101 protein-coding genes and 4 pseudogenes (2 of these 105 running past the window's edge) are annotated in these 114,198 nt (G+C 68.7%); 51 read left to right on the top strand and 54 right to left on the bottom strand.

From position 1 onward, the window contains the following. Nucleotides 1-22, bottom strand: the 5' portion of a protein-coding gene (locus DIE06_RS03935) for a PIN domain-containing protein (RefSeq protein ID WP_124660222.1). It extends 392 nt beyond the left edge of the window; 22 of the gene's 414 nt are visible here — the first part of the coding sequence; the start codon lies at nt 20-22; its stop codon lies beyond the left edge, outside the window. Beyond that, nucleotides 9-242, bottom strand: a complete 234-nt coding sequence (locus DIE06_RS03930; protein WP_124660221.1) for an AbrB/MazE/SpoVT family DNA-binding domain-containing protein — start codon at nt 240-242, stop codon at nt 9-11. Before DIE06_RS03930 ends, DIE06_RS03935 begins: the two co-directional genes overlap by 14 nt. Before the next feature lie 159 nt (nt 243-401). Between DIE06_RS03930 and DIE06_RS03925 the strand changes: the two genes are divergently transcribed. Next, nucleotides 402-1,172, top strand: a complete 771-nt coding sequence (locus tag DIE06_RS03925) for an IclR family transcriptional regulator C-terminal domain-containing protein (RefSeq protein ID WP_124660220.1) — start codon at nt 402-404, stop codon at nt 1,170-1,172. A 24-nt stretch (nt 1,173-1,196) separates the two neighbouring features. Here DIE06_RS03925 and DIE06_RS03920 read toward each other — a convergent pair whose 3' ends face one another. The 4 genes from DIE06_RS03920 to DIE06_RS03905 all read right to left on the bottom strand — a co-directional run bounded on the left by DIE06_RS03920 (nt 1,197) and on the right by DIE06_RS03905 (nt 6,686). After that, nucleotides 1,197-3,497: an ATP-dependent DNA helicase gene (locus tag DIE06_RS03920; protein ID WP_124660219.1), complete on the bottom strand. Its 2,301-nt coding sequence runs from the start codon at nt 3,495-3,497 to the stop codon at nt 1,197-1,199. Beyond that, nucleotides 3,494-5,182, bottom strand: coding sequence for a VRR-NUC domain-containing protein (locus DIE06_RS03915; RefSeq protein ID WP_124660218.1), 1,689 nt, complete (start codon nt 5,180-5,182; stop codon nt 3,494-3,496). Before DIE06_RS03915 ends, DIE06_RS03920 begins: the two co-directional genes overlap by 4 nt. Before the next feature lie 106 nt (nt 5,183-5,288). Then, a complete protein-coding gene (locus DIE06_RS03910; RefSeq protein ID WP_124660217.1) occupies nt 5,289-6,167 on the bottom strand; it encodes a MipA/OmpV family protein in 879 nt (292 codons plus the stop codon). Nucleotides 6,168-6,374: 207 nt separating this feature from the next. After that, the gene (locus DIE06_RS03905; RefSeq protein WP_044843100.1) at nt 6,375-6,686 is read right to left on the bottom strand and encodes a hypothetical protein; all 312 of its coding nucleotides are present in this window, start codon (nt 6,684-6,686) and stop codon (nt 6,375-6,377) included. Nucleotides 6,687-7,215: 529 nt separating this feature from the next. On the opposite strand from DIE06_RS03905, the gene DIE06_RS03900 reads away from it, so the two are divergent. The 3 genes from DIE06_RS03900 to DIE06_RS03890 all read left to right on the top strand — a co-directional run bounded on the left by DIE06_RS03900 (nt 7,216) and on the right by DIE06_RS03890 (nt 8,805). After that, complete coding sequence (locus DIE06_RS03900) at nt 7,216-7,464, top strand: hypothetical protein (protein ID WP_124660216.1); 249 nt, start codon at nt 7,216-7,218, stop codon at nt 7,462-7,464. A gap of 341 nt (nt 7,465-7,805) precedes the next feature. After that, complete coding sequence (locus DIE06_RS03895; RefSeq protein WP_124660215.1) at nt 7,806-8,237, top strand: CBS domain-containing protein; 432 nt, start codon at nt 7,806-7,808, stop codon at nt 8,235-8,237. A 67-nt stretch (nt 8,238-8,304) separates the two neighbouring features. Further along, nucleotides 8,305-8,805 (top strand): PRC-barrel domain-containing protein, encoded by a 501-nt coding sequence (locus tag DIE06_RS03890; RefSeq protein ID WP_124660214.1) that lies wholly within the window; start codon nt 8,305-8,307, stop codon nt 8,803-8,805. A gap of 25 nt (nt 8,806-8,830) precedes the next feature. On the opposite strand, the gene DIE06_RS03885 is transcribed toward DIE06_RS03890, so the two are convergent. After that, nucleotides 8,831-9,460: a DUF4142 domain-containing protein gene (locus DIE06_RS03885; protein ID WP_124660213.1), complete on the bottom strand. Its 630-nt coding sequence runs from the start codon at nt 9,458-9,460 to the stop codon at nt 8,831-8,833. A 295-nt stretch (nt 9,461-9,755) separates the two neighbouring features. Further along, a complete protein-coding gene (locus DIE06_RS03880; protein ID WP_124660212.1) occupies nt 9,756-11,723 on the bottom strand; it encodes an ATP-binding protein in 1,968 nt (655 codons plus the stop codon). 349 nt (nt 11,724-12,072) lie between these two features. On the opposite strand from DIE06_RS03880, the pseudogene DIE06_RS03875 reads away from it, so the two are divergent. Then, a pseudogene (locus DIE06_RS03875) lies at nt 12,073-13,115 on the top strand (sigma-54 interaction domain-containing protein). A gap of 53 nt (nt 13,116-13,168) precedes the next feature. On the opposite strand, the gene DIE06_RS03870 reads toward DIE06_RS03875, so the two are convergent. Further along, nucleotides 13,169-14,968, bottom strand: coding sequence for a methyl-accepting chemotaxis protein (locus DIE06_RS03870; RefSeq protein ID WP_124660211.1), 1,800 nt, complete (start codon nt 14,966-14,968; stop codon nt 13,169-13,171). Nucleotides 14,969-15,207: 239 nt separating this feature from the next. Then, complete coding sequence (locus DIE06_RS03865; RefSeq protein WP_124660210.1) at nt 15,208-15,462, bottom strand: DUF3562 domain-containing protein; 255 nt, start codon at nt 15,460-15,462, stop codon at nt 15,208-15,210. A 583-nt stretch (nt 15,463-16,045) separates the two neighbouring features. On the opposite strand from DIE06_RS03865, the gene DIE06_RS03860 reads away from it, so the two are divergent. Further along, a complete protein-coding gene (locus tag DIE06_RS03860) occupies nt 16,046-16,456 on the top strand; it encodes a hypothetical protein (protein WP_124660209.1) in 411 nt (136 codons plus the stop codon). Between the two features lie 516 nt (nt 16,457-16,972). On the opposite strand, the gene DIE06_RS03855 is transcribed toward DIE06_RS03860, so the two are convergent. The 4 genes from DIE06_RS03855 to DIE06_RS03835 form a co-directional block, all read right to left on the bottom strand. Then, nucleotides 16,973-17,908 carry a universal stress protein gene (locus tag DIE06_RS03855; protein ID WP_124660208.1) on the bottom strand — a complete coding sequence of 312 codons (936 nt, stop codon included), beginning with the start codon at nt 17,906-17,908 and terminating at the stop codon, nt 16,973-16,975. 299 nt (nt 17,909-18,207) lie between these two features. Next, nucleotides 18,208-19,236: a DedA family protein/thiosulfate sulfurtransferase GlpE gene (locus DIE06_RS03850; protein WP_124613596.1), complete on the bottom strand. Its 1,029-nt coding sequence runs from the start codon at nt 19,234-19,236 to the stop codon at nt 18,208-18,210. A gap of 188 nt (nt 19,237-19,424) precedes the next feature. Further along, complete coding sequence (locus DIE06_RS03845; RefSeq protein WP_124660207.1) at nt 19,425-19,931, bottom strand: cupin domain-containing protein; 507 nt, start codon at nt 19,929-19,931, stop codon at nt 19,425-19,427. A gap of 367 nt (nt 19,932-20,298) precedes the next feature. Next, nucleotides 20,299-20,769: a universal stress protein gene (locus tag DIE06_RS03835; protein ID WP_124660205.1), complete on the bottom strand. Its 471-nt coding sequence runs from the start codon at nt 20,767-20,769 to the stop codon at nt 20,299-20,301. A gap of 320 nt (nt 20,770-21,089) precedes the next feature. Between DIE06_RS03835 and DIE06_RS03830 the strand changes: the two genes are divergently transcribed. After that, a complete protein-coding gene (locus DIE06_RS03830) occupies nt 21,090-23,201 on the top strand; it encodes a PAS domain S-box protein (RefSeq protein ID WP_124660204.1) in 2,112 nt (703 codons plus the stop codon). Further along, the gene (locus DIE06_RS03825; RefSeq protein ID WP_006755659.1) at nt 23,198-23,845 is read left to right on the top strand and encodes a response regulator transcription factor; all 648 of its coding nucleotides are present in this window, start codon (nt 23,198-23,200) and stop codon (nt 23,843-23,845) included. Before DIE06_RS03830 ends, DIE06_RS03825 begins: the two co-directional genes overlap by 4 nt. A gap of 78 nt (nt 23,846-23,923) precedes the next feature. Here the strand turns inward: DIE06_RS03825 and DIE06_RS03820 are convergent, their stop codons facing one another. From DIE06_RS03820 to DIE06_RS03790, 7 genes are all read right to left on the bottom strand, one after another. After that, on the bottom strand, nt 23,924-24,328 hold the full coding sequence (locus DIE06_RS03820; protein ID WP_124660203.1) for a lysozyme inhibitor LprI family protein: 405 nt from the start codon (nt 24,326-24,328) through the stop codon (nt 23,924-23,926). A gap of 261 nt (nt 24,329-24,589) precedes the next feature. Continuing rightward, nucleotides 24,590-24,919, bottom strand: coding sequence for a DUF4148 domain-containing protein (locus tag DIE06_RS03815; protein WP_124660202.1), 330 nt, complete (start codon nt 24,917-24,919; stop codon nt 24,590-24,592). Nucleotides 24,920-25,201: 282 nt separating this feature from the next. Then, nucleotides 25,202-26,077, bottom strand: coding sequence for a PilZ domain-containing protein (locus DIE06_RS03810; RefSeq protein WP_124660201.1), 876 nt, complete (start codon nt 26,075-26,077; stop codon nt 25,202-25,204). Between the two features lie 78 nt (nt 26,078-26,155). Then, nucleotides 26,156-28,702 carry a transglycosylase domain-containing protein gene (locus DIE06_RS03805; RefSeq protein ID WP_185733338.1) on the bottom strand — a complete coding sequence of 849 codons (2,547 nt, stop codon included), beginning with the start codon at nt 28,700-28,702 and terminating at the stop codon, nt 26,156-26,158. A gap of 197 nt (nt 28,703-28,899) precedes the next feature. Beyond that, nucleotides 28,900-29,907, bottom strand: coding sequence for a trans-3-hydroxy-L-proline dehydratase (gene lhpH / locus DIE06_RS03800; RefSeq protein ID WP_124660199.1), 1,008 nt, complete (start codon nt 29,905-29,907; stop codon nt 28,900-28,902). Nucleotides 29,908-29,961: 54 nt separating this feature from the next. Beyond that, on the bottom strand, nt 29,962-31,083 hold the full coding sequence (locus DIE06_RS03795; RefSeq protein WP_124660198.1) for a branched-chain amino acid ABC transporter substrate-binding protein: 1,122 nt from the start codon (nt 31,081-31,083) through the stop codon (nt 29,962-29,964). 121 nt (nt 31,084-31,204) lie between these two features. Then, nucleotides 31,205-31,942: a FadR/GntR family transcriptional regulator gene (locus DIE06_RS03790; protein WP_124660197.1), complete on the bottom strand. Its 738-nt coding sequence runs from the start codon at nt 31,940-31,942 to the stop codon at nt 31,205-31,207. 261 nt (nt 31,943-32,203) lie between these two features. On the opposite strand from DIE06_RS03790, the gene lhpI reads away from it, so the two are divergent. From lhpI to DIE06_RS03775, 3 genes are all read left to right on the top strand, one after another. Then, complete coding sequence (gene lhpI / locus DIE06_RS03785; protein WP_124660196.1) at nt 32,204-33,139, top strand: bifunctional Delta(1)-pyrroline-2-carboxylate/Delta(1)-piperideine-2-carboxylate reductase; 936 nt, start codon at nt 32,204-32,206, stop codon at nt 33,137-33,139. Nucleotides 33,140-33,332: 193 nt separating this feature from the next. Further along, on the top strand, nt 33,333-33,740 hold the full coding sequence (locus tag DIE06_RS03780) for a response regulator transcription factor (protein ID WP_124660195.1): 408 nt from the start codon (nt 33,333-33,335) through the stop codon (nt 33,738-33,740). Nucleotides 33,741-33,757: 17 nt separating this feature from the next. Beyond that, complete coding sequence (locus DIE06_RS03775) at nt 33,758-34,537, top strand: helix-turn-helix domain-containing protein (protein WP_124660194.1); 780 nt, start codon at nt 33,758-33,760, stop codon at nt 34,535-34,537. A gap of 19 nt (nt 34,538-34,556) precedes the next feature. Here the strand turns inward: DIE06_RS03775 and DIE06_RS03770 are convergent, their stop codons facing one another. From DIE06_RS03770 to DIE06_RS03745, 6 genes are all read right to left on the bottom strand, one after another. Then, nucleotides 34,557-34,910, bottom strand: coding sequence for a metal ABC transporter ATPase (locus tag DIE06_RS03770; RefSeq protein ID WP_124660193.1), 354 nt, complete (start codon nt 34,908-34,910; stop codon nt 34,557-34,559). Nucleotides 34,911-35,091: 181 nt separating this feature from the next. Next, nucleotides 35,092-35,331 carry a UDP-glucose 4-epimerase gene (locus DIE06_RS03765; protein WP_124660192.1) on the bottom strand — a complete coding sequence of 80 codons (240 nt, stop codon included), beginning with the start codon at nt 35,329-35,331 and terminating at the stop codon, nt 35,092-35,094. A 16-nt stretch (nt 35,332-35,347) separates the two neighbouring features. Next, on the bottom strand, nt 35,348-35,638 hold the full coding sequence (locus DIE06_RS03760) for a DUF1488 domain-containing protein (protein WP_124660191.1): 291 nt from the start codon (nt 35,636-35,638) through the stop codon (nt 35,348-35,350). A 103-nt stretch (nt 35,639-35,741) separates the two neighbouring features. Beyond that, on the bottom strand, nt 35,742-36,140 hold the full coding sequence (locus tag DIE06_RS03755; RefSeq protein ID WP_124660190.1) for a DUF488 domain-containing protein: 399 nt from the start codon (nt 36,138-36,140) through the stop codon (nt 35,742-35,744). A gap of 131 nt (nt 36,141-36,271) precedes the next feature. Then, nucleotides 36,272-37,474: an amino acid aminotransferase gene (locus tag DIE06_RS03750; protein ID WP_124660189.1), complete on the bottom strand. Its 1,203-nt coding sequence runs from the start codon at nt 37,472-37,474 to the stop codon at nt 36,272-36,274. Nucleotides 37,475-37,517: 43 nt separating this feature from the next. Next, complete coding sequence (locus DIE06_RS03745) at nt 37,518-38,903, bottom strand: amino acid permease (protein WP_124660188.1); 1,386 nt, start codon at nt 38,901-38,903, stop codon at nt 37,518-37,520. Nucleotides 38,904-39,222: 319 nt separating this feature from the next. Here DIE06_RS03745 and DIE06_RS03740 point away from each other — a divergent pair, with 319 nt between their 5' ends. Continuing rightward, a complete protein-coding gene (locus tag DIE06_RS03740; RefSeq protein WP_060339892.1) occupies nt 39,223-39,696 on the top strand; it encodes an Lrp/AsnC family transcriptional regulator in 474 nt (157 codons plus the stop codon). A 45-nt stretch (nt 39,697-39,741) separates the two neighbouring features. Here the strand turns inward: DIE06_RS03740 and DIE06_RS03735 are convergent, their stop codons facing one another. After that, entirely contained in the window at nt 39,742-40,653 is a 912-nt protein-coding gene (locus DIE06_RS03735) for an EamA family transporter (RefSeq protein ID WP_124660187.1), read from the bottom strand. A 346-nt stretch (nt 40,654-40,999) separates the two neighbouring features. Here DIE06_RS03735 and DIE06_RS03725 point away from each other — a divergent pair, with 346 nt between their 5' ends. Beyond that, entirely contained in the window at nt 41,000-42,673 is a 1,674-nt protein-coding gene (locus DIE06_RS03725; RefSeq protein WP_124660186.1) for a phospholipase C, read from the top strand. Nucleotides 42,674-42,795: 122 nt separating this feature from the next. After that, nucleotides 42,796-44,214, top strand: coding sequence for a cytochrome-c peroxidase (locus DIE06_RS03720; protein ID WP_124660185.1), 1,419 nt, complete (start codon nt 42,796-42,798; stop codon nt 44,212-44,214). Nucleotides 44,215-44,253: 39 nt separating this feature from the next. On the opposite strand, the gene DIE06_RS03715 is transcribed toward DIE06_RS03720, so the two are convergent. From DIE06_RS03715 to DIE06_RS03700, 4 genes are all read right to left on the bottom strand, one after another. Further along, nucleotides 44,254-44,985 (bottom strand): class I SAM-dependent methyltransferase, encoded by a 732-nt coding sequence (locus DIE06_RS03715; protein ID WP_124660184.1) that lies wholly within the window; start codon nt 44,983-44,985, stop codon nt 44,254-44,256. A 58-nt stretch (nt 44,986-45,043) separates the two neighbouring features. Further along, nucleotides 45,044-46,378: a chloride channel protein gene (locus DIE06_RS03710; RefSeq protein WP_124660183.1), complete on the bottom strand. Its 1,335-nt coding sequence runs from the start codon at nt 46,376-46,378 to the stop codon at nt 45,044-45,046. Between the two features lie 179 nt (nt 46,379-46,557). Further along, the gene (gene codA / locus DIE06_RS03705; protein ID WP_124660182.1) at nt 46,558-47,799 is read right to left on the bottom strand and encodes a cytosine deaminase; all 1,242 of its coding nucleotides are present in this window, start codon (nt 47,797-47,799) and stop codon (nt 46,558-46,560) included. Between the two features lie 73 nt (nt 47,800-47,872). Then, nucleotides 47,873-48,337 (bottom strand): VOC family protein, encoded by a 465-nt coding sequence (locus DIE06_RS03700; protein ID WP_124660181.1) that lies wholly within the window; start codon nt 48,335-48,337, stop codon nt 47,873-47,875. Nucleotides 48,338-48,646: 309 nt separating this feature from the next. On the opposite strand from DIE06_RS03700, the gene DIE06_RS03695 reads away from it, so the two are divergent. Then, a complete protein-coding gene (locus tag DIE06_RS03695) occupies nt 48,647-49,798 on the top strand; it encodes a porin (protein WP_124660180.1) in 1,152 nt (383 codons plus the stop codon). A 224-nt stretch (nt 49,799-50,022) separates the two neighbouring features. Beyond that, nucleotides 50,023-50,325 carry a DUF4148 domain-containing protein gene (locus tag DIE06_RS03690; protein ID WP_124660179.1) on the top strand — a complete coding sequence of 101 codons (303 nt, stop codon included), beginning with the start codon at nt 50,023-50,025 and terminating at the stop codon, nt 50,323-50,325. Nucleotides 50,326-50,468: 143 nt separating this feature from the next. On the opposite strand, the gene DIE06_RS03685 is transcribed toward DIE06_RS03690, so the two are convergent. Then, nucleotides 50,469-51,416, bottom strand: a complete 948-nt coding sequence (locus DIE06_RS03685; protein WP_124501270.1) for a LysR family transcriptional regulator — start codon at nt 51,414-51,416, stop codon at nt 50,469-50,471. A gap of 202 nt (nt 51,417-51,618) precedes the next feature. On the opposite strand from DIE06_RS03685, the gene DIE06_RS03680 reads away from it, so the two are divergent. Together DIE06_RS03680 and DIE06_RS03675 are read left to right on the top strand one after the other, a co-directional pair. Beyond that, nucleotides 51,619-53,802, top strand: coding sequence for an FUSC family protein (locus tag DIE06_RS03680; RefSeq protein ID WP_124660178.1), 2,184 nt, complete (start codon nt 51,619-51,621; stop codon nt 53,800-53,802). A 157-nt stretch (nt 53,803-53,959) separates the two neighbouring features. Further along, nucleotides 53,960-54,172, top strand: a complete 213-nt coding sequence (locus tag DIE06_RS03675; RefSeq protein ID WP_124660177.1) for a hypothetical protein — start codon at nt 53,960-53,962, stop codon at nt 54,170-54,172. Between the two features lie 138 nt (nt 54,173-54,310). On the opposite strand, the gene DIE06_RS03670 is transcribed toward DIE06_RS03675, so the two are convergent. Next, nucleotides 54,311-55,420 (bottom strand): P1 family peptidase, encoded by a 1,110-nt coding sequence (locus DIE06_RS03670; RefSeq protein WP_124660176.1) that lies wholly within the window; start codon nt 55,418-55,420, stop codon nt 54,311-54,313. Nucleotides 55,421-55,465: 45 nt separating this feature from the next. Continuing rightward, the gene (locus DIE06_RS03665; protein WP_124660175.1) at nt 55,466-56,872 is read right to left on the bottom strand and encodes an APC family permease; all 1,407 of its coding nucleotides are present in this window, start codon (nt 56,870-56,872) and stop codon (nt 55,466-55,468) included. A 132-nt stretch (nt 56,873-57,004) separates the two neighbouring features. Between DIE06_RS03665 and DIE06_RS03660 the strand changes: the two genes are divergently transcribed. Continuing rightward, a complete protein-coding gene (locus tag DIE06_RS03660) occupies nt 57,005-57,805 on the top strand; it encodes a helix-turn-helix transcriptional regulator (protein WP_124613562.1) in 801 nt (266 codons plus the stop codon). 16 nt (nt 57,806-57,821) lie between these two features. Here the strand turns inward: DIE06_RS03660 and DIE06_RS03655 are convergent, their stop codons facing one another. Next, nucleotides 57,822-59,261 carry a cytochrome P450 gene (locus tag DIE06_RS03655; protein WP_124660174.1) on the bottom strand — a complete coding sequence of 480 codons (1,440 nt, stop codon included), beginning with the start codon at nt 59,259-59,261 and terminating at the stop codon, nt 57,822-57,824. 87 nt (nt 59,262-59,348) lie between these two features. Here DIE06_RS03655 and DIE06_RS03650 point away from each other — a divergent pair, with 87 nt between their 5' ends. Continuing rightward, complete coding sequence (locus DIE06_RS03650; RefSeq protein WP_124660173.1) at nt 59,349-60,287, top strand: helix-turn-helix domain-containing protein; 939 nt, start codon at nt 59,349-59,351, stop codon at nt 60,285-60,287. A gap of 21 nt (nt 60,288-60,308) precedes the next feature. Here DIE06_RS03650 and DIE06_RS03645 read toward each other — a convergent pair whose 3' ends face one another. Continuing rightward, nucleotides 60,309-60,686, bottom strand: coding sequence for a nuclear transport factor 2 family protein (locus tag DIE06_RS03645; protein WP_124660172.1), 378 nt, complete (start codon nt 60,684-60,686; stop codon nt 60,309-60,311). A gap of 386 nt (nt 60,687-61,072) precedes the next feature. On the opposite strand from DIE06_RS03645, the gene DIE06_RS03640 reads away from it, so the two are divergent. The 3 genes from DIE06_RS03640 (at nt 61,073) to DIE06_RS03630 (ending at nt 63,743) form a co-directional block, all read left to right on the top strand. Then, the gene (locus DIE06_RS03640; protein WP_124660171.1) at nt 61,073-61,957 is read left to right on the top strand and encodes a LysR family transcriptional regulator; all 885 of its coding nucleotides are present in this window, start codon (nt 61,073-61,075) and stop codon (nt 61,955-61,957) included. 164 nt (nt 61,958-62,121) lie between these two features. After that, complete coding sequence (locus DIE06_RS03635) at nt 62,122-63,054, top strand: AEC family transporter (RefSeq protein WP_124660170.1); 933 nt, start codon at nt 62,122-62,124, stop codon at nt 63,052-63,054. 314 nt (nt 63,055-63,368) lie between these two features. Next, nucleotides 63,369-63,743 (top strand): hypothetical protein, encoded by a 375-nt coding sequence (locus DIE06_RS03630; protein ID WP_124660169.1) that lies wholly within the window; start codon nt 63,369-63,371, stop codon nt 63,741-63,743. A 154-nt stretch (nt 63,744-63,897) separates the two neighbouring features. On the opposite strand, the gene DIE06_RS03625 is transcribed toward DIE06_RS03630, so the two are convergent. Together DIE06_RS03625 and DIE06_RS03620 are read right to left on the bottom strand one after the other, a co-directional pair. Continuing rightward, the gene (locus tag DIE06_RS03625; RefSeq protein ID WP_124660168.1) at nt 63,898-65,415 is read right to left on the bottom strand and encodes a CoA-acylating methylmalonate-semialdehyde dehydrogenase; all 1,518 of its coding nucleotides are present in this window, start codon (nt 65,413-65,415) and stop codon (nt 63,898-63,900) included. A 49-nt stretch (nt 65,416-65,464) separates the two neighbouring features. Next, nucleotides 65,465-66,823, bottom strand: a complete 1,359-nt coding sequence (locus DIE06_RS03620) for an aspartate aminotransferase family protein (RefSeq protein ID WP_124660167.1) — start codon at nt 66,821-66,823, stop codon at nt 65,465-65,467. Nucleotides 66,824-66,928: 105 nt separating this feature from the next. Here DIE06_RS03620 and DIE06_RS03615 point away from each other — a divergent pair, with 105 nt between their 5' ends. After that, a complete protein-coding gene (locus DIE06_RS03615; protein WP_124660166.1) occupies nt 66,929-67,894 on the top strand; it encodes a LysR family transcriptional regulator in 966 nt (321 codons plus the stop codon). Nucleotides 67,895-67,989: 95 nt separating this feature from the next. Further along, complete coding sequence (locus tag DIE06_RS03610; protein WP_124660165.1) at nt 67,990-68,481, top strand: 2,4'-dihydroxyacetophenone dioxygenase family protein; 492 nt, start codon at nt 67,990-67,992, stop codon at nt 68,479-68,481. Nucleotides 68,482-68,570: 89 nt separating this feature from the next. On the opposite strand, the pseudogene DIE06_RS03605 reads toward DIE06_RS03610, so the two are convergent. Both DIE06_RS03605 and DIE06_RS03600 read right to left on the bottom strand, forming a co-directional pair. Then, nucleotides 68,571-68,708 (bottom strand): annotated as a pseudogene (locus DIE06_RS03605) (epoxide hydrolase); the annotation flags it as partial. A gap of 157 nt (nt 68,709-68,865) precedes the next feature. After that, on the bottom strand, nt 68,866-69,825 hold the full coding sequence (locus DIE06_RS03600) for a GlxA family transcriptional regulator (RefSeq protein ID WP_124660164.1): 960 nt from the start codon (nt 69,823-69,825) through the stop codon (nt 68,866-68,868). Between the two features lie 143 nt (nt 69,826-69,968). On the opposite strand from DIE06_RS03600, the gene DIE06_RS03595 reads away from it, so the two are divergent. From DIE06_RS03595 to DIE06_RS03585, 3 genes and pseudogenes are all read left to right on the top strand, one after another. Next, nucleotides 69,969-70,769 (top strand): SDR family oxidoreductase, encoded by an 801-nt coding sequence (locus DIE06_RS03595; RefSeq protein WP_124660163.1) that lies wholly within the window; start codon nt 69,969-69,971, stop codon nt 70,767-70,769. Nucleotides 70,770-70,777: 8 nt separating this feature from the next. After that, a pseudogene (locus DIE06_RS38875) lies at nt 70,778-70,891 on the top strand (short-chain dehydrogenase); the annotation flags it as partial. A 140-nt stretch (nt 70,892-71,031) separates the two neighbouring features. Beyond that, on the top strand, nt 71,032-72,822 hold the full coding sequence (locus DIE06_RS03585; RefSeq protein ID WP_124660162.1) for a sensor domain-containing diguanylate cyclase: 1,791 nt from the start codon (nt 71,032-71,034) through the stop codon (nt 72,820-72,822). 53 nt (nt 72,823-72,875) lie between these two features. On the opposite strand, the gene DIE06_RS03580 is transcribed toward DIE06_RS03585, so the two are convergent. From DIE06_RS03580 to DIE06_RS03570, 3 genes are all read right to left on the bottom strand, one after another. Further along, the gene (locus DIE06_RS03580) at nt 72,876-74,231 is read right to left on the bottom strand and encodes an MFS transporter (protein WP_124660161.1); all 1,356 of its coding nucleotides are present in this window, start codon (nt 74,229-74,231) and stop codon (nt 72,876-72,878) included. Nucleotides 74,232-74,292: 61 nt separating this feature from the next. Next, nucleotides 74,293-75,660, bottom strand: a complete 1,368-nt coding sequence (locus tag DIE06_RS03575) for an MFS transporter (protein WP_124660160.1) — start codon at nt 75,658-75,660, stop codon at nt 74,293-74,295. Nucleotides 75,661-75,842: 182 nt separating this feature from the next. Beyond that, complete coding sequence (locus tag DIE06_RS03570; RefSeq protein ID WP_124660159.1) at nt 75,843-76,802, bottom strand: MBL fold metallo-hydrolase; 960 nt, start codon at nt 76,800-76,802, stop codon at nt 75,843-75,845. A 177-nt stretch (nt 76,803-76,979) separates the two neighbouring features. On the opposite strand from DIE06_RS03570, the gene DIE06_RS03565 reads away from it, so the two are divergent. Further along, entirely contained in the window at nt 76,980-78,632 is a 1,653-nt protein-coding gene (locus DIE06_RS03565) for an IclR family transcriptional regulator (RefSeq protein WP_124660158.1), read from the top strand. 668 nt (nt 78,633-79,300) lie between these two features. On the opposite strand, the gene DIE06_RS03555 is transcribed toward DIE06_RS03565, so the two are convergent. Next, on the bottom strand, nt 79,301-79,783 hold the full coding sequence (locus DIE06_RS03555) for an Lrp/AsnC family transcriptional regulator (RefSeq protein WP_010098798.1): 483 nt from the start codon (nt 79,781-79,783) through the stop codon (nt 79,301-79,303). A 284-nt stretch (nt 79,784-80,067) separates the two neighbouring features. Here DIE06_RS03555 and DIE06_RS03550 point away from each other — a divergent pair, with 284 nt between their 5' ends. The 4 genes and pseudogenes from DIE06_RS03550 (at nt 80,068) to DIE06_RS03535 (ending at nt 81,942) form a co-directional block, all read left to right on the top strand. Beyond that, entirely contained in the window at nt 80,068-80,715 is a 648-nt protein-coding gene (locus DIE06_RS03550) for a LysE family translocator (protein WP_124660156.1), read from the top strand. A 99-nt stretch (nt 80,716-80,814) separates the two neighbouring features. Then, a complete protein-coding gene (locus DIE06_RS03545; RefSeq protein ID WP_124660155.1) occupies nt 80,815-81,246 on the top strand; it encodes a YqaA family protein in 432 nt (143 codons plus the stop codon). A 91-nt stretch (nt 81,247-81,337) separates the two neighbouring features. Beyond that, nucleotides 81,338-81,615: pseudogene (locus tag DIE06_RS03540) on the top strand (type II toxin-antitoxin system RelE/ParE family toxin). Between the two features lie 12 nt (nt 81,616-81,627). Then, nucleotides 81,628-81,942 carry a HigA family addiction module antitoxin gene (locus tag DIE06_RS03535; protein WP_124660154.1) on the top strand — a complete coding sequence of 105 codons (315 nt, stop codon included), beginning with the start codon at nt 81,628-81,630 and terminating at the stop codon, nt 81,940-81,942. A 102-nt stretch (nt 81,943-82,044) separates the two neighbouring features. Here DIE06_RS03535 and DIE06_RS03530 read toward each other — a convergent pair whose 3' ends face one another. Continuing rightward, nucleotides 82,045-83,697, bottom strand: coding sequence for an acyl-CoA synthetase (locus DIE06_RS03530; RefSeq protein WP_124660153.1), 1,653 nt, complete (start codon nt 83,695-83,697; stop codon nt 82,045-82,047). 216 nt (nt 83,698-83,913) lie between these two features. On the opposite strand from DIE06_RS03530, the gene DIE06_RS03525 reads away from it, so the two are divergent. The 7 genes from DIE06_RS03525 to DIE06_RS03495 all read left to right on the top strand — a co-directional run bounded on the left by DIE06_RS03525 (nt 83,914) and on the right by DIE06_RS03495 (nt 93,730). Beyond that, nucleotides 83,914-84,693, top strand: a complete 780-nt coding sequence (locus DIE06_RS03525) for a Crp/Fnr family transcriptional regulator (RefSeq protein WP_124660152.1) — start codon at nt 83,914-83,916, stop codon at nt 84,691-84,693. A gap of 228 nt (nt 84,694-84,921) precedes the next feature. After that, entirely contained in the window at nt 84,922-88,089 is a 3,168-nt protein-coding gene (locus DIE06_RS03520) for an efflux RND transporter permease subunit (protein ID WP_124660151.1), read from the top strand. A gap of 33 nt (nt 88,090-88,122) precedes the next feature. Then, nucleotides 88,123-89,355 (top strand): efflux RND transporter periplasmic adaptor subunit, encoded by a 1,233-nt coding sequence (locus DIE06_RS03515; protein WP_124660150.1) that lies wholly within the window; start codon nt 88,123-88,125, stop codon nt 89,353-89,355. A 5-nt stretch (nt 89,356-89,360) separates the two neighbouring features. Further along, nucleotides 89,361-90,866 (top strand): efflux transporter outer membrane subunit, encoded by a 1,506-nt coding sequence (locus DIE06_RS03510; RefSeq protein ID WP_124660406.1) that lies wholly within the window; start codon nt 89,361-89,363, stop codon nt 90,864-90,866. 22 nt (nt 90,867-90,888) lie between these two features. Continuing rightward, a complete protein-coding gene (locus DIE06_RS03505) occupies nt 90,889-91,584 on the top strand; it encodes a heavy metal response regulator transcription factor (protein ID WP_124660149.1) in 696 nt (231 codons plus the stop codon). Beyond that, entirely contained in the window at nt 91,581-93,029 is a 1,449-nt protein-coding gene (locus DIE06_RS03500) for a heavy metal sensor histidine kinase (RefSeq protein WP_124660148.1), read from the top strand. The genes DIE06_RS03505 and DIE06_RS03500 overlap by 4 nt, the downstream gene beginning before the upstream one ends. A 95-nt stretch (nt 93,030-93,124) precedes the next feature. After that, nucleotides 93,125-93,730, top strand: coding sequence for a LysE family translocator (locus tag DIE06_RS03495; RefSeq protein ID WP_124660147.1), 606 nt, complete (start codon nt 93,125-93,127; stop codon nt 93,728-93,730). A gap of 112 nt (nt 93,731-93,842) precedes the next feature. On the opposite strand, the gene DIE06_RS03490 is transcribed toward DIE06_RS03495, so the two are convergent. Continuing rightward, on the bottom strand, nt 93,843-94,691 hold the full coding sequence (locus DIE06_RS03490) for an AraC family transcriptional regulator (protein ID WP_124660146.1): 849 nt from the start codon (nt 94,689-94,691) through the stop codon (nt 93,843-93,845). Nucleotides 94,692-94,851: 160 nt separating this feature from the next. On the opposite strand from DIE06_RS03490, the gene DIE06_RS03485 reads away from it, so the two are divergent. Next, nucleotides 94,852-95,646, top strand: a complete 795-nt coding sequence (locus DIE06_RS03485) for an SDR family NAD(P)-dependent oxidoreductase (RefSeq protein WP_124660145.1) — start codon at nt 94,852-94,854, stop codon at nt 95,644-95,646. A gap of 35 nt (nt 95,647-95,681) precedes the next feature. Here DIE06_RS03485 and DIE06_RS03480 read toward each other — a convergent pair whose 3' ends face one another. From DIE06_RS03480 to DIE06_RS03460, 5 genes are all read right to left on the bottom strand, one after another. Then, nucleotides 95,682-96,056: a hypothetical protein gene (locus tag DIE06_RS03480; protein ID WP_124660144.1), complete on the bottom strand. Its 375-nt coding sequence runs from the start codon at nt 96,054-96,056 to the stop codon at nt 95,682-95,684. 222 nt (nt 96,057-96,278) lie between these two features. Next, nucleotides 96,279-97,349: an AI-2E family transporter gene (locus DIE06_RS03475; RefSeq protein ID WP_124660143.1), complete on the bottom strand. Its 1,071-nt coding sequence runs from the start codon at nt 97,347-97,349 to the stop codon at nt 96,279-96,281. Between the two features lie 161 nt (nt 97,350-97,510). Continuing rightward, entirely contained in the window at nt 97,511-98,620 is a 1,110-nt protein-coding gene (locus DIE06_RS03470) for an NADH:flavin oxidoreductase/NADH oxidase (protein ID WP_124660142.1), read from the bottom strand. Between the two features lie 144 nt (nt 98,621-98,764). Further along, complete coding sequence (locus DIE06_RS03465) at nt 98,765-99,451, bottom strand: type 1 glutamine amidotransferase domain-containing protein (RefSeq protein WP_124660141.1); 687 nt, start codon at nt 99,449-99,451, stop codon at nt 98,765-98,767. Between the two features lie 411 nt (nt 99,452-99,862). Next, nucleotides 99,863-100,897 carry a substrate-binding domain-containing protein gene (locus DIE06_RS03460; RefSeq protein WP_124660140.1) on the bottom strand — a complete coding sequence of 345 codons (1,035 nt, stop codon included), beginning with the start codon at nt 100,895-100,897 and terminating at the stop codon, nt 99,863-99,865. A gap of 167 nt (nt 100,898-101,064) precedes the next feature. On the opposite strand from DIE06_RS03460, the gene DIE06_RS03455 reads away from it, so the two are divergent. Further along, nucleotides 101,065-102,642: a glycoside hydrolase family 68 protein gene (locus DIE06_RS03455; RefSeq protein WP_124660139.1), complete on the top strand. Its 1,578-nt coding sequence runs from the start codon at nt 101,065-101,067 to the stop codon at nt 102,640-102,642. A gap of 152 nt (nt 102,643-102,794) precedes the next feature. Next, the gene (locus DIE06_RS03450) at nt 102,795-104,441 is read left to right on the top strand and encodes a glycoside hydrolase family 32 protein (RefSeq protein WP_124660138.1); all 1,647 of its coding nucleotides are present in this window, start codon (nt 102,795-102,797) and stop codon (nt 104,439-104,441) included. Nucleotides 104,442-104,512: 71 nt separating this feature from the next. Here DIE06_RS03450 and DIE06_RS03445 read toward each other — a convergent pair whose 3' ends face one another. Both DIE06_RS03445 and DIE06_RS03440 read right to left on the bottom strand, forming a co-directional pair. Further along, the gene (locus DIE06_RS03445) at nt 104,513-105,262 is read right to left on the bottom strand and encodes an SDR family oxidoreductase (protein ID WP_124660137.1); all 750 of its coding nucleotides are present in this window, start codon (nt 105,260-105,262) and stop codon (nt 104,513-104,515) included. Between the two features lie 146 nt (nt 105,263-105,408). Continuing rightward, the gene (locus DIE06_RS03440; RefSeq protein WP_124660136.1) at nt 105,409-106,326 is read right to left on the bottom strand and encodes a LysR family transcriptional regulator; all 918 of its coding nucleotides are present in this window, start codon (nt 106,324-106,326) and stop codon (nt 105,409-105,411) included. A 153-nt stretch (nt 106,327-106,479) separates the two neighbouring features. On the opposite strand from DIE06_RS03440, the gene DIE06_RS03435 reads away from it, so the two are divergent. The 8 genes from DIE06_RS03435 to DIE06_RS03400 all read left to right on the top strand — a co-directional run. Further along, nucleotides 106,480-107,961: a PLP-dependent aminotransferase family protein gene (locus DIE06_RS03435; protein WP_124660135.1), complete on the top strand. Its 1,482-nt coding sequence runs from the start codon at nt 106,480-106,482 to the stop codon at nt 107,959-107,961. Nucleotides 107,962-108,056: 95 nt separating this feature from the next. Beyond that, nucleotides 108,057-108,494, top strand: coding sequence for a carboxymuconolactone decarboxylase family protein (locus tag DIE06_RS03430; RefSeq protein ID WP_124660134.1), 438 nt, complete (start codon nt 108,057-108,059; stop codon nt 108,492-108,494). 10 nt (nt 108,495-108,504) lie between these two features. Beyond that, nucleotides 108,505-108,936, top strand: coding sequence for a cupin domain-containing protein (locus DIE06_RS03425; protein ID WP_124660133.1), 432 nt, complete (start codon nt 108,505-108,507; stop codon nt 108,934-108,936). Between the two features lie 308 nt (nt 108,937-109,244). Continuing rightward, entirely contained in the window at nt 109,245-109,943 is a 699-nt protein-coding gene (locus DIE06_RS03420) for a TetR/AcrR family transcriptional regulator (protein WP_124660405.1), read from the top strand. Next, on the top strand, nt 109,940-110,902 hold the full coding sequence (locus DIE06_RS03415) for an HlyD family secretion protein (protein ID WP_124660132.1): 963 nt from the start codon (nt 109,940-109,942) through the stop codon (nt 110,900-110,902). Before DIE06_RS03420 ends, DIE06_RS03415 begins: the two co-directional genes overlap by 4 nt. Then, nucleotides 110,899-111,870, top strand: a complete 972-nt coding sequence (locus DIE06_RS03410) for an ABC transporter ATP-binding protein (protein ID WP_124660131.1) — start codon at nt 110,899-110,901, stop codon at nt 111,868-111,870. Before DIE06_RS03415 ends, DIE06_RS03410 begins: the two co-directional genes overlap by 4 nt. Continuing rightward, nucleotides 111,867-113,021: an ABC transporter permease gene (locus DIE06_RS03405; RefSeq protein ID WP_124660130.1), complete on the top strand. Its 1,155-nt coding sequence runs from the start codon at nt 111,867-111,869 to the stop codon at nt 113,019-113,021. The genes DIE06_RS03410 and DIE06_RS03405 overlap by 4 nt, the downstream gene beginning before the upstream one ends. A 10-nt stretch (nt 113,022-113,031) precedes the next feature. Further along, on the top strand, nt 113,032-114,198 hold the 5' portion of the coding sequence (locus tag DIE06_RS03400; RefSeq protein ID WP_124660129.1) for an efflux transporter outer membrane subunit. 324 nt of this gene lie beyond the right edge of the window; the window shows 1,167 of its 1,491 coding nt (coding positions 1-1,167); its start codon is at nt 113,032-113,034; the stop codon falls past the right edge of the window.

The following is a 114,198-nucleotide window of genomic DNA, read 5'->3' as shown; positions in this document are numbered from 1 at the left end:
TCTCGGACTCAATCCGGCTCATTCGCATCGTCCCGGCTGAACTTGAAATCGGCGGGCAGCTTGCCCCTGAAACGCCTCAACCGCTGCAGAAGCTCGTCGGGCCGCGGCTTGCGACTCACCGCGAAAACGCGCGGGCTGTCGACCACGATTTCGATGTCGTCTCCCTCGCGGAGCTCCAGTGCGTCGACCACACTGGCCGGGAGGCGGACCGCCAGGCTATTGCCCCACTTTGCAACCTGCATATGAACCTCCATGGATATACATCGATGAGTGCATATCTCCGATGCGGGTTCGCACAGCTGGCCGAATGGGTGGCAAGGCATGTCGCATTGCAGCGCGACTCGCGCGATAATCGCCCATTCCCGCGCGAACACCGCGCATCCACCCATGCGCCACCGACGATGAAAACCCCCGACCTCGACCGACGCGACTGGATTGCCGGCCTCGAAAAAGGCCTGATGATCCTCGAGGCGTTCGACAGCCAGCACGCGCGGATGACGCCCACCCAGGCCGCCGCCCGCACCGGTCTCACGCGCACGGCCGCACGGCGCTACCTGCTGACGCTCGAATCGCTCGGCTACGTGTACACCGACGGCAAGCTGTACGGCCTCACGCCCCGCGTGCTGCGGGTCGGCTGGTCGTACTTCGATTCGGCGCGCCTGCCGCGCACGGTCCAGCCCTATCTGCAGCAACTGAGCGCGTCGCTGAACGAATCGGCGTACGTGAGCGTGCTCGACGGCTGGGAACTCGTGTTCATCGCCCGCAACGGCGTGTCGCGCGTGATGACGACCGGCTTCGTGCTCGGCGCGCGCGTGCCCGCCCCGCTGACGTCGCCGGGCGTCGTGCTGCTCGCGCATCATCCGGATCGCGAGGCCGTCCGCGCATGGCTCGACGAGACCGAACTCGCGCCGTTCACGCCGCACACGATCACCAACAAGCCGCGCCTGCTCGAACAGGTCGACCACGCGCGCGACGCGGGCTTCGCGGTGATCGAGCAGCAACTGCAGGTCGGCGTGCGCGGCATCGCGGTGCCGCTGAAGAACCGTCACGGCGAAGTGGTCGCCGCGCTGAGCACGAACATGCCGATCGGCTCGGAGACGACCGACGCGGCCGTGCGGCGCGTGCTGCCGCATCTGCAGGAAGCCGCGCTCGCGATGCTCAACGTGCTGTAGGAACGTGCCCGACGCACATCACCCTCACCCGATCCGCCACCACCGCGGCAACAGATCGCGCACCTCGCGCCGCCGGTAACGATCGTCGATCAGATGCACGACACCCTCGTCGTGTTCGGTGCGGATCACGCGCCCGGCCGCCTGCACGACTTTCTGCAAGCCGGGGTACAGATACATGTAGTCGTACCCGTTGCCGAAACGCGCATCCATCGCGCGCCGCATCTGTTCGTTGACGTCGTTGACCTGCGGCAGCCCGAGCGTCGCGATGAACGCACCGATCAGCCGCTCGCCGACCAGGTCCACGCCTTCCGAAAACGCACCGCCCAGCACCGCGAAGCCGACCCCGCGCCCGCCCGCGTCGAAGCGCGCGAGAAACGCGTCGCGCTCGCTTTCGGCCATGCCGGGCGCCTGGGCCCACACGGGCACGTCCGGGTGGCGAGCCCGCATCAGCGCGACGACGCGCCCGAGATAGTCGAAGCTGCTGAGGAAACCGAGGTAGTTGCCGGGCCGCGTCGCATACTGCGCGGCGATCAGGTCCACGATCGGTTCGAGCGAACGGTCACGGTCGCGCCAGCGCGTCGACACGTGGCTCGCGACGCGCACGGTCAATTGCTCGGCGCGGAACGGCCCGTCGACGTCGAGCCAGCCGGTATCGGCCGGCAACCCGAGCGTGTCGCGATAGAAATGAAACGGACTCAGCGTGCCGGAAAACAGCACGGTCGCGCGCGCGGCTTCGTAGCGCGGCGCGAGAAAACCGGCCGGAATCACGTTGCGCACGCACAGCGTCGACTGGATGCGGCGCCTGCGCGCTGCCGGCGCGACGCCGTCGAGCCCGGACTGGTGCGGCAGCGGCTCGCCGTGCAGCGTCGCGTCGAAGATCGACGCGCTGTCGAACGCGTCGGCGAGCACGCCGAACTGGATCGCCTCGAAATGAAAGCGCAACAGCGCGTCCCCATTCGCGCGCGGCGCATCGGTCAGGTGTTCGCCGATCGTCGCGACGAGGTTCTGCACCGCCGACACGATCGGCCCCGGAATCTCGGGGTACGCCGCATAGCGCTCGGCCTGGGCGCGATTGAGCGTGCCCCACGCGCGCGCGAGCCGGTCGAACGCCTTGCGCAGTGCCGCAGGCGCGGCCTCGCGCGCGGCCGCGAACGCGAACGGGTCGAGCGACGCGCTGTACATCTTGCGTGCACGATCGAGCAGGTTGTGCGCCTCGTCGACGAGCACGCCGACGCGCCACTGGTTCTGCTGCGCGAGCGTATGCAGCATCGCGCTGCCGTCGTAGTAGTAGTTGTAGTCGCCGATCACCATGTCCGACCAGCGCGCCAGCTCCTGCGCGAGGTAGTACGGACAGACACCGTGCGCGCGGGCCGCCTCGCGCACGGTGTCGCGATCGAGCAACCCCGCGCCGATCGCCGCGTCGCGCGCCGCCGGCAACCGGTCGTAGAAGCCTTGCGCAAGCGGGCACGATTCGCCGTGACACGCGCGGTCCGGATGCTCGCACGCCTTGTCGCGCGCGACGAGTTCCAGCACGCGCAGCGGCAGCGCCGCCGTGCCGGCACCGAGCGTGGTCGCGGCTTCCAGCGCGAGCGCGCGGCCGGGCGTCTTCGCGGTCAGGAAGAGCACGTGATCGAGCTCGCCCTCGCCGCACGCCTTCAGCAGCGGGAACACCGTGCCGAGCGTCTTGCCGATGCCGGTCGGCGCCTGCGCCATCAGGCAGCGCTCGTCGCGCGCCGCCCGATAGACGGACACGGCCAGCTCGCGTTGACCGCTGCGGAATTGCCCGTGCGGAAACGTCAGCGCACGCAGCGCCGCATCGCGGGCCGCGCGATGCGCGGTTTCGCGCTCGGCCCAGCCGACGAAGCACGCGCATTGCTCGGCGAAGAACGCGGCGAGCACGCTTGCGTTCAGCGTTTCCGTCAGCACGGTCTCGCGCTCGGACACGATGTCGAAATACACGAGCGCGACGTCGATTTCCGCGAGGCCGCGTGCATCGCACATCAGGTGCGCATAGACCTTCGCCTGCGCCCAGTGCAGCGCGCGATGATTGGCCGGCATCGCGTCGAGGCTGCCGCGGTAGGTCTTGATCTCCTCGAGCCGGTTCGCGACCGGATCGTAGCCATCCGCGCGCCCGCGCACGGTGAGCGTGCCCCACGTGCCGGTCAGCGCGATCTCGGTTTCGTAGCGCGCGCCGCGCTTCGACGTGACTGCGCCGTGACCGGCGATGCCTTCGAGCGCGGTCGGCGCGGGCGTGAAGCGCAGGTCGAGATCGCCGCGCCGCGCGGTGAACTCGCACATCGCCCGCACCGCCACGACGTAGCTCATGCGGACAGCCCCGCCGCTTCGGCCCGCTCGGCACCGGCCCATTCGACGTCGACGACACGCACCGGAATGCCGTGCGCGACGCAGTACGCGAGCCAGCGCGTCTGGTTGTCCTGCAGCCGGTCGCCGGGGCCCTTCACCTCGATCAGTTCATAGCGCCGCTCGCCGGGCCAGAAACGGACGAGATCGGGCAGCCCCGAGCGGTTGCCGCGGATATCCGCCAGCAGGCGCGTGAACCACAGCCGCAGGTGCGCGGGCGGCAGGCATGCCAGCGCCTCGTCGAGCAGTTCGTCGGTCAGCACGCCCCAGAACACGAACGGCGACTGCAGCCCCAGCTTCGTCGCGTAGTGCCGGCGGATCGTGTCGCGGTATGCGCCCGAGTCGAGCTGCGCGAAGCAGGCAGCGAACGCGTCCGCGCGGCGCAGCGCGAAATCGGGCGCATGCAGGTCGGCCGGGCCGCGCTGGAACGGGTGAAAGAACGCGCCGGGCACGGCCGCGAACACGGGCTCCCAGCACAGCAGCCCGAACAGCGAATTGATCAGCGTGTTCTCGACGTAGTGAACCGGCGCGGCGGGTTGGGCAAGATGGTCGCGCACCGCGTATTCGACGCTGACGAACGCTTCGGGGCGCACCAGCACGAGCGTTTCGCGCGGCACGTCGGGCGCGCTGCCCGCGCGTTCGACCCGTTGCCCGAGACGGCGCTGCAGGCGCGGCAGCATCCGCTCGACGCGCTGGCGCTCCTCGTCGCTTTCGAAGGCGCCGCGCGCATCGAGCGCCAGCGCGAGCGCGGCGTCGTCGCGTCCGCAGCGTTCGAGCACGCGAATGCGCCGGTGCCGGCTGCCCGGCCACGCGCTGCGCGCATACGCGTCGAGCGCGGCGGTCCAGTCGGCGCGGCGCTCGCAGGTCTGCCCGAGCGTGAACAGCAGCTTCGCGCGGCGCGTCGCGAGCCACGGCCGCGCGCAGCCGATCGCGTCGATCGCCTGCAGCAGGTCGTCGAACGGCTGGTCGTCGGGCCATGCATCGAGTGCTTCGCGGCAGGTCTGCAGCGCGAGATACGTATCGACGTCGTCGCGCCGCTGGAACGCGCGCGACGACGGCGCGAACGGCACGCTTTCGTACTGGAACACGCCGAGATCGGCGAGCACGAATTCGCTCCAGTCCTGATGAAGATTGCCGAAGAACATCAGCCGCAGCCGGTCGCACAGCGCGCCGACCGTCACGCGCAGCACGCGATCGTCGGCCTGCGCGCACCACGCGTCGAGCGGTTGCGCCACGTCGTGCGCGGGCCGCAGCCGTTCGAGCCAGTCGGGCTTGCGCTCGCCCGCGTGCGCGGCGAGCGACGGGAACACCTTCAGCAGGTCCGCCTTGGTCGACAACGCGAACAGCGCGTCGAGCGTGAGCGCGGGCGCCGGATCGACCCACCCGAGCGCGACGAGCGGTGCGGCCGCGTCGAGCGGGCAGCCGATTTCGTCGTATACGAGCTTGCTCGCGCGGAAGTCGGAGCCGCTGCGCATCAGCATTCGCACGAGCAACGCACGCGACGCTTTCGGCAGTTGCGCGAAATGTGCGAGAAATGCGTGTTCGCCCGCGTCGAGCAGGTCGTCGTAACGCTCGCCGAGCCAGGCCAGCGCGCGTTCGAAATTGGTCAGGTAGTAAAACGCCGGGGGCGTCGGCGATGCAGGCGTCACGGGGATCGATCACTGTACGTTTGTACAGGTCGGAATCATATCAAATGTGACGAAACATGCCGCATGCCGCGCCCACCCCGTGGACGTCCCGCCGGTGCCGATCCGGTCAGAACTGGTAATTCACCGACATGTCGAACACGCCGTTCGTCGACTGCTGCGTGATCGGGCTGCGCCTTGCGCGGCCGACGAGCTGTTCGATCGCGCCGTCCATCGTCACGAACCAGTGCTTGTTGACGAACCAGACCATCGTCACGCCGGCGCCGAACGACTTCATCCCCGCGCCCGACGAATAGGCGGGCAGCCCCGAACGCGCGGACGCTCCCGGGTTCACGCCGAACCAGCTGTTCATGTAGCGCGAATCGGCGAACGACACGGTCGGCCCGGCGAACCAGAAGAAGTGTTCGTTGCTGCCCGGCATCGGCATGTACGCGGAGAAATCGCCGACCCAGCCGTTCGAGCCGCCGATGCTGCGCCGCACATCCGCGCGCAGCACGAGCGGGAAATCCTTCGAGATCACGTAGTCGGCCGCGAGCTTCATCACCGGCGCCGCATTGATGTTGTCGAGCCCGTTCAGGTGGTCGAGGTCGTCGGCCGAGCGGCGTCCGAGGTCATAGCCGACCGACAGGCTCATGCGCCAGTTGGGCCCGCGCAGCACGTTCGCGCCGAGCCCCTCGCCCGTCGACAGGAAGAACAGGTCGCGATAGCGCACGTCGAAGTTCGGGCCGCCCATCACGCGATAGCGGTCGGAGCCCGCGTAGCGCGGCTGCAGCGTCATCGCGGCGCCGACGCTGACCTGCCACGTGGGGACGGTCGGACTGAACAGCTTCTGCAGCGGGACGCCCGCCGAGTATTGCCATTCGCCGAGCGGCGAAGGCGTCTGCGCCGACGCGTCGCGGGCACCGGCCGCCGCCAGCGCGGCGAAGGCCGACAGGCCGGACACGAACCGGCGAGTGCCGGGTGACAACAACGGGCGGGCAACGGTCATCAAGGCGGTCTCCGTCGGTTGCACGAAACGAACCTGAGGGAAAGCGCGTCGCAGCCTGATCGGCTGCAACGGCGGGCAGCCGACGGCGCGAACGTAGCGTGCGCTGAATTGTGAACATCCTACGCCGGCGCACGCGAAGCCGCAAAGCGCCCGTTGAGCACGGGCACTTTGCCACATTCCGGCATGAACCGGCGCAGGGTTGCGGAATCAGAAACGCTCGACGTGATAGTCGCCCGCGAGCGCGGCCGGGCTGCGCTTCGCCATCATGCGCGAGAAGCCGTCCGCGAGACGTCCGAGCGCGAGTTGCTTCTGGCTCGCGTCCCAGTGCGTGTAGGTGTCGTAGGCGGTGTCGTCGAACGACACGGTGACGGCGACCGGGCGGCCGCTCGCGCGAAAGCCGATATGCAGCACGCCGCCCGGCAACTCCTCGATGTGATACCGCAACGAACGCGACTCGAAATAGCGGCCCAGCACCTGAGCGATCGCGCGCTTGTCCGGCGATTGCACGTGAATGTCCATGATGGTCCTCCTTTCAGTGATCGCGCGGCCCGCCGCGGTTCGCTGCGCCCGCCCGGCATCCGCATCGGCGGCGGCCGCGACGGCGGATCGCCCTGCGGCAGGCCTGGGGGCACGGGCGGATCGACCGGATCGTCGTGGTCAGGCAGCGCCGGATCGGGATCGAAATCGGGCGTCGGTTCGGGACGGTGCAGCATGGATCGCATATTCATCGCACTCCTGCGCGGCGGCTCGCGCGTGTCGATTGGCGCGGCGAGCGCGCGCAAGCGACGTGCCTGCCCGGTGGGGCGACCGCGCATCCGGTCATGCGTCGAAACGTTCGCGCACCTGACTGAAATCGTCGCCGCACACGTTCGCGTCGTCACGTATCCTTTTCTTGGGTTCATTCATCACGCTGTCCTCTCGTCCACGCCGGCGGCTGGCGGGCCACGTGTCCGCCAGCCCGGCCGGCTCGACGGCTGCAGGCGTCATGCCGCCCGCGCTGCACGGGCATGGCGCTTGCGCCCGTCGTTACCTGTAAGGAGGTTCGATCATGACCGTATACGCCCCCGGTTGCCGTGATGCCGTGTCACCGGCTGCCGGCCTGCTCGTCCTCGCCGCGTCGCGCAAGCCGTCTGATGACAAGACGGAGGAGCGCATCGACGAAGGACTCGAGGAGACGTTCCCGGCCAGCGATCCGCCCGCCGTCGGCGGCGCGACCCGCATCGACCCCGCCAGGCCGTCCGGCGAACGCGAACGTCGCGCGCCCGACGCCCCGCCACCGCCCCGCGATCACGGCTGACGGCGGCACCCCGGCCCACGATGCGCGGCAGCGTAGCGTCGGGCCGGCACAACCGGAGTGAAGTGATGAAACGCATCGAACGTGCATGGCACGAAGTCAGCGGCGCCGCAGGCGTCGCGGCGCTGGCCGCAATCGAGAGCGCGCTGGTCCTGGCAATCGTCGTGATGACGGGCGTCGGCCACTGAGCGTTGCGCGCGACCGCGGCCGCGGTTGCCGCCGTGGAAGATGTACAAGCCGGCTGGCAAATTTCTCCGTGGCCCGGCCGCGCAAGCCCTCCGTGTGCCGATTGAACGCGGCACGCGTCCTGCTTCCACATCGTCTCCCTCACGAAGGAGGCGTTCATGTATCGCGTCAATGAAATCATGTCGCGCGACGTAGTGTGCGTCGCGCCGACCGACACGATTCGCCATGCGGCCGAATTGATGCAGCGCTTCGACATCGGCGTGCTGCCGGTGTGCGACGGCGCCGAGCTGGTCGCGATCGTGACCGACCGCGATCTCGCGGTGCGCGCGCTGTCGCACGGGCATGCGCCCGATACCCCCGTGAAGGTCGTCGCATCCGCGCCGGTGCAGTGGTGCGTGGAGGACGACGGCGTCGGCGACGTGCAGCAACGGATGGCCGACGTGCAGCTGCACCGGATGCCGGTGCTCGACGCCAACCGGCAGATCGTCGGCATGGTGTCGCTGGGCGACATCGCGACACGCGCGGGCGGCCCGGCACGCGACGAGCTGGCGAATACGCTCGAGGACGTGTCCCTGCCGCGCCGCCGCTGATCGGCCACGCTCACTCGTGCGGCCCGCGCGCCGTGTACGCCGCGCCGCCTCGACCAGGAGAACAGCGATGACAACGGACAGACCGTCGCGCACGCACGCGCGCATCGTCGGCGACCGCGGCCGTTCGGCTGGCGGGCCCGGGCCGGACGTGATGGCCGCCGGCACGCTGAAAGACGATCGCGTGCTGACGATCGACGGCGACGACATCGGCAAGATCACGAACATCATGCTCGACGTCCACTCGGGCCGGATCGCGTATGCGGTCGTGTCGTCGGGCGGGTTGCCCGGGATCGGCGACAAGCTGCTCGCGGTGCCGTGGAACGTGCTGACGCTCGATGCCGAGCGCCGCTGCTTCGTGCTGCCCGTTCCGACCGAGCGCGTGCGCGACGCGCCGGGCTTCGAGCAGGACCGCTGGCCGACGATGGCCGATCCCGCCTGGGCCGAGGGGCTGCACGCGTACTACAGTGCATCGCCGTACTGGTTGATCGAGGAAGGCGAAACGGCGCTCGACGCGCCGCCCTACGAGGCGTCGCCGGGCGGCCCGGAAAGCGGCACGCGGCCGCGCTGACGGACCTGCGGGTTCGCCGTGCGGATCAGCGCGCGGCCGCGATCGAACGCTCGAGCTTGCGCGCGGCGCCCAGGTGCGCCTTCAGCGTCGGCAGCGTGTCCGCCGCGAACGCGCGAAGCTGCGGATCGTGGCCGTCGCGCGCTTCGGCTTCGTAGAGCCGGATCGCCGCCTCGTGCGCGTTCGGTCCCGCCAGCTCGATGTACCCCTTGTCGAAGGCACGGCCATTCATGCTTCGCAGCGTCGTCACCGCCGGGTCGACGAGCATGCGCGCCTGCACGGGCAAGCCCTTTTGCGCGCCGAGCCGGCGCAACTCCGCGGTCATGCGAACGTGATCGTCGACCATCCGGCGTGCGAAGGCCTTCACGTCCGGATTCGACGACCGATCGAGCGCGAGCTGGCTCGCCTGCAGCTCCGTCTTGCAGACGATGCCGGCCTTGTCGACGAATTCCGCGTCGATGCCGCTCGGCCGTCGCGCCATGTCCGCCTCGTCGGCAGTCTGGCCGGGACGGACGACGCCCGGCGCGACATGAACGGACGATGCCGGCGGCGCCTGCGCATGCGCCGGCGCGAATGCCGGCACGCCGAACACCGCGAGCATGCCCGATACCAGCATGGACGCGGCGGATCTGCGCGGGTGCCTGTCGTTCGTTTTCATCCTGACCTCCGTATCGGTCGACCGATCGGCCCGACGCTTGCCCGCGCATCACGTGACTTCCAGCGGATCCGCGGCCTGTCGCGCACGCCGTACGCACCGTCGACGTCCTGCACGACCGAAATCGCGCTCGCGCGTTGCCGCTCGTCGGGAACGCTGTCCGTCAACCCGGCCACCCGGCCACCCGGCCATGCGGCCATGCGGCCGTGAGCCTGCACGTCGATGTCGCTGAAGTCGCGATGGGTGTTGTCCGATCCTTCATCGTGCCGCCTGGTGGCGTTGCGGAGGCCGCCGGGCGTCAGCGGTGCCCTCCGGCGGGCGACACGTCGACGATCACGCCGGCCAGCGTCGGCATGTCGACCGGCTTGCACAGATACGCGTCGAAGCCGGCGGCCATCACGCGGTTCCGGTCCGCCGTACCCGCATGCGCGGTCACCGCGACGACGGGCAGATGCCCGGCGCCGTCCGGCAAATGGCGGATGTGGTCGAGCAGCCAGAAGCCGTCGCCGTCCGGCATCGCGAGATCGGACAGCACGACGCTCGGGTGCTGCCGCGCGACCACGTCGAGTGCGTCGTGCCCGGATTGCGCGGTCGACACCTGGGCGCCCAGCGTTTCGAGCGCCGCCGCGAGGCTCGCGCGCGACGTTGCATCGTCATCGACCACCAGCACGCGCTGACCATCGAGCGCGACCGCCGTCGACGCACCGCTCGGCCGTAACGGGTGACCGTTCAGATCGTCGGCGCCCCAGTCCACCGGCAGCATCACGGTCACGGTCGTGCCGCGCCCTGCACCCGCGCTCGCCGCCGTGACCTCGCCGCCGTGCAGCCGTGCGATGTTGCGCACGATCGACAGGCCGAGCCCCAGGCCGCGCTTCGGCGACGCGGATGCGCCTTCCGGCCCGTTGAACGTATCGAACAGATGCGGCAGGTGGTCCGCGGAAATGCCTTGGCCCGTATCGGCGACCGACAGCCGCACGCGCGCGCCGGCCCGGGTCAGCGACACCTTGATGCGGCCGCCCGGCGGCGTGAACTTGATCGCGTTCGACAGCAGGTTCGACAGCACCTGGCGCACGCGCTCGCCGTCCGCGGAGATCACGCAGTTGGACATCGCGCACTCGGTCGACAGTTCGAGACCGTTCGCCTCCGCGGTCGTACCGAGGCCGCGCACCGCTTCGTGCACGACGCGCACGAGATCGACGGGCGCGCGCTCGAGCCGCATCCGGCCCGTCGCGAGCGACGAGGCGTCGAGCAAGTCGCCGACCATCCGCGACAGCGACCGCGCGCTGCGATCGATCGCATCGAGCGCCTGGTGAGCGAAGCCCTGGCCGTCGGCGCTGCGCAGCACCTCGACCCAGCCGTAGATCACGTTCAGCGGCGTGCGCAGTTCATGCGATACGGTGGCCAGCAATTCGTCCTTCAGCCTGTTCGACTCGTCGGCCTGCACGCGAGCGTCGCGGGCGCCGCGCAATGAACGCAGGTCGCGCCGCTCGTCGCGGCGGCGCTCGTGCGCCTCGCGCAGCGTCAGCGACAGGCCGGTGCAGGTGCCCTGCGCGTCGACGATCGGTGCCGCCGCGAAGGTCGCGCGAAAGCGGCCGCCGTCGTGGCGCAGGCACAGGATGTCGAGCGGGCCGGCTGGCGCGCGCGCGTTCGCGAACGACGCGGGAACCGGATGCAAGCGCAGCCAGCGCGGCGCGATCAGCGTCGTGACGTCGTGCCCGATCACCGCCGCCGCGTCGACGCCGAACAGGCGCCGCGCAGCCGGGTTCCAGCTCGTGATCCGCCGGACGGCATCGACGCCGATGATCGCGTCGGGCGATGCATCGACCACGCGGCGCAGCAGGATGTCGTCGAGCGAGCGCGCCGCGGGCGCCGGTTCGCGGTGCGGCGGGCGTGCGTCTTCTTCTTCGGCATCTTCTGCCCCGCGCAGCCGATCGCTTGCGAGCAGCGGCTTGACGGCCATCACGAGCACGCACTCGACGAAACTGATCGCGACGAAGGCGCCGGCCTGGGCGAGCAGCGCGGGCAGCGGCACATCGCGCCACCACAACGCACCGATCACGGCCACGCTCGCGGCGGTCGCGGCCAGGCCGCCGCCGAACGACGTCAGCCAGGCTGCAGCCGCGACGGCGGCGTAGAAAGGCAGCGGCGCAAACGGAGCATGCATGCCGACGAGGTGAATCGCCCACGCCTGCAGCGCGGACGCCACCCCGACGGCCAGCACGACCCATGCGCCCTGCCGGAACAGCTCATGGGTAAAGGTCCTCATCGTTTCCCTGCATCGCCCCGGCGACCGTCGCTTGACGGCATGCCGTCAAACGGACCGGGCGAGCCTATGAGGCTCCGCAACGCGCGTACCCGCGGCGTGGCGTCCGGCGACGTCGCGGCGCAGCCCGCGGCACGCGGCGCCGCGTGGCGTTGCTCGGCCTCCCTGTCACGTTTGCGCGGAGCGCGCTTGGCGCCGAGTTTCGATTTTTCATACACCGGCTGTAAAAAGGCATCGGCAGCCGGTATCGGCTGCCGCATATCGGTATCGTGCCCCACCAATCGCCTGTTTCTTCGAGCAGCGCACCGGGCATTGGAAATTTCTATATTCCGGCACCTTCCGTGCGGTTTCGCTGTCGATATAAATATTGCAATGAAGGGAATGCGCGATGCCGATTTTCAAAACGGCTCGCTGACACCTATGACTGAATCCGCAAACCGTCCGAAGCAACGCGCCGACGCGCGCCGGCTGTCCGGCCGCTCCACGGCGATGCGCTCGCTGCTCGGCCGTATCGAGAAAATCGCTCCGACCCGCGCCAGCGTGATGATTGCCGGCGAAAGCGGGGTCGGCAAGGATATCGTCGCGCGCCGGCTGCACGACCTCAGCGCGCGATGCGACGGGCCGTTCGTGCCGGTCAATTGCGGCGCGATTCCGGCGGACATCGCCGAAGCGCAATTGTTCGGTCACGAGAAAGGGAGCTTCACCGGCGCGGTCGCGCAACGCGAGGGATTCTTCGAAGCCGCGTGCGGCGGCACGCTGCTGCTCGACGAGATCGCGGAGATGCCCGCGTCGTTGCAGGTGAAGCTGCTACGCGCGCTCGAATCGAACGCGATCGTGCGGGTCGGCGGCACCGAGTCGATTCCGCTCGACGTGCGTATTCTGTCGGCGACCCGCCACAATCCGGCCGAAGCCGTGCGCGACGGCCGGCTGCGCGAGGATCTGTTCTACCGTCTCGCCGCGTTCGCGCTGTATGTGCCGCCGCTGCGCCAGCGCAACGGCGACGTCGAGGCGATCGCGCATGAGTTCGTCGATACGCTCAACGCGCGGCACCGCTCGCACAAGCGGCTGACCGACGCGGCGATCGCCGCGCTGCGCGCGTATTCGTGGCCCGGCAACGTGCGCGAACTGCACAACACGATCGAGCGCGCGTACATCCTCGCGGACGACGGCATCGACGTCGCGCTGCCGAAGCCGGCGATGCCGCCCGACCACACGTCGGACGACGCGATGGCGCTGCCGCTCGGTGCGACACTGCACCACGCGCAGCAGCGCTTCATCGCGGCGACGCTGCAGCACTTCGACGGCAACAAGCCGCAGGCCGCGAAGGCGCTCGGCATCAGCCTGAAGACGCTCTACAACCGGCTTGCGCTGATGCGCGACGGCGACCGCGCCTGAGCGTCGCCGCGCGCGTCGCGCGTCGCGGCCCGGTCTGCGTCAACCGACGCGGGTCATGCGACCTTGAACTGCCCGACCGTCGTCGCGAGCGCGTTCGCCTGCGTCTGCAGCGCGGTCGCGGCCGCGGTCGACTGTTCGACGAGCGCCGCGTTCTGCTGCACCATTTCGTCGAGCTGGGTGACCGCGCGGTTCACTTCCTGGATGCCGCGCGTCTGCTCGTTCGCCGCGTGCGTGATCTCGGAGATGATCGTCGTCACGTTGGCGACGTTCGACACGATCTCGCGCATCGTATCGCCCGCCTGGCGCACCTGCCCCGACCCCGCCGACACGCTTGCCACCGTCGATTCGACCAGCACCTTCACTTCACGTGCAGCCTGCGCGCTGCGTTGCGCGAGACTGCGCACTTCCTGCGCGACGACTGCGAAACCGCGACCCTGCTCACCGGCACGCGCCGCTTCGACGGCTGCGTTCAGCGCGAGGATGTTGGTCTGGAACGCGATCCCGTCGATCACGCCGATGATGTCGCCGATCCGGCCCGACGCTTCCTCGATCTTCCCCATCGTCGACACGACGTCCGATACGACCACGCCGCCGTGCGATGCGATCCGCGATGCCGCGGCCGCGCGTTCGTCGGCCTGGCCGGCAGCGGCTGCCGACTGGCCGACCGTCGCGGTGATCTCTTCCATCGATGCCGCCGTTTGCTCGAGGCTCGCCGCCGCCGATTCGGTGCGCGACGACAGGTCCTGGTTGCCTGCGGCGATTTCGTTCGCGGCCGTGCGCACCGATTCGCTCGCGTCGCGGATCTGCCGCATCACGTCGTTCAGCTTGTCGACGAAGCTGTTGAACGAGCGGGCGATATCGGCCACCTCGTCACGGCCGTCGGCCGGCAAGCGCTGCGTCAGGTCGCCCGTGCCCGAGCCGATCGACGCCATCGCCTGGCGCACTTGCGACAGGCGGCGGAACGCGGTCGTGGTGATCGCGCCGACGATCAGCGACGCGACGCCGACGATCATCACCAGCGTGATCAGCGACGCGGTCAGCAGCGAGCGCATCCCGGCCGTCGCTTCCGATTTGTCGAGCAGGACCAGCGCGTACCAGTCGGTGCCCGGCACGGCCTGCGCGCGCGCGAGCTTCGCGTCGCCGCCGACGTGCACTTCGACCGGCACGACGGCCGCGGCCAGCGACGCGGCGCTCATGCCGCCGAGGTCGGGCGACACGTCGGCGACCGGCTTCAGCGTGAGCTTCGCGTCAGGATGCGCGACGACGTGGCCGCTGCTGTCGATCAACATCCCGAAGCTCGCGGGCGTCGGGTGGATCGACTTCACGTTCGCGATCACGCTGTCCATCGCGACGTCGGCTGCGACGACGCCCTTCAGCGCACCGTCGCGCAGGATCGGCACCGCGAACGTGACGACCAGGTTGCCGGTGCCCGCATCGACATACGGCGGCGTGACCACCGGCTTGCCGGCCTGTGCGGCCTGCTTGTACCACGGACGGCCGGTCGGGTCGTAGTCGGGCGGGATGCCGGTCGGGTCGGAGAAACGGAACACCTTGTCCGCATATCCCGCATAGACGTTCGTGAAACCGCCGGCCGCGGCCATCTGCTTGAACACCGGCAGCGGATCGGGCGACAGCGCGGCGTCCTGCAGCGACGCGATCATCCGGCTCCGGGTCGCGACCCAGTCGCCGATGCCGACCACGTGGCCGCTGGCGACGGATGTCAGGTTGCGGTCGATCGCGTCGTCGTTGTACGCATGCGCGATGAAGTAGTTGATCAGCGTGGTGGCGACGAGCGCGAATACGACGATGGCGACGCACGCGGCAAGAATGCGGGTGCGGATGGACGAAAGCATGGCAACGACTCGGTAAGGGAGCGCGAACGCCCGGTGGACGAATTCACCGGGTAAACGGCATCCGCGCCGCTTTCTTGAGGTCGTGGCGTTATTTCAATGAAACACATGATGAAAGACGCTATCGGCACGCGACCGCGTTTCGGCACGTGCGGCGGTTGCCCGCGCCGAATGCACGCGCATCGGTCGAAGGCCGGCCGCGGTCCGGGCGCACCAGTGGCGCTGGCCGCGGCGGACGGCCGTCAGAGACGGCGACCGGTGCCGGCATCAGGCTCCTTGTGCGGCGTACTGGCCGGCGTGTCGCGCTCGAGTTCGTCCTGTCTGCGCATCCGTTCGCGCAGGTGGCGGATCGCAAACACGTGGATGTAGTCGTGCACGCGGGCGTCGGACGACAACGCACGCACTTCGTCGTCGAGCATCGTGCGCAACTGGTCGGCGCCGATCGAGCGTTGTTCGGCGGCGGCCTTCAAGGAATCCAGCAAATTGTCCGGTGACATCGACGGCTCCTGACGGTCGAGGAACGAAAGGAAAAAATGACGCTACCTGAAGATTAGAGACTGGACGACCGCCCGGCGTGCGATGCGCCGAAGCGTGTTTGCGCAAGATCATCGGCACGTTGCGTGCCGCCGCGCCGATCCGTTGCGGAATCGGCCCACGCGCAGGATTCGCGGCGCCGATGGCCCGCGAACGACTGGAATGATTGCAACGCCCCCCGAGGCGTGGCACCGGCGTCGCGCGGACCATGAACCGTCGCACGACGCCGGTGCAATGGGGAAGTTAGACCGACCGGAATCCTGCGTCAAGTGATGCGCGCCGGCTGCAATTCGTCTGTTCGAATGCACTGGAGCGGGGCGCCCGGCATAGGGGCGCCCGGCATCGCGCGCGGCAGCCGATCGTCGTCCCGCATGTCAGCGGATTCCGATACCTCATACGCAATGTCTGACATCGACTTCAGCACGCGCCGATTGGCAGCGCGGTCTGCGCGGCGGATACTGACTTCACGAACGATGCGTTCATACCCGGTCATCGCTCAGCCGGCCATCGAGCCGGCGCGCGGGGTCGGGCGCAGGGAGACCAACCATGGCACATCGCAACTTCCCGGCGTGGGACGGACAGCGGCGCACGCGCACGCTGTCCGTGCCCGCCGTGCCGGCCGCGATCCGCCCGCCCGAGGATCTCGACGCGTTGCTCGCGCTCGCACGCGAATCGGGCTTGCTCGTCACGCTCGACGGGCAGATCGGCCGCGAGAAATACCAGAGCGTCGCGGGGTCGGTGCTCGCGCTGCAGCGGTTCGCCGCTGCCCTCTGCGCGCGGGCCGGTGCCGACGCGCAAGTCGCCGTGAGGCTGCGCCGCAAGACGCGCCCCGGCTGGCCGCGTCTGCGCAATCGCACGCCGGGCGGACGAGCCCGCCTGCATCGCGTGCGTCGCCGCGCACGCGCATGCCGCGGCGCCCACCGCCGGCACGACCTGCGAGCGCCTCGCGCCGCGTAAAGGCCTGAATGCAGCCGCCGCCGCACGCGGCCGCGTGATGGCTGCGACGGCTGCGTCACTCATCCGGCACCGGGCGCAGCGCCTGCCGCGATCCACGCCGATTCCGCGATCGCATGATCGCGTGGCGTCACGCGCCGCTCCACACGGCGACATCGACAAAGAAAATACCTGCGAGGAAAAGCGTCGACACGGGGCCAGGAAAGCGGACGGGGTGCGATGCACCCCGTCCGTTGTCCAAGGCAGCCGCCGGCTGCCTACCCTCGTGCCAGAGAGTTCTTGATCGGCCGATGCGCCGCGCGCTGCGCGGCATGGCTCCGGATATCGGTTGAACCGCAGCGGTATCGGACACGCGCCGGTTCGCGCGACTCCAGACCGGACGTGTCGAAGCGCGGCATCGCGTACGGACGACAGGCCATCCGCCGCACACGTAAGCCGCGTGACTGTCTCATGCAACGCGCACGGCGTTTCTGATGCAGGTCAACGAAACGCCGCTTCGCCCCCGTTACGGCGCGATCTTCACGCCGCGCCGCGCACGAGCAGCACCGGCACCTGGGCGAGATGCGCAACCCGACGCGCGACGCTGCCGATCAGCCAGGCCGCGATGCCGCGCCGGCCATGCGTGCCGACCACCAGCAGTTCCGCATGCCAGTGCACCGCGTCGCGCATCAGCGCATGGGCGACGTCATCGCTGGTCGGACGGGTTTCGACGATGCCGCGCTTGGTCGGGTTTCCCGTTGCATGGAACAGCGGGCCGATCCGCGCCAGCGCATCCTCGCCCTCCGCGCGGTACGCATCCTCGAGCGCGCGCACCGGCACGAGATCCGTCAGGCGAACCGCGCGATCGACGACATAGGCCGCATACAGCAGCGTCGTCGGCACCGCGAAGCCGAGCCCGACGCGCACCGCGTGCAGCGACGGCTCGCTGCCGTCGACCGCGAACATCAGGCGCTGCAGCGGCCCGTCCGCCGGCCGCTCGTAGTCGCCCGGCACGATCAGCAGCGCGCAGCGGGCGCGCGCGGCGAGCGTGTCGGACACCGCGCCCTCGACGAGCCGCAGCAGCCCATGGTGCGGATTGGCGCCGACCACGAGCACGTCGGCGCGCCATGCCGACGTGTCGTTCGCGAGTGCGTCGGCTACCGTCCCGCCCGTGAGCGACGTATCGATGATCACCTGCTCGATCGCCGCGCCGCAGCCGGCGAACAGTGCGGCGATGCGCTCGAGCGTCGCCTGTGCTTCGCGCGTCATTTCTTCGCGCGCCGAGGTCAGCAGCGCGTCGACACGCGGGATGTCGGGCAGCACGAGACGCGGATTGTCGATCGCGCAGACGATGCGCACCTGCATGCCGGGCCGCAGCAGCATGCGCGTGTAGCGCGCGGCGGACAGCGACTCCGGCGTCAGGTCGACGGCCAGCGAGATCCGCGCGAGCGGCGGGATGGTCGGGGTGGACTGCATGGCGAAGGCCTCCGTGCGGACGCGTCGTCGCGGACGACGACCGGAGCTTCGCGCGGGCAGCGGCGGACGGCGGACGGCGGACGGACGGCCGACGCGGTCGCGGGAATCGGCGGACGGCCACGCGAAGCGCGGACAAGCGATTCAGAAAGCATATGTCGTCCGGCCCGCACGTGCATGATCGCGATCAATACCCGTGCGGGCCGCGATGCGCCGCGCACGCATGTGCCGAGCGCGATCATGAGGCCGCCGCCGATGATCACCGGCACGAATCGTGACGCGCGCGGAATCCCGCGCACGATTTATTTCGACAGCGTCGCGCGCACCGTATATTCGCCTTCGAGCGCGGTGCCGTGATCCGGCCGCACGAAATACCGCGACGCATCGAGATCGGCCGGCAACGGCTCGACCGGATAGCCGTGCTTCTCCCACGCATCGAGGCCGCCCTTCAGCGCCTTGATGTTGTGGAGCATTTTCTTGCGCTGCATCTTCGCGATCAGGCGCTTCGCGGTCGCCTCGTTCGGGCACACGCAATACACGACGATCGGCCGCTTCAGCAACTCCGGATCCAGCAGGTCCGGCGAATCGAGATCAACCGGCACCGCACCGGCAATCCGGAACGGCTCGCGTTCGCGAATCGCGCGCGGACGCGCATCGAAGATCAGCGGCGGCTCGTTCGACGTCATCATTTCGACCAGCTGCGGCGGGGAGATGCGCACCTGCGCGAGGTAGCGGCGGAACTGCACGCGGCGCACCCAGCGGTACAGCAGGAACGTGATGAAGATCGCGAGGAACGCGTCGAGGATCGTGCCGCCGCTTGCGCGCACCCACAGCACGAACTGGACGATCTGGTCGTGCACGGCCGCGCCGCCGACGAGCCAGAACGCGGCCCACAGCGACGCGCCCGCCAGATCCCAGAACAGGAACACGCCGATGCCGATCGCGGTCGTGCCGAGCAGCGGCGCCGACACGAGACCGAGGCCCGGCAGGAATTTGGAGAGGACGAGCAGCGGTGCGCCGTATCGTTCGAACACATTACGCGCGAAGCGCAGCGTCGTGTCGAGCGATAGCGAGAATCGCACGAGCCCGTTCAGCAAGCGCCGGCCGCGCGTGCGGCCCATGAAGAACCACATCGAATCGGCGAGCATCGTCGCGCCGATCGCGGCCGCGAACATGCTCGCCCAGGACGCCTGCCCCATCGCCGCCATCGTACCGCCGAGGATCAGCATCGGCACGGCCGGCACCGGCACGCCGAGCTGCGTGATCAGTACGCTCGCAAACACGGCCCACGGGCCGAGCGACGAAGGAATCGCAATGGGAAAGTGCCACACGGCGGCGCTCCTGGAAGACATGCGGACCGTGCGACGGGGGCGGCCGCCGATACGGCTGGCAGCGATCGCCGCGGCACGTCCGCGGCCGACCCTGCACCACCGTGCATTCTAAACGGGTTTGGCCGGGACCGCGCGGAACGGCCGCCGCCGGAAGCGGCGCGGGCCGGCGGGCATGGCCGCCGGCGCACTCACGCGTCGGAGCGCTGCGCGAGCCCCGCGACGTATTCCGCGTACGCCGGGAACGCGGCGGCCAGCGCCGTCGCGTCCGCGAGTTCGAATTCCGCAAACTCGAACCCCGGCGCGACCGTGCAGCCGACGAGCGCGACGTGCTCCGGCGACGCGCAGCGCGCCCCGAACCAGCGCCCGGCCGGCACGACCGCCTGAAACACGGTGCCCGGATGCGTGAGCGGGTTGCCGAGCCGGTGGATCGTCAGGCCGTCGTGCTCGTCGAGCACCCACACCTCGAGCGGATCGCCCGTGTAGAAATGCCAGACCTCGTCGGAACGGATCCGGTGCCACGACGAATACGCACCGTCGCACAACAGATAGTAGATCGCGGTCGACGCCGCGCGCGGCGCGCCGTCGGCCGGACGCACGACCGTATCGGCCGCGCGGTAGGTTTCCCGGAAATAGCCGCCCTCGGGATGCGGTTGCAGATCGAACTGGTGAATCAGGTCGGCGGCGGAGATCGGCATGGCGGATGACGTCGGTGAAGGAGTGAACCGGACACGCGACGCACGGCCCGGCCGATCGACGATGCGATCGGCCGACGTCGCGTGCCGCTGCGTCGATCGCCGCGGCCATGCACGCGGCGACCGGATCGCGCGCGGAATGCAGCGCGCGACGATGAGGCGGACACCGGACGATGCTGCCAGAAGTGCGGGCCACGATGCAACCGGCGCTACACGACTACGCTACGCCGTCGCGGCGCGGCGTCTGCAGCGCACGTCGATCGATGCAACGGACGCGCCGCTGCGCTCGCCATCGCGCCACCATCACGCCGGCATCCGCGCGGCAGCCCCCTGCCCGCCGCCGCTCAGGCCTCGGCGCCGCACCGTCCCGTCACGCGGTTGCCGCCGCGGCCGGCTCGTCGTGCCGCACCAGCAACACCGGCCGGTCGGCTGCGCGCAGCAGCGATTCCGCGACACTGCCGAGCAGCAGCCGGCGCAGGCCGTGCCGCCCGCTCGTCCCCATCACGATCAGATCGGCGCCGGCCTCGGCCGCCGTGCGCATCAGCACCACGGCGACATCCTCGCCGTACGCGTCGAGCGCGCGCACGGTGCCCGCCACATGCCGCTGCGCGAGCGCCGCTTTCGCGTCGTCGAGCACGGGCGTCGCCGCATCGGCTGCCGCCGCGTCGCCGTCGCGTTCGGCCGCGAAGCCCGCATCGACGTCGACGAGCTGCGGCCGGTGCTCGACGACATACGCGCACGTGACCTCGCCGCCGGATGCTGCCGCGATCCGGATTGCCTCGTTCAGCGCGAGACGCGCACTCGGGCTGCCGTCGAGCCCGACGAAAATCCGCTTGTACATGGTCCACCCTCCGACCTGGCACGCCGCGCGTCGCGCAAACGACGTGCCCGCCACCGCAAGCCGGCCCCATGCCGGCTCGCCTGCCGAACAGTCTGCCCCACGTGCCGACGCGCCCGTTGACGCGCGTCAAATGTGGCCGGGACGCCCGCTGCCCCGCCCGGCCATCTCATTTTCAGCTGACCCCTATTACAAAAAACGCGTAAACCGCGCACAATTTCAGTTTGAAAATAGACGTCGCACGCGGCCGGTGCGAGTTTTTTCCCGGTTTTGCCGCGCTGCCCGCGTGCCACGGGCGGCCCCGACACCAGAATGGCCATCGAATGACCGCCAGTGGAACCCCGTCGCGTGACGCCCGAGGGCCCACGCGTTTCCAGACCATGTTACGCCAGCCGCTCGCGGCCGGCGTCGTGACGCTGTTCGCCGGCGCGGCGCTGTCGCTCGGCGTCGCGCTGCTCGTTCGCGAGCAGTGGCAAGGCGCCGTCCATACGCGTTTCGAGCGCCGCACGACGCACGTGACGGCAATGCTGCGCCACGAGCTGCAAGGCAGCGTCGCCGTGCTCGAAAGCGCGCGCGGCGCGTTCGCGCTCGCGCCACAGATGACGCCCGAGCAATGGCGCCGGTATGCCGACACGCTCGATCTCGACAGCGGGCGTTCGCCGATCCGCCAGCTCGGCTATGCGCCGCTGTCGCCCGCGACACGCAGCGCCCTCGCCGGCCACGCGCCGATGCCGGCCGGCCTGCTCGCGGCGGGCGCGCTCGTTGCACCGGTGTCGAGCTCGGCCGGCGTGCGCTTCGGCGCGCCGGACCAGGCACCGCTGACCCGCGCGCTGCGAACCGGCGATGTCGCACTCGGCATCCATCCGGCCGACGACGATACGTCCCGCGATGCGCGCACCCTCACGCTGTTCGTACCCGCGACGGCTTCGTCGCGCGCGGCCGTCACGCCGGCCGGCGCCCATGACTCCGGCGCCGCCGGCGTGCTGTTCGCGGAAGTGAGCCCGAATCGCCTGGTCGAGCGCGCGCTCGACGCGGAACGCGGGCTCGACCTGCGGATGAGCGCGGGCGACGATCCGCACCCGATCGCGAGCGCCGAGACGACGACCGACGAAGCCTCCGCCTCGCCCGACCTGATGCGGCGCACCGACCAGCTGAATTTCGGCGGGACCGTGCTGACGCTCGCCTATTCCGCGGATGGCCGCCCGAGCGCGACCGGCGCGCAGCGCGCGGCCGGCACGGTGCTCGCCGCGGGGCTGATCGCGTCGTTCGCGTTCGCGGCGCTCGTCCATGCGCTATTGCGCGGCCGCGCCGGCGCCGCCGATACCGGCGCCAGCAGCCGCGGCATCCTGAACGAGGCGCGGATGATGGGCATCATCCGTTCGTCGATGGAAGCGATCATCACGATCGACGAGAAGCAGACGGTCGTGATCTTCAACCCGATGGCCGAACAGGTATTCGGCGTGTCGGCGATGGAGGCGATCGGCGCGCCGCTGTCGCGCTTCATCCCCGAGCGGTTTCGTGCCGCGCATGCGAAGCACGTCGACCAGTTCGGCGTGACGGGCGTATCCGAGCGGCAGATGGGCCGCCAGCGCGTGCTGTTCGGGCTGCGCGGCAACGGCGAGGAGTTCCCGATCGAGGCGTCGATCTCGCAGATCCGCGATGCGTCGGGCAAGCTCTATACGGTGATGCTGCGCGACATCACCGAGCGGCAGCGCGCCGAGAACGCGCTGAAGCAGTCGCGCGAGGAGTTGCGCGAACTGTCGGCGAACCTGCAGAACGTGCGCGAAGAGGAAAAGACCCGCATCGCGCGCGAACTGCACGACGACCTCGGCCAGCAACTCACCGCGCTGAAGATGGATCTGTCGGTCGTCGAGCAGCAACTGCGCGCGCCGGGCCATGGGCAGCCCGAAGTCGGCGTGCTGTCGCACCTTCAGGGCATGCGCCGGCTGATCGACGCAACCGTCGCGTCGGTGCGGCGCATCGCGGCCGACCTGCGCCCCGTGATGCTCGACGATCTCGGCCTCGTGCCCGCGATCGAGTGGCTGGCGAACGACTTCACGAACCGCTACGGCATCGACGTCGAACGCAACATCGAGACGGGCGGCCTCACGTTCACCAGCGCCGGGGCGACCACGCTGTTCCGGATCGTCCAGGAAGCGCTGACGAACGTCGCGCGCCATGCGGACGCGACGCGCGTCGCGCTGCGGCTCGACATCGAGGAAGGCTACTGCGTGCTGCGCGTCGCGGACAACGGCCGCGGCGCGGCACCCGGCGGCACCGCCCACGAGGACAAATCGTTCGGCCTGATCGGCATTCGCGAACGCGCACACATGCTGGGCGGCAGCGTGACGATCGATACCGCGCTCGCGCGCGGCTTCTCGATCACCGTCGCATTCCCGCTCGGCACCGTTCAACAGGAAACCACCCTCACATGATCAAGGTGCTCATCGCCGACGACCATACGCTCGTGCGCGACGGTCTGCGGCACATTCTCCAGAACGCCACCGGATTCGAAGTGGCCGGCGAAGCCTGCGACGGGCCGTCGACGATCGCGCTCGTGCGGTCGACGCCCGCGCAGGTGCTGGTGCTCGACCTGTCGATGCCGGGCCGCAACGGGGTCGAACTGATCAAGCAGATCAAGGACGAGAAGCCCGCGCTGCGCGTGCTCGTGCTGACCATGCACGCGGAACAGCAATACGCGGTGCGCGCGTTCCGCGCCGGTGCGTCGGGCTATCTGACCAAGGAAAGCGCGAGCGCCGAACTGGTCGGCGCGGTGACGAAGGTCGCGTCGGGCGGCGTCTACGTGAGCCTCGCGATGGCCGAGCAGTTCGCACAGAGCCTGAACGAGCCGGCCGAGACGCTGCCGCACCAGCGGCTGTCCGATCGCGAGTTCGACGTGTTCCGCCGGATCGCCGCCGGACAGACGCTGACCGAGATCGCGCAGGCGCTGTGCGTCAGCGCGAAGACGGTCAGCACCTACAAGACCCGGATCCTGGAAAAGATGCAGATGCCGCACGAAGCGGCGCTGGTCCGCTACGCGATGCGGCACAAGCTGCTCGACGAAACGGACGACGTCTAGCCGACCGGACCAGGCGACCGGACCGGCGAACCGCGCCGGCCGCGCGACGGGTGGGCCGGCCGGCGCGCTACGCAGCCGTTACTTCGCCGGCACCGGGCACGCCAGATCGCCTTCCTCGCAGGACAGATATCCCTTCAGTGTCTCGGTGCGCGTCTTGGTCAGATCGTCGAGGCAGGTCGACACGACCATCGAATACGCGCTGCCGCCTTCGGCGTTCGCGCTGGAGAAGTTGCACTCGGCATCGCGGTAGGCGATCCACGCGCGCTGCGCGTTGACGACCTTCTCGGCCAGCGGCTTCGCATCGCGCAGCCGCGCGGTGACGGCCTGGTAGGTGCGGTTCAGCTCCGCGTCGGATTTCTTGTACGCGCGATCGGCACACGCCGTCATCGCCGCCTGATCCACCGCGTCCGCACAATTCGCCTGTGCATGGGCAACGTTCGCCGCCAGCGCCAGCGCGCACATCAGACCGGTCAAGACACGCATGGATGCTCCTGTTTGTTTTCGTTGAAGTCGTGGAACCTGGTGCCGGGCTTGCCGCCGCGCCTCGGCGCGCGGCGTCGCAAGCCGGCCTGCGATACCCCATTCGCCGCGGCCGCGGCAGCGTGGCGATGCCGACCGCGATGCTAGCGCACGCGCGGCGGATTGTCAGCCGGCGTCACGCGCGCGGCGCATGCAAAAAAGCCCGCACTCACATGAGTGCGGGCCTTTCGATACGGCTTTGCCGGCGGCCGCGCGGCGAACGGCTTAGTGACCGAAGTACACCGACGAACGATCGGCGGCGGCCGGCACGGTCACGCGCTGGCCCGACTGAGACGTCGCGACCGGGTTCGCGCCGTAGCCCGTCGCGTCAGCCTGCGCACCGGTGTTCTGGGCCGCGGCGATCTTGGCCTGTGCGGCCTGGATGTTTTCCGGATAGTTAATCCAGTCGTTCGGGTTGTAGCCGGCTTTTTCGAGCTGGACCAGCTCGGCGCGCACTTGCGCGCGCGTCAGCGGCTGCTGGTTCGATTGGGCGAACGAGACGACCGGTGCGGCCACCAGGGCGGCCAGTGCAACTGCCTTGATCAGCGATTTCATGATGCGTTACCTCCAGATTGTTTTGTCAGGCGCTTCGGACTCGATAGTCGTTGCGCATGAGTGAAAGTCTAGGTGGCTCGGCCATCAGGGTAAATACCTAAATTGCAAATTCACTGTTGACCGAAACCGTACAATTGGCGGGCATTTGGTCTAATCATCGGATGATTATGGCCGCATCCGCACCCAATAGGTGGCGCACCTTCGCATGCCCCGCTCGGGCGGCTCGATCCACCGGGCCGCGGACAACCGCCCTGCGGCTGCCGCGTTTGGCCCGTTGAAACATCAGCGGACCTGATCGGCCTCCGGGGCCCCGGCCGACAGGTCGAACAGCAACGCCTTGAGACAGATCCGGTCGGCGGCGGCAATTTCGTCGAAAGCAGCGTGGTGAAGCGTCCAGCCCGGCGCCGCGGAATCCGCATGCACCGCGCGCACCGTACCATCGAGCGTCAGCAGCGCGACGCGGTCCCCATCCGTATACGGCAACTGCACGCGCAACGGCTCGCCGGCCGCCGCGAGCGGCTGCTCGACCGCGATCGACCATCCGTTCAGGCTGAGATCGTGAACGATCCCGATGCCTTCCGCCTGCGCCGTGCCGCCCGTGCAGCGGGCCGCGATTCGGACCGGAACGCGCGGCTCCGCGCGTGTGCGCAACCGGTCGACGAAGCCCGGCGGGGAAAGCACCATGAACGGCGTGGCGCCCGCTGTCTGCACCGCTTCGACCGTCGCACCGAAGCGCGACACCGCCGACCGGCCGATCGCGACCGCCTCGACGTCGTCGCCGCGGGCAAAGTCGAGCATGACCGCCGGTTGCGGCTCGACGAACAGCGCGCCCGACGCGCCGACCCCGATCAACCGGCAACGCTGCAGCACGCGGGTCGCGCCGACCCGCCGCCGGATGCCGATCGCGGCGCCGGCCGACAGCCCCATGCGGGTGGCCGCCGGCGCGGCGTCGCGCGATGGCACGACGGGCTCGGCGTCATCGCGCCTGCGCACGGGCCGGAAGTGCTCGAACAGGAAGTCATGCTGCGCGGGATCGCGCAGCGTCGTGCCGGCGGGCAGCAGCGCGGCGCCGCCCGCATCATAGAGATCGAAGTCGAGCGGGACGCCGGTGGAGACGTCATCGCGCGCGAGCGCGACGTGATCGGTGATAAGCCGCATCGGAAAGGCGCGGAGCGACCGCGCGAGCTGTCGTGACAACGTTATTACGGCAGCATCGCGCGAAATCTGAACGGCGCGTTACTCCGAACCGCTGGTCGCGTTGGGTGAAACCGGCACCGGCGCCGGGGCAGCCGAAGGCGCGGCGCCCGGCGCGGAACCGAGTCCCCCACCCGTGTTGCCCGGGCTCGTCGTGCTGCCTCCCGCCGCCGGCGGCTGCGCGACCTGAGGTTGCGACGCGCCCGCCGACAACGCAGCGGCCGATGCCGCCACCTCGGACGCCGGAACCCATTCCTCGACGATCCCGCCGGATGCCGCCTCGGGCGCCGACGCGGCGGACGCGGCCGACGCCGCGGCTGCGTCCGTCTCCGGCTGACGCTCGATACGCTGCGTCCTGACAGGCGCCGGCGCCTGCTTCGGCTCGGGTCCGAACCAGCCGTCGAACAGGTCCGTCACGCGTTCGCGCACCGACGCGAACCAGCCGGGCGACGGCTCGGTATCGAATTTCAGCTTCGTGTCGACGATCCGGGCGCGTTGCGCGCGCTGGAAGAAGTCGCCGACGATCGGCAGCGCGCTGTGCGCGCCTTGCCCCCAGTAGTCGCTGCGCAGCGTCACGCGGCCGTCGTCGAAGCCGACCCACGCGCCGGCCACGAGCCCGGGCTGCATCAGGATGAACCAGCCGTCCGCGTTGTCCTGCGTGGTCCCGGTCTTGCCGGCCAGGTCGCCGCGAATGCCGAAGCGCGTGCGGATGCTGCTGCCGGTGCCGCGCGTCACGACGTCGCGCATCACGTCGAGCAGCGTCTTGTCGGTCTCGGCGTCGAGCGCGCGCTCGGGTGGCGCCGGCGCGTATTCGGCGAGCACGTCGCCCTGACGGTTCTCGATGCGCGTCACCATTTGCGGCTCGACGTACAGCCCGCCGTTCGCGATCGTCGCGTACGACGCGACCATCTCCTTCAGCGTCACGGGGCTCGTGCCGAGCGCGAGCGACGGCACGCGCTCGAGCGGGCTTTCGCGCACGCCCATGTCGCGCGCGAACCGCGCCACGGCCGCCGGACCGACCTTCTCCATCACCTGCGCGGTGATCCGGTTGCGCGACAGCGCGACCGCGTCGCGCAGCGTCATCGGCCTGCCCGACGGCGGCACGTCGTCGTTCGGCCGCCAGATCTCGCCGCCCTTCAGCGGAATCTCGACCGCCTGGTCGATGAACGTATCGTCCGGCTTCATCCCGTTCGCGAACGCGACGCCATAGACGAACGGCTTGAAGGTCGACCCCGGCTGACGTCGTGCCTGCGCGACGTGATCGAACGGCTCGTTCGTGAAGTCGCGGCTGCCGACCCACGCGCGGATCTGCCCGTCGCGCGGATCGATCGCGACGAATCCGGCCTGCACGTCGGTCTTCGCCTTGCACAGCGCGCGCATGAAACCGCGGTCGGCGGCGAGCTGCTTCATCGCGGCCGCATCGTTCTTGCCGGCGTCCTGTGCCGCCTTGTACTCGGGCGACTCGCGCATGAAGGTGCGGAACACCTCGTTGTCGGTGCCGCAGCCGTCGCGGCCGCTCCATGCGTTGTTGGCGATACCCTGCAGCTGGTTCGCCTGCTGCGTCAGCGCCTGGGTCGCCATCTGCTGCAGCCGCGAATCGATCGTGGTGCGCACGATCAGCCCGTCCGAATAGATGTTGTAGTCGTTGCGGTCGGCCCAGCCGATCAGCCATTTGCGCAGTTGCTGCGCGAAGTGCGGCGCGGGCCCCGGCGGTTCCTTCTGGCGCTCGAAGTCGATGCGCAACGGTCGGCGCTGCAACTGCGCGAACTGCGCCGGCGACAGCTTGCCGTACTTCACCATCTGGCCGAGCACCGTGTTGCGCCGCTGCAGCGCGCGCTCGGGATTCAGCACCGGGTTGTAGTAGCTGTTGCCCTTCAGCATCCCGACGAGCGTCGCGCTGTCGAGCACGTCGAGTTCGTCGGCCGACTTGTCGAAATAGGTGCGCGCGGCCATCTCGACGCCGTACGCGTTGTACAGGAACGGCACCGTGTTCAGGTACGTCTCGAGAATCTGGTCCTTGCTGTACACGGCCTCGATCTTCAGCGCGGTGATCGCCTCCTTCACCTTGCGCGTGAGCGTCGGCGCGCGGCCGATCTCGTCCGGATACAGGTTGCGCGCCAGCTGCTGCGTGATCGTCGAGCCACCCTGGCGGCTGCCCGAGAACGTATGGAGCGCGGCCGACGCCGTGCGCTTCCAGTCAAGGCCGTGGTGCTGGTAGAAACGATGGTCCTCGGTCGCGATCAGCGCGTCGACCATGTGCGGCGAAATCTGCTTGAGCGACACCCATTCGCGGTTCGACGGCTTGAATTCCGCCAGTACCTTGCCGTCGGCGGACAACACCTGCGCGGGCTGGTCGACGCGCGCCTTGCGGATGTCGCCGATGCTCGGCGTGAACGGAATCAGCAGCAGCACGTACAGCAGGAACAGCACGGGCACGGCGGCGGCCGCGCGCAGCACGCCGCGACGTGTCGGATGACGGAAAGGGTGCCAGGCGCTGGCCAGGACACGCTTGACAGACACGGCGGCAGCGGCCGCGACGGGTTGGGCGCGCGCGACCCATTTGGCACAGAGGTCACGCACTGACGACACGTTTCGGCGATTCACGCGGGTGGGGGATCTGCTGGAAAGGCTGCATCGTACCAAAACTCGCGCGGCACACCGGCCGGTTGCCGTCCCGAGCCCGCGGGAACGGCGTCCGAGTGCGCATTTTTACAACAAAAAAGGCGCGCGCCCCGTGACGGGACCGCGCGCCAAGCCTGGTACAACCGGGAGCCGTGCGCCGAGGGTCAGCGCACGAGAAAGCCGTAGGTCAGCGGATCGCGCTCGTCGACGATCCAGTTCGCGAACCCGCAGATGTGCGCGCTGCCCTCCACTTCCGGGATCACGGCCGGCATGTCGCCGACCGTCGTCTCGCGCAGCACGCGTCCCTTGAACACCGTGCCGACGATCGATTCGTTGACGAGCGTGGCGCCGGCCACGAGCAGGCCGCGCTGGTAAAGCTGCGCGACGCGGCCGCCGGTGCCGGAGCCGGTCGGCGAGCGGTCGACCTCGCGATCCGCGAACACGCAGCAGTTCGCCTGCGTCGAGCCCGGATGGCGCGGCGCGTTCGCGATGATCGTGCCGTAGATATGGTTGATTTCCGGAATCTCGGGATGCACGACCGGATATTTCGCGTTCGCGGCGGCCTTCACCTCCGCGCCGAAGCGGATCAGCTTCTCCACGGCCGCTTCGCGCACCGGCAGGTCGAACGGCGCGCCGTCGACGTAGAAGTAGAACGCGCCGCCGTACGCGATGTCGCCGGTCACGGTGCCGAACGACGGCGTATCGACCGACACGTCGCGCCGCCAGATGAACGACGGCACGTTGACGAAGCGCACCGGCCCCGCGTGCTCGCCGTCCCATTTCACGAACGCCTCGATGAAGCCGCACGGCGCGTCGATGCCGACGCGCGTCTCCGGCACCGTGCGCTGCACCCAGCCGAGCTCGACCGCGGCGGTCGACAGCGCGATCACGCCGTGCCCGCAATGGTCGCTGTAGCCTTCGTTGTGCACGAAGATCACGCCGAAATCCGCGTTCGGCGATACCGGTTCGGTCAGGTAGCCGCCGTACATGTCGGCATGGCCGCGCGGTTCGAACATCAGCGCGCGGCGGATCTCGTCGGCGTTTTCCTTGAGCCACGCGCGGCGCTGGACGATCGTGTCGCCGGGCAGGCGCGGCAGCCCGCTCGTGACGATGCGGAACGCTTCGCCGCCGGTATGGACCTCGACGGTGGAAAGGGATCGGGAAATTTTCATGAGGATCGAAAGCGTGAAGACGAAGGACGGCGCCGCGGCGCCGTCCGGTGACGATTACTTCGCGTACGGCTCGGGCAGACCGTTGCGGATCACGTAGACGGAGGTCGGCGCACCCTTCAGGTCGCCGCGTTCGTCGAACGAATAGGTGCCCGCGACGCCCGCGTAGTTCGACTTCGCCAGCTGCGCGATCAGCTTCGCCTTGTCGGTGGTCGTGCCGGCCTTGACCATCGCGTCGGCGAGCAGCTTCATGCCGTCGTAGTAGTTGACGCCGTAGACCTGCGGATCCGTGTGATAGGTGTCGTGGTACTTTTTCAGGAATTCGCGGCCGGCCGGCGTCTTCTCGAGCGCGACGCCGCCCTGCGCGCAATAGACGATCGACGCGGCCTCGCCCGCGACCTTGCCCATGTCGGCCGAGCAGATGCCGTCGCCGCCGAGCAGCTTCGCGCGCAAGCCGCGCTGCTTCATCTGCTTCGCCATCGGCGCGCCCTGCGCCGCATAGCCGCCGAGGAAGATCACGTCGGGATTGCTGGCCTTGATCTTGGTGAGAATGCCGAGGAAATCGGTGGCGGACGAGTTCGTGTACTCCTGGTCGACGATCTTGATCCCGTTCGCCTTCGCGACGTTCGTGAACTGCTCGGCGACGCCCTGCCCGTACGCGGTGCGGTCGTCGATGACCGCGGCGGTCTTCGCGTTCAGCGTCTTCGCGGCGAAGGTCGCCATCGTGCCGCCGAGCTGTTCGTCGCTCGCGCCGATCCGGAAGATGTTCTTGAAGCCCTGGCGCGTGAGTGCCGGGTTGGACGCGACCGGCAGCATCGGCACGCCTGCATTGCTGTACACCCGCGATGCGGGAATGGCGACGCCCGAGTTGTACGGCCCGAGCACCGCGACGACGCCCTTGTCGACCAGGTTCTGCGCGACCTGCACGCCCGCTTTCGGGTCGGCCTGGTCGTCATCCGACACCAGCTTGAACGTGACCGTCTTGCCGGCCACCTTCACGCCCGCCTTGTTGAGCTCCTCGACCGCGAGACGCGCGCCGTTTTCATTGTCCTTGCCGTTCGCGGCCTGCGGGCCGGTGAGCGGCGCCGAATGGCCGATCATCACGACTTCCTGCGCGTGTGCGGAAGTCAGCGCGCCGGCGGCAACGGCCACCGAAAGCGCGGTAACGAAGTATCGCATGGTGTGTCCCGATTGGTTTTGTGTGAAACCAATGTAGGATACGCGTGGTTACCATGCAAGCAATTTCAAAATGTTTTTTGCGATTCTGGTCGGCTTTCCGACCAGAATGAGGTGGCGCGCATTACTTCGGCGTGATGTCGCGACGGACGCGAAGAATGTGCTGCTCGACGTAGAACGCGGCGGCATCGGCGTCGCCGGACACGATCGCCTCGTAGATCAGCCGGTGCTCGGACACGTAGAGCCGGATCCGGCCCGCGTCGTAGATGCCGTCGTCCTTCAGCCGCTTCCACAGCGGCTGGTCCATCGTGTTCGCGACTTCGTCCGCGATCTTCACGATCAGCGCGTCGCCGGTCATCAGCGCGAGCTGCCGGTGAAACAGCCGGTCGCTTTCGTTCCACAGCGCGCGCTGCTGCGGATCGTCGATATCGGTGACGGTTTCCATCTGCGCGAGATAGCCTTCGGCGACCGGATCGGCGCGGCCGTGCGCGGCCGCGAGGCGCGCGATCGCGGGCTCGAGGATGAGCCGCACGTCGAGCGTCGACGTCGGGCTGAAGTCGGCATCGGGCGCGCTGCGCGCGTCGCCGCGCTGCGCGAGCACGTCGAGCGGCGCCGGCACGACGTAGGTGCCCGAATTGCGCTTCGTGAACACCAGCCCTTCGTTCTGCAACGCGCCGAGCGCCTCGCGCACGGCCGGCCGGCCGACCTGGAACAGCGCCGCGAGTTCGCGCTCCGACGGCAGCCTCGAATCGGCCGCATAGCGCCCCGCACGGATCTCGTCTCGGATCTTCTCGGCAACCTGTTCGTAGATCTGCAGCGGCCGAAAACCGGCTTCGAGCGATTCGGGACGTGCGGACATCATCTGGGGCTCCTGCCCGTCGGGGGTGTGGATCGGGGATAGGGTCGCACTATACCGGAGCGATACCGGCGCCTGTGCGTGCGACGCCCATCTGGACGGATATTAGAACCAAAATCGGCGATCCGCTTGCGTTTTCGGGTTGCCCGATCGCGGTAAATTGGTATAGATTCGATCCAGACCACCTGCCGTCGCGACGGCCGGCTGCCTCCGTGGCTGCGCGATGCGCCCGCCGTCCCCCCCCCACCGACACAACCGACCGACACGATGATCGCCCTCTCCCGGATTCCCGCTTTCGATGCCGCCGAAACGGCCGCGCTCCTCGACTACCCCGCGCTGCTGGCCACGCTCAGGCACGCCGTCGCCGAATACGCGGCGGGCGAGATCGTCAGCCCCGAACGCCTGGTCGTGCCGCTGCAGGCGGGCGGTGTCATGCTGTCGATGCCGTCGAGCGCGCGCGACCTCGCGAGCCACAAGCTCGTGAACGTGTGCCCCGGCAACGGCGCGCGCGGATTGCCGACGATCCTCGGCCAGGTGACCGCGTACGACGCGACGACCGGCGAGATGCGCTTCGTGCTCGACGGCCCGACGGTCACCGGACGCCGCACGGCGGCCATTACCGCGCTGGGTATCCAGGCGCTACACGGCGCCGCGCCGAGCGACATCCTGCTGATCGGCACCGGCAAGCAGGCAGCCAATCACGCGGAAGCGCTCGCGGCGATCTTTCCGGACGCGCGCCTGCACGTGCGCGGCTCGCGCGCCGACAGCGCGGCCGCGTTCTGCGCCGCGCACCGCGCGCAGGCGCCGCGGCTCGCGCCGCTCGACGGCGACGCGATTCCCGATGCGATCGATGTCGTCGTCACGCTGACGACGAGCCGCACCCCCGTCTATCGCGAAGCGGCGCGCGAAGGCCGCCTCGTGGTCGGGGTCGGCGCGTTCACCGCGGATGCCGCCGAGATCGACGCCGATACCGTGCGCCACAGCCGGCTCGTCGTCGACGATCCGGCCGGCGCGCGCCACGAGGCTGGCGACCTGATCGTCGCGCAGGTCGACTGGCAGCAGGTCGCATCGCTCGCCGACGTGCTGCGCGGCGCCTTCGCACGCAGCGGGCCGCTGCTGTTCAAGAGCGTCGGCTGCGCCGCATGGGATCTGGCCGCGTGCCGCACGGCACGCGATGCGCTGGCCGCGCGCCGGCCCGGCTGATTCGACGGCGGCGGCGACCGGCCGCCACCGCCTGCCGCCGCCTGCACCCCGCACGCCCGGCATCGCGGGACGGGCGTCGCCGCCGCCTTCCCGTACGCGTTGTAGGAAACGCCCTACAACACGTCGAAGCGGCCTACACAAACTTCCAGTTCGGCCGATTTCATTTTCGGCGGCGCAACAGGATACTGCCGGCATGAATGCCAGCCTGTCACCCGCCGTCGCGCTCAGGGTGTTCCTCGTCGATCACGCCATCGCCGTCCGGCAACGGATCGCGCTGCTCGTCGGCGCGATCCGCGGCGTCATGGTCGTCGGTGAAGCCGAAGACGGCCAGGACGCATGGATGCACATCCGCAGCAGCCACGCGGACGTCGTCATCGTCGACCTGCGGCTCGCGGACGGCAGCGGTCTCGACCTGATCGGGATGCTGTCGAAGGCCACGCCGCGCGTCGTCACCATCGTGTTGACGAACCACTCGGCGGCGGCATTCAGAGAGGCATGCGCAGCGGCCGGAGCCGATTATTTCTTCGACAAGACCGCCGAATTCGACGCCGCATGCCGCGTCATCGAATCCCTGGTGCACGCTCGCGCGCACCACCCCTGATCGAGCCGGAGTGACTCATGTCTACCGCCACTGCCTGCGCCACCGCCCCGCCCGTCGCGCGTCGGCCCACGACTCCGCTTCGTGCGGTCGCGCGCACGGACGCCGCCAAAACCCCGACCGGGCGCTGCTCGATCTGCGCGATGCGCTCGATGTGCCTGCCGCCCGACCTGACCGCGGACGAGTACGGCCGCCTCGACGCGATCATCTGCTCGACCCGGCAGGTTCGCCAGGGCGACGCGCTGTTCCGCATCGACGATCCGTTCCACAGCATCTATGCAGTCCGTGCGGGCTCGTTCAAGACGGTGATGATGCATCGCGACGGCCGCGAGCACGTGACCGGCTTCCAGATCGCCGGTGAAACGCTCGGGATGGACGGCATCGGCAGCGGCCAGCACTGTTGCGACGCGATCGCGCTCGAGGACAGCGTCGTATGCATCATCCCGTTCGGCGCGCTCGAGGCGGCATGTCGCGAGATGAAACCGATGCAGCATTTCCTCTACCAGATGCTGAGCAGCGAGATCGTCCGCGAATCGAGCCAGATGCTGCTGCTCGGCACGATGTCGGCCGAGCAGCGCGTCGCGCATTTCCTGCTGAACCTGTCGTCGCGCTTCGAGGCGCGCGGCTATTCGGCATCGGAATTCAACCTGCGGATGACGCGCGAGGAGATCGGCTGCTATCTCGGCATGAAACTCGAGACCGTCAGCCGGATGTTCTCGCGGTTCCATCGGGATTCGCTCGTCGAAACACGCGGCAAGCGCGTTCGGATCCTCGACGCGCAGGCGCTCGCCCAGGTCTGACGCACGGGCGCGGCAAGCGTCATTGCGTGCCGGCGCGCGTCGCGACCGCATGCAGCGCGACCGCTTCAGGATCGCCGGCGTGCCAGGCCGACAGCGCCTGTTCGGCTTGCGCGAACGCGCGCTGCATCGTCTCGTTCACGTCGTCGCCGGTGCTGCAGGGCAGCATCACCGGCGCACGATCGTGCATGACCAACTCGAGGCACACGTCGTAGGTCGGGCCGCCGCCGACGGTCGTGCGCGCCTCGATCGTCAGCACGCAATCGTCGAGCCGCGCGCGGAATCGTTCGAGCCGCACCAGTTGCACCCCCGCTTCTGCTTCGAGCGCGGCGGAACCCGCGAATCCGACGCAGACGATCTGCATGCCCACGCCCATGTCGTTCCTCCTGACGCTGTCGCCCGCTGTCGCCCGCTCGTCGACCGCGTTGCCTGTCCCGGGTTTTCCTGTTCCGCCGGCGGTGGAATCCGCCTGTATGCGTGTCGCGCTGCGCGATGACGGACGCGGCGATCGCTGTCCTGGCAGCGTTGTCTTCGCGCACCCGTCGGCGCGTGGCGGTCTACACGCTGAATGTCTGCGACGCCTTCATTTCGATCCACGTCATCCCGGCCCGCAACCCTTCGATCGCGGCCTCGTGCTCGGTCGGGTACGCATGACTGTGCTCGAACGTGTGATGAAAACGCGTTTGACCGGTACCGTGCTCGACCGTCACGCGGCAGCGGAACTCGCCGGATTCGCACTGTCGCGTCTCGATCTCGACCGACCAGTCGCGTTCATGAATCGTGCCTTGCAGTGTCATGCCTCCTCCTGCGGGGTCAGTCATCCATCCGGAAGTGACCGCTGTGCAGCAACACCGGCCGGCCGCCGATTTCCTCGAGCATTCGTCGTGCCATCGCCTCGATCGCCGACCGGTGCGCGTCGAACGCATGCAGCAAATCCCGTTCGAGCAGCGACGGCGCACCGAAATGGTCTTCCAGTGCCTCGGCCGTGATCGCGCACTGCACGCAGCGACCGTCGACCAGCGCCGAAAACGCGACGACCAGATCGCGCGCGCAATATTCGGGCGGTTCCGCTGGAAAGGCTATCTGCATCTGTTCGCCTGTCATCGTCGGGACAATTCATGACATGAGCATAGCGGCCCGCGGCGCCGCACGCTTGACCCACGTCAACCGGTTCGCTGCACCGCACGAAACGACGACCGGCGGGCGCTCAGCCCGCATCCGCGTCGATCGCCGCGCCGCGCTCCGCCAGCAGTTCGCGCAGCACGCTGCGATGACAGCGGCGCTCGTCCTCGCAGTAGCAGCCGATCGAGAACGCGCTCGTCGCCGACAGCGCGGCGAGCAGGTCCAGCACCTTCGGCGCGTCGCCGTGCGCCATTTCCGCGCGGAAGTGCCGCGTGAACGCGCGCCATTCGGCGTCGGTTTCAGCGGCCTGCGCCTGCGCGACGAGCCCGGGGCTCGGCGACAGCGTCGGCAGCCATACATCGTAGTAGTTGCGCGATGCGAATTCCGCCTTGGGTACGCCGCGCGGCGGCCGCCGCACCGTGCCGATCCTCGGGCCCTCGCCGGCCGTGCGCGGCGTGCCGAGCCGTACGATTCGAATAGCCATGCCGCTCCTTCGTCTTGCGTTCGATCCGCCATCGTACCGCCGCGTCGCCGCCGCGCAAGAAAAAACCGGCTGCCTCCACGGGGGAGACAGCCGGTTTCGGCGATGCGATCGGGCGCCCGGGGGCGCGCCGGTCAGACGCCGCTCTTCAGCACCTTGCCGATCGCGTCCGCGACGATGCCGACGTTCGAATCGTTCAGGCCCGCGACGCACATCCGGCCCGAACGCAGGATGTACACGCCGTGCACCTCGCGCAGCGCCTCGACCTGCGATTCGGTCAGGCCCGTGTACGTGAACATCCCGCGCTGCTTCACGTAGCGCGTGAGTGCTTCACCGCTCACGTGGTCGCGCAGGCCGTCGTGGATCGACTGGCGCATCCGCGCGATGCGGCGGCACATCGCGGCGAGCTCTTCTTCCCACTGCTGGCGCAGCGCGGGCGTGTTGAGCACGGTCGCCACGACCTTCGCGCCATAGGTCTGCGGGTTGCTGTAGTTCGAGCGCACCGCGCCGGCCAGCTGGCCCAGCACGCGCTCGGCCGCGGCCGCATCCTCGCACACGACGCTCAGGCCGCCGACGCGCTCGCCGTACAGCGAGAAATTCTTCGAGAACGAGTTCGCGACGAGCGCCGGCACGCCGCGGCGGGCCAGTTCGCGCACCGCGAACGCGTCCGCGTCGAGGCCCGCGCCGAAGCCCTGGTACGCCATGTCGACGAACGGCAGCAGCCCGCGCGCCTCGATCACGTCGATCAGCTTCTCCCACTGGCCTTCGTCGAGATCGACGCCGGTCGGGTTATGGCAGCACGCGTGCAGCAGCACGATGCTGCGCGCCGGCAGCGCGTCGATCGCCGCGAGCATCGCGTCGAATTTCAGGCCGCCCGTCGCTTCGTCGTAGTACGGGTACGTGTTCACCGTGAAGCCCGCGCGCTCGAAGATGAAGCGGTGGTTTTCCCAGCTCGGGTCGCTGAGCCACACCTGCGCGTCCGGGAAATAGCGCTTCAGGAAATCGGCGCCCACTTTCAGCGCACCGGAGCCGCCGAGCGTCTGCACGGTCGCGATGCGGCCGGCCGCCCGCGCCGGATGATCGGCGCCGAACACCAGCGCCTGCACGGCGTCGCGATACGCGGCGAGGCCGACCATCGGCAGGTAGGGCTTCGGGCCGAGGTCGCGCTGCAGCACGGTTTCGGCTTCGCGCACGGCACCCATCACGGGAATCCGTCCTTCGGCATCGAAATAGATGCCGATGCTCAGGTTGACCTTCTGATCGCGCGGATCTTTCTGGAAGTTCTCGTTGAGCGTGAGGATCGGATCGCCCGGGTACGCGTCGATGTGTTCGAACATGGCTATGTCGGTCTCGTTTGGAAGAAGGGTCGTGGTGCCGGTGTCAGCGCGCGGATGCGCCTTCGCGCATCGCGTAGCCCGCATTCTTCTGACGGAAGCGATACCCGATCGCGAGCACCGCGAGCCATACGGGGATCAGGTACACCGACAGGCGGAGATCCGGCGTCAGGTACATCACGACGAGAATGCCGACCATGAACGCCAGGCACAGGTAATTCGTGAAAGGATAGCCCAGACTGCGGAAGGAAGTCTGCTCTCCGGCGATGCGCTTGGCCTGGCGGAACTTCAGGTGGATCAGCGTGATCATCGCCCAGTTGATGATCAGCGCCGACACGACGAGACCCATCAGCACCTCGAACGCCTTGCCCGGCATGAAATAGTTGACCACCACGCACGCACCGGTCGCGAGCGCCGACGCGCCGAGCGCAGCGAGCGGAATGCCGCGCTTGTTTACCGAGCACAGCACCTTCGGCGCGTTGCCCTGCTTCGCGAGGCCGAACAGCATCCGGCTGTTGCTGTACACGCCGCTGTTGTAGACCGACAAGGCGGCCGTCAGCACGACCACGTTCAGCACGTTCGCGACCAGATTGCTGCTCAGCGCGTGGAAGATCAGCACGAACGGGCTGCCGCCGGTGACGACCTTTTCCCACGGATACAGCGACAGCAGCACGGCGAGCGCGCCGATGTAGAAAATCAGGATCCGGTAGATCACCTGGTTGGTCGCGCGCGGAATGCTGTGCTTCGGATCGTCGGCCTCGGCCGCGGTGATGCCGATCAGCTCCAGCCCGCCGAACGAGAACATGATCGCCGCCATCGACATCACGAGCCCCGACACGCCGTTCGGGAAGAAGCCGCCGTGCTGCCACAGGTTCGCGATGCTCGCTTGCGGCCCCGCATGGCCGCTCGCGAGCAGCCAGCCGCCGAAGCCGATCATCCCGACGATCGCGGCAACCTTGATGATCGAGAACCAGAATTCCGTCTCGCCGTACGACTTCACGCTCGCCAGGTTCAGCAGGTTGATCGCGACGAAGAACACCAGCGCCGACACCCAGGTCGGCACGCCGGGCCACCAGTACTGCACGTAGATCCCGACGGCCGACAGCTCGGCCATGCTGACGAGGATGTACAGCACCCAGTAGTTCCAGCCGGACAGGAAGCCGGTGAAGTGGCCGACGTACTTGTCGGCGAAGTAGCTGAACGAGCCGGCGACCGGCTCGTCGACGACCATCTCGCCGAGCTGACGCATGATGAAGAACGCGACGACGCCGGCCACCGCATAGCCGAGCAGCACGGACGGGCCGGCCATCTTGATCGTCTGCGCGATGCCGAGGAACAGCCCCGTGCCGAGCGCGCCGCCGAGCGCGATCAGCTGGATGTGCCGGTTTTTCAGCCCCCGCTTCAGGCCGTCCTTCTCGTTTCCAGAAACCATGTCTTCTCCATTTTGCCCGCCTCCGCCGGAAGCGGTGCGGCGCGCCTCGGTGTGCCCGGCGCTGTTTTGCTGTGCCGGCGGCCGTTCGTGGAGCCGCCGGGTTGGGGACTGCAATCTTCGCGTGGCGACGCCCGCTTCCTGCCGGCAGGCCCGCCAGACTGGCCGCCGTTCACCGCCCTCGTTCGCGTTGCTGCGACCCCACACGAAAATCCGGCGTCAGTTTAGCGTCGCGGCGGCGAAATCGGGTTGCGTAACCCGCTCATGCAAACCCTACATTATGAGATAAGATTGCATCCAGGAGACAGATGAGGAAACAAAAATGCCTGAACCGGTTCTCGATCGCATCGATCGCCACTTGCTGTCGGTGCTGCAGGAGAACGGCCGCGCATCGAACCTCGACCTGGCGAAGGCCGTCGGCCTGTCGCCCGCGCAGACGCTGCGACGCCACCGCCGGCTGGAGGAGATCGGCGCGATCCGCCGTTACGAAACCCGTCTGTGCCCCGATACGCTCGGGTTCGGCGTCACCGCATTCGTGCACGTGACGATGGAGCGCGGGCATATCCGCGACCTGTCGAAGTTCCAGAAACTCGTGTCGGATCTCGCGCAGATCCAGGAATGTTTCTCGGTGACCGGCGACATCGACTACGTGCTGAAGGTCGTCGCGCACGACCTGAAGGGGCTGTCCACGTTCCTGCTCGAAACGCTGATGCGGATTCCCGGCGTGAGCGGCGTGCATTCGAGCGTGTGCCTCGACGAGATCAAGTGCACGAGCGCGATGCCGGTGGAAGGCTGACGCGGCACCGCGTCACGCTGCGCCCGGCGCGTCAGCCCGCCACGCTCACCGCACTGCCTCGAACGCACTGATCAGCAGTGCGCCGGAAGCAATCACCAGACACCCGCCCGCGCGACGTGGCGTCAGCCGCTCGCCGAGATACACGCGCGCGATCAACGCCGCGAACACCACGCTCGTTTCGCGCAGCGCCGACACCGGGCCCATCGGCGCACGATCCATCGCCCAGATCACGATCCCGTATGCAAGCGCCGCGAACACGCCGCCGCAAGCGGCCTTCGCCGTCTCGCCAACCTCCTGCGCGAGCCGCAGCGGCCCCGCGCGCAGCCGATAGTACGCGGCCATCAGCAGCCCGGTCAGCACGAACATCCACGCGGTATAGCCGACCGTGCTGCCGCTTTCCCGCACGCCGATTCCGTCGATCACGCTGTACGCGGCGATCGATACGCCGGTCGCGAACGCGGTCGGCAGCACCTGCGTCATCCGGTGCCGCGCACCGCGGCCCCGCTCCAGCCCGATCGCCATGATGCCGATGCAGATCAGCACGAGCCCGCATTGCGCGCCCGCGTTCAGGCGCTCGCCCGCGAACGCCGCCGCGCCCAGCGTGACGAGCAGCGGCGCGGTGCCGCGCGCAACCGGATACGCGACGGTCAAGTCGCCGTGCTCGTATGCGCGCACCAGCAGCAGCGTATAGACGACGTGGATCACCGCCGATGCGACGACGCAGGCCCAGCTCGCGGGGGTAATTGGCGCGGCGGCCGGCAGGAACAGCAGCGCAAACAGCCCGATCGCGAGCTGCAGCACCGTGGCCGAGCGCAGCCGGTCGCCGCTGCTGCGCACGAGCGCATTCCATGACGCATGCAGGAAGGCGGCGCACAGGACGGCGAACAGAACGGGGATCGGCACGTTGAATACTCGCTGACGGCCGGCAACGCGAAATCGTTGCCGTGGGCCAACCATCGTATGAATGCGTCACGCGATTGTCAAAAAGCAGCGTGGCACGAGATCCCGGATGAACGGCACGCCGTGCGCTGTCGCCCTTTGCTCGCGGCAGCCGCGGCCGTGACGATGCGCACCGCCGAATGTGTCGCGCGGGTTGCATCCGCTCCGTCCCTTTCCGACTTCTTTCGCGGCGCGCGGCGCCGTAATGAAATCGATACCGCAGCGCAACCGCCGCGAAACCACTCCGCCCCCATATCTTCATACCGGGCTGTTCCAATGCCGGTGCACTGTCACGAGCTCCGCGCCGAACCGACACGTCGACAGAGCCGATCTCCACCATCGAACACCTACCTGGAGTTTCCCGATGTTCCGTCAAGCCTTGCTCGTCACCGCTTGCGCAGCCGCAGCGCTTGTGCTGTTCGCCTGCGGTGGCAGCGACGATCCGACGTCGACGCCCGCCGTGTCGTCGCAGGATGCGCTGCAGACCGCCACGCCGATCAAGCACCTCGTCGTGATCTACGGCGAAAACGTATCGTTCGACCACTACTTCGGCACCTACCCGAACGCGTCGAACCCGTCCGGCGAACCGGCCTTCACCGCCAAGTCCGGCACGCCGACTGTCAACGGGCTGACGGGCACGCTGCTCACCGCGAACCCGAACTTCACGAATACGGCCAACGGCACTGACGCCGCGAACCCGTTCCGTCTCGACCGCACGCAAGCCGCGACCGCCGACCAGAACCACGCGTACACGGCCGAGCAGCAGGCCGAGGACAACGGCCTCGCCGACCTGTTCCCGAAATACACCGGCAAGGGCTCGTCCGGCGGCGCCGGCGCATTCGGCACGAAGGGCCAGGTGATGGGCTACTTCGACGGCAACACCGTGACCGCGCTGTGGAACTACGCGCAGCGCTTCGCGATGAGCGACAACGCGTATACGACGGTCTACGGCCCGTCGACGCCGGGCGCGCTGAACGTCGTGTCGGGTCAGACCAACGGGATGCAGATCGTCAAGACGTCGAAGCAACCGTCGATGCTCGCCGCCACCTCGTACTACATCAACGACGGCCAGGGCGGCTTCACGATGATCAACGACGTCGACCCGGGCTTCGACGTGTGCTCGAGCACGACCGACCAGGCGATGATGAGCGGCAAGAACATCGGCGACCTGCTGAACGGCGCGAAGATCACGTGGGGCGGCTTCATGGGCGGCTTCAACCTGTCGACGACCAACGGCAACGGCACCACGGGCTGCGCGCGCAGCACGGTTGCCAGCGCCGTGAACGCCGCGACGGCCGACTACATCCCGCACCACAACTGGTTCCAGTACTACGCGTCGACCGCGAACCCGCAGCACACGCGCCCGAGTTCGGTTGCGGCGATCGGCTCGAGCCTCGAAGCCGACGGCAAGACGGCCGAACCGGCGAACCACCAGTACGACAGCGACGACTTCTTCGCGGCCGTGAAGGCCGGCAACTTCCCGTCGGTCAGCTTCCTGAAGGCGCCGGCCGCGCAGGACGCGCACGCGGGCTACTCGGATCCGCTCGACGAGCAGGCGTTCGTGACGAAGGTCGTCAACTTCCTGCAGCAGCAGCCCGACTGGCAGAACACGGCCGTGATCGTCACCTATGACGACTCGGACGGCTGGTACGACCACGCGTACACCGCGCCGACCCGTGCGTCGTCCGACGCGGTCGACCAGGTCAACGGCAACGGCAAGTGCGGCTCGGGCGGCACCACCGGCGTGAACGGCGGCACGGTGAACGGCCGCTGCGGTCCGGGCGTGCGCATCCCGTTCGTCGTGATCTCGCCGTACGCGAAGCAGAACTACGTCGACCACACGATGCTCGACCAGGCGTCCGTCGTCCGCTTCATCGAGGACAACTGGCTCGGCGGCCAGCGCATCGGCGGCGGTTCGTTCGATGCGACGGCAGGCGACCTGCGCGCGCTGTTCGACTTCACGTCGAAGCCGAATACGGCACCGCTGTATCTCGATCCGACGCAAGGCACCGTGCTGAGCGCGGCGCCGGCGATCTGACCGGCATCGCGTGACCGGTGGCAGCAGGTAGCAGCAGGTAGCAGCAGGCCGGCGCATCGTGCGCCGGCCGTTTCCATTTGATGCGCCACCCTTTCCGCGGCGCCCGACTTCCGACCGACAGCATGACCGCTCGTCCCGCGTTCCCGTCTCCCGACGCATCCGGCGCCGCCGCGCCGCGTTCCCCTGCCCGCGTGCTGCGCCGCGCGGCGTTCGTGCTCGGCGCGGCCGTACTCGGCTACGGCGCGTTCGCGATCGCGTTTCCGGCCCATACGCCGGCGGCGATCGGCGACGTCGTCGCCGACTGGACCGGCGCGAATCCGCATCCCGTCGTGCTGCAGCGCCCGGCCGCGCAGCCGCTGTCCGCGGTCGCGCAGCTCGGGCGCGCGCTGTTCTTCGATCCGTCGCTGTCGGCATCCGGCAAGCAGTCGTGCGCGTCCTGCCACAGCCCCGATCATGCGTACGGGCCGCCGAACGCGCTGGACGTCCAGCCGGGCGGCCTCGCGCTGACGCAACACGGGTTTCGGCCGCCGCAGTCGCTGATGTACCTGTACCGTCAGCCGAACTTCAGCATCGGCCCCGATGCCGGTGAAAACGACGCCGCGCCGAGCGTCGCGCAGCAGGCCGCATCCGCGGCCGGTGTCGTCAAGACGCAGAAGGTGGCCGGCACGTCGGCCGCGCCGCAACTCGTGCCGCAGGGCGGAATGTTCTGGGACGGCCGCGCCGATACGCTGCAGCAGCAGGCGTTCGGACCGCTGCTGAATCCTGTCGAGATGGCGAATGACAACGTCGACGACGTTGCACGCAAGCTCGCGCAGTCGTCGCATCGCGCGCAGTTCGAGCAGTTGTTCGGCGCGCGCGTGTTCTCCAGCCCGCAACTTCTGGTGTCGGAGGCGATGTTCGCGATCGCGCGCTATCAGGTCGAGGACCCGTCGTTCCATCCGTACAACAGCAAGTACGACCGCTGGCTCGAGGGCCGTGCGCGCCTGACGCAGACCGAATTGCGCGGGCTGCGGCTCTTCAACGATCCGGCCAAGGCGAATTGCGCGGGCTGTCACCTGTCGAAGCCCGGCAAGGACGGCCTGCCGCCGATGTTTACCGACTATCAGTACGAGGCGCTCGGCGCGCCGCGCAACCAGGCGCTCGCGCAGAACCGCAACCCGGCGTTCTACGATCTCGGCGTGTGCGGACCGTTCCGCGAGGATCTGAAGGACCAGACGCAGTATTGCGGCATGTTCCTCACCCCGACGTTGCGCAACGCCGCGACGCGCCAGGTGTTCTTCCACAACGGTGTGTTCCACACGCTCGATCAGGTGATGGCGTTCTACAACGAGCGCAGCATCTCGCCACAGAAGTTCTATTCGCACGGTGCGGACGGCAAGGTCGACGAGTACGACGATATCCCGGCGAAGTACCGCGCGAACGTCGACGTGACCGATGCGCCGTTCGACCGCAAACCCGGCGACACGCCCGCGATGACCGCGCAGGACATCAAGGATATCGAAGCGTTTCTCGGCACATTGACCGACGAGCCGGTGCACTGAGCAGCCGACTGACTGCCGCCGGTTGCCGTGCGTGTCGTGTCAGCAGCGCGCGCGGATGCAGAGGAAGGCCGGCGCCAGCGACAGCTCCGCATGGAGCCGTTCCGACACGGCCTTCATCTCGGGCAGCGGCGTCGGTTCGACGAACCGGTCGAGCCGCCAGCCGGCGTCGGCGAGCGCGTTCAGGATATCGCCGAGCGGCCGGCGCCACGCTTCGACATAGGGTTTCGGTTCGCCGAAACCCGACCAGTGGAAACCGAAACGGCTCGTGTCGAAGTACGTACCCTCCCCGCGCGTACGTTCGTCCATCCAGTCGCGCATCGGATGCGCCATCGAGAACACCAGCGTCGCGCCCGGCCGGGCGACGCGCCTGAATTCGCGCAGCGTCGACGCGAGATCGCGCACGTAGTCGAACGCGAGCGAACACAGGATCTTGTCGAATGTGTGGTCGGGCAGCCAGTCGAGCGGCGCCGCGAGATCACCCTCCGCGACGTCGACCGCGAGCCCCGCGCAGCGCGTTCTCGCCAGCGCGACCATCTCGGGCGTGATGTCGAACGCGTGGACGGTCGCGCCGTGGCGCGCGAGGTGCTCGCTGCAGATGCCGGGGCCGCAGCCGGCATCGAGCACCGTCAGGCTGGCGACGTCGCCGAGCAGCGCCAGCGTTGCCGGCCGCTCGTAGAGCGCGTTGTGCGCCTTGGTCGGCGCGATGTCCGCGTAGCGTTGCGCGAAGGTCGCATACACGCGGCGGGCGGATGGTTCATTCGAATCGGTCATGCGGCATCCGTCGGCGGGGAATCGGGGGTTCGATTCTGCACGATGACGGCCATGCGCGTCAGCGTATCGTCGATGCGTGCTCTTGCACGACCGCCATCACATTCACCCGCCGCTCCACCACCTGCTGCGCAAACCGAAACGCAACGAGCGACCCCGCCACCGCCAGCAGCATCGGCACGAGGCTGTCGTGATTCGCGCGCGTGAATTCGAGCAGCAGCACGGCGGCCGTGACCGGCATCTGCATCGACGCGGCCAGAAACGCGGTCGCGCCGACCAGCGCGCACCCGCCGATCGACGCACCCGGCCACACGAGGCTCCACAGCCCGCCGAGCACGACTCCCAGCAGCGCGCCGTTCGCGAGCCCCGGCGTCAGCAACCCGCCCTCGGCGCCCGCCCGCAGGCTGCCCGCCTCGATCAACACCTTCAGCACGAGCAGCGTCGCCGCGAGGCCGATCGTCAGCGTGCCGTCGAAACCCAGTGAAGCAGGCCCCTTGCCGTTGCCGAGCAGTTGCGGAAACCACATCGCGAGCACGCCGATCACCGCGAAGTTCACCAGCGCAAGCACCGGCAGCAACCCGCCCTTCGGCGCCTCCGCCCGCGCACGGGTCGTGAGCCGCACGAAGCCGTACGCGGCGAAACCGAACAGCGGCCCGCAGACGATCGACCACGCGACCAGCGGCGTGCTCAGCACGAACGGCGGCACCGTGTACTGATGTTCGTTGCCGAGCCCGATCCATGCGACAGCGGCCGCGATCGCCGACGTGACGACGGCCACCACCAGCGCGCGCAGTTCGAACGTGCCGAGCAGCACTTCGAGCACGAACACGGCGCCGCCGAGCGGCACGTTGTAGACGGCCGCGAGGCCTGCACCCGCACCGCACGCGACCATCAACCGGCAATCGGCGGGCGTGAGCCCCGCGCGGTGCGCGAGCCGCCCCGCCAGCAGCGAGCCGATCTCGCGCGGCGCGACTTCGCGGCCGAGCGGCGAACCGAGCGCGACGGTGACGATCTGGAGCAGCGCATGTACCGTCGTGCTGACGAACGGCATCCGCGGATCGGCCGCGCGAACGGCCCGGCGGATGCTGACGAGCGGCCGGCCGTACCGGTAAAGCGCCCACCAGCCGCCACCCGCGACGAGCCCGCAGACGACGAGCACCGCGAGCCGGCGCAGCGGGTCGGCCTGGGTCACGCCTGTGAGGAAGCTCTCGGTGCCGACCACGTGCGCCAGGCTGTATCCATAGGCCACATGCTGGATCGCGTGCAGCAGCAACGCGAGCAGCATCCCTCCGAGGCCCGCACCGACGCCGGTCAGGACCGTGACGGCAGCCATCCGCACGAACGGGCTGGCGGACGGCGAAGAAGGCGCGGGAGCGGACGGGAGATCGAGGCGCATGAGATCGGCGAACGAGGATCGACAAGACGACGCGCACCATGCACGCCGCCGTCAGGACCGCATCGTAGGCGTCGACCTCTCATGAGACAAACGTATTTTTCTGATCAACTCATGCATTCTATGAATACATGAGTTGAGGCGAGCCTCGATGGTGTGTGCCGCCTCCCCATCCGACCCGGTTACTCCGGATACGTGACGCGCTCAGGCTCCCGCCGCATGATCACTTTCCCGTGGCGAACCGACAGCGTGGCCTTCACCTGCCGGCGCACGGCCTCGTAGTCGCTGTCCGCGTCGAGCACGACCAGGTTCGCCGGCCGCCCGACCGCGATCCCGTAGCCGTCGCCGAGATGCATCGTCGTCGCGCTGTGATCGGTCACGAAGTCGAGGCAGCGCTGCAGGTCCTGGTAGCCCATCATGTGGCAGATGTGCAGCCCGGCGTCGAGCACGCGCAGGATGTTGCCGTTGCCGAGCGGATACCACGGATCCTTGATCGAATCCTGTCCGAAGCACACGTTCAGGCCCGCGCGATCGAGTTCCGCGACGCGCGTGACGCCGCGCCGCTTCGGAAACGTGTCGAAGCGCCCCTGCAGATGGATGCTCTCGGTCGGGCACGAGACGAAGTTCAGGCCCGCGCGCTTCAGCAGCCGGAACAGCTTCGAGCAATATGCGTTGTCGTAGGAGCCCATCGCGGTCGTGTGGCTCGCCGTCACGCGCGCGCCCATCCCGCGCACGCGCGCTTCTTCCGCGAGTACCTCCAGGAAGCGCGAGTGCGGATCGTCGGTCTCGTCGCAGTGCACGTCGACGAGGCAGCCGGTGCGCTCGGCCAGTTCCATCAGGAAGCGGATCGAGCTGACGCCCTGCTCGCGCGTGTTCTCGAAATGCGGGATCCCGCCGACGACGTCCGCGCCGAGTTCGATCGCCTGCGCCATCAATGCGCGGCCGCCGTCGAACGACTCGATGCCTTCCTGCGGAAACGCGACGATCTGCAGGTCGATCAGCCCGCGCGCCTCGTCCTTCACTTCGAGCATCGCCTTCAGCGCGGCCAGCGTCGGATCGGTGACGTCGACATGGGTGCGCACGTGCTGGATGCCGTGATCGCGCAGCATGCCGATCGCCGCATGCGCGCGCAGCTTCGTGTCTTCGTGCGTGATCGTCGCCTTGCGCTCGGACCAGCGCTCGATGCCCTCGAACAGCGTGCCGCTCATGTTCCAGGCCGGCTCGCCGGCCGTGAGCACGGCATCGAGATGGATATGCGGTTCGACGAGCGGCGGAATCGCGAGACGGCCGCCGGCATCGACATCGTCGGCGCCAACCGAGGTGACCGGCGCGGTTTGCGCGTCGATCCGCGCGATCCTGTCGCCGTCGATGCCGATGGTGAACAGCCCGTCGCGGCCGCGCAGGCGTGCATTGAAGAGGTTCATGTGCGTGCAGGCGTGATGCGGCGCCAGCGCGCCGCGTGGTGGGGAAAACCGGCTCCGGCGATGCGTGCCGCGCTTATTTGAATTCCTCGATCGTCAGCCCGGTCGCCGCGCTCATCTCGTCGTTCGTCACGTCGCGCACGTGCTTGCCGAATGTCCACACATGCCGGCCGGGATCACGCGCGCGATACATGCGATCGCCGTAGAACTGGTCGGCCGGCGCCTGCAGGATCTCCGCGCCCGCGGCACGTGCGCGTTCGCAGTGCGCGTCGATGTCCGCATCGTCGGGCAGGTGCACGTGGATGTGCTGCGTGTTCCGGTCGCCCGTGTCTTCCGGCGATGCGATGAAGTCGGCCCACGCGCCGCCGATCATGACGAGGCCGTCGCCGAACGTCATTTCCGCATGCGCGATGTCGCCTTCCGGCGTGGTGACGACGAGCGAGCGCTCGAAACCGAATGCGCGTTCGAGCCAGGCGAGCGCGGCTTTCGGGTCGCGGTAGCACAGCGCGGCACTCAAGGAAGGACGGCGAGGCGTAGTCATCGGGTGTCTCCGGGTCTCGGCATGGGTCTGCTCATTCTCCACGCGCGCGGCGCCGCAATCAACTCCCACGCCGGCGACCCGCATGTTGTCAATGCGCGACACGGCATGCGCGCCCCTCTCGCCGCTCGCGTCGCGCCGTCGGCGAAAACGTCCGCCATCCGGCCTCCGCACCGATTTGTGAACGCCGTGTGACGCACTCTTGCGCAACTCGCAACGGAGTGCTCGCGCGCCGGCGGCCGGAATCGCGCGACCCCGCCCCTACACTTGCGCCGAATTTTGGTCACTCGTCCCACACGCAGGAGCTGTCACATGCACAAAACGAACAAAACCCTGATCGCCGCCGCATCCGCCGCCGCACTCTTCGCGCCGCTCGCGCACGCACAGAGCTCGGTCACGCTGTACGGCCTGATCGATGCCGGCATCGCTTACACCAACAACGCGGGCGGCGCATCGCTGTGGCGCATGACCACCGGCACCATCAACGGCAGCCGCTTCGGCCTGCGCGGCTCCGAAGACCTCGGCGGCGGCGTGAAGGCGCTGTTCGTGCTGGAGAACGGCTTCAACGCGAACAACGGCGCGCTCGGCCAGGACGGCAAGCTGTTCGGCCGCCACGCGTATGTCGGCCTGAGCCGCAGCGGCTACGGCACGCTGACGCTCGGCCGCCAGTACGACACGATGGTCGACTTCGTCGCGCCGCTGTCCGCGACGTCCGGCGACTTCGGCGATACGGGCTTCGCGCACCCGTTCGACAACGACAACCTGAACCACTCGGTGCGCATCAACAACGCGGTGAAGTACACCAGCGACACGATCGCGGGCTTCAAGGTCGGCGCGCTGTACGGCTTCTCGAACTCGACGAACTTCGCCGGCAACCGCGCGTACAGCGTGGCGGCGAGCTACACGAACGGCCCGCTGAAGCTGGCCGGCGCGTACCTGCAGATGAACGGCACGAAGGGCTCGACGAGCGCGAGCCCGGGCGCGACCGACGTGGCCGAAGCGAAGAGCGTGAGCCAGGGCGGCTGGTCGGTGGGCGCGGACCGCATGCGCACGTATGGCGGCGGTGTCAGCTACGTGTTCGGTCCGGCGACGGTCGGCTTCGTCTATACGCGCTCGCAGTACGACAACACGGGCTCGTTCGGTTCCACCGGCCAGGTCGCGTTCAACAACTACGACGTGAACGTGCGCTATGCGGTGACGCCGGCCGTCAGCCTCGGCGCGGCCTACGTGTATACGGACGCCAGCGTGTCGAACCCTGACAGCAAGCACGGCACCGATCCGAAGTGGCACCAGGTCGACCTGCAGGCCGTCTACAAGCTGTCGCGCCGCACCGACCTGTACGCGGAAGCGATGTATCAGCACGCGTCGGGCCGCGGCTACCAGGCGTTCATCAATACGTCGGGCGGCGCGTCGAGCACCGCGAACCAGATCGTCGGCACGATCGGCATGCGCACGCGGTTCTGAGTTCCGCTCCGCTGGGCGAGCACGTCGCCCGTCAGCCGTGAACCCGTCTTGACGGACGGGTTCGCGCGATGCGGGCGACGCGCACCAATGTTGTTCCATCTGGAAAGCTGCCTGCCTGGAATCGGGGTTTTTGTGCCCGCGTGCGCTGCATAGACTGGCATCGACGGTTCGGATCGCGCATCGATCACCGGACCGGCCTCACACCCCGTCTACAGGAGAACATCGTGAAATCGCTCGTCGTTACCGCCGCCGCTGCCGTCCTGCTTGCCGCACCGGCCCTGTCGTTCGCTCAGTCCGCCAAGTCGCCCGTCACGCGCGCGCAGGTGCTGCAGGAGCTCTACGACCTCGAATCGGTCGGCTACAACCCGTCGCTCGGCGACGCCGGCAACTATCCGGACGACATCATGGCCGCGCAGGAACGCCTGGCAGCAAAACGGCTCGCCGAGCACAAGGCCGCGCAAGCCGCCTATGGCCGGGCCGGTGCGGGCGCAACCGAATCGGGCGTCGCGGCGAAACCCGCGCTGTGAAGGCATGCAGCAACGCCGCGCCCGCATGACACGTGTCCCGCGGGTGCGGCGGATTCCACGAACCGGCCCGTGACGATGCGGCCGGACAGCGTGCCGTCCGGCACGCGGCCCTCCTCTTCCGGTTCCTCTTCCGGTATTCGCCCTCAGGCGGCCTGCGGTTCGCGGTCGATCGCGTTCAGCATCTCGACGTCGCGCGCGATCATCCCCGGCACCTGCGCACGCAGCATCTCGACCCAGGTGCGCACCTTCGCGTCGACGAAGCGGCGTGACGGATACAGCGCATACACGTTCATCTTCTGCAGGATGTGCCCGGGCAGCACGCGCACGAGCGTGCCGTCCTGCAGCGCGTCGATCGCCGAATACAGCGGCAGCATGCCGATCCCGATACCATCGCGAATCGCGAGCGCCAGCGACTCGGCCGTATTGGTCTGCACCGGCCCGGCGACATGGATCTGTTCGACGCCCTCGGCGCCTTCGAGCACCCATTCGTGGGTCGGGAACGCCGGCGTGCAGAGCGTCAGGCACGCGTGCGCGCCAAGATCCTGCGGGCGCGCCGGCGCGCCGTGGCGCTTCACGTACTCGGGCGACGCGCACAGGATGCTGAAGGTCGAGCCGAGCAGGTGCGACACGAGCTCCGAATCGGGCAACGACGACGCGGTGACGACCGCCATGTCGCTCGTGCCGTCGAACAGGTCGGGCATGCGCTGCGACAGCGACAGCTCGATCGATACGTCCGGATACTGCGTGTGATAGCGCGTCAGCGCGGGCATCACGTAGTGATGGCCGACGCTCGCGAAACTGTGCATGCGCAGCACGCCGGCCGGCCGCTCGTGCGCGCAGCTCGCCTCTTCCTCGGCGCGATCGACGTCGGCGAGGATCTGGCGGCAGCGCCGCAGATAGCTTTCGCCGGCCGACGTCAGCGCGAGACGGCGCGTCGAGCGATTCATCAGACGGGTGCGCAGGCGCGCCTCGAGCTCGGACACCGCGCGCGACATCGCGCCCGTCGTCGAATTCAGCGATTGCGCGGCCGCGGTGAAACTGCCCGTCTCGACGACGCGCGTAAACACCCGCATGTTTTGTAGGGTATCCATTCCTGTGAGTCACCTGTAGCGGAGCCGCTATTTTCCTCCAGCGGATGCGGCAGATTGTTACGCGGCCTGCAACTATCGTTTCCCCGCAGCTGCGTTAATGCCCGCGCGCCGCACTCCTACAATCGGCGCCTCACCAGTCGAACGGACCCGTCCGGACGCGCCGCGGCACTTGCCCGGCCCCGTACCGCCCCCCTCTTTCTTCATGAAGCCACAACCTGCGATCGAGCGAACGTCCATCGAACCCGCACGATGGAGGACCTGGCTCGATCCGCTCGGCGATGCCGCGCGCGACTGGGCCGCGAGCGACGGGCTGATCTGGCTGCATCTCGCCAAGACCGTGCTCGCCGCGCTGCTCGCGATGGGCATCGCGATGCGGCTCGAGATGTCGCAGCCGCGTACGGCGATGACGACCGTGTTCGTGCTGATGCAGCCGCTGTCGGGGATGGTGTTCGCGAAGAGCTTCTACCGCGTGCTCGGCACGGCGGCCGGCCTCGTCGGCGCGCTCGCACTCAGCGGGCTGTTCGCGCAGCAGCCGGAGTTGTACATGGCCGGCATCACGCTGTGGATCGGCGGCTGCATCGCGCTCGCGGTGCGCAATCGCCACTTCCGCTGGTACGGGTTCGTGCTCGCCGGCTATACCGCCGCGCTGATCGGCCTGCCCGCGGTGATGACGCCGCAGACGCTGTTCCAGTCCGCACTCACGCGCGCCGCGGAAGTCGCGCTCGGCATCGCATGCTCCGGCGCGGTCAGCGCGCTGATCCTGCCGCTCAGTTCCGCGAAAGCGCTGATGCGCTCGCTGACCGCCCGTCACGTGAAGTTCGCGGCTTTCGCGGCCGGCGCGTTGTCGGGCGACCTCGCACGCGGCGACTTCGAGCGGCGCTTCGCCGATTTCGTCGACGAGATCGTCGGCTTCGAGGCCAACCGCGCGTTCGCGTCGTTCGAGGATCCGCACATTCGTGCACGCAGCCGCCGGCTCGCGCGGCTCAACAGCGAGTTCATGAATGCGTGCACCCGCCTGCATGCGCTGCACCAGCTCGTCAAACGCTTGCGCGCGAACCGGTCGGACGCCGTGCTCGACGCGCTCGCGCCGCACATCGATGCGCTCGCGCAGCGGATCACCGCGTTGCGCGACGAGCGGCAGCGCGGCATCGCGTCGACCACCGGCGCGCTGCTCGAACTGCGCCGCTTTCACGGCGCGTTGCCGAAGGCCGCACGCGCATCGCGCCGCGAGATCGAGGATCACGCGGCCGGCGGCCTGCTCGACTTCGATACCGCGATCGAGCTGATGTATCGCTTCATCGGCGAGTATCTCGGCTACGCCGACACCAACGCGTCGCTCGACCGTGACGATCACGCGTTCGAACGCTCGGTCACGCACTACGCGGTGAAGACCAATTCGTTCTTCGTCGGCTTCGCGTTCCTGCGCACGCTCGTCGCCGTCGGCGCGATGAGCGCGTTCTGGATCGCGTCCGAATGGCCGAGCGGCTCGCTCGCCGTGATCGCCACCGCGATCGCGTGCGCGCTGAGCTCGACGTCGCCGCGCGCGCCGAAGTTCGTCGCGCAGATGGGCGTCGGCGCGGCGTTCGCGACGGCGGTCGGCTACGTGTTCCTCTGCTACGTCTATCCGAACATCGACGGCTTTCCGCTGCTGTGCGCGGCGCTCGCGCCGGTGCTCGGCCTCGGCGCGTTTCTCGCGATGCGTCCGGGCCTGTCCGGCTACGGGATCGGCTTCGCGGTGTTCTTCTGCCTGCTCGCGGGCCCCGACAACGCGATTTCATATACCCCCGAGGTGCTGATCAACAACGGTTTCGCCGTCGTCGTCGCGATGCTGGCGTGCTCGATCGTGTTCGCCGTGGTGTTTCCGACTCACATGCCGTGGCTCACGGCGCGTATCGCGCACGATCTGCGCCGTCAGGTCACACTCGCGTGCGAAGGCGCGCGCGAGGGCCTCGCGGCGCGCTTCCAGTCGAGCACGCACGACCTGATGGCGCAGCTGCGCACGCTGCTCGTCAAGCGCACGCGGCAGCATCGCGACGCGCTGCGCTGGATGCTGTCGACGCTCGAGGTCGGCCATGCGGTGATCGACCTGCGCGACGAGCTGCACGGGTTCTGCGAATCGAAACCGCCGCAGACCCTGCGCTGGACCGCATCGATCGACGCGGTGCTGCGCGAGCTGCCGCGCTTCTTCGACGATCCGACGCCGCGCCACCACGCGCGCACGCTGAAATCGGTGAACCTGGCGATCCGTGCCGCGCAGCACGCGCTGCATGCGTGGTACGCGGTGCCCGAGGCGCGCCACCGCATGCAGCGCATCGTCGGCTGCCTGCACTTCATCCGCAGCGCGCTGCTGGACAAGGACGCGCCGTTCAACCGCCACCGTCATTGACGGTCGATGGCGGCCGGCGGCGATCGATGCGTACGCAACGTCACCCTTGTTCCGATTGGAAATAAGCTCTGCACCCGCGGTGATTAATCTTCAAGCAGTGCGAGCCTATAGTTTCCTCACTGCCAGCGAGACTGGCACTGACCCAGGAGAAACCGAAATGAAGCCGCTGCACCTCGCCCTCGTTGCCCTGTCGCTCACCGCCGCTGTCGCGCATGCCCAGCCCGCGCCGGCCGAGCTCGCGCAGCAACCGGCGAACCGCGCCGAAGCCGTCCAGGCCGCAGGCCGCGTCGATCGTGCGCAATCGAAGCAGGAAGACCCGAACGCATGCGTCGGCCCCGTCAGCTTCTGCAACGTCTACTTCGGCAGCTGAGCATGACGCCGCGTCGTCACGGCCAGGCCCGCCGCGCGCGCATCGCGCGCATCGCATGCGCCCGCGCACGACGCGCCGGCCGCTCGCCGCACCGACACTGCCCGCCACGCCGCTTCGATTGAAGCGGCGCATGCCGTTTCAGGCGCCGCGCCCCGGCCGCCACCCCACGTCGCGCAACGCATCCAGCAAGCGCGGCTGCCCCAGCCCTTCGACCCGCGCACCGCGCGACTCGACGTCGCTTCCCGCGACCAGCGCATTCACGATCGCTTCCTCCACCGCTTCCGCCGCCGCGACGAACAGCGCGGAGATATGGTCGTTGTTCACCATCTTCACGGCCGTCGTCGGCGCGCCCTTGCTGCCGTAGTTCGCGACCGGCAGCCCGTCGTTGCCCGTTGCGAACGCAACGAAGATGTCGCCGCTCGAATCCTCGGTGCCGCCGCCGACGCGGGCCAGCCCGACGCTCGCACGCTGCGCTAGGCGCGTGCACTGATGCGGCAGCAGCGGCGCGTCGGTCGCGATCGTGACGACGATCGAGCCCATCCCGGCCTCGCCTTGCGCATCGGGTGCGCGAAATGGCGAATGCACGTGCCGCAGCACTTCGCCGACCGGGTAGCCGGCCACGCGCAGCATCTCGCGCACGCCGTAGTTCGCCTGCACGAGCGCGCCGACGGTCCAGCCGCCCGCGTCGGCCGCCACCACCCGCGACGCGGTGCCGATGCCGCCCTTGAACTCGTGGCAGATCATCCCCGTGCCGCCGCCCACGCCGCCTTCGGCGACCGGCCCCGACTGCGCGGCGGCCAGCGCGCGCTGCACGTGCGCGGCGCTCACGTGCTGCCCCCAGATATCGTTGAGCAGACCGTCGTAGGTTTCCATCACGACCGGCATGCACCAGTACATGCGGCCGGCCGCCGCTTCGCGTTCGTTCGCGACCAGCGCATCGCGCACCGTGCCGACGCTGTGCGTGTTCGTACAGGCGATCGGCGTCGTCAGCAGGCCGGCTTCGCGGATCCATTCGAGCCCGGTCGCGTCGCCGTTGCCGTTCAGCACGTGAACGCCCGCGAAGCACGGCGAATCGTGCACGGCGCTCGCGCGCGGCTCGATGACGGTGACGCCGGTGCGGATCGATGCGTCGCCGTTCTCGACGTTCAGCGTGCAATGTCCGACCCGCACGCCCGGTACATCCGTGATCGCGTTGAAGCGGCCCGGCGTGCCGAGTCCGATGCGGATGCCGAGATCCCTCGTGCGCATGATGCAGTTCCTCCAGTCTTTCAATGGTTCGGTGTGTCGGCAGGTTCAGAGCGAGCGGAACGCATCGCTGTGGCGCGCCCAGACCGCATACATCACCAGCGCGGCCACCAGCAGCCCGCCGATGATGATCAGGTCGGTCGGCTTCGTCGCCGTCGCCAGCGTCGTGTTGAGCGTGTACGCGGCGCCCGCGACCGCGACGAGCGGCGTCACGGGCCACAGCGGCATCCGGTAATGATGCTCGACGTCGCGGCGCACGAGCCGGCTCGCCAGCGCGGCCAGTCCGACGACCAGGTAGATCAGCAGCAGCAGGTCGACCGTGAACGCGGTCAGTTCGTCGAGGCTCGACACGAACACGAGCCCCGACGACGGCACCGCCAGCGCGAGCGTCGCGAGCCACGGCGACTCGAAGCGCGGATGGATCGTCGAGAACGCGCGGTTGCAAGTGCGCGACCAGAGCGCATGCCGGCCGCTGCTGTACAGCAGCCGCCCCATCGTGATCACGATCGCGATGATCGCGTTGAACACCGACAGGAAGATCCCGCCGCTGACCACGCGCGACACCGCCGGGTTGCTCAGCGAGCGCACGACATAGCCGATCGGGTCCGCGCTCTTCGTCAGCTCCGTCAGCGACGGCGCGCCGAGCACGATCGCGGTCAGCGGAACCAGTTCGACGACGAGGATCACCAGCAGCGAATAGATCACCGCCTTCGCGACGTTGCGGTTGCCGCCGCGCAGGTCTTCCGCGAGATACGCGGCGGAGCCGAAGCCGTTGTAGCAGAAGATCGCCGTGCCGATCGCGGGCACGATCGCCGCGAGCGTGGCCGGCACCAGCGCATGGCCGCTCGCGACGACCGGCGCGACCAGCACGTCGGTGCCGCGATGCGGGGAACCGAAGCCGAGCCCCGCGATCAGCATCAGCACGCCGATCTCGACGACGAGAAACGCGCCGGTGATCCACGCATTCGTCTTGATGTTCAGCATGCCGAGCACATAGCTGAGCAGCACGATCGTGAGCGCGACCGACTGGTTGCCGAAGTGCGTGCCGAGTGCGTTGTTCAGGTAGGGCGCGGCACCGCTCGCGAGCACCGCGGGAATGAACACGCTGACGGACAGCACCGTGATGAAGGTCAGGTAGCCGGGCAGCGTGCCGAACACGCGCTTGGCCATCACGTATTCGCCGCCCGCGCTGCGGTGCGCGGCGCTGAGTTCCGCGTAGCAGAGTGCGAATGCGAGCGCGAGCACGCCGCCGAGCAGGAACGACAGCACCGCGCCGCTGCCGGCCTGCTGGATCGCGAACGGCGCGATCACGAAGATCGAGCTTGCGGGCGTCACGCCCGACACGGTGATCATCACCGCGTCGCGCACGCTGAGCGTCTGCGACAACGCGCGCGGCGCGTCTTGCGTGGCAGGCGTCGCTTGCAGCGTGCCCGTCGATTCCGACATCATCGCCATTTCGTTCTCCTGTTGCTCCTATCCTGCTCTTTTTTGAACGCCCATACTCGGGCCCGATTCATTGCGTGGCAGTCTAGGAAGCCAAATTCAGGACCGCTATTCCCCCTTCGTGTTACGCCCTCCGGTGGTGGTATGGATCGACTCTTCTCCGAAATCGCGATGCACCAGGCGCTCGGCCGCGCGATCGATCATCTCGGCCAGCCGCGCTTCTGGCGTTTCCTGGTGCTGCTGCTCAACGAAATGGTGCCGTTCGACAACGCGCTCGCGACCGCGATCGGCCGTGATGGCGTGCCGCTCGTGCTCGACGAATACGACACGGGCGGCACCGACAGCGCATCGCCGGTGCCGCTTTACCTGAATGGGTTATATCTGCTCGATCCGTTCCTGCAGGCCGCGCACGACGGGCTTGCCGACGGCTGCTACCGGCTCGAGGAGGTCGCGCCGGACCTGTTCCGGCAGAGCGAATATTTCCTGAGCTACTTCCGCGACGCGGTCGGCGACGACGAGATCCAGATCCTGCTGCGGCCGAATCCCGACCTGCTGCTGTCGTTGTCGCTCGGCGCGGCCGCGCGCTTCGACGTCGAGCCGCTCGGCAAGCTGACGGCCGCGATGCCGTGGGTGCTCGCGACCATCCGGCAGCACTGGCGGCTGGTGGGCGATGCCGCGCGCGCGACGCCCGACGACGATCTCGGCGCGCGCGTCGAGCAGGCGCTCGCGCGCTTCGGCGCGGGCGTGCTGACGGATCGCGAGATGTCGATCGCGAGAATGGTGCTGCGCGGCAATTCGTCGAAGGCGATCGCGGAGCGGCTGGCGATTTCACCGGAGACGGTGAAGGTGCATCGGCGGCATCTTTACGCGAAGCTCGGGATCTCGTCGCAGCCGGAGCTGTTTTCGCGATTCATTCAGGCGCTCGGGGAGGATGCGGCCGGCTGAGCGCGACGCCGGCGCGTCACGACCGCGCGTCGCCCACCGCCCGCCCCGTCGGCGCGATCGCCAGGTGCAGCGCGCGCTCGGGCCGCAGCGTGACATTCAGCGTCGCGCGCGGCGGCGCCATGCCGGACGGCACGGACAACGCATGACGCTGCAGAATCATCGCGGCCACCACCGTCATTTCCGTCATCGCCAGATGCTGGCCGAGGCACACGCGCGGCCCCGTGCCGAACGGCATGTACGCGCCGCGCGGAATCGCCGGCGCATCGTCGGCGAAGCGCTCGGGCCGAAAGGCCTGCGGTTTTGCAAACCATCGCGCGTCGTGGTGCACGAGCCGAATCGGCAGCATGAACAGCGTCCGCGCGGGAAACTGCCACGCGCCCAGCGCGACCGGCCGCAATGCGCGGCGGCTGATCAGGATCGGCGCCGCCGGGTACAGGCGCATCGTTTCCTCGAGCGTCTGCGTCAGGTAGCGCAATGCGGGGCGCGTGTCGGCGGTCGGCGCACGGCCGCCCAGCACGCGCACGACCTCATCGCGCGCGATGGCCTGAGCGGCCGGATTCGCGGCCATGTTCCAGGCCCACCACGTCAACGTGGCCGCGGCCGTCTCGTGGCCAGCCAGGAAGGCCGTGATGCACTCGTCGTGCACGGCGCGCAGCGGCCATGCGCGCGTGTCGGCACGATGCAGCCGCAACAGGCGCGACAGCAGGTCGTCCGGCCAGCCGTGCTCCGGCATGTCGAGACGCGCATGCAGTTGCCGGTCGATCAATCCGTTCAGCACCGCCCGCGCCCTCGCCTTGCCGCGCTTCCACGGCATCCAGTCCGGCGCGCTGGCCGGCTGGTAGAACTCGGCGTTCGCCGCCGCGCTCACCGTGCGCACCGCATCCTCGGCCACGCGTGCATCCGCGCCGATCGCGTTTGAAAACATCGTGCGCATGATCACGTCCATCGCCAGCGACGTCAGCGCGCGCTCGATCGGCCAGTGCGCATCGTGCGCCGGCCACTGCGCGAGCGCATGAGCGGCGGTCGCGGCAATCGACGGCACGAATGCCTGCACCGGCTTCGGCATGAAGTTCGGCAGCAGCGCGTGCCGCTTGTCGCGCCATGCATCGCCCTCTGCGACCAGCACGCTGTGCCCGTGAACCTGCGAGAGCACGCGGATGCCGCGCTCCCAGCGCACGAACGCATCGTGATGCGTGACCAGCAGTTCGCGCACGAGCGCGGGATCGGTCACGACCACCGCATGTTCGGGCCACATGCGCAGGTGCACGACGTCGCCATGCGCGCGCTGCCAGCCCGCTAGCGCGCCGGTCAGGTCGCGCGACATCGCGCGCAGCAGCCGCCACCCCGTCAGGCCGGCATGCGGCCCCGGCGGCCATACGCCGGGCGGGTGAAGTGCGGGCGACGCGCCGGCGGCGTCCGCATGAAATGGGCATCGGGAAGAGGATCGTGTGTTCATGGGCCGGATTGTCCGGATCGACACACGACCGGTCTTGAACGCAAACGACATCGACACGTGCGGCCCCGGTCCCTATACTCCGGCGTCATGCCCTCCGTTCCGTCTCCGACTCTGCCGCCGTGTCCCGATCCGCTCGCGCGTGCGCCGCGCGTGCTGTGCGACGGCCTGCAACCGTACACGCGGCTGTATCCGCCGCCGGCCGCGCTGCAAGGCGCGGTCGTCGCGATCATCAGCCGCGACACGCGCGGCTTCACGCTAAGCGACGCGCAGCGGCTCACGCATTTCCCCGCGTCGCCGATCGTCTGCCTGTCGTGGTATCGCGGCTTCGACGTCGGGCTCGTCCAGCGCACGAGCGACGGCCCCGTGTGGCGGCCGTTCGGTGCATCGGCGACGCTGTCGGGCAGCCAGTCGATGCCGGTCGCGAGCTGGGCGCCGGCGAGCGGACAAGGCGGTATCGTCTGCCTGCATGCCGATGCGGCGCGCGCGCTGTTCGGCATTGCGTTGCCGACGATCCACGACACCTTCATCGACGCGCATGCGTGCCTCGACGACAACTGGCGGCCGCTGCTCGATGCGCTGGCCGATGCCGAGCACGACGACGCCGTGCTGGCCGCGCTCGACCGGTACCTCGCGCCGCGCTGGCACGCGCTGCGCGGCAGCGTGTCGCCGCTGTCGTCGCTGCGCGAGGCGGGGCGCAGTTGGGTCGGGCGTCTCGCGTCGAAAGCGCGCGAATGGCGCTACACCCACAGCCCGCGTCAGGTCGAACGGCGCATCAAGTCGTACAGCGGGCGCTCGTTGCGCGACTGGCAGACGCTGGTCCGCACGGAAGGCGTGTTCTTCGCCGCGCGGGACCGGCGGGACGCCGGACAGCCGGTCGACTGGGCCGCGCTCGCGCTGGACGAGGGGTTCGCCGACCAGGCGCACCTGAGCCGCGCGACGCGACGCATCACCGGCTTCTCGCCGACCGAGTTCGTGCGACGCTTCGCCGAGGACGAATCGTTCTGGATGTACCGGCTCTGGGTGTGACGGGCAACCGCCCGTCACGCATCAACCACCCGTTTCGATGAACCCGCCCTCGGGCGCCTGGTGCGGCACGTACCAGCCGAAATACACCTCGGCCTCGACGATCCGGCCGTCGCGCACGCGCAATCGCTCCGCATTCCGGAACCGCCTGCCGGCAGTCGTTGCGGCTTCGTACACGACGAACACGTATTCGCCGTGCACGGCGACGTCGACGAACGCGAAACCGGCAAGCATCGCGCTGTTCGGCCAGCAGCGCGCCAGATAGGCGTCGCGGTCGAGCCGGTTGTCGAGCGGGCTCGTGAAATGGAAGTCCGGCGCGATCAGCGCTTCGATCGCATGGCGGTCCTTGTCGACATAGGCGCGATAGCTGGCGCGCGCAACGTCACCGGGGTCTTCAGGCATCGTCGTTACCTCCGCGAAGGGCCGGGGTGGACGCGACCGCGCGCGTCGCCCCGCGGCATCGTTCAAACGCATCCGGACGGCACGCAGGGCCACGACGGATCCCGCGCTGGCAGACCGACGCGCACGCCACGCCCGATGCCATTCACGATTCCGCACCAGCCGATCGCTGCGCCCCCTGTGCGCCCGCCGCGCGACGCTTCCGCCGCGAGCACCGATGCCGCGGTTGCCCGTTTCCGCACGCGCGGGCATGATGTCCGCCAGCGTGCCGGCCGCGTTCGTCGGCTTCGGCGGTCATCGGTGCCGCGATCGGCATGCCGTTCATGCACCGCCCACGGCATCATCGAGCAATCCGCGTGCCGGCCCCGGCCGCCCACCCCACCGAGCCCATGTCACTACGCGCATTCAGAACGCTGGTCGCGATCGCCCGATACCGGACCTTCGCGCGCGCCGGCGAAGCGATCGGGCTCACGCAGTCCGCCGTGAGCCTGCAGATCAAGACGCTCGAGAGCGAATACAACGTCCGGCTGTTCGACCGTTCGCGCCGCCAGCCGGTACTCACCGAAGCCGGCAACATCCTCGTCGCGCAGGCCGAGCAGGTGCTCGCGATGGTCGACCGGATCCCCGACGCGCTCAGCGACGAGAAGAAGCTCGTCGGCCGGCTGCGGATCGGCGCGATCCAGACCGCGCTGTCCGGCCCGCTGCCCGATGCGCTGCTCGCGCTGCGCGCTGCGCATCCGTCGTTGCGCGTGCACGTATCGGCCGGCATGTCGGCCGAACTGGCGAACCGCGTCGCGGCCGGCGAACTCGACGCGGCCATCACGACGCGCCCGGTGCGCCCGCATCCGGCGGAACTGACGTGGACCACGCTGTACGAAGACCGCTTCTGGCTGCTCGCGCCGCCGGACTACGCGGAGCGCGATGCGGGCACGCTGCTCGAGGCGCTGCCGTTCATCCGCTTCGACGCGCAGGCGTGGGCCGGCCGGATGATCGCCGCCGAACTGCGCCGCATTGGCGTGCGCGTGCGCGAGGAGATGGTGCTCGACAGCGCGGAGACGATCGCACGCATGGTCGCGCGTGGGCTCGGCGCGGCGATCGTCGCGCTCCCCGACTCCACGCTCGCGCGTCTGCCGCCCGTCACGCGCTTGCCGTTCGGCCAGCCGCAGATGGGCCGCGCGGTCGTGCTGCTCGAACACCAGTCGCGTCCGGCCGAGCGTTTCGCACGTGCGCTCGCCGCCGAAGTCACCGCGTCATCGATGAGAATTTCTCATTGAACACCCGATAATTAACCATTATTCCTGCTGCATCCGCGTGTTAACTTGGCGGCATCGTCACTCTTTCGAATGCGTGCCGCCATGTCGCCCGCCGGATGGATTCCCGCTTCGTTCCGCTGCGCCGCCTGCCGGCCGTCCCCCCCGCCTCGCCTGAAGGCGCGTCGATGATCGGCCCGATCCTGCTCGCGCTCGCGCCGGTCGCGCTGCTGGTCGCGTTCGGTCACGGCCTCCGGCGCACGGGCTTCATCGCCGATGCGTTCTGGCCGCAGGCCGAGCGGCTTTGCTACTACGTGCTGCTGCCCGCGCTGTTCGCGGACGGTCTCGCGAATGCGCGGCTGCAAGCACTGCCCGTTCTGCCGCTCGCGGCGGCACTGGTCGGTTCGACCATGCTCGTCGCGGCGCTTCTTCTGCTGGTCCGCCGGTTCGTGCAGGTCGACGGCGCCGGGTTCACGTCGGTGTTCCAGGGCGCGGTACGCTTCAACAACTATGTCGGCACCGCCCTCGCCGCCGGACTGTTCGGCGCGCACGGCATCGCGCTCGCGGCCGTGTGCGTCGCGGCAATCGTGCCGACCGTGAACCTGATGTGCGTGCTGGTGTTCGCACGCTACGGCGACACGCGGCTCGGTGCCTGGGCGCTCGTGCGCCAGATCCTGTCGAATCCGCTCGTCGTCGGGTGCGCGCTGGGGATCGCGATGCAGGCCGCCGGCATCGCGTTTCCCGCCGCCGTCGAACCGGTCGTGCGCGCGCTCGGCGCCGCATCGATGCCGCTCGGCCTGCTGTGCGTGGGCGCGGCACTGAAGTTCGACGCGGCCCGCGCGTGGATGCAGCCGATGTGCATCGCGTCGGCGTTCAAGTTCATGGCGATGCCGCTCGCCACGCTCGCGGCCGGCCGCCTGCTCGGGCTCGGCGATGCCGCGTTGACCATCGCGCTGCTGTTCCAGGCGCTGCCGACGTCGTCCTCGTCGTACATCATGGCGCGCCAGCTCGGCGGCGACGCGCCGCTGATGGCGGGCATCACCGCATTCCAGACGATCGCCGCCGCGCTCGCGATGCCGGCCGTGCTGACGGCGCTCGCGTCGGTGCCGGTGTTGCGCTGACGGCCCGGCACCGGCCCCCGAACGCACTCAGCAACGCGCCCCCCGTTCGGGGACGGATGCCGAATCCCGCCGCACGCGCGCCACCGCTGCGTCGTTGCGCGCGACCTACGCGCCGCCGATGCGCCCCCGGTTCTTCTCGCAGCCCTGCCAAAAACCGCCTATGGTGAATGAAGCGGGTCGTTCAGCCGCCACTCGACCTTGCGTCGCTCGCACCGGCTGCCACGGCGCCGTGTTCCGGCACCATTCCCCGCGATCGTGCGCACGCCCGGCCGTGCACGCGATCGCGCCGCCCACGGGACTACAAGGAGGTACCCATGAAAGCCGTGCTGCTCGTCAGTTCCGCCGTGCTCGCCATGGCGTCCGTTTCGGCCTCGGCTCAAGGCTCGATCACCAAAGTCGAAAACGGCGCGCTCGTCGCCGCGAACGGGATGACCGTCTACACATTCGACAAGGACAAGCCCAACGCCGGCACCAGCGCATGCACGGGCCAATGCGAATCGCTCTGGCCACCGTACAAGGCCAGCGCGACCGACGTCCCGGTCGGCCCCTATACGCTCGTCAAGCGCGACGATGGCAGCCCGCAATGGGCGTACAAGGGCAAGCCGCTGTACTTCTTCTCGAAGGACATGAAACAGGGCGACCGCAACGGCGACAACTTCAAGAGCGTATGGCACGTCGTCGCCCCGTAAGCGCCGCTTCCACGCGTTGCGGGTCGGCACGGCCGTTGCACGCGTAAAAAAATCCGCCCCGATCGACGATCGGGGCGGGTTCGTGCGTCTCCACGCCGGCTGCGTGGCGGCGCCCGCCGCACGGCGGGCGTCGCGTGCGGCCGACGCAAACGCGTCAGCGGTTCGACGGGAAGCTGAACACCGTCCCTTCGCGCACGCCGGCCGACGGCCAGCGCTGCGTGATCGTCTTGCGCTTCGTGTAGAAGCGCACCGCATCCGGGCCGTACGCGTGCAGGTCGCCGAACAGCGAGCGCTTCCAGCCGCCGAACGAGTGGTACGCGACCGGCACCGGCAGCGGCACGTTGATGCCGACCATGCCGATCTGGATGTTGTCGCTGAAGTAGCGCGCCGCTTCGCCGTCGCGCGTGAACAGGCACGTGCCGTTACCGTATTCGTGCGCGTCGATCAGCGCCATTGCCTCGTCGAGCGACTTCAGGCGGATCACGCCGAGCACCGGCCCGAAGATCTCGTGCTGGTAGATCGGCATGCCTGGCTTCACGTTGTCGAACAGGCACGGGCCGAGGTAGTAGCCGCCGTCATGGCCGTCGACCTTCACCCCGCGGCCGTCGACGACGAGCGTCGCGCCCGCCTCCACGCCCGCCTCGACGAAGCTTGTCACCTTCTCGAAATGCTGCTGCGTGACGAGCGGCCCCATGTCGACGCCGGCACCGTTGCCCGGGCCGACCTTCATCTTCTCGATCTCGGCCTTCAGGCCTTCGACCACCTTGTCGCCCGTTTCATCGCCGATCGCGACGACCAGCGGAATCGCCATGCAGCGCTCGCCGCACGAGCCGTACGCGGCGCCCATCAATGCGTTCACCGCGTTGCCGATATCGGCGTCGGGCATCACGACCGCGAAGTTCTTCGCGCCGCCGAGCGCCTGCACGCGCTTGCCGTGCGCGCAGCCGGTCGTGTAGATGTATTCGGCGATCGGCGTCGAGCCGACGAAGCTCACCGCCTTCACGCGCGGGTCGGTCAGGATCGTGTCGACCGCTTCCTTGTCGCCGTTCACGACGTTCAGCACGCCCGGCGGCAGGCCGGCTTCGAGCGCGAGCTCGGCCATGCGCAGCGTCGACGACGGCGTGCGCTCGGACGGCTTCAGCACGAACGTGTTGCCGCACGCGACGGCCATCGGCCACATCCACAGCGGCACCATCACCGGGAAGTTGAACGGCGTGATGCCGGCGGCGACGCCGAGCGCCTGGAACTCGCTCCACGAGTCGATCGCGGGGCCGACGTTCTTGCTGTGCTCGCCCTTCAGCAGCTCGGGCACGTAGGAAGCGTATTCGACGTTCTCGATCCCGCGCTGCAGTTCGCCCATCGCGTCGGCGAGCACCTTGCCGTGCTCGGCGGTGATCAGTGCGCACAGTTCGTCCGCGTGCTCCTCGAGCAGCGTCTTGAAGCGGCTCATCACGCGGGCGCGCTTCAGCGGCGGCGTGTTGCGCCACGCCGGGAACGCGGCCTGCGCGGACGCGATCGCGGCTTCGACGGTCAGCTTGTCGGCGAGCGCGACGCTCTTGTCCGATTCGCCCGTCGCCGGGTCGAACACCGGCTGGATCCGGCTGCCGCCGTCGACGCGCTTGCCGTCGATCAGGTGGCCGACGGTGGAGGTCACATTGCTATCGTGTTTCATGTTTCCGGCTCTTTCGTGAATTCGGTTGTCGCAACGGGCGAGCGTTGGCTCAGTCCACTTCGTTCAGCGCGTCGGACAGCGCGTTGACCAGGTTGTCGATCTCGCGCTTCTCCGAGATGAACGGCGGCGCGAGCTGGATCGTGTCGCCGCCGTAGCGCACGTAGAAGCCCTTCGCCCAGCAGCGCATCGCGATCTCGTACGGGCGCCGTGCCGGCTCGCCCGGCAGCGCCGCGATCGTCAGGCCGGCCGCCAGCCCGTAGTTGCGGATGTCCGCGATATGGCGCTGGCCCTTCAGCCCGTGCACGGCCGCCTCGAAATGCGGCGCGAGATCGCGCACGCGGGCCACCGCGTCCTCCTTCACGAGCAGGTCGAGCGCCGCGACGCCGGCCGCGCATGCGACCGGGTGCGCCGAGTACGTGTAGCCGTGCGGGAACTCGAGCATGTACTCGGGGCCGCCCGCGGCCATGAACGTGTCGTAGATTTCCTTCGTCGCGATCACGCCACCGAGCGGCTGCACGCCGTTCGTCACCTGCTTCGCGAAGTTCATGATGTCCGGCACCACGCCGAACCCATCGGCGCCCGTCATCGCGCCGGCACGACCGAAGCCCGTGATGACTTCGTCGAAAATCAGCAGGATGTCGTGCGCGGTACAGATGTCGCGCAGGCGCTTCAGATAGCCCTTCGGCGGGATGACGACGCCCGCCGAGCCGGAGAACGGCTCGACGATCACGGCCGCGATGTTCGACGCATCGTGCAGCGCGATCAGGTCGAGCAGGCGGTCGGCCAGCTCGGCGCCGTGCTCGGGCATCCCGCGCGAGAACCTGTTTTCCGCGAGTTGCGTGTGCGGCAGGAAATCGGCGTCGATCCCCTGGCCGAACAGCTTGCGGTTCGCGCCGATCCCGCCGACCGAGATGCCGCCGAAGTTCACGCCGTGATAGCCCTTCTCGCGGCCGATCAGGCGCGTCTTCGTGCCCTTGCCCTTCGCGCGCCAGTACGCGCGGGCCATCTTCAGCGACGTGTCGGCCGCTTCCGAGCCCGAGCCGGTGAAGAACACGTAGTCGAGGCCGGCCGGCGTCAGGTCCTTGATCTTGTTCGCGAGCTCGAACGACTTCGGATGGCCGAACTGGAACGCCGGCGCGTAGTCGAGCTGCGCGACCTGGCGGCTCACGGCTTCCGTGATTTCCGTGCGGCCGTGACCGAGGCCCGTGCACCACAGGCCCGATAGCCCGTCGAAGATCTTGCGGCCGTCGCCGTCCGTGTAATACGCGTCCTTGGCCGACACGATCATGCGCGGGTCGGACTTGAACTGGCGATTCGCCGTGAACGGCATCCAGTGGGCGTCGAGCCATGCGGCGTCGGTGCGGATGTGGATCTCGTCCTGCTGGCTGGCGGTGATCGTGTCGGTCATGTCGGTCGGCGCGGCGCGCCCCTCCTCCTGGTGTTGATATTGCGCATTGTCGGGACGCCAATTAGTCTTTTGAATATCGCAATATCAATGTTCACTTGCTCAATCATGCAAGCAAAGAAACCGAAGAGCCGCGCGCTGCTCGGACAGCTCAGCGACATGGACCTGCGGCTGCTGCGGGTCTTCAAGGGCGTCGTGCAGTGTGGCGGGATGGCGGCGGCCGAGCTGGAGCTGAATATCGGCATCTCGACGATCAGCCGGCACGTGAAGGATCTGGAAACGCGCCTCGGCCTCGTGCTGTGCCGGCGCGGCCGCGCGGGCTTCACGCTGACCGCCGAGGGGCAGACGGTGTACGAGGAAACCCTGCGTCTACTCGCATCGATGGAGGCATTTCGCAGCAGGATCGACGGCATTCACGACAAGATGGGCGGAGAATTGCATGTCGCCGTATTCGACAAGACGGCCACCAACCCGAATGCGCGGCTCGGCGACGCAATCCGCCAGTTCGCGGACGAGGCGCCCGACGTCGCGCTGAACCTGCATGTCGCGTCGATCAACGAGGTCGAGCGCGGGATCATCGACGGCAGCTATCAGGTCGGGATCATCCCCGCGCACCGCAGCTCGGGCAGCCTCGTGTATTCGGAACTGTTCGACGAGCGGATGCTGCTGTACTGCGGCCGCCAGCACCCGCTGTTCGACGCGCCGCACGGCAAGCTCACGTGGACGACGATCCGCAACCACGCGTTCGCCGGGCTCGGCTTCCATTCGCCGAACATGGAGCTGAGCCATCGCGCGAAGCTCACGCGCAGCGCGACGGCATCGGACCAGGAATCGATCGCGACGCTGATCCTGTCCGGCCGCTATCTCGGCTTCCTGCCCGACCATTACGCGGAGAGCTTCGAGAACAAGGGATTGATGCAGCCGATCGCGCCGCACCGCTTCAACTACCGGTGCCGGTTCGTGAGCCTGCTGCGGCGCTCGCCGCGGCCGTCGCGGGCGGCGCTGCTGTTCCAGTCGTGCCTCGAAGCCGCGCATGCGGCGGTGCAGCCTGGCGGTGACGGCAGCGACGCGTAAGCCGGCCCGCGGTCCGGGCTGCGTCGTCGCCCCGTTCTGCCGCCCGATCCGCTCTGCGATAATGCGCACTTCCCGTTTCCGCTCCGCCTCCCGCCATGACGCAGCCGTCCGCCCCGCTTTCCACCGACCTGCCGCCGATTTCGTGCCTGCCCGGCGACGCGCTGCCGTGGCTGCCGATGAGCGCCGACCTGCCGGGGCTCGCGATCAAGTATCTGCATATCAATGCGGCGGAAGACACGCTGACCGCGCTGCTGAAGATGCCGGCCGGCGGCACGCTGCCGCGCCATCGCCACGACGGCGAGGTGTTCGTCCATACGTTGCAGGGGGCGTGGCGCTACCGCGAGTACGAGTGGATCGCGCAGGCCGGCTCGACGGTGCTCGAACCGGCCGGGTCGGTGCATACGCCGGAGACGCTCGGCGCGCCCGGCGACGACGTGATCACGCTCAACGTGATGCGCGGCGATCTGGTGCTGCTCGACGACGACGGCCGCGAAACCGCGCGCGAGAATTGCCGCGTCGCGCTGCTGCGCCAGCGCAAGCATGCGCGCACGGCGCCGCACGAAGCCACGGCGTTCGTCACGCGATAGGCCAGGCGGCGTCGCGCCACGATCCGCGTGGTGGCGGCTCTGGCCATCGTGCGGATGACCGCCGGTGCGCCGGGCCGCCTACCCGTTGCTTATCGAAAACGCCGGAAAAATCGCCGAATATCGTCGGCCAGCAGCTCCGGCTCTTCCATCGCCGCAAAATGGCCACCGCTCGGCATGTCGGTCCATTGCACGACGTCGAACACCCGTTCGAGCCAGCTGCGCGGCGGGATGCCGTCCACCGCGTCGGCATGTCGCGCAGGCACCGACGCAGGTCATCGAGCGCGTGATCCGGAATCGCGATGGTGAATGGGGCGGCGTGCATCGTGTCCCCTCGCGACGAATATCGACGGGATTCTGCGAGATTTTCCCGCGCGCGCCCACGCGTCAACCCGCTTCGCGCGCATCCGCCCGCGCGTCGCGCCGGATCGCCTGCGGCGGCACGCCGAAACCGCGCACGAACGCGTCGCGCAGGTGGCGCCGGTCGCGGAAACCGTTCTCCCTCGCGATCACGTCGAGCGAGTGCCGGCTCTGCTCGATCATCAGCCGCGCGGCCTCGAGCCGCAGCCGCTCGATCGCCTTCGCCGGCGACTGGCCGGTTTCGACCGTGAACACGCGGCTGAACTGGCGCGGGCTCAGGTGGACGGCGCCGGCCAGTTCCTCGACGGTCAACGCGCGGCCGAGGTTCTGACGCGCATAGTTCAGCGCGTTCTGGATCCGGTCCGATTTCGGCGCGAGTTCCAGCATTTCCGAATGCTGTGACTGCCCGCCCGCGCGGCGCTGATGCATCACGAGCTTGTGCGCGACCGCGCGCGCGGCATCCGCGCCGAGATCCTTCTCCACCATCGCAAGGGCCAGATCGAGGCCCGCCGTCATCCCTGCCGACGTCCAGATCGGCCCGTCGACGATGTAGATCCGGTCCTCCTCGACACGAATGTCCGGAAATTGCTTTTGCATGTCGCGGCCGTACGCCCAGTGCGTCGTCGCGCGGCGCTGCGCGAGCAGCCCGGCCTCCGCGAGCACGAACGCGCCCGTGCAGATGCCGGCGATCCGCCGCGCGCGTGCGTTCGCGCGGCGCAGGAACGCGACCACGCCGGCCGGCGCCGGCAATGCCAACGGATCGTTGACGCCCGCGACGATCCAGGTATCGACGTCGATCCGCCCGCGCAGCGCGCGCGTCGCGACCGACAGCCCGAGCGACGAGCGCACGTCGCCGCCGTCGACGGAATAGTTGTCCAGCACGTAGAACGGCTCGCCCGCCCCCATGTTCGCGTACTCGAACACCGATTGCGCGGCGAGCGCCATGATCTGGAATCCATCGCTGATCAGAAAGCCGATTCGGTGCATGCGCGTCTCCGGTGGCGGACGTGCGGATCGTCACGATCCGCCCGATGTCCTAAATCATACCCATCTACGTCATTTGTGTCGCCGCGGTTCGAAGCCAGAATGCATGCACGCACTCCCCCCTTTCCTCGACACGGAGCGACATCATGACTGAAGCACATCGCGGTACCGCCGTCATTACCGGCGCATCGTCCGGCATCGGCGCAATCTATGCGGACCGGCTCGCGCGCCGCGGCTACGACCTGATCCTGGTCGCGCGCAACCGCGACCGGCTGATCGCGCTCGCCGAGCGCATCACGAACGACACGCAGCGCAGTGTCGAGATCGTCGGCGCGGACCTCAACGACCGCGCGGCACTCGCCGCCGTCGAGGCGAAGCTGAAGCAGGATGCGAGCGTCACGCTGCTCGTGAACAACGCGGGCGTCGGCACGCACACGCCGCTGCTCGACAGCGACGTCGACGCGATGACGCGGATGATCGACCTGAACGTGACCGCGCTCACGCGCCTGACCTACGCGGCCGTGCCCGGCTTCGTCGCACGCGGCCGCGGCGCCGTGATCAACATCTCGTCGATCGTCGCGCTGTCCCCGGAAACGCTCAATGGCGTCTACGGCGGCAGCAAGGCATTCGTGCTCGCGTTCAGCCAGTCGCTGCATCACGAACTCGCGGACCACGGCGTGCAGGTGCAGGCCGTGCTGCCCGGCGCGACGGCCACCGACTTCTGGCAGACCGGCGGCCTGCCGCTCGAACACCTGCCGAAGGAAATCGTGATGTCGGCGGCCGAACTGGTCGACGCGGCGCTGGTCGGCTTCGATCGCGGCGAACGCGTGACGATTCCGTCACTGCATGCGGCTGACGAATGGGATGCGTACGAGGCCGCGCGCCGCACGATGGCGCCGCACCTGTCGACAAATTCGCCTGCGCCCCGCTATGCGGCCGGCCGCTGAGGAGCGTCATCAAGAAACTCGGCGGCAATACCATCGTCATTACCGGCGGCACGTCCGGGATCGGCCGTGCGCCGGCGACCGCGCTCGACGAGTTGGGCAACAAGGTCGTCGTCGCCGGCCGAATCCGGCACACGCAAAGCCGGTTTCGGCCCGCTTGCCACGTCCTCCACGCGACGATAAGCTTTGCGATCTCAGCCCCCGAAGCAGCGCCCTCCGGCATTCGTCCGATCATCGGCGCAATCGACCGTCGCGGAATTCGACCATGCGGTTCCGTATGTTCATTACCGGGGCCGGCGACACGCCCGGCTCCTCTCGCGTTTCCGCCGACGATCGACCGGCGCTCGCGCCGTTGCCCGAACTCGAGACCGTGTGCCGTCTCGCCCGCGCGCATTTCGGCGCGGCCGGCGCGTTCGTCGCGTCCGCTGAAGCCGGCGCGCAGCGCGTGGCGGCGTCCGACGGCACGCTGCCCGCCACGCTTTTACCCATCCGTTTCCCGCCGCGTGTCGAGCACGCCCCGGCGGCCGGCCGACGCTTCATCACGCCCGATGCGGACGGCCTCCCGCAGGATGCACCGCGGGTCGTCGCGGCCTGCGAACTGGCCGCGCCCGACGGCATCCCGCTTGGTGCGTTATGCGTCGTCGGCAGCACCAGCCTGACGCTCGACGCCGCGCAGCGCGCTTTCCTGCACGACCTGGCGACACTGGCGGAACACGCGATCGGCCGCGCGATCGCTCAGGCCGCGCTCCACGAACGGCTCGGCGGCGTCGAGGAACACAGCGCGCTGACCGCGCTGGCGCTGACCGAAAGCGGCACCGGCGTGTGGGATCGCAACGTGGAAACCGGCGAGATCCACTACTCGGCGGCCTGGAAGGCGCTGCTCGGTTATGCACCCCACGAACTGACGAGCCGGATCGAGGATGCATACGAACGGCTGCACCCGGACGACGTCGCCGGCGTGAAGGCCGCGATGCTCGCGCACTTCGAAAGCCGCACCGACAGCTATGCGGTCGAACACCGCATCCGCTGCAAGAACGGCACGTACAAATGGATCTGCAGCCGCGGCAAGGTCATCACCCGCGACAGCCACGGACGCGCGCTGCGCATGGTCGGCACGACCACCGACATCACCGCGCTGCGCGAACTCGCCGGCCGGTTGAGCGACTCCGTCACGCTCGTCACGAACCTGACCGACCAGGTGCCCGGCCTCGTGTTCCAGCTGCGGCAGACCGCCGACGGTCGCCGGCACTTTACGTACGCGAGCGCGGGTGTACGCGACATCTACGAATTGACGCGCGAACAGCTCGCCCGCAATGCGGATGCGGTCGAAACGCGGATTCATCCGGCCGACCTGGTCGCCTATCGTCAGTCGCTGCTGGCATCGGCGGAGCGACTGGCGCCGTGGCGGCTCGAATACCGCGTGCTGCTGCCGGGCCAGGGGTTGCGCTGGCGCGAAGGCGACGCGCGCCCGCAACGCACGCCGGACGGCGGCACGATCTGGCACGGCTTCATCACGGATGCGACCGAGCGCAAGCACATCGAGACCGAACTTCATCGGATGGCGACGACCGATCACCTGACCCAGCTGTCGAACCGCCATGCGTTCATGCGGCAGAGCGAAGCCGCGTTGCGCGGCGTGCGCACGACTGGCCACGACGCCGCGGTGCTGATGCTCGACCTCGATCACTTCAAGGCGCTGAACGACCGCTGGGGCCATCCGCTCGGCGATCGCGCGCTCCGGCATTTCGCGCGGCTGCTGCTTGCGGAGATCGGGCCGGACGGCATCGTCGGGCGCATCGGCGGCGAGGAATTCGCGATCGTGCTGCCGCACGCCGGCATCGACGCGGCGTACGCGCTCGCACTGCGCGTGCAGCAGCGTACGGCCGCCACGCGGCTCGTGCACGAGGATCAGCTGCTCGCGCTGACCGTCAGCATCGGCATCGACGCGATGCGAACGTCAGACTTCGGTGCGTACCAGGCACTGTCGCGTGCCGACAAGGCGCTGTATGTCGCGAAGGAACACGGCCGCAACCGGATCGAGGTGTATCGGGCCTAGCCGCACACCTCGTCGCATGTGCATCGCGTAAAGGCACCGCTGGCACCGCTCGATCAACGCGACGCGTGCGCCGCGTCGCGCGAGGTGGCGCGCACCCCCAGCAGCATCGCGACCGCGCACGCGGCCAGCAGTCCCGCGATCATCAGCATCGCCGCGTCCATGCTGCCGGTGCGGGTGCGGATCACCCCGACGATCCACGGTGTGATCATCCCGCTCGATACGCCGATGCTGCTGATCAGCGCGATCCCGCCCGCCGCGCCCGCGCCGGAAAAATACGCGGACGGCACGGCCCAGAACACCGGATGCGCGGCGAAGATCAGCATCGCCGCGATCGACAGCAGCGCCATCATCGCGACGATGCTCGGCAGGTGCAGCGTCAGCAAGACGAGCGCCACCGCGCCGCCGAATGCGCACGCGGCGAAGTGCCGGCGACGCTCACGCTTGCGGTCCGAGCGCCGCGCGATCGCGATCAGGCCGGCCGCGCCGATCGCGTTCGGCACGATCGACAGCAGGCTGATGTGCACGACGTCGTGAATGCCGAATTCGCGAATCATCAGCGGCATCCAGAACAGCAGCATCAGCAGCGCGGTCGTCAGCGAGAAATAGATGAATGCGAACAGGTAGGTGCGCGGCTCGGCCAGCACCTGCCGCAGCGACGTCGCCGCGTGCGCGGGCGCATCCGCACGATCGGCGGCCAGGTCGGCCGCGAGCCGTTGCCGGTCGTCGTCGGACAGCCAGCGCGCCTGTTCGGGGCGGTCGCACAGCCAGAACCACGCGATCACGCCGAGCAGGATCGCGGGCGCGCCCTCGATCGCGAACATCCACTGCCAGCCGTGCAGCCCGAGCACGCCCGACATTCCGCGCATCAGCCAGCCCGACAGCAGCCCGCCGACCATCCCGGCCACCGCGACGCCCGCATAGAAGATCGACAGCACCGACGCGCGCCGGCGCGCCGGATACCAGTACGTCAGGTAGAACACGACGCCCGGGAAGAAGCCGGCCTCGAACAGCCCGAGCAGGAAGCGCAGCACGTAGAAGTGCCGCGCGCTGTCGACGGTGATCATCGCGACCGACACCGCGCCCCACAGGAACATGATCCGCGCGAACGTGCGGCGCGCGCCGAAGCGGCGCAGCAGCGCGTTGCTCGGCACCTCGAACAGCACGTAGCCGACGAAGAACAGCACCGCGCCGAGGCTGTACATCGCATCGGTCAGGCCGAGATCCTGCCGCATCTGCAACTGCGCGAAGCCGATGTTGCTGCGGTCGAGGATCGACACGATGTAGCACATGAACAGGAACGGCACGATTCGCGCGCCGATGCGCCGGTACAGCGCATCGTTGTCCGGCGCCGACGCACGGGAACCGGACGCAGCCGCCTGCGCGGCGTCCGCTTGAAGAGGGGCTGACATCGATCGTCTCCTCGATGGATGCGAATTCGGTGCGGACAGGAAACAGGAAACGCCATGCCGTTCAGGCGCGCTGCGCGGGTTCGCCCTTCACGCCGAGCATCAGCGCGGCGCCGCTCAGCGCGAGCAGCGCGGCCAGCAGGTACACGGCGAGATCCATGCTGCCGGTGCGCGTGCGGATCAGCCCGATCACCCACGGGCTGACGATGCCGCTCGTGATCCCGATGCTGCTGATCAGCGCGATCCCGGCCGCGGCCGCGTTGCCCGACAGGTAGCGGGTCGGCACGGCCCAGAAGATCGGCAGCGCGGCGAAGATCAGCGTCGCCGCGATCGACAGGCACGCGAGCATCGCCGCGAAGCTGTGCAGGTGCAGCGTCAGCGCCGCGAGCGCAAGGCCGCCGCCGATCGTGCAGCACGCGAAATGCTTGCGGCGCTCGCCGGTGCGGTCCGAGCGGCGCGCGATCAGGATCAGCCCGACCGCGCCGACGGCGTTCGGCACGACCGTGTAGAGGCTCACCGCCACCACGTCGGTCACGCCGAAGTCGCGGATCATCAGCGGCATCCAGAAATTGAGCGTCAGCGATGCGCAGGTCAGCGAGAAGTAGATGAACGCGAACAGGTAGACGCGCGGGTTCGCGAGCGCGGCGGCCAGGCTGCGTTTGTCATGCGCGCCGTGCGCACGGCAATCGCCGCACAGCGCGGCGACGCGCGCCTTTTCGTCGGAGGTGAGCCACGCGGCGTCCCGCGGCCGGTCGACCAGATACGTGAACGCGAAGCATGCGAGCACGATCGCCGGCGCGCCTTCGATCGCGAACATCCACTGCCAGCCGTGCAGCCCGAACACGCCGCTCATGTCGCGCATGATCCAGCCCGACATCAGGCCGCCGAGCACGCCCGCGACCGCGACGCCCGCGAAGAACACCGAGATCGCCGCCGCGCGGCGGTTCGACGGGAACCAGTAGGTCAGGTACAGCACGATGCCGGGAAAGAAGCCGGCCTCGAACACGCCGAGCAGGAAGCGCAGCACGTAGAAATGCGACGGCTGCGACACGAACATCATCCCGGTCGACGCGATGCCCCACAGCAGCATGATCCGCGTGAACGTGCGGCGTGCGCCGAAGCGCGCGAGCAGCAGGTTGCTCGGCACCTCGCAGAACACGTAGCCGACGTAGAACACCGCGGCACCGAGGCCGTACATCGCATCGCTGAAGCCGAGGTCGTGCTTCATCTGCAACTGCGCGAAGCCGATGTTGATGCGGTCGAGGAACGACACGACGTAGCAGAGGAACAGGAACGGCACGATCCGCCACGCGATCTTGCGGAACAGCAGCGCGTCGCCGGCATCGGATGCCGGCGCGGATTCGTATGCGGCAGTCGGCGTCGCGGCACTCGCGTGCGCGATCGTCGCTTCGGCGGGAAGCGATTGGGGCATGTCTCTCTCCAAACGGGCCGCGCGTTTCGAGCGCGCGGCAGTCTCCGAGGGCGTACGTGCGCCCTGCTTTCTTGTGAGATCGGATGTCGGCTTCCGGAACCGCGGCGCCATGCCGCCGCCGGTCAGGAGCCTTCAGGAACACGGCGGGACGTCCGCCCGGACGCCCCGCCGCCGTGACCCGCTCAGTCCTGCAGCGCGTCCCACATTTCCTTGTCGCGCTGCGCGGTCCAGATGCGCGGATGCGTGATGCCGCTCGCCTCGTCGAACGCGCGCGACACGTCGAACGGCAGACAGTGCTCGTAGATGAACACGTGGCCGAACTTCGGATCCATCGCTTCGCGCGTGAGCGCCATCGACGCCTTCAGGTCGAGCTTGCGCTCGACGGCCTTGCGGCCCTGCGCGAGCAGCGTCGTCACGAAGTCCTTCGTGTAGTCGAGGCCCTTGTTCACTTCGGCCGGATTCAGCAGCGCGGGGCCGCGGCCCGGCACGAGCTTTTCCGCGCCGAGCGCGCGCAGCGCCTCGAGCGTGGCCGGCCACTGTTCGAGCTGCGCGTCGCCGCAATAGCAGGCCGCGTCGTATTCGACCAGGTCGCCCGAGAACAGCACCTTCTGCGACGGCAGCCAGACGATCGTGTCGCCCTTCGTGTGGCCCGAGCCGACGTGCATGATCTTCACTTCGAGCTTGCCGAGGAACAGCGTGATCTCGCGCTCGAACACGAGCGTCGGCCAGGTCAGGCCCGGCACCGTCTCGACGCCCGCGAACAGGCGCGGGAAGCGCTCGATCTCCGACTTCATGTCGGCCTCGCCGCGCTCGACGATCATCTCGTACGTGCCGCGGCTCGCGATCACGTGCTGCGCGCCTTCGTCGAAATACGCGGACGCGCCGAGCACGCGCACCGCGTGGTAGTGCGACAGCACCACGTGCTTGATCGGCTTGTCGGTCACGCTGCGGATCTTCGCGATCAGGTCCTGCGCCATCGCGGGCGTCGCGGTCGTGTCGACGATCAGCACGCTGTCGTCGCCGATGATCACGCCCGAGTTCGGGTCGCCTTCGGCGGTGTAGGCGTACGCGTTCTCGGACAGCTGCGTCCAGGTGACTTTCTTCTCTTCCAGATCGGCTTGGGAGGCGAATGCTTTGGCCATGTTGCGTTCCGTGGCTGCGAGCCATGTGTTGAGGGGAGTGAGCGGATCATCTTCCCGCGCTGATTATTTGTCAATGACAAATTGACTTGCTATTGTTTAATGCGGGTAAACCTGCGGGCTGGCGTGCGAAATGGCGTCGGATACCATGCGAGGTTTCGTCAACGGAAGAATCATCGCGTGCAGAACCACGAAGTCAGTGCAGACGACGCGCCGCCCAAGGCGCAGCGCGGGATCCAGAGCGTCGAGGTCGGCGGCCGGCTGCTCGACGCGCTCGCGCGCCGGCGCAAGCCGCTCGGGCTGTCGGAGCTGGCGGCCGCGGCCGACCTGTCGACCGCGCAGGCGCACACCTATCTCGTCAGCCTGACCCGGCTCGCGCTCGTGAAACGCGACGCGCTCACCGGCAACTACGAGCCGGGGCCGCTGTCGCTGCGGCTCGGGCTGATGTCGATCGAACGCCAGCCGGCCTATCGCGCGGCGCTGCCGCATGCGGCGCGGCTCGCGGAAGCGGTCGGCCTGAGCGTCGCGCTGTCGGTGCCGGGTGCGCTCGGGCCGACGATCGTGCGCATCGAGCACGGCGGCTATCCGCTGCACGTGAACCTGCACGTCGGATCGGTGATGTCGCTCGACACGACGGCCACCGGCCGCGTGTTCCGCGCGTTCGGCGATCCCGCGCAGCTCGACGCGATGGCCGCGAGCCAGGGCGGCGCCGGCGACACGCTCGCGGGCGCGGAAGGCGATCAGCGCACATCCGATGCCCGCGCGTGGCAGGCCGAACTCGACGCGATCCGCGCGCGCGGCATCGAACGCGGCGTGGATCGGCCGAGCCCCGGTGTCAGCGCGATGTGCGTGCCGGTGCTGGACGCGAACGGATGCCTTCAACTTGCATTGACGGTGATCGGTTCGAGCGGCTCGATCGATGTCGACTGGGACGGGCCGATCGCGACGGCGCTGCGCGACGCGGCACGTCAGGCCACCGCGTCGCTCGACGCGGGACGCGACGGGCAGCCAGCCGCGCCGGGCATGCCCCCGCCCCCGCAGCGCATGCCGCCCGCGCTCGCCGACGATACGAAGGCGCAGCGCGGCATCAACGCGCTCGACAGCACGGGCGAGTTGCTGCTCGCGCTCGTGTCGGCGGGCCGCGCGCTGCCGCTGCGCGATCTCGCGGCGGCGGCCGGGATGCCGGCCGCGAAGGCATTTCCGCATCTGGTCAGCCTGCAGAAGATCGGCCTGCTGAGCCGCGACGACGCCGGCTGCTTCGGCGGCGGGCCGCTCGGCCAGGCACTCGGGCTGATCGCGATGCAGCGCGTGTCGCCGACGCGCGATGCGGAAGCCGAAATCGTCGCGCTGGCGGCCGCGACCGACATGAGCGTGGCCGCGGCGACGCTCGGGCCGCTCGGGCCGACCGTGATCCGCCTCGAGGAATCGGCGCGGCCGCAGCACGTGAGCCTGCAGGTCGGCACGGTGATGTCGCTCGTGAATACCGCGATTGGGCGAATCTTCGCGGCCGGCATGCCGGACGACGTGCTGGCCGGCCTGCTGGCGGACGAGCCGGTGCGCCTCGCCGGCCGTGCGACGCAGGTCGACGACGCATTCCGCACGCGGCTCGCGACGATCCGCGCGGACGAACTCGATTTCGCGTTCGACGCGCCGGTGCCGGGCATCGGGACGATTGCCGCGCCCGTGTTCGATCACACCGGCAGCATCCGGCTCGTGATCGCGATCATCGGCTCGTCGCGCGGCTTCCCGCGCGGGCCGGACAGCGAACTCGCATATACGCTGCTGTCCGCGACGCGCCGCCTGTCGTGGCGCTTCGGGTGGATCGGCGGGTAATCGCCGCCGCGCTGCCGCACCCGTTCCGCCCGCCTGACGCTCCCTTTCCGCCCGTCAATGCGAGGCCGTGCTCGCCACGGCCTCGTCACGCCGGTCCGCCACGCAGAAGCCGGCGCAATTCATGTTGCGCGGCAGCAACAAAAATTGTCAGTAATTCTCATATAACGAAATCGCATTTCACAGGGCGGTGACATTCCTCTATGATCAGGGTTATCCCTAACTCGCCACCTACATGGGGCTTCGTCATGCAAACGTCTAATGTCTCCGACCGTTCCACCCAATCCGCTGGCTGGCTCACACGCGTTGGCGAGCTGCTTGCGGAAGCATGGGCACTGCACCTCGAGAACTGCGCAGTCATCGCTGAAGCGCACGCACGCCTGCCGCGCTAAGCGCAGCGACTGGCCGGCGGCCGGCGGCACGATATCCGGCTGATCCGCTTGCCGGCATGCCCGGCCGTTGAACATGCGAGGCGCGGGCGTGTCGTTCCGCGCCGTGTGGTGAACCGGGTCGCCGCGGAAGATTCATCCGTGTTCCCGCTCCACGCGAATTTCCCTTCCGTATCGGGCTCCGGGCCGCGTCCACTCGACGCGACAGCCCGATCAGCGCCCGTCTTCGGCGCAACCGCAAACCCCGTCGTCACGACGATGCGCGGCCCGCCACCACCGTCGTCACACCTGAATCGACGGCACGTCTTTCATGCACCGCAGCGCGAACATCGAGCGGCTGTGACGAATGCTCGAAATCTTGTACAGCTTCTCGCGCAGGAAGCGTTCGTAACCGGCCGTGCCGTCCACCGCGACCTTGATCCAGTAGTCGTATTCGCCCGACACGAGGTAGGCCTCGAGCACTTCGGGCAGCGCCGCGAGTTCGGCGCCGAAGCGCGCGAGTGCGTCGTCCTCGTGGCGATCTAGCGTGACTTCGAGGATCACGATGTCCGCGTAGCCGAGCATGCGCTGGTTGACCAGCGCGACGTAGCCGTCGATGTAACCGTCGAGTTCGAGCTGCCGCGTGCGGTTCCAGCAGGCGGTGGTCGACATGCCGATCTGTTCGGCCAGTTCGGCGTTCGACAGACGCGCATTCTTTTGCAGTGCACCCAGGATCTTGCGGTCCTGGTTGTCGAGGGTTTTCGGCGTGCGTTCGCGAGTAGCCATGGCGAGAAGAATCTTCTACTAAAAATTGTCATTCTAGCTGAACAGGATTCCGGTTTCGGGTCGGTTTTGCCGGAAAACAGGAAGCCTTTTAACCGGCCCGCTTGATACATTTTCTCCATGCCTGGTGTCCGGCACGCTCCCCGCGACAACCCCTTCGCACCGGGACGCCTGGCCGCAATCACGAGTTGCGGCGCCGGACACGCAGGCATGCAATGTCCCGCCTCCCGCGCGCCTATCCGGTCGCACGGGCCGGCGCCTGATCCTCCGTTTCCGCACCTCCCGTCATGTCGTTCAGGTTTTATCTGTCGTTCCTCGCTGCGTCCGCCGTCCTCATCTATGCCCCCGGCCCCGTCAACCTCCTCACGATGAACCACGCATTGCGCGCCGGCTGGCGCCGCGCGCTGCCGTGCGTGTGGGGCGGCACGCTCGCCGTGCTGCTGCAGCTCGCGCTGACCGCGCTGTGCCTGAATTCGCTGTTCAATCTCGACGAGCATGCGCTGACGATGCTGCGCTGGGCCGGCGCCGCGTACCTCGTGTGGCTCGGCTGCAAGCAATGGTTCAGCCGCGCGCCGGCCGTCGCGCCCGCCGCGTCGACGGAAGCCGGCGGCACGGCAGCCGACGACCCCGACACCGGACGCGCGCTGTTCTGGCGCGGCGTCGCCACCTCCGGCCTGAACCCGAAGACGCTGCTGTTCTTTCCGTCGTTCTTTCCGCAGTTCATCGTCCCGAACGCGGACTGGAGCCTGAACGCCCAGTTCCTGCTGCTCGCGACGACCTTCGCGCTCCTGTTCGCCGGCGGTGTCGCGTCGATGGCGCTGTTCTCGCACCGGCTGAGCCGAGCCCTGCAGCGCCCGGCGCGGATGCGCGCGATGAACCGCGTGACGGGCGGGCTGCTGGTCGGAATGGGCGCGATCATGGTCGGCTGGAACTGAGCGGCCGCATGCGCCCGCCGCTCGGGACCGCCGACGCCGCCGACGCCGCTGACGCTGCATGACCGGTGCCGGCCGACGCGCGGCCGGTACAATCGCGCGATGTCCGAACTGCTCACCTACGGCGGCCTGTTCGCCGTGTCGATGGTCGCCGCGACCCTGTTGCCGCTCCAGTCCGAAGCCGTCCTCGCCGGCCTGCTGCTCGTCGGGCGCGAGCCCGTGTGGGCGCTGGTGCTGGTCGCGAGCGTCGGCAACGTCGCGGGCTCGGCGATCAACTGGGCGCTCGGCCGCGGCATCGAGCACTTCCGCGACCGGCGCTGGTTTCCGGTCAAGCCGGCCGCGCTCGCGCGCGCCGAGCGCTGGTACGCGCGCTACGGCCGCTGGTCATTGCTGCTGAGCTGGGCGCCGGTGATCGGCGATCCGCTGACGATGATCGCCGGCGTGTTGCGCGAGCCGCTGCCGACCTTCCTCGCGATCGTGACGATCGCGAAGGTCGGGCGGTATCTGGCCGTCGCGTGGCTCGTCGTGCATTGAGGCGCACGAGGCATTGTCCAGCTGGATTATGTCGACCTCGCCAGTCGGCAACCAATTTGCCGTTTACCGATAAACGGCATGAAATGCAGCCATGATCCAGTCGTTCAAATGCAAGGCACTCGGCAGTTATTCGAAACCGGACGTTGCCGACAATTCGCCAACATTGCCGATGTGGCCATTCGCCGTCTTACGCAGCTTGACAATGCGGAAACGCTGGATGCAATGAAGTCTCCGCCCGGCAACCGATTCGAGGCATTAAAAGGTGACCGCATTGGCCAGTACAGCATCCGAATCAACGGTCAATGGCGTGTGTGCTTTACGTGGGGCGATGACGGACCGGCCGATGTTGAAATCGCCGACTATCACTGAATGGAGCTTGACATGACCCGGTTCAAAAACGGGATGCGCCCGGTCCATCCGGGCGAAATTCTTCGTGATGACTACCTCATCCCGCTCGACATGAGCGCGAATGCGCTGGCCGGCGCACTTGGCGTCACCGCCGGCCGTATCAACGATATCGTCCGTGAGCGGCGCTGCATCACGGCCGATACGGCGCTGCGCCTTGCCCGCTACTTTGGCGGCGATCCGCAAACGTGGCTGAACCTGCAAGCCACGTATGATCTGAAAATCACCGAGCGTGCCCACGGCCGTGAGATCCAGAAGCGTATCGAGCCTCGGGAATTCGCCCACGCCTGACGTGACGAGGCGCGAAACCGCACCGCATCCCTGACAACCCACCACCCGTCGCCCGCCTCCGGGCGATCGGGTTGCTCGCTGCCGCGCACCTGCGCGCACCGATTACTTCTTGTCCCCCGCCAGATCGATCGCCTTGTCCGATCCGACCGCGTTGCGCAGCTGGAATTTCTGGATCTTGCCGGTCGACGTCTTCGGCAGCTCGCCGAACCGCACGACCTTCGGCACCTTGAACCCCGCGAGCAACTGCCGGCAGTGCGCGACGATCTCCTCCTCGGTCGCGCTCGCGCCTTCACGCAGCTCGACGAACGCGCACGGCACCTCGCCCCACTTCGGGTCGGGCATCGCGACGACCGCCGCGACCGCGACGGCCGGATGCCGGTACAGCGCATCCTCGACCTCGATGCTCGAGATGTTCTCGCCGCCGGAAATGATGATGTCCTTCTTGCGATCCTTGATCCGGATATAGCCGTCCGGCATCAGCACCGCGAGGTCGCCGGTATGGAACCAGCCGCCGTGGAACGCTTCGTCGGTGGCCTTCGGATTCTTCAGGTAGCCCTTCATGCAGATGTTGCCGCGGAACATGATCTCGCCGAGCGTCTCGCCATCGGCCGGCACCGGCGCCATCGTGTCCGGGTCGAGCACCGTCGCACCCGCTTCCAGGTGATAGCGCACGCCCTGCCGCGCATTGAGCCGCGCGCGCTCGTCGTCGGGCAGATCGTCCCAGTGCGCCTGCTTCGCGCACACGGTCGCGGGGCCGTAGACCTCGGTCAGCCCGTACACGTGCAGCAGGTCGAAGCCGATCTCCTTCATCTTCGCGATCACGGCCGGCGCCGGCGCCGCGCCGGCGACCATCGCGTGCACCGTGTGATCGATGCCTTCACGGAGCTCGGCCGGCGCATTCGCGATCGCGCTCTGCACGATCGGCGCGCCGCAGTAATGCGTGATGCGTTCGCGGCGGATCAGGTCGAACACCGTCTTCGCGTCGAACTTGCGCAGGCAGACGTTCACGCCCGCGCGCGCCGCGACGGCCCACGGAAAGCACCAGCCGTTGCAGTGGAACATCGGCAGCGTCCACAGATACACCGCGTGCTTCGGCATGTCCCATTCGAGGATGTTGCTGATCGCCGCGAGATACGCGCCGCGATGGTGATAGACGACGCCCTTCGGGTCGCCGGTCGTGCCGGACGTGTAGTTCAGCGCGATCGCCTCCCACTCGTCGGCGGGCAGCGTCCATGCGTAGTCGGGGTCGCCGCCCGCGACGAACGCTTCGTAGTCGGTCGCGCCCGCGAAGCGCGCGGGGTCGGCCGGCATCGCGTCGGCGACGCTGACGATCTTCAGGCCCGGCACTTCGAGCGCCGCGCGCTGCGCGAGCTCCGCGTATTCGGTATCGACGATCAGCACCTTCGCTTCGCCGTGACGCAGCATGAACAGCACCGACGAGATGTCGAGCCGCGTGTTGATCGTGTTGAGCACGGCGCCCGCCATCGGCACGCCGAAGTGCGCCTCGACCATCGCCGGGATGTTCGGCAGCAGCGCGGCGACCGTCTCGCCGCGCGCGACGCCGGCCTGCGCGAGCGCGCTCGCGAGCTGCTTCGCCCGGGTGTAGGTTTCGCCCCACGTGCGTCGCACGTCGCCGTGCACGATCGCGAGGCGCTCGCCGTAGACTTCGGCCGCGCGGACCAGAAAGTCGATTGGCGTAAACGGCACGTAGTTGGCGTCGCGGCGGCCGAGTCCGGCCTCGAACATCTGCGTCATGATCCTGTCTCCCGTTTTCTGTCGACCGGCGCGTGCGTCGGCGCCGCGGCGCACGCTTCGATCGCGTATCCAGCCGGAGTGCATGCACCCCGATGCGTTTTGATGTGGTTCAATTGTCGACAGCCTAACGGGCGCTATTGTGAGCCGTCTGTCATCGAAACGACAGAGTGCCTCATGAGCGCTGCGCGTTATCCCTATCCTCGCAAACCCGCCCCCATGCACGACCACCCCGTTGCGCCGCCCGACGCGGGCGCCATCTCGGCCAACGCTGCGGCCAACGCTGCGGCCAACCCGCCGCTCGAACCGGGCCCGTTGCCCGCCCTGTCCGTGTTGTTCGGCCAGTGCGCGTGGTTCCGCGCGCTCGCGCCGGAACACCAGGCGCTCGTGCTCGCGCAGTCGCGCGCCGAGCTGCGCGAGGCCGGCGACGTGATCGCGCAGCGGCTCGCGCCGTCCGAACACTGGATCGGCGTGCATCGCGGGTTGCTGAAGCTCGCGATCTTCAACGCGTCGGGGCGCGGCTGCACGTTTTCCGGCGTGCCGTCGGGCGGCTGGTTCGGCGAAGGCAGCGTGATCAAGCGCGAGCTGCGCAAGTACGAAGTCGTCGCCGTCCAGCGCTCGATCGTGCTGTTCGTGCCGGTCGACACGTTCCATGCGCTGCTCGACACGAGCCTGCCGTTCACGCGCTTCGTGATCCATCAACTGAACAACCGGATGGGCGAGTTCATCGCATCGATCCAGAACAGCCGGCTGCTCGATGTCGACGCGCGTGTCGCGCAGGCGCTCGCGCAGCTGTTCAATCCCGCCCTGTATCCGGACACCGGCCCGTCGCTCGCGATCTCGCAGGAGGAACTGGGGATGCTCGTCGGCGTGTCGCGGCAGCGGATCAACCAGGCGTTGCAGCAACTCGAGAAGCTCGGCGTGCTGCGGCTCGCGTACAACCAGATCGAGGTCGTCGATCTGGCCGCGCTCGCGCGGGTCGGGATGGAACAGATCTGAGCGACGTCCGATGAACGGAACCGTCGTCGATGCGGCATGCGTGTGCGATTAGGCAGCCGTTTCCGGGCGGCGGCACCCGCACGCATTTCATCCGATGAATCGGCTTGCACCCATCGCGCGGCAACCTGACAATTCAGCCAGTTTCGCGTCAGTAACCCGTTCCGGCCCGACGCCTATCATTCGGGTTCCCTTCACCGACGCCTGATCACCGCCTGTCCCGCCGCCTCCATGTGGATCGTCAATCTCGCGCTCAGGCGCCCCTACACGTTCATCGTGATGGCCATCATGATCGTGCTGGCCACCCCGCTTGCGCTGATGCGCACGCCCGTCGACGTGCTGCCTGCGGTCAACATCCCGGTCATCAGCGTGATCTGGAATTACAACGGCTTCTCCGCGAAGGAGATGACCAACCGCATCACGGCCGTCCATGAACGGATACTGACGACCACCGTCAACAACATCCAGCACATCGAGTCGACGTCGCTGCCGGGCATCGCGGTCGTGAAGGTGTTCCTGCAGCCCGGCGCGAACGTGCAGACCGCGATCGCGCAGACGGTCTCGTCCGCGCAGGCGATCGTGCGGCAGATGCCGCAGGGGGCGACGCCACCGCTCGTGATCACCTATTCGGCGTCGAGCATCCCGGTGATCCAGCTCGGGCTGTCGAGCCAGACGCTCAGCGAACAGTCGCTTGCCGACATCGCCCTCAACTTCCTGCGTCCGCAATTGATCACCATCCCCGGCGCGCAGATCCCGTTTCCGTACGGCGGCCGCACGCGCGTGGTCGCGATCGACCTCGATCCGCAGGCGCTGCTCGCCAAGGGCCTCACGCCCGCCGACATCGTCAACGCGGTCAACACGCAGAACCTCGTGCTGCCGACCGGCACCGCGAAGATGGGCCAGACCGAATACCGGATCGACACGAACGCGTCGGCCGACACGATCGCCGACATCAACGGCCTGCCAGTCCAGACCGTCAACGGCGCGACAACCTACCTGCGCGAAGTCGCGTCGGTGCGCGACGGCTTCGCACCGCAGACCAACGTCGTGCGCCAGAACGGCCAGCGCGGCGTGCTGATGTCGATCCTGAAGACCGGCGACGCGTCGACGCTGAAGGTCGTGTCGGACCTGAAGGCGCTGCTGCCGAAGGTGATCCCGACGCTGCCCGAAGGGCTCACGATCACGCCGCTGTTCGACCAGTCGGTGTTCGTCAACGCCGCCGTGCAGGGGGTGATCCACGAAGCGCTGATCGCCGCCGTGCTGACCGCGATGATGATCCTGCTGTTCCTCGGCAACTGGCGCAGCACGCTGATCATCGCGATCTCGATTCCGCTGTCGATCTTCACGTCGCTGATCGCACTGTCGGCGCTCGGCGAGACCATCAACATCATGACGCTCGGCGGGCTCGCGCTCGCGGTGGGGATCCTGGTCGACGACGCGACCGTCACGATCGAGAACATCGAGCGGCACCTGCATCTCGGAACGGACTTGCACGAGGCGATCCTCGAAGGCGCGGGTGAAATCGCGGTCCCGGCGTTCGTGTCGACGCTGTGCATCTGCATCGTGTTCGTGCCGATGTTCTTCCTGACGGGCGTCGCACGCTTCCTGTTCGTGCCGCTGGCCGAAGCCGTGGTGTTCGCGATGCTCGCGTCGTACGTGCTGTCGCGCACGCTCGTGCCGACGCTCGCGATGCTGCTGTTCCGCCCGCAGCAGGCCAGCACCGGCCCCGATCACTCGACGTCGCGCTTCGCGCGCCTCCATCACGCCTTCAACGCCGCGTTCGAGCGGCTGCGCGCGTGGTACGTCGTGCTGCTCAGCATCCTGCTGGTGCGCCGCCGCTTCTACGCGACCTGCTTCCTCGGCTTCTGCGTGCTGTCGACCGGCCTCGTGTTCGTGCTCGGCCGCGACTTCTTCCCGAACGCCGATTCCGGCAACATCCGGCTGCACATGCGCGCGCCGACCGGCTTCCGGATCGAGGAAACCGCGCGCCTCGCCGACCAGGTCGAGCGCGTGATCCGCGAGGTCGTGCCGCGCGACGAACTCGGCGCGATCGTCGACAACCTCGGGCTGCCGGTGAGCGGCATCAACCTGTCGTACAGCAACAGCGGCACGGTCGGCACGCTCGACGGCGAACTGATGATCGCGCTGAAGCCGGGCCACCGCTCGACCCAGCACTACGTGCAGACGCTGCGCGCGCTGCTGCCGCAGCGCTTCCCCAGCGTCGAATTCTTCTTCCAGCCGTCGGACATCATCACGCAGATCCTCAACTTCGGTCAGCCGGCCGCGATCGACCTGCAGGTGCTCGGCAACGATCTCGCGAGTAACATGGCTATCGCGAGCAGCCTGATGAAGAAGATCAGGCAAATCCCCGGCGCCGTCGACGTGCACGTGCTGCAGCGCAACGACGAACCGACCCTGGTGGCCGACATGGACCGTACGCGCATGCAGCAGCTCAGCCTCTCCGCGCAGAACGTCGCGCAGAACATGCTGATCTCGCTGTCGGGCAGTTCCCAGACGACCCCGTCGTTCTGGATCAATCCGCGCACGGGCGTCCAGTACCCGCTGCAGATCCAGACCCCGCAATACAACATCTCGTCGATCGACGACCTGCTCGGCACGCCGATTTCCGCGAGCGGTCGCACGGGCATGCCGCTGCAACTGCTCGGCAACCTCGTGCAGGTCCATCCGGTCGCGAGCCCGGCCGTGATCACGCACTACAACATCCGTCCGGCGATCGACCTTTACGTGAGCGTCGAGGGCCGCGATCTCGGCTCGGTCGCGGGCGAGATCGACCGGATCGTGTCCGACGCGCGCGCGACGCTGCCGCGCGGCACCGAGCTGTCGGTGCGCGGCCAGGTCGAGACGATGCGCACGTCGTACCTCGGCCTCGGCGCGGGCGTCGCGATGGCGATCGTGCTCGTCTACCTGCTGATCGTCGTGAATTTCCAGTCATGGCTCGATCCGCTGATCATCATCAGCGCGATGCCGGCCGCGCTCGCCGGCATCGCGTGGATGCTGTTCATCACCGGCACGCACCTGAGCGTGCCCGCGCTGACGGGCGCGATCATGACGGTGGGCGTCGCGACCGCGAACAGCATCCTGGTCGTCTCGTTCGCGCGCCAGCGCCTCGCGGCCGGCGCGCCGCCGCTCACGGCCGCGCTGGAGGCCGGCGCGACGCGGATCCGCCCGGTGCTGATGACGGCGCTCGCGATGATCATCGGGATGGTGCCGATGGCGCTCGGTCTCGGCGAAGGCGCCGAGCAGAACGCGCCGCTCGGCCGCGCGGTGATCGGCGGCCTGCTGTTCGCCACCGTTTCGACGCTGCTGTTCGTGCCGCTCGTGTTCGGCGGCGTGCATGCGCGGCTGGCGCGCCGGCGCGCGCGCCAGGCCGGACACTGACTTTCGCCCCTAGCCTATCGACCCGGTCAATTCATGGAAGAGAAACATCACAGCTCCGTCGGCATCCAGGTGGACGAACACGGCATGCACCTGCCGACGCGCACGTCGGTGTCGCGGCGCGGGCGGGTCGTACTGATCGTGATCGGCGTGCTGCTGGCCGCGGGCGCCGCGCGCACGATCGTCGTCAACGTGCTGAACCGCGGCCGGCTCGACGCGGTGGCCGAGCAGAACACGCGCCAGTACGTGAACGTCGTGCATCCGGTCGATGCGGCCACCGGCGGCAAGCTGTCGCTGCCGGGCACGCTGCGCGGCTTCGTCGAGGCGCCGATCTATGCGCGTGCGAGCGGCTACGTGCTGCGCTGGCAGGTCGACATCGGCGCGCACGTGAAGCAAGGCCAGCTGCTCGCCGAGCTCGACACGCCCGAACTGAACCAGGAACTCGCGCAGGCCACCGCGCAGCGCCAGCAGGCGCAGGCCGCGCTCGCGCTCGCGAAGACATCGTTCGACCGCGCGCAGCAGCTGCGCCAGCGCGATGCGGTGTCGCAGCAGGAACTCGACGACCGCCAGGGTGCATTCAACCAGGGCACCGCGAACCTCGCCGCGGCCGACGCGAACATGCGCCGGCTCACCGAACTGAAGGGCTTCCAGCGCATCGTCGCGCCGATCGACGGGATCGTCACGCAGCGCAACGTCGACGTCGGCGACCTCGTCAACTCCGGTAACGCGGGCCGCTCGCTGTTCACGGTCGTGCAGGCCGACCGGCTGCGCCTGTACGTGCAGGTGCCGCAAGCCTATGCGCAGCATGTGAAGGTCGACCAGCACGTGAGCGTCGCGCAGGCCGAACTGCCCGGCCAGACCTTCGACGGCACGGTCACTCGCACGTCCCAGGCGATCGACGTCGCGACGCGTTCGCTGCAGATCGAGATCACGCTGCCGAACCCGGACGGCCGGCTGCTGCCCGGCGCCTACGTGCAGGCGACGCTGCCGATGACGCCGGTCGGCCGCCTGCAGATTCCGGCCAGCACGCTGCTGTTCCGCGCCGAAGGGCCGACGGTCGCGACCGTCGACGCGAACGGCCAGGTGCGCCTGAAGGCGGTGACGGTCGCGCGCACGATCGGGCAGACGCTCGAAGTCGACGGCCCGCTCACGCCGAACGACCGCCTCGTCGCGAACCCGAGCGACGCGCTCGCGAACGGCGACACCGTCATCGTGCAGGCGCCGCCCGTCGTGAAGCCGGCCTCCGCGGCCGCGGGAGCGAAGTCGTGAGCGCGATGCACGCCCGCCTGCGCCCCACGGCAGTCCTGACCATCGTCGCGGTCGCGGCGCTCGCCGGCTGCACGGTCGGCCCCGACTACCGGCGCCCCGCCGTCGAGACGCCGGCCACGTGGCGGCTCGACCCGGCCGACGCGTACTGGCACCCGGCCGCGCCGGCCCGTGCACCGCTTGAACCGGCCTGGTGGACCGCGTTCGGCGACGCGCAACTCGACGCGCTCGAAGCCGACGCGCTGCGCAACAACCAGAACCTGAAGGCCGTCGCCGCGCGCTACGACCAGGCGAAGGCGACGCTCGCGTCGGTCGCATCCGCGCAGTATCCGGCCGTCGGCCTGAACGCGAGCGGCCAGCGGTTCAAGATTTCCGCGGACCGGCCGCAGACCAACTACGCGACGAAGAGCATGTCGACCGTGCAGAACGAGATCCAGGTCGGCGCGAGCGTCAGCTACGAACTCGACCTGTTCGGCCGCGTGCGGCGCGGCGTCGAATCGGCGCAGGCCAGCTCCGAGCAGGCGCGCGACGATTTCGCGAACGCGCGCCTGGTGCTGAGCGCCGATCTCGCGTCGAGCTACTTCGCGCTGCGCGAGCTCGACACGGAAATCGACGTCGTCAGGCGCTCGATCGACCTGCAGCAGAAGGCGCTCGACTACGTGAGCGCGCGCCACGACCTCGGCGCGGTGTCGGGCCTCGACCTGCTGCAGCAACGTTCGCAGCTCGATGCGACGCGCACGCAGGCACAACTGCTGATCCAGCAGCGCGCGCAGGTCGAGACGGCGATCGCGACGCTGGTCGGTACGCCGGCCCCCGCGTTCTCGCTGCCGCCGCGCGTGGTGCCGATCAATGCGCCCGCACTGCCGACCGGGATGCCGAGCGACCTGCTGCAGCGGCGGCCCGACGTCGCGTCGGCCGAGCGCGCGATGGCCGCCGCGAACGCGCAGATCGGCGTCGCGCGCGCCGCATATTTCCCACGCATCGCGCTGTCGCCAGACATCGGCTGGGACGCGACGCGCTTCTCGGGCCTGTTCACCGTGCCGGCGCTGCTGTGGTCGGTCGGCGCGTCGGTCAGCCAGCCGCTGTTCGAAGGCGGCAAGCTGAAGGCCGGCGTCGATTTCGCGCAGGCCGGCTACGTGGCCGCGCAGGCCAATTACCGGCAGACCGTGCTCACCGCGTTCCAGGAGGTGCAGAATGCGGTGACGGGCCTGTCGGTGCTGGCGCACGCCGCGCAGCAGGCATCGGCGGCCGTCGACGACGCGCGCAAGCTCGTGTCGCTCGCGCAGGACCGCTACGCGGGCGGCCTCACGCCGTTCATCGACGTGCTGACGGCCCAGCAGCAGTTGCTGACGAGCGAGCGCCAGGCCGTGCAGATCCAGGGCCAGCGCGCGGCGCTCGTCGTGTTTCTCGCGAAGGCGCTCGGCGGCGGCTGGGACGGCGGCGCGACGGGCGGCACGGCGCCGACCGACGTCGCGGCGGCCGGCCCGCAGCCCGCCACGCGCAACGCCCCCTAACCCGGTTACGCGAACAAAGCCCATGAAAGTCCTGATCGTCGAAGACGAACCGAAAGTCGTCGAATACCTGAAGAGCGGCCTCACCGAGGAAGGCTGGGTCGTCGACACCGCGCTCGACGGTGAGGACGGCGCGTGGAAGGCCGTCGAATTCGACTACGACGTGGTCGTGCTCGACGTGATGCTGCCGAAGCTCGACGGCTTCGGCGTGCTGCGCGCATTGCGCGCGCAGAAGCAGACGCCGGTGATCATGCTGACCGCGCGCGACCGCGTCGACGACCGCGTGCGCGGGCTGCGCGGCGGCGCCGACGACTACCTGACCAAGCCCTTCTCGTTCCTCGAGCTGATCGAACGCCTGCGCGCGCTCACGCGCCGTGCGCGCGTGCAGGAATCGACGCTGATCTCGATCGGCGACCTGCGCGTCGACCTGATCGGCCGCCGCGCGAGCCGCGACGGCACGCGCCTCGACCTGACCGCGCAGGAATTCCAGCTGCTCGGCGTGCTCGCGCGGCGCAGCGGCGAGGTGCTGTCGAAGACGACGATCGCCGAGCTCGTGTGGGACGTGAACTTCGACAGCAACGCGAACGTCGTCGAGACGGCGATCAAGCGCCTGCGCGCGAAGCTCGACGGCCCGTTCGCGGAGAAACTGCTGCACACGATCCGCGGGATGGGCTACGTGCTCGAGGCGCGCGAGGACGGCGACACGGAGCGGCACCCATGAAACGCTCGATCACCCTGCGCCTGTCGGCGATGTTCGGCATCGTGTCGCTGCTCGTGTTCACGCTGGTCGGCTGCGGGCTGTTCGTGATGATGGAGCGCCAGCTGTTCGCCGAACTGCGCGCGACGATCGACACGCGCGCGAAGGTTGCTCAAATGATCGTGTCGCATGCGACCACGGCCGCGCGCGGACGCCTGATGCAGGAAAAGCTCGCCGACCTCGAACCGCCCGACGGATCGACGCGCTATCAGGTCGAGAGCCTCGACCCCGACTTCCGCTTCGGCCATCCGGTCGACGGCGTGCCCGTCGGCGAACCGTTCGGTGCGTTCCAGCAGTACGCGCTCAACCACAGCAGCTACGACGTGATGACGAAGACCGTCCCGATCGCAGGCAGCGGCGAGCGCCCGGACCTGAAGCTCATCGTCGCGTCGTCGTGCGAGCGCACGCAGCGGATGCTGCGCCATTTCGTATGGACGCTCGCCGCGCTGATCGCGATCGCCACCGTGATCACGCTGCTGCTGGGCCGAGCGGTCGCGCGCTTCGGGCTCGCGCCGCTCGAACGGCTGTCGCAGGACGCGGCGGCCATCAGTGCCACCAATCGCCGCCAGCGGCTGCAGACCGACGCGCTGCCGACCGAGCTGCGCGATCTCGCCGCGTCGTTCAACGGCGCGCTCGAGCGCATCCAGCAGACCTATGCGCGGCTCGAGGCGTTCAACGCGGACGTCGCGCACGAGTTGCGCACGCCGATCAGCATCCTGATCGGCCAGACCCAGGTCGCGCTGACGAGCCGCGACCGTTCGGTCGACCGGATGCGTCAGACGCTGCAATCGAACCTCGAAGAGTTCGAACGGTTGCGCGTGATCATCAACGACATGCTGTTCCTGTCGCGCAGCGATCGCGGCGAACGCGCGACCGACCTGAAGCACGTGTCGCTCGCCGACGAGGTGCGGCGCATGCTCGACTTCCTCGAGATTCCGCTCGACGAAGCGCAGTTGCGTGCCGAACTGCACGGCGATGCGCGTGCGGCGGTCGACCCGTCGTTGTTCCGCCGCGCGATGACCAACCTGCTGATCAACGCAATCCAGCATTCGGCGCCCGGCGCGACGCTGAACGTGACGATCACGCCGCGCGACACGCTCATCGACGTGTCGGTCGCGAACCCCGGCGAGCCGATCGACCCCGCGCAGCGCTCGCACGTGTTCGAGCGTTTCTACCGGCTCGAGGAAGCGCGCGCGAACAGCAAGGAGAACCACGGGCTCGGGCTGTCGATCGTCAAGGCCGTCGCGGAGATGCACGGCGGCAGCGTGTTCGTCGCATGTTCGGGCGGCGTCAATACATTCGGTTTTTCAGTGTCGACGCAACCGTCCGGCGGCAACCCGCTGCGCGCGGCCGATGCCGGCGGCCCGCATGCGCAGCAGCCAACGCCCGCGCCGCGCGCGTTGCACTGACGTCGGCCCCACCGCCGAGGGCAGTTTTCTTCAATACGGGCCCGCGTGGCTTCTTTAGTCTCGATGCGACTTTGACATTCGCATGGAGGCAACAGATGAGCATGCTGGTTTCGATGGCCGCGTTCGCGCTGGCGTCGTCGATCACACCCGGTCCCGTCAACATCGTCGCGCTCAGCGCGGGCGCGCGCCACGGTCTCGGCGCAAGCCTGCGCTATGCGGCCGGCGCCACGCTCGGCTTCGTCGCGCTGTTCCTGCTGATCGGCCTCGGGCTGCACGCGGCGCTCGCGCGCTGGCCAATGCTGACCGCCGTCACCCAATGGGCGGGGATCGCGTTCCTGCTTTACCTCGCGCTGCGGCTCGCGCTCGACGACGGCCGGTTGTCGTCCGACCCGGCCGCCCCGGACGCGCCGAACGTCGCCGGCCCGTCGGCCGCGGCCGGCGCGGCGATGCAGTGGCTGAATCCGAAGGCGTGGCTTGCGTGCGTGGCCGCGATGGGTGCGTATGCGGCCGACGGCGACCGCGCGCAGGTGTGGCAATTCGCGGCGCTGTATCTGGTGATCTGCTTTGCGTCGATCGCGTGCTGGGCGTATGCGGGTGCGTCGCTGCGGCACCGGCTCGCGAATGCGCGGCGGATGCGGCTGTTCAACCGCGCGATGGCACTGCTGCTCGCGGGTAGCGCGCTTTATTTGCTCGATATCTAACGCTGGCGCTGTGACACACGTTGTTGCGGCCGGTGCCGCCGGCGGCCGATGATGCAACGCGTCGTCGGCCGTGCGGTGTGCGGCGTGCGGTGTCGCCCCGCCCGCTCGCCGCTCAACACGCGGCGCTTCGGTATTGCCCGGGCGTGGCGGCCGCGATGCGACGGAACGCGCGCTGGAAATGCGCCTGGTCCGCGAAGCCCGCATCGAGCGCGACATCGGCGATCGGCCTGCCGCGGCGCAGCTCCGCGCGGCCGTATTGCACGCGACGGTCGATCAGGAACGCATGCGGCGTCATCCCGTAACGGGCGTTGAACGCGCGGATCAGGTAGGACGGCGACAGGTCGGCGGCCGCGCAGATCGCATCGAGCGTGACGGCCTGACGGCAGTGCGCGGCGATGTAGTCGGCCGCGCGCGCGAGCTTCGCGTTGTCGGCACCGCGCGGCGCGGCGCCGGGCAGTTCGCGATCGAGCGCGCCGTGCAGCCGCGTGAAGAATTCGACCGCCGCGCTTTCCTTGCCGAGCGGATCGACGCCGGGCGCCACGAGCGTGCGGTAAAAGCCGCCGAACTGCGCGAACAGGTCGTGCCGTTCCGTCAACTTCGGCGAAAACCCGTGAAAATCGCGGTTCGGATCGCGCCCGAGCGAATGCTGCAGGCGTGTGAGCCACGGCACGTCCACGTAGACCATCCGGTACGCCCATGCGTCGGGGCCGTACGGATTGCACGCATGCACCTGTTCCGGATCGATGATCACGAGCACGCCGCGTCCGACGTGCTCCTTCGTCGCGCCGTTCAGGTAGGTGCTTGTGCCGCCGACGATCGCGCCGAGCGAAAACGTGTCGTGCGTGTGCTTCGCGTAGCAGATCGTCCGCCCGTCGTCGACGGTGCGCGCCTCGATGAACGGCAGCGCGGCGTCGCGCCAGAACGGCGACGGGACGGCGAGGGGGTTGGCGGAACGGCTCAAGCGACAGGCTCCCGGATCGGACGGCGAACGCACACCGTACAAGACTGCGCGGCGCGATGCAACCGCGTACCGACGCTTCCCGGCCGGATCGCCTAAGCTTTGAATTCGGCCGCCGCGGCACACGCGGCGGGTTCCGTTCCCTCTTCCAACCGGTACGCTCATGCACATCGATCTGACAGGCAAGACCGCGGTCGTCACCGCTTCCACCGCCGGCATCGGGCTGGCGATCGCCGAAGGGCTCGCGCAGGCGGGCGCGCGCGTCGTCGTCAACGGACGCAGCGACAAGTCGGTCGACGCCGCGCTCGCGCTGCTGCGCACCGCGGTACCCGACGCGGACATCGACGGCGTCGCCGCCGACCTGTCCGACGCCGCCGGCGCCGCGCGCATCACGCAGCACACGCCGGACGCCGACATCCTCGTCAACAATGCGGGCATCTACGGGCTGAAGGCATTCTTCGACATCGACGACGATGAATGGACGCATTACTTCCAGATGAACGTGATGTCCGGCGTGCGTCTCGCGCGGCACTACCTGAAGGGCATGCTCGCGCGCAACACGGGCCGCATCGTGTTCATTTCGTCGGAATCGGGGCTGAACATCCCGGTCGACATGATTCACTACGGGTTCACGAAAACCGCGCAGCTGGCGATCGCGCGCGGCCTCGCGAAGGTCGCGGCCGGGACGAACGTGACGGTCAATTCGGTGCTGCCGGGGCCGACGATGTCAGAAGGCGTGCGGGCGCTGCTGAAAGCGACGGCCGATGAAACGGGCCGCAGCATCGACGACGTCGCGGTGGATTTCGTGCGCAGCCAGCGCGCGAGCTCGATCATCCAGCGGCCGGCGACGACGGAGGAAGTCGCGAATCTCGTCGTGTACGTGTGCTCGCCGCAGGCCTCGGCGACGACGGGCGCGGCGTTGCGCGTCGACGGCGGGGTGGTCGATACGATCGCTTGACGGCGCGGAGCGGGCACGGCAAACGCGCCGCCGCGCTATCGGGACGTGGTCTTGTCCGGCTGGAGCGTGCCCTTGCGATCGGCGTCCATGCAGGTATCGAAGCCGTGTTGCGTGACGGCGCCGGCCTTGTCGAACACGACGAAGTAAGCCCGGTGATCGTTGCCGTGCTCGATGAAGTAGTTGTAGCAGACGCCGCTGCCGTTGCGGACCATCCACACGCTGCGCGGGTTGCCGCCGGCGCGGACGACGTCGGCGCGCGTTGCGCCGTGCCGCGACGCGGCCCTCGCGAGCGGCGTGCGCGAATACGAGAACGGCAGCCAAGAGTCGAACCACGCGCAGCCGTGCAGCATCAGGCAGCTGGCGGCCAGGGACAGCGTCGCGGCGGGACGGGACATCGAAATCAATCGCATGCTGGGTGAAATCTGCTGCGCCATGCCGGCGTGATCGAAAGCCCCATGCTACTAGACCTTTGGGTCCGGATCGAAAAGAAATGTGGAGACTTGTGTCCGACGCCCTGCTCGACGCGGTCCGGCGCGCGCCCGATCGTCGCGAATCGTTGCGGCACCGTGCGGGCTCGCACACGCGTCATGCCGTTGCGCCGATGTTTTGAATCGGCGCAACGGCCAGCATCGTCAGGCGACCCATTCGGTCCACAGCATCGTCAGCACCGTCATCAGCGCCGGGCCGACGAACAACCCGATCAGCCCGAACGTCTCGGCACCGCCGAGAATGCCGAACAGCACGAGCAGGAACGGCAGGCGGGTCGAGCTGCCGATCAGCACCGGCCGCACGAAATGCTCGGCGACGAACACGACCACGAAGCCGAGCACCAGCACCACGACGGCCCACGCGGTCGTCCCCTGCACGAACAGCCAGAGCGCCGCGCCGCAGAACACGATCGGCGCGCAGAACGGCAGCATCGCGGCGACGGCCGTGACGAGGCCGAGCAGCGCCGCATGCGGGACGCCCGCGAGCGCATACGCGACGCCGAGAATGGCGCCCTCGCCCAACCCGACGACGACCAGCCCCGTGACCGTGCCGTACACGGCCGAGACCATCCGTTCGATCAGATCCGCGCCGCCGCGGCCGAACGCGCGCCGCGCGCCCTGCAGCAACGCACCCGACAGCTTGTGGCCGGCCCGCATGATCACGAACAGCGTGACCAGCATGAAGCCGAACTCGAACAGCGCATGCGCGAGCTTCGTGCCGAACTGCCGGCCGAACGCGATGAACTTCTCGCCGCTCGCGCCATGCATCGCGGTGCCCGCGTGCAGCGGATGACCGAGATTGGCCTGCCACCACTCGGTGACCTGCGCGGCACCGTACGGCAACCGGCCGACGATGTCCGGCAGCGGAATGCCGTTGTCCTGGATCGAATGCAGCCAGGTGCGCAGGTCGTGCGCCTGCGAGATCGCCTGCCCCAGTGCGATCGCGACCGGCAGCACGACCAGCAGCGACACGCCCGCGGTGATCGCGGTCGCGATCAGGGTCGGCCGGTCGCGAAACCAGCGGTCCGATTCGAAGCGTTTCAGCAACGGCCACAGCGCGATCGCAATCACGCAGGCCCACGCGATGGCGGGAAGGAAATCGCGGATCACCCACAGCGCGAGTACCAGCAGCGCCGCATACAGCACGGCGCGGGCGATCTGCTGCGTGCGCGGCCGCGCGGCGGAATCCTGGGACGGCGAGACATGTGCGCGCATGGCACCTCGGTCGAAATGAAAAAATGGCGATTCGTGCAGGCCGGAAGCCTGTACGAACCGCCATTCTATCCATCGGCGCCGCAACGGCATGCGCACGCAGTGCCAAGCATCGTCAAATCCGTGCCGCGAACGCCGCGCCGCCGCGCGGTGCAATGCGTGGCTCAGGCCGCCTTGTCGGCGACGCGGTAGCGTTCGAGCCAGTGCGCGTACGGCGCGGGCAGCGTCCACGACGGACGCTCGACGCCGAGCTGCCTGGCCGCGTAGTACGGCCAGTGCGGATCGGCGAGATGCGCGCGGCCGACCATCACGAGGTCGAGCTGCTGCTCGGCGACGACGCGCTCGGCGAGTTGCGGCGTGTCGATCCCCCAGGCGGACGACACCGGCAGGCCGGCCTCGCGGCGCACGCGCTCCGCGATCGGCGCGAGGAACGCCGGGCCCCACGGAATCTGCGCGTCGGGCGTCGAGAAGCCGACGGACACACTCAGCATGTCGAGCCCTTCCTGCTTCATCCGCTGCGTAAGCGCGATCGATTCGGCGAGCGTTTCCTCATCGCGACCGTCGTATTCGATCACGCCGAGACGCGCGGTCAGCGGCAGGTGTTCCGGCCAGACCTGGCGGACAGCCTTCAGCGTGTCGACGAGGAAACGCCCGCGGTTTTCCGCCGAACCGCCGTACGCGTCGTCGCGCTGGTTCGAATGCACGGAGAAGAAGCTCTGGCCGAGGTAGCCGTGCGCGAAGTGCAGCTCGAGCCATTCGAAGCCGAGGTCGCGGGCGCGCTTCGCCGACGCGACGAAGTCGGCCTGCACGCGGGCGATGTCGTCATGCGTCATCGCCCGCGGCGTCTTCGGCAGGTGCGCGCCGAACGGCACCGCCGACGGGGCGATGGTCTGCCAGCCGTGCGGATTGCCGTCGGCGATGTGATCGTCGCCTTCCCACGGACGGTTCGCGCTCGCCTTGCGGCCCGCATGCGCGATCTGGATGCCCGGCACCGAGCCCGCCGCCTTGATCGCCGCGACCGACGGCGCGAACGCCTCGGCCTGCGCATCGGTCCACAGCCCGGCGCAACCCGGCGTGATGCGGCCTTCCGGCGACACGGCCGTCGCCTCCGCGATCACGAGGCCCGCGCCGCCGCGCGCGATGCCGGCCAGGTGCACGTGATGCCAGTCGTTGACGACGCCGTCTTCGGCGACGTACTGGCACATCGGCGGCACCGCGATGCGGTTGCGCAGCGTGACATCCTTGAGTTTGAACGGTTCGAACAGGGCAGACATCCACCACTCCTTTGCTTGGTTCTGCGAAACGACGGGATGAGCCGCCGTGCGGTGCGCACGGCGGAACGGTTCGGGCCGTCGCCGGGACGGTTGCGTCCGACAACGGATATGGCCCGGCGCCGGTCATGCCGGCGCCGGGCCGGCTTACCGACGGCCGAGCTGCACGAGCAGCGCCTCGGCGGCGGGTTCCGACGACGCGGGGTTCTGCCCCGTGATCAGCAGCCCGTCGGTGACGACATGCGGCGCCCAGTCGGCGCTGCGCTCGAACTGCGCGCCGTTGGTCTTCAGCATGTCCTCGACGAGGAACGGCACCACTTCCGTCAGTTCGACGGCCGCTTCCTCGCTGTTGGTGAAGCCCGTCGCACGCTTGCCGCGTACGACCGACTCGCCGGTCTTCGGATCCTTCACGTGGCGCAGCACGCCCGGCGCGTGGCACACGGCCGCGACCGGCTTGCCGGCCGACAGCGCGCGCTCGATCAGGCCGATCGAATGCAGGTCCTCGGCGAGATCCCACAGCGGGCCGTGCCCGCCCGGATAGAACACCGCGTCGTAATCGTCGACCGACACGTCGGCCAGCTTGCGCGTGGCGGCCAGTTCGGCCTTGGCTGCCGGATCGGCATCGAAGCGGCGCGTCGCGTCGGTTTGCGCGGCCGGATCGCTGCTTTTCGGGTCAAGCGGCGGCTGGCCGCCCTTCGGCGACGCGAGCGTCAACTCGACGCCCGCATCCTTGAACGTGTAGTACGGCGCGGCCAGTTCCTCGAGCCAGAAGCCGGTTTTCTTGCCGGTGTCGCCGAGCGTGTCGTGCGAGGTCAGGACAACCAGAATCTTCATGATCGGACACTCCTTCGAAATGGGGGAACGGGGCCGCATCGCGGCGGCGGCCAACGTGACGCACGTCGCGTACCGGCGACGACGGCGCGCCTGCCGGTTAGGCCGCTGGCGCGTGTCAACGTGCCGGCTCCGTACCGAAAATATTATTCAAGCCTATTAGACCAGTCGTCTAGAAGAGACTCGAAAAAAACGACGGCATCTCCTGCACGATCAGCATCGCGGCGCGATATGGCAGTTTCGCGTCAGGATGCGCGTCAGGAACGGCGTCGCATTCATGAGGCTGGATGATAGCCACGGATTAGACCGGTCGTCTAGAAACCCGGCATTCAGCCCTTCCGGCGTCATGGCTTTTGCGACGGAGCGCATCCCGCAGCGTCCACTGCCGGTCGCACCCCGCGCGTGCCGCCTTGGTTAGCCGAGCGGCGGCCCGTCGGTGTCGCCGCCCTCGATCACCGGCATTTCGAGCCGATGGCCACGAGAGCCGTCCGCGAGCAGTCCCAGCATCAGGTCCGCCAGCGCACGCCCCGTCGCCTGTCCGGTCGGTTGCACCACGGCCGTCACGCGATGCGGATGGGCCACCTCCGGCGGCACGCCGTCATAGACGATCAACGAGATCTCGCGCCCCAGGCGCAAGCCGCTCTCGACCAGCGCCCGGAACGCACCGCTGCCCGCGATATTGTTGTCGACCAGCAGCGCCGTCGGCCGTTCGGCCAGCGCGAGCAGCGCCTGCGCGGCCTGCAGCCCGCCGTCGCGCGTAAACGGACACTCGACGAGCAGCGCCGGGTCGGGTTCGATGCCGGCTTCGTGCAGCGCCGCGAGATAACCGGCGCGACGCTGCATCGCGAAATTGAGCGACAGCGGTGCGCTGATCATCGCGATGCGGCGATGACCGAAGCCGATCAGGCGCCGCACGGCATCGCGTGCGCCCGCCTCGTTGTCGAAATCGAACCACGCGTAAGGCTCGGCGGCCTGCGTGCGGCCGTACGCGATGTACGGAAACGCGCTCGACCGCAGGTACGCGAGGCGCGGATCGTCGACCAGCGTGCGTGCGACGATCAATCCGTCGACGAGCTTGCCGTCGACGAGCCTTCGATACGTGTCCAGCTCGGCGTTCGGCCGCGCGGCCGCGATGATGAAGTCGAGATTGCGCTCGGCGAGCCGCTCGGTGATGCCGGCGACGACTTCGCCGAAGCGCGGATCACCGAGATCGCCCACGCCGAACGGATACACGATGCCGATCGCGTCCGAGCGCCCCGTCGCCAGCCGGCGCGCGGTCGGATCCGCGACATAGCCGAGTTCGCGCGCGGCCTTCATCACGCGCTCGCGGGTCGACTCGCTCACGTCGTCATAGCCGTTCAGCGCGCGACTGACCGTCGTGCGCGACAGTCCGAGCGCATCCGACAGCGCCTTCAGATTCACCTTCACGTCGCTCCTCGCGTTGCAAATGCCATTCGGCCGGACCCTTGCGCAGCAATTATTGCCGAATGGTAGTTATTACCGTCAAATATTTATCTTTTGACGTCCAAACCGGTTTGAAATAGCATCCAAACCGGTTTGGATATCAATGCCACCGCCAGTCGTTCCCTTTCACCGTCAACGGAAACAACGCCGACATGACTTACTTTCCTTTTTGCCGCGCGACTGCGGCCAAACGTTTGCTGTTCGCCGGCGCCGCACTGGCCGCCTTCGCGACCGCCGCGCATGCGCAGACCGCCGGCGCGCCCGCGCCCACGCCTCATACGCAGCAGGCATACGACCCCGAGGGCAACTTCACGATGCGCTGGACCCGCGCGGACATCCGCCAGATCGTCGCGCAGTCGCACGCGGCCGGCGCCGACAAGAATTCGCTGCCCCAAGCGCTGACGATGCCCGACATCCCGCAGAATTTCCCGCTGATCAACTCGAACGTGTGGGTATGGGACACCTGGCCGCTGGCCGACCTGCGCGCGAACCAGCTCAGCTACAAGGGCTGGGAGGTGATCTTCTCGCTCACCGCCGATCCGCACGCGGGCTACACGTTCGATGACCGCCACGTCCATGCGCGCATCGGCTTCTTCTATCGCCGCGCGGGCATCCCCGCGTCGCAGCGCCCCGCGAACGGCGGCTGGACCTGGGGCGGCCACCTGTTCCCGGACGGTGCGAGCGCCAAGGTGTTCGGCACGTCACCGATGACCAACAACGCCGAATGGTCGGGCTCGGCGCGCCTCACGAACGGCGACAACGTCAGCCTCTACTACACCGCGACGTCGTTCAACCGCTCGGCGCCCGGCGGCGCCGACATCACGCCGCCGCAGGCGATCATCACGCGCGCCGACGGCCACATCCATGCCGACGACAAGCACGTGTGGTTCAGCGGCTTCGACGATCACAAGGCGCTGCTGCAGCCGGACGGCAACTACTACCAGACCGGCCAGCAGAACACCTACTTCTCGTTCCGCGATCCGTTCGTGTTCACCGATCCCGCGCACCCGGGCAAGACCTACATGGTCTTCGAGGGCAACACGGGCGGCCAGCGCGGCGCACGCACCTGCACCGAAGCCGATCTCGGCTACGCGCCGAACGATCCGTACAAGGAAGACCTCAATGCCGTGATGAACTCGGGCGCAGTGTATCAAAAGGCCAATGTCGGCCTGGCGGTCGCGACGAACCCGCAGCTCACCGAATGGAAGTTCCTGCCGCCGCTCCTGTCGGCGAACTGCGTCGACGACCAGACCGAGCGCCCGCAGATCTACCTGAAGGACGGCAAGTACTACCTGTTCACGATCAGCCACCGCACGACGATGGCCGCGGGCGTCGATGGGCCGGACGGTGTCTACGGTTTCGTCGGCAACGGCATCCGCAGCGACTTCCTGCCGCTGAACGGCGGCAGCGGCCTCGTGCTCGGCAACCCGACCGACTTCTCCGCACCGGCCGGCGCGCCGTATGCGCAGGACCCGAACCAGAACCCGCGCGAATTCCAGTCGTATTCGCACTACGTGATGCCGGGCGGGCTCGTCGAGTCGTTCATCGATGCGATCGGTCCGCGCCGCGGCGGCACGCTCGCGCCGACGGTGAAGGTCAACATCAACGGCACGTCGACGGCGGTCGACCGCGGGTACGGAAACGGCGGCCTCGGCGGGTATGGCGAAATCCCGTCGAACCTGCCGGCGACGGGCGCCGGTCACAACGACGGCCCGGGCACCCGGCCGTAACGGTCGGGGCCCCGTAGCCGGCCCGTTCCGCAGGCGCGCATCGCGCGTGTCGCGTGCGTGCCTGCCTTTTTTGTTCCGCAAACCGCGCATGCCGCCGTTGTACGCGGCATGCGCCCTTTTCCCGCTTCGCGCAGCGAAGCACGGAACCCCGCATGAGATCGACGTTTTTCCGCTTTTCCTTCCGGCTCGCCGGGCTGCTGCTCGCGTGCGCGGCCGGCATCCAGACGGCACACGCGACTTGCACCGCGCCGCCCGCGGGCGGCACGCCGCAATGGCGCCCCGCCATCCATTACACGCCGCAGCGCAACTGGATGAACGATCCGAACGGCCTCGTTTATGAAAACGGCCGCTATCACCTGTTCTACCAGTACAACCCGCTCGGCCACGACTGGGGCAACATGTCGTGGGGTCATGCGACCAGCACCGATCTCGTCCACTGGCGCGAGCACCCGGTCGCGATGCGCGCGAACGCGACGGAGGAAATCTTCTCCGGCTCGATCGTCGCCGACACGCACAACACGTCCGGCCTCGGCGCGCCGGGCCAAACGCCGCTCGTCGCGCTTTACACGAGCGTCTACAAGGCAGGTTCCGGTCACGCGCCCGGCACGCAGGCGCAGTCGCTCGCGTACAGCCTCGACCACGGCGCGACGTGGCAGCCGTACGCGCACAATCCGGTGCTCACGCTCGATCCGGAATCGAAGCAGTTCCGCGACCCGAAGGTGTCGTGGTACGCGCCGGGACGCTACTGGCTGATGACGACGGTCGTCGCCGATGCGCAGGTCGTGAAGCTCTACCGCTCCGACGACCTGGTCCACTGGTCGTTCCTGAGCGACTTCACGCTGCCGGACGTGCCGCATGCCGGTGTGCTGTGGGAGATGCCCGACCTCGTGCCGCTGCCCGTCGACGACGATCCGCGGCACATCAAGTGGGTGATGATCGTCAACGTCAACCCGTGGTCGATCGCCGGCGGCTCCGGCGCGATGTATTTCGTCGGCGACTTCGACGGCCGCACGTTCGTTCCCGATCGCGTCGCGCCGGCCGGTTCCGATCCCGCGCAATTCCGCTGGGTCGATCATGGCGCCGACTTCTATGCGGCCGGCACGTTCTCCGGCGCGCCGGGCGCGCGCCCGGTCGCGATCGCGTGGATGAGCAACTGGGACTACGCGGCGAAAGTGCCGACGGCACCCTGGCGCGGCGCGACGGCGTTGCCGCGCGAACTTGCGCTGAAGACGATCGGCGGCGAGCCGACGCTCGTCGTGACGCCGGCCGCCGCATTCGATGCGTGGGCCGACGGGCGGCCCGCCGTGCATGAAGGCGATCTGAGCGTCGACTCCGCCACCCGCGCACTGTCGGCCGCGACGCGCGGAGTCGTCCAGCGCATCACGGTTACCATCGCGCCGCAAGGCGCGGCCCGCGCGGGCCTGATCGTGCGCGGCTCGGCGGACGGCGCGATCGGCACCCGGATCGTGTACGACACCGCGAAGCGCACGCTGACGCTCGACCGCTCCCGCTCCGGCGCGACGGATTTCGCCGGCACGTTCAGCCGCGAGCACATCGTCGATCTGCCGCTCGAGCACGGACGCCTGCAGCTCGAAATCGTCGTCGATCGCGGCTCGGTCGAAGTGTTCGCGAACGGCGGCCGCGTCGCACTCACGGATCTGGTCTTTCCGCCGCTGGATGCGGATCGCGTCGCCGTGTTCGCCGAGCATGGGCGCGCGACGTTCTCCGGACTGACGGTGACGCAGCTCCACGCGCGCGATCGGACCGACGAGACCCGTGACGCATGTGCATCGCGCTAGCAAGGTGATTCGACGGCAGGGCTGCGTCACCCGACATCACGTCAGGCGATGCAGCCCCGCCGGTTTCACGCTCAGAGCAGGCCCATCCCGCCCGACGCGATGATTTCCGCGCCGACGATGAACGCCGACTCGGGCGCGCTCAGGTGCAGCACCGTCGACGCGATTTCGTCCGGCGTGCCGAAGCGGCCGATCGGGACCAGCCCCTTGATCTTGTCGGCCGTCTCGTCGAGCGTTGCCGCATCGAGGCCGAGCTTGCCGTACAGCGGCGTCTGGACCGGGCCGGGGCTCACCACGTTCACGCGCACGCCGTGCGGCAGCAGCTCCGTCGACAGCGTCTTCGCGAACGAATTGACGGCCGCCTTGCTCGCCGCGTACACGGACGAACCCGGCATCCCGATGTGCGCGTTGATCGAGCCGTTGATCACGATCGACGCGCCGCGGTTCAGCAGCGGCACCAGCGCCTGGATCTGGAAATACGCACTCTTCACGTTGGTGTTGAACACGAGGTCCCACATCGCCTCGTCGCTGTCCGCGAACGGCGCGAGTTTCGCGACGCCCGCATTGATGAACACGGCGTCGAGCCGCGCGCCGGCAGCCGCGATCGCATCCGCCAGCGCCCGCGCCGACGCGACGCTGCCGGCCTCGTTGCGGATCGCGAGCGCGCCGCTGCCGAGCGTCTCGCGCGCGGCGGCGAGCGTCTGCTCGTCGCGCCCGGTGATGATGACACGCGCGCCTTCGGCCGCGAATGCCCGTGCGGCCGCCAGGCCGATGCCGCTGTTGCCGCCCGTGACGAGTACCGTTTTTCCTTCGAAGCGTTGCATGATGTTCTCCTTTGAACCGGTGAGTTGACCGTGAACACAGGATGCGCGCGTCGCCTGGCCTTGCCGTACGACCGGCGCGGCGGACATGTTCGAAATCTTCGAACGTGTTTGCGTGGGCCGGACCGTCTCGTGCCCGCGTGGCGCCCTCAGCCCGACACGTCGATCCCGTCGAGCAGGCGCTGCGCGAGCCGCGGTTCGCGCAGTTGCTCCAGCCACCATTGCAGCGCGCGGCCGTCGCGGTCGCCGCGCCACGCGACATACAGCACGTTCGGTTCGCGCGGATCGGCCGTTTCCTTCTCGACGAGTTCGCCGCGCGCGAGCAGCGACGCGACGCGCCGGCGCGGCACCCAGCCGACGCCGAGCCCGTCGCGCTGCGCGAGGATCTTCGCGCGCATCGACGGCACCGCGAGCACCGCCTGCCCGCCGAGCAGCCCATACGCGCGACCGACGGCCCGCCGCGACGAATCGGCGACGACGACCGCGCGATGCGCGCCGATCGCGTCCCGGGTCAGCCGCTCGCCCGCCGACGCCAGCGGATGGCGGGGCGACACGGCGAACACCCATTCCATCGCGCCGAGCTCGAACCACTTGAAGCCCGGAATCGCCGGCGGCTCGTTGGTCGCGCCGACGACCAGATCCGCGCGACCGTCGCGTAGCGCTTCCCAGGTGCCGCCGAGCACTTCGTGCGTGAAACGCAGCGACACGCCCGAATCGAGCGCATCGAATGCGCGGACCACCGGCAGCAGCGTATCGAACTCCATCACCTCGTCGCTGACGATCCACAGCCGGTCCTCCCAGCCGCTCGCGACCTGCCGCACGCGCTGCGTGAGCCGTGCGACGTCCAGCGCGAGGCGCGATGCCTCGTCGGTCAGCAACTGGCCGGCCGGCGTGAGCTGCAGCCGGTAGCCGCGCCGGTCGAACAGCAGCGCGTCGAAGCGCGTTTCGAGCTGCCGCGCGGCGTGCGACACGGTCGACGGCGCCTTGCCGAGCCGCGCGGCCGCCCGCGACAGGCTGCCGGTGGCGCGGATCGCATCGAGCAGCGCGAGTTCGTCTTCGGACAGCATGAGGGCACTCCGGTCGGGGGTGTGGTGGATCGTAAGGCAGCGGCGCGTGGCGGTCCAATCGAATGTCGCCGTGCCCGGTGCGCGGCGGATGCCGGCATGAACTTCCGGTATGCTGATCGACATCAAAACCGAGCATTCAAGGTAACCACTGCGATGGACATCGCGATCCGCATCGAAGGCCGTCACGACCTGACCGGGCAAATCTTCCGGCAGTTGCGCACCGCAATCGTCGACGGGCGGCTCGAAGGCGGCGCCCGGCTGCCGTCGACGCGCGATCTCGCGAAGCAGCTCGGCGTGTCGCGCAAGACGACGCTCGACGCGTTCGAGCGTCTCGTCGCCGAGGGTTACCTGAACACGCGCGCGGGCGACGGCACGTTCGTCGCCGACGGCCTCGCGCGGGTGCCGCATGCGGCGGCCTCCACACCATCGCTGGTCGAAGACACGCCGCCGGCCCACGCCGTCGACGCACGCGCGCTGTGGGACGACCTGCCCGACGCGCTCGCGATGCCCGCGCCGCAGGACTCGCCCGCGTTCGACTTCCGCGGCGGCGTGACCGACAAGACGCTGTTCCCGTTCGACGCGTGGCGCCGCTGCCTGCATCACGCGCTGCGCCAGCAGGCGCGCGGCCCCGGCCAGTACCACGACCCGGCCGGCGATCCGCAGTTGCGCGGCGCGATCGCGCGCTACGTCGCGTTCAGCCGCGCGGTCGCGTGCGGCTGGGACGACGTGCTCGTCACGCAAGGCGCGCAACAGGCGCTCGACCTGATCGCGCGCGTGGTCGTGCGGCCGGGCGACGTCGTCGCGGTCGAGAATCCCGGTTATCCGCCGGCACGCGCGGCGTTCGCCTCGCTCGGCGCGACGGTGATCGGCGTGTCGGTCGATGCGCACGGCCTCGTCACCGAGCGGCTCCCGGACGACGCGCGCCTCGTCTACGTGACGCCATCGCACCAGTTCCCGCTCGGGATGCCGATGACGCTGGACCGGCGCGTCGCGTTGCTCGAATGGGCGCAGCGCCGCCGTGCGGTGATCATCGAGGACGACTACGACGGCGAGTTCCGCTTCGAAGGCCGGCCGGTGGAGTCGCTGAAGAGCCTCGACCGCACGGGCCTCGTCGCGTACGTCGGCACGTTCTCGAAGACGATCTTTCCCGAACTGCGGATCGGCTACGCGATTCCGCCGCGCGCGCTGCGCGGCGCGCTCGCCAAGGCGAAGCAGATCGTCGACTGGCATACCTGCACGCTGACGCAGGCGGCGCTCGCGCGCTTCATGCTCGAAGGCGATTTCGCGCGGCACCTGCGGCGCGTGCAGAAGCACTACGACGCGCGCCGCAAGATGCTGCTCGCGCATCTGCGCGGCGGCCTCGCGCCGTGGTTCGAACCGATCGTGCCGACCGCCGGCATCCACCTCGCCGCGCACCTGAAACCGGGGCTCGACGAAGCCGCGCTGGTCCGCGCGGCGCGCGAGCACGACATCGGCCTGTACGGGATCTCGGCGTTCCACGTCGGCTCGGCGGCGCGCGCGGGGCTGCTGTTCGGCTATGGCGGGATCGACGCGCTGCGCATCGACGCCGCGCTCGCGAAACTGGCCGCGCTGCTGGATGCGGGCAGTGTCGGGGGCGCGGCACTGGTTACCTGAATTTCCCCGGAATTGGCCATTCAAGCAAGCCAGTGGCAAGCCTAAAGTGGGTCCTGTCGCGCCACCGAGCGCACCCCACCGAAAAAGGACCTGCCATGCAACCGCGCCTGAACTTCTATGCCGCCAGCCCGAACGCGATCAAGGTGATGCGCAACGCCGAGGAATTCCTCGCGAAAAGCTCGATCGAGAAGCCGCTTGCCGAACTCGTCCGGCTGCGCGCGTCGCAGATCAACGGCTGTGCGTTCTGCGTCGACATGCATACCACCGACGCGCGCGAGGGCGGCGAGACCGATCGACGCCTGGCGACGGTCGTCGTCTGGCGCGAAACGCCGTTCTTCACCGAGCGCGAACGCGCGGCGCTGGAGTGGACCGAAGCGCTGACGCGGGTCGCCGACAACCACGTGCCCGATGCCGTCTGGGAGGCCGTGAAGCCGCATTTCAGCGATGAAGAGCTGTTCGACCTGTCGATGCTGATCGCGACGATCAACTCGTGGAACCGCTTCGCCATCGCGTTCCGCAAGATGCCCGAGTAAGGAGACGACGATGATGCGCTCCAGTTCCAGTTCCACGCTGCGCCGCGCGATGCTGTGCATGTCGCTCGCGCTCGGCGCCGCGCTGCCGGCCGCCGCCCACGCGCACGACGCCGGCGACAACGTGCACGCGGTCCTGCAACAGGCCGTGCCCGAAGCGCCCGGCAGGCTCGCCGTCGTCGCGACCGTCGACTATGCGCCCGGCCAGGCGTCCGACGCGCACAAGCACCTCGGTTCGGTGTTCGCGGTCGTGTCCAAGGGCGAAGTGCTGTCGCAGGTGAACGACGGCCCGGTGCGCCGCTATCGCGCCGGTGAAGGCTGGTACGAGCCGCCCGGTTCGCGCCACCGGATGTCGCGCAATGCGAGCGCGACCGAACCCGCGCAACTCGTCGTGTTCGGGCTGACGAGCGAGCATGCGCCGCTGAAGTCGCCGATCGATCAGTGACGAGGTTTCAGGGGGCGTGCCGTGTCGGGCACGCACCCGTGCTGCGCGACCGGCTGTCCGGCCCGTGCCGCGCGGCAGCCTCACCGGTTCCAGCCGCGTCCGCTCCGCCGTTTCCCCTGCCGTTTCCCCCACCTTTTCCCCGCAGCTTCCCCATTAGCCGCTCCCTACACTCCGCAGCCGACACACATCCCTTTGCCGCGCCGCCGCCCCGCTCGTCCGCACCGCCATTCGCCCCTCGCCTGATCTCGATCAACGCGGGCGAAAACCCCTCCTTGAAATTAACTAACTCATCAATTAGCGTCGATTTCATGATCGCGAAATCCACCGTCGCCAGGCCGCGCGGGCGCCGCCCGTCGGTGGACGATTTCGACGTGCGAGACCACATGCTCGACGTCGCGATCGAGCTGTTCGCCGAGCGCGGCATCGCCGCGACGACGGTCGCGCAGATCGCCGCGGCCGCAGGCGTCACGTCGGCGATGGTCCACTACTACTTCACGAATCGCGAGCAACTGCTCGACGCGATCGTCGAGGAGCGGCTCGCGCAGGTCATCGCGTTCGTGTGGCGACCGACCGCCCCGCATATCGAAAACGATCCGTTCGCGCTCGTCACCGAACTCGTCGACCGCTTCTTCGACGTCACGCATCGCATGCCCTGGCTGCCGTCGATCTGGCTGCGCGAGATCGTCCATGAAGGCGGCCTGCTGCGCGAGCGGATGGTCCGGCGCATTCCGCTCGAGCATGTCGGGCGTTTTGCCGAGCGCATCCGCGCCGCGCAGCAGGCCGGCACGCTGAACCCCGCGCTCGAGCCCGCGTTCCTGTTCCATTCGATCATTGCGCTCGTGATGCTGCCGCTCGCCACCGCGAAGCTGTGGCAGAGCGTGCGCGGCCAGCCGCCGATCGATCGCGACGTGCTGCATCGCCACGTCCGCGCGCTGCTCGGTTCCGGCCTGCAGCCGCCCGCCGCCGGGCCGGATGCCGACGCGCATGCACGACGGAGGCCGTCGTGAACGCGGCCCGGCCGCTGCCGCTCGCGCTGGCCACCGTCGCGCTGCTCGCCGGTTGCGGGCGGCCCGCGGACGACGTCGCGACCTACCAGGGCTATGTCGAAGGCGAATACGTGTACCTGTCGTCGTCGCAGGCGGGCACGCTGACGCAACTGTCGGTCGAGCGCGGCCAGGCCGTCGCGGCCGGTACGCCGGTGTTCTCGCTCGAAGCCGTCAACGAAACGGCCGCGCTGCAACAGGCGCAACATCAACTCGCGGCCGCACGCGCGCAGCTTGCCGACCTGCAGACCGGCAAGCGCCCGCCGGAAGTCGCGGTCACGCGGGCGCAGCTCGCGCAGGCCACGGCCCAGGCCGCGCGGGCCGCCGAGCAACGCGCGCGCGACGAACGCCAGTACGCGGCCGGCGGCCTGTCGAAACAGCAGCTCGACGATTCGCGCACGTCCGCGCAGACCACCGCCGCGCAGGTGCGCGAGTTGCAGAACCAGGTCGACGTCGCGCGCCTGCCGGGCCGCGCGCAGCAGGTGACCGCCCAGGCCGCGCAGGTCGATGCCGCACAGGCGGCCGTCACCGAAGCGCAATGGAAGCTCGACCAGAAGCGTATCGCCGCACCCGCCGACGGGCGCGTGTACGACACGCTGTACCGCGTGGGCGAATGGGTGCAGGCCGGCAATCCGGTCGTGCAGATGCTGCCGCCGCAGAACCTGAAGGTGCGGTTCTTCGTGCCGGAGGCGGCCGTCGCATCGATCGCACCGGGACACACGGTCGCGATCCGCTGCGACGGTTGCCCGGCCGACGTACCCGCGCGCGTCACCTACGTGTCGCGCGACGCCGAGTACACGCCGCCCGTGATCTACAGCAACGAGAGCCGGACCAAGCTCGTGTTCATGGTCGAGGCGCGCCCGGCGCTCGCCGACGCGCCGAAGCTGCACCCGGGCCAGCCCGTCTCCGTGAGGATGCGATGAACGCGCCGCCCGCCCGGTATGCGATCGACGTCGACCGCCTGAACAAGCGCTTCGGCGACAAGCACGTCGTGAAGGACGTCTCGCTGCGCGTCGCGCGCGGGGAGATCTTCGGCTTTCTCGGGCCGAACGGCAGCGGCAAGACGACGTCGATCCGCATGATGTGCGGCCTGCTCACGCCCGACTCGGGCAGCGGCACCTGCCTCGGCTACGACATCGTGCGCGACAGCGCGCAGATCAAGCGGCGCGTCGGCTACATGACGCAGCGTTTCTCGTACTGGGAAGACCTGTCGATCCGCGAAAACCTCGATTTCGTCGCGCGCGTGTACGGGATGCGCGACCGCAAGGCGACCGTCGCGCGCGCGCTCGACGGGCTCGGTCTCGCGAGCCGCGCGGACCAGCTCACGGGCGCGCTGTCCGGCGGCTGGAAGCAGCGCCTCGCGCTCGCCGCGTGCATGCTGCACGAGCCGGAGCTGCTGCTGCTCGACGAACCGACCGCCGGCGTCGATCCGGCCGCGCGCCGCGACTTCTGGGAAGAACTGCACCGGCTGGCCGCGCAAGGGATTGCCGTGCTCGTCAGCACGCACTACATGGACGAAGCCGAACGCTGTCACAAGCTCGCGTACATCGCGTCCGGCGAACTGCTCGCGCAGGGCACGTCGACGGAGATCGTCGCGTCGCAGCACCTGTCGACGCGTACGGTCACGGGCGGGCATCTCGCGGAACTGTCCGCGCGGCTGCGCACGATGCCGGGCGTCGACCAGACGGTCGTGTTCGGCTCGGTGCTGCACGTGAGCGGCCGCGATCGCGCGCGGCTCGACGCGACGCTCGCGCAGGTCGCGGCGCAGGCCGACGCGCAGAAGGACGGTCAGGCACCGCTGCAGGTCGCGCCGATCGATACCGGGCTCGAGGACGTCTTCATCTACATGATGGGCCGCGCGTCCGGACCGCCCGGCGGAGCGGCGACATGAGCACATGGACGGGCCTGCGAGAATCATTCTCGGTCGCGCGCTGGTGGAGCATCGTGCTGAAGGAATTCCTGCAGCTGCGCCGCGACCGCGTGACCTTCGCGATGATCGTCGGCGTGCCGATCATCCAGCTGGCGCTGTTCGGCTTCGCGATCAACACTGACCCGAAGCATCTGCCGACCGCGGTGATCGTCGCCGACTCGAGCCCGTTCGCGCGCAGCTTCATCGCCGCGATGCGCAATTCCGCGTACTTCGACATCGTCACGACGCTGCCCGACGAAGCGGCCGGCCGGCATGCGCTCGCACGCGGCGACGTGCAGTTCGTGCTGAGCGTGCCGGCCGATTTCTCGAAGCGGCTGCTGCGCGGCGAACGCCCGTCGCTGCTCGTCGAAGCGGACGCGACCGACCCCGTCGCGACCGCGTCGGCGATCGGCGCGCTGCCGGGGCTCGTGAAGCCCGTCGCCGACAAGGACCTGACGGGCCCGCTCGCGCACCTGAACGGCCGCCCGGCCGCGTTCGACGTCGTGCTGCACCGCCTGTACAACCCGGAAGGCATCACGCAGTACAACGTCGTGCCGGGCCTGATGGGCGTGATCCTGACGATGACGATGGTGATGATGACCGGCCTCGCGATCACGCGCGAACGCGAGCGCGGCACGATGGAGAACCTGCTGGCGACGCCCGTGCGGCCGCTGGAGGTGATGACGGGCAAGATCGTCCCGTACGTGTTCATCGGGCTGATCCAGGTGTCGATCATCCTCGTGGCCGCGCGCTTCGTGTTCCACGTGCCGTTCGTCGGCGGCATGTTCGCGATCTACCTGTCCGCGCTGCTGTTCATCGCCGCGAACCTGACGGTCGGCATCACGCTGTCGTCGCTCGCGCAGAACCAGCTGCAGGCGATGCAGCTCGCGGTGTTCTACTTCCTGCCGAACATCCTGCTGTCGGGCTTCATGTTTCCGTTCGCCGGGATGCCGAAGTGGGCGCAGTTCATCGGCAACCTGCTGCCGCTCACCTACTTCAACCGCCTCGTGCGCGGCATCCTGCTGAAAGGCAACGGCTGGGCCGACCTGTGGCCGTCCGTATGGCCGGTCGCGCTGTTCACGCTCGTCGTGATGGGCGTCGCGCTGCGCTTCTACCGGCGCACGCTCGACTAGGGGCCGCGCCATGCAACCGGCTTCGCGTCGCGCCCCATACACCGCCCGCCGCAGCACATGGGCAGCCGTTGCGCTGCTCGTCGCCGCATGCACGGTCGGGCCGGATTTCCACACGCCCGACGCGCCGTCCACGCAGCGCTATACGCGCGACGACGCGCCCGCGGCAACGGCGGCCGCCGGCGGCCCGGCCGGCGACGCGCAGACGTTCGCATCGTCCGCGCATACGCTGCAACGCTGGTGGACGCAGTTCGGCTCCGAACCGCTGAACCGGCTCGTCGATACCGCATGGCAAAACAGCCCGACGCTCGCCGAGGCCCGCGCGCGGCTCGACGAAGCGCGCCAGAACCATGCGGCCGAAGCCGGCGCGACAATGCTGCCGCGCGTCGACGCGAACCTGTCCGCCACGCGCGAGAAGGTCGACATCGCCGCGTTCGGGTTGCCCGCCAACGTGCCGAATCCCGGGCCGTTCACGCTGTACGACGCGTCGGTGAGCGTGTCGTACGCGCTCGACGTGTTCGGCGGCAACCGGCGCGCACTCGAGGCGCTGCGCGCCCAGGTCGACTATCAGGCCTACACGCTCGATGCCGCGCGCCTGACGCTCGCGGGCAATGTCGTCGCGACCGCGATCCTGCGCGCGTCGCTCGCGCAGCAGATCGCGCTCACGCGGCAGCTCGTCGACGCGCAGGCGCGGCAGCTGCGCATCGTCGACGCGCGCTTCGCGGCGGGCGGCATATCGCGCGCCGACGTGCATGCGCAGCGCACGCTGCTCGCGCAGACGCAAGCCTCGCTGCCGCCGCTCGCGGCCCGCTTCGCGCAGGCCAGCCACCGGCTCGCGATCCTGCTGGGCGCGCCGCCGTCCGACGCCGCGCTTCCTGACCTCACGCTCGACGCGCTCGCGCTGCCGCGCACGCTGCCGGTCGCGCTGCCGTCGACGCTCGCGCGCGAACGGCCCGATATCCGCGCGGCGGAGGCCGTGCTGCACCAGGCGAGCGCGAACGTCGGCGTGGCGACCGCGAATCTCTATCCGCGTTTTTCGATCTCAGCGGGGATCGGTTCGGAACGCACGCGCATCGCGGATATCGTGAGCGGGCTCAATGTATGGAACGCCGGCCTCGGCCTGACGCAGCCGCTCTTTCATGGCGGCGAGCTGCGCGCGAGGAAGCGCGCGGCCGAAGCG

The organism is Burkholderia sp. Bp8998, from assembly GCF_003854235.1.
GTDB lineage: Bacteria > Pseudomonadota > Gammaproteobacteria > Burkholderiales > Burkholderiaceae > Burkholderia.
Note: the sequence above shows the minus strand (reverse complement) of the source record. Positions and strands in the feature narration are given on the sequence as shown.

Bases quoted from the DNA above. Each gene is read 5' to 3' on its own strand.
- DIE06_RS03570 (WP_124660159.1), bottom strand. From the start codon at position 76,802: ATGGCCAAAGCATTCGCCTCCCAAGCCGATCTGGAAGAGAAGAAAGTC.
- DIE06_RS03430 (WP_124660134.1), top strand. From the start codon at position 108,057: ATGCAACCGCGCCTGAACTTCTATGCCGCCAGCCCGAACGCGATCAAG.
- DIE06_RS03750 (WP_124660189.1), bottom strand. From the start codon at position 37,474: ATGTTCGAACACATCGACGCGTACCCGGGCGATCCGATCCTCACGCTC.
- DIE06_RS03420 (WP_124660405.1), top strand. From the start codon at position 109,245: ATGATCGCGAAATCCACCGTCGCCAGGCCGCGCGGGCGCCGCCCGTCG.
- DIE06_RS03885 (WP_124660213.1), bottom strand. From the start codon at position 9,460: ATGAAAACGAACGACAGGCACCCGCGCAGATCCGCCGCGTCCATGCTG.
- DIE06_RS03455 (WP_124660139.1), top strand. From the start codon at position 101,065: ATGACTTACTTTCCTTTTTGCCGCGCGACTGCGGCCAAACGTTTGCTG.
- DIE06_RS03615 (WP_124660166.1), top strand. From the start codon at position 66,929: ATGCAAGCAAAGAAACCGAAGAGCCGCGCGCTGCTCGGACAGCTCAGC.
- DIE06_RS03545 (WP_124660155.1), top strand. From the start codon at position 80,815: ATGTCCGAACTGCTCACCTACGGCGGCCTGTTCGCCGTGTCGATGGTC.
- DIE06_RS03410 (WP_124660131.1), top strand. From the start codon at position 110,899: ATGAACGCGCCGCCCGCCCGGTATGCGATCGACGTCGACCGCCTGAAC.
- DIE06_RS03735 (WP_124660187.1), bottom strand. From the start codon at position 40,653: ATGGTTGGCCCACGGCAACGATTTCGCGTTGCCGGCCGTCAGCGAGTA.
- DIE06_RS03760 (WP_124660191.1), bottom strand. From the start codon at position 35,638: ATGACAGGCGAACAGATGCAGATAGCCTTTCCAGCGGAACCGCCCGAA.
- DIE06_RS03720 (WP_124660185.1), top strand. From the start codon at position 42,796: ATGACCGCTCGTCCCGCGTTCCCGTCTCCCGACGCATCCGGCGCCGCC.
- DIE06_RS03890 (WP_124660214.1), top strand. From the start codon at position 8,305: ATGACAACGGACAGACCGTCGCGCACGCACGCGCGCATCGTCGGCGAC.
- DIE06_RS03645 (WP_124660172.1), bottom strand. From the start codon at position 60,686: ATGCCTGAAGACCCCGGTGACGTTGCGCGCGCCAGCTATCGCGCCTAT.
- DIE06_RS03600 (WP_124660164.1), bottom strand. From the start codon at position 69,825: ATGCACCGAATCGGCTTTCTGATCAGCGATGGATTCCAGATCATGGCG.
- DIE06_RS03790 (WP_124660197.1), bottom strand. From the start codon at position 31,942: ATGATGTCCGCACGTCCCGAATCGCTCGAAGCCGGTTTTCGGCCGCTG.
- DIE06_RS03755 (WP_124660190.1), bottom strand. From the start codon at position 36,140: ATGGCTATTCGAATCGTACGGCTCGGCACGCCGCGCACGGCCGGCGAG.
- DIE06_RS03550 (WP_124660156.1), top strand. From the start codon at position 80,068: ATGTCGTTCAGGTTTTATCTGTCGTTCCTCGCTGCGTCCGCCGTCCTC.
- DIE06_RS03525 (WP_124660152.1), top strand. From the start codon at position 83,914: ATGCACGACCACCCCGTTGCGCCGCCCGACGCGGGCGCCATCTCGGCC.
- DIE06_RS03795 (WP_124660198.1), bottom strand. From the start codon at position 31,083: ATGCGATACTTCGTTACCGCGCTTTCGGTGGCCGTTGCCGCCGGCGCG.
- DIE06_RS03905 (WP_044843100.1), bottom strand. From the start codon at position 6,686: ATGGACATTCACGTGCAATCGCCGGACAAGCGCGCGATCGCTCAGGTG.
- DIE06_RS03845 (WP_124660207.1), bottom strand. From the start codon at position 19,931: ATGCCGATCTCCGCCGCCGACCTGATTCACCAGTTCGATCTGCAACCG.
- DIE06_RS03470 (WP_124660142.1), bottom strand. From the start codon at position 98,620: ATGTCTGCCCTGTTCGAACCGTTCAAACTCAAGGATGTCACGCTGCGC.
- DIE06_RS03580 (WP_124660161.1), bottom strand. From the start codon at position 74,231: ATGTCAGCCCCTCTTCAAGCGGACGCCGCGCAGGCGGCTGCGTCCGGT.
- DIE06_RS03775 (WP_124660194.1), top strand. From the start codon at position 33,758: ATGTCTACCGCCACTGCCTGCGCCACCGCCCCGCCCGTCGCGCGTCGG.
- DIE06_RS03835 (WP_124660205.1), bottom strand. From the start codon at position 20,769: ATGTACAAGCGGATTTTCGTCGGGCTCGACGGCAGCCCGAGTGCGCGT.
- DIE06_RS03910 (WP_124660217.1), bottom strand. From the start codon at position 6,167: ATGACCGTTGCCCGCCCGTTGTTGTCACCCGGCACTCGCCGGTTCGTG.
- DIE06_RS03855 (WP_124660208.1), bottom strand. From the start codon at position 17,908: ATGCAGTCCACCCCGACCATCCCGCCGCTCGCGCGGATCTCGCTGGCC.
- DIE06_RS03625 (WP_124660168.1), bottom strand. From the start codon at position 65,415: ATGAAACACGATAGCAATGTGACCTCCACCGTCGGCCACCTGATCGAC.
- DIE06_RS03695 (WP_124660180.1), top strand. From the start codon at position 48,647: ATGCACAAAACGAACAAAACCCTGATCGCCGCCGCATCCGCCGCCGCA.
- DIE06_RS03445 (WP_124660137.1), bottom strand. From the start codon at position 105,262: ATGCAACGCTTCGAAGGAAAAACGGTACTCGTCACGGGCGGCAACAGC.
- DIE06_RS03670 (WP_124660176.1), bottom strand. From the start codon at position 55,420: ATGCGCACGAGGGATCTCGGCATCCGCATCGGACTCGGCACGCCGGGC.
- lhpI (WP_124660196.1), top strand. From the start codon at position 32,204: ATGATCGCCCTCTCCCGGATTCCCGCTTTCGATGCCGCCGAAACGGCC.
- lhpH (WP_124660199.1), bottom strand. From the start codon at position 29,907: ATGAAAATTTCCCGATCCCTTTCCACCGTCGAGGTCCATACCGGCGGC.
- DIE06_RS03930 (WP_124660221.1), bottom strand. From the start codon at position 242: ATGCAGGTTGCAAAGTGGGGCAATAGCCTGGCGGTCCGCCTCCCGGCC.
- DIE06_RS03780 (WP_124660195.1), top strand. From the start codon at position 33,333: ATGAATGCCAGCCTGTCACCCGCCGTCGCGCTCAGGGTGTTCCTCGTC.
- DIE06_RS03660 (WP_124613562.1), top strand. From the start codon at position 57,005: ATGGATCGACTCTTCTCCGAAATCGCGATGCACCAGGCGCTCGGCCGC.
- DIE06_RS03435 (WP_124660135.1), top strand. From the start codon at position 106,480: ATGGACATCGCGATCCGCATCGAAGGCCGTCACGACCTGACCGGGCAA.
- DIE06_RS03450 (WP_124660138.1), top strand. From the start codon at position 102,795: ATGAGATCGACGTTTTTCCGCTTTTCCTTCCGGCTCGCCGGGCTGCTG.
- DIE06_RS03485 (WP_124660145.1), top strand. From the start codon at position 94,852: ATGCACATCGATCTGACAGGCAAGACCGCGGTCGTCACCGCTTCCACC.
- DIE06_RS03425 (WP_124660133.1), top strand. From the start codon at position 108,505: ATGATGCGCTCCAGTTCCAGTTCCACGCTGCGCCGCGCGATGCTGTGC.
- DIE06_RS03585 (WP_124660162.1), top strand. From the start codon at position 71,032: ATGCGGTTCCGTATGTTCATTACCGGGGCCGGCGACACGCCCGGCTCC.
- DIE06_RS03500 (WP_124660148.1), top strand. From the start codon at position 91,581: ATGAAACGCTCGATCACCCTGCGCCTGTCGGCGATGTTCGGCATCGTG.
- DIE06_RS03765 (WP_124660192.1), bottom strand. From the start codon at position 35,331: ATGACACTGCAAGGCACGATTCATGAACGCGACTGGTCGGTCGAGATC.
- DIE06_RS03655 (WP_124660174.1), bottom strand. From the start codon at position 59,261: ATGAACACACGATCCTCTTCCCGATGCCCATTTCATGCGGACGCCGCC.
- DIE06_RS03920 (WP_124660219.1), bottom strand. From the start codon at position 3,497: ATGAGCTACGTCGTGGCGGTGCGGGCGATGTGCGAGTTCACCGCGCGG.
- DIE06_RS03440 (WP_124660136.1), bottom strand. From the start codon at position 106,326: ATGCTGTCCGAAGACGAACTCGCGCTGCTCGATGCGATCCGCGCCACC.
- DIE06_RS03810 (WP_124660201.1), bottom strand. From the start codon at position 26,077: ATGCGGCTTATCACCGATCACGTCGCGCTCGCGCGCGATGACGTCTCC.
- DIE06_RS03665 (WP_124660175.1), bottom strand. From the start codon at position 56,872: ATGGCGATGATGTCGGAATCGACGGGCACGCTGCAAGCGACGCCTGCC.
- DIE06_RS03475 (WP_124660143.1), bottom strand. From the start codon at position 97,349: ATGCGCGCACATGTCTCGCCGTCCCAGGATTCCGCCGCGCGGCCGCGC.
- DIE06_RS03865 (WP_124660210.1), bottom strand. From the start codon at position 15,462: ATGTCACCGGACAATTTGCTGGATTCCTTGAAGGCCGCCGCCGAACAA.
- DIE06_RS03510 (WP_124660406.1), top strand. From the start codon at position 89,361: ATGCACGCCCGCCTGCGCCCCACGGCAGTCCTGACCATCGTCGCGGTC.
- DIE06_RS03700 (WP_124660181.1), bottom strand. From the start codon at position 48,337: ATGACTACGCCTCGCCGTCCTTCCTTGAGTGCCGCGCTGTGCTACCGC.
- DIE06_RS03740 (WP_060339892.1), top strand. From the start codon at position 39,223: ATGCCTGAACCGGTTCTCGATCGCATCGATCGCCACTTGCTGTCGGTG.
- DIE06_RS03610 (WP_124660165.1), top strand. From the start codon at position 67,990: ATGACGCAGCCGTCCGCCCCGCTTTCCACCGACCTGCCGCCGATTTCG.
- DIE06_RS03820 (WP_124660203.1), bottom strand. From the start codon at position 24,328: ATGCGTGTCTTGACCGGTCTGATGTGCGCGCTGGCGCTGGCGGCGAAC.
- codA (WP_124660182.1), bottom strand. From the start codon at position 47,799: ATGAACCTCTTCAATGCACGCCTGCGCGGCCGCGACGGGCTGTTCACC.
- DIE06_RS03555 (WP_010098798.1), bottom strand. From the start codon at position 79,783: ATGGCTACTCGCGAACGCACGCCGAAAACCCTCGACAACCAGGACCGC.
- DIE06_RS03770 (WP_124660193.1), bottom strand. From the start codon at position 34,910: ATGGGCGTGGGCATGCAGATCGTCTGCGTCGGATTCGCGGGTTCCGCC.
- DIE06_RS03505 (WP_124660149.1), top strand. From the start codon at position 90,889: ATGAAAGTCCTGATCGTCGAAGACGAACCGAAAGTCGTCGAATACCTG.
- DIE06_RS03630 (WP_124660169.1), top strand. From the start codon at position 63,369: ATGAAAGCCGTGCTGCTCGTCAGTTCCGCCGTGCTCGCCATGGCGTCC.
- DIE06_RS03535 (WP_124660154.1), top strand. From the start codon at position 81,628: ATGACCCGGTTCAAAAACGGGATGCGCCCGGTCCATCCGGGCGAAATT.
- DIE06_RS03675 (WP_124660177.1), top strand. From the start codon at position 53,960: ATGAAGCCGCTGCACCTCGCCCTCGTTGCCCTGTCGCTCACCGCCGCT.
- DIE06_RS03870 (WP_124660211.1), bottom strand. From the start codon at position 14,968: ATGCTTTCGTCCATCCGCACCCGCATTCTTGCCGCGTGCGTCGCCATC.
- DIE06_RS03405 (WP_124660130.1), top strand. From the start codon at position 111,867: ATGAGCACATGGACGGGCCTGCGAGAATCATTCTCGGTCGCGCGCTGG.
- DIE06_RS03710 (WP_124660183.1), bottom strand. From the start codon at position 46,378: ATGCGCCTCGATCTCCCGTCCGCTCCCGCGCCTTCTTCGCCGTCCGCC.
- DIE06_RS03650 (WP_124660173.1), top strand. From the start codon at position 59,349: ATGCCCTCCGTTCCGTCTCCGACTCTGCCGCCGTGTCCCGATCCGCTC.
- DIE06_RS03480 (WP_124660144.1), bottom strand. From the start codon at position 96,056: ATGCGATTGATTTCGATGTCCCGTCCCGCCGCGACGCTGTCCCTGGCC.
- DIE06_RS03830 (WP_124660204.1), top strand. From the start codon at position 21,090: ATGACCGCCAGTGGAACCCCGTCGCGTGACGCCCGAGGGCCCACGCGT.
- DIE06_RS03575 (WP_124660160.1), bottom strand. From the start codon at position 75,660: ATGCCCCAATCGCTTCCCGCCGAAGCGACGATCGCGCACGCGAGTGCC.
- DIE06_RS03515 (WP_124660150.1), top strand. From the start codon at position 88,123: ATGGAAGAGAAACATCACAGCTCCGTCGGCATCCAGGTGGACGAACAC.
- DIE06_RS03860 (WP_124660209.1), top strand. From the start codon at position 16,046: ATGGCACATCGCAACTTCCCGGCGTGGGACGGACAGCGGCGCACGCGC.
- DIE06_RS03520 (WP_124660151.1), top strand. From the start codon at position 84,922: ATGTGGATCGTCAATCTCGCGCTCAGGCGCCCCTACACGTTCATCGTG.
- DIE06_RS03815 (WP_124660202.1), bottom strand. From the start codon at position 24,919: ATGAAATCGCTGATCAAGGCAGTTGCACTGGCCGCCCTGGTGGCCGCA.
- DIE06_RS03825 (WP_006755659.1), top strand. From the start codon at position 23,198: ATGATCAAGGTGCTCATCGCCGACGACCATACGCTCGTGCGCGACGGT.
- DIE06_RS03530 (WP_124660153.1), bottom strand. From the start codon at position 83,697: ATGACGCAGATGTTCGAGGCCGGACTCGGCCGCCGCGACGCCAACTAC.
- DIE06_RS03725 (WP_124660186.1), top strand. From the start codon at position 41,000: ATGTTCCGTCAAGCCTTGCTCGTCACCGCTTGCGCAGCCGCAGCGCTT.
- DIE06_RS03685 (WP_124501270.1), bottom strand. From the start codon at position 51,416: ATGGATACCCTACAAAACATGCGGGTGTTTACGCGCGTCGTCGAGACG.
- DIE06_RS03680 (WP_124660178.1), top strand. From the start codon at position 51,619: ATGAAGCCACAACCTGCGATCGAGCGAACGTCCATCGAACCCGCACGA.
- DIE06_RS03465 (WP_124660141.1), bottom strand. From the start codon at position 99,451: ATGAAGATTCTGGTTGTCCTGACCTCGCACGACACGCTCGGCGACACC.
- DIE06_RS03635 (WP_124660170.1), top strand. From the start codon at position 62,122: ATGATCGGCCCGATCCTGCTCGCGCTCGCGCCGGTCGCGCTGCTGGTC.
- DIE06_RS03900 (WP_124660216.1), top strand. From the start codon at position 7,216: ATGACCGTATACGCCCCCGGTTGCCGTGATGCCGTGTCACCGGCTGCC.
- DIE06_RS03620 (WP_124660167.1), bottom strand. From the start codon at position 66,823: ATGACCGACACGATCACCGCCAGCCAGCAGGACGAGATCCACATCCGC.
- DIE06_RS03640 (WP_124660171.1), top strand. From the start codon at position 61,073: ATGTCACTACGCGCATTCAGAACGCTGGTCGCGATCGCCCGATACCGG.
- DIE06_RS03495 (WP_124660147.1), top strand. From the start codon at position 93,125: ATGAGCATGCTGGTTTCGATGGCCGCGTTCGCGCTGGCGTCGTCGATC.
- DIE06_RS03715 (WP_124660184.1), bottom strand. From the start codon at position 44,985: ATGACCGATTCGAATGAACCATCCGCCCGCCGCGTGTATGCGACCTTC.
- DIE06_RS03595 (WP_124660163.1), top strand. From the start codon at position 69,969: ATGACTGAAGCACATCGCGGTACCGCCGTCATTACCGGCGCATCGTCC.
- DIE06_RS03925 (WP_124660220.1), top strand. From the start codon at position 402: ATGAAAACCCCCGACCTCGACCGACGCGACTGGATTGCCGGCCTCGAA.
- DIE06_RS03895 (WP_124660215.1), top strand. From the start codon at position 7,806: ATGTATCGCGTCAATGAAATCATGTCGCGCGACGTAGTGTGCGTCGCG.
- DIE06_RS03880 (WP_124660212.1), bottom strand. From the start codon at position 11,723: ATGAGGACCTTTACCCATGAGCTGTTCCGGCAGGGCGCATGGGTCGTG.
- DIE06_RS03745 (WP_124660188.1), bottom strand. From the start codon at position 38,903: ATGGTTTCTGGAAACGAGAAGGACGGCCTGAAGCGGGGGCTGAAAAAC.